This is a genomic window from Pseudonocardia sp. WMMC193, from assembly GCF_021728735.1.
GTDB lineage: Bacteria > Actinomycetota > Actinomycetes > Mycobacteriales > Pseudonocardiaceae > Pseudonocardia > Pseudonocardia oroxyli.
This window is the reverse complement of the sequence record NZ_JAKKDO010000003.1, coordinates 5,434,764-5,547,764: the sequence shown is the minus strand read 5'-3', so window position 1 is coordinate 5,547,764 and position 113,001 is coordinate 5,434,764. Positions and strand designations below refer to the sequence as shown.

The window sequence follows — 113,001 nt, the reverse complement described above, 5'->3', positions numbered from 1 at the left end:
CGTTTCGCGCGCGGCGGTGGCAGCGACGACATCACCCTGCTGCGGCGGACCGGCAACGCCGGGCTCAACGGCGTGGCCAATGCGCTGTTCGGCACCCGGCACTCGGACCTCTGCTACGGCTACAACGCCTTCTGGATCGACCTGCTGCCGCAGCTGCAGCTTCCGCCGATCGACACCCCGGCCACAGATAACGGACTGCTGCTATGGGGCGACGGCTTCGAGATCGAGACCGTGCTGGCCTGCCGGGTCGCGGCGGCGGGGCTGCGGGTCACCGAGGTGCCCTCCTACGAGCGGCAGCGCTACTTCGGCGACACCAACCTGCGGACCTTCGCCGACGGCCTGCGCGTCCTGCGCACGCTGGCCGCGGAGCGACGGCGCGCTACCCGGCAGCGATCGGCCCATGCGAGCCCCGAGACGGCGGGACCGACCAGCAGCCCGCTCGACACACGCGCGGACAGGCCGACCACGACTGGGTCGATGAGGTGAGGTTCCCCCGCCGGCTCGGAGTGCTGATTAGCTGACCGGGGCCGGGTCGGCCCCGTTGGCGGGTGATGCGGGTTGATCGTCCAGGACGCCCTCCTGGGCGTGCCAGGTGGCCTCGTACTCATCCGGTGAGAGCCATCCGAGGCGGGCCTGGATGCGTTCGGTGTTGTACCAACCGTCGATGTAGGCGAACAGCTCGTTCTCTGCCTCCTCGCGGGTCCGCCACGATTTCCGGTAGACGAGCTCGGTCTTGAGTGTGGAGAAGAAGTTCTCCATGAGCGCGTTATCGTAGGAATCGCCGACCGAACCCATCGACGCGAGAATCCCGTGGTCTTCCAGGCGCTGCCCGAATCTTAGAGACGTATAGTTCGAGCCGCGATCCGAGTGGTGGACTATCTGTCCGCTGGCGACGTTGCGGGTCCAGACCGCGTACTCGAGCGCGCCGAGGATGAGGTCGGTGTCGCAGCGGTCCGAGCAGCGCCAGCCCACGATGCGGTTGGAGAAGGCGTCGCGGACCGCGGCCAGCCAGAACACGCCCTCCCCGCACGGGATCCGGGTGGCGTCGGCGACCCACAGCCGGTCTGGCGCTGCGGCGGTGAAGTCGCGGTTGACCAGGTCGGGAGCCGGGGTGTGGTGCGGGTTCTGCCTGGTCGAGGCGACACGCCAGCGTTTGCGTAGGAACGCGCCCTGCAGCCCGTGCTCGCGCATCAGCCGCTCGACTCGCTTGCGGGAGACGTGGCGTCCGCGGCGGCGCAGGGTCGCGTGTACTCGCGGAGCGCCGTAGGTGGCGCCGGAGCGGTCGTGGATCTCGCGGATCTGTTCGAGTAGCTCGGTGTCGGCGCGGCGCCGCTGCGACGGGTCGCGTTGTTGGGCGAGCCAGCCGTAGTAGGTCGACGCGGCGACACCGAGGACTTTCAGGATCGGGGCGATCCCGAACCGGCCCTTCAGCGCCTCGACGGCTTTCACCACCTCTTCCTTGTCGGGTCCATCTCCTGGGCGAAAAAAGCGCTCGCCGCCTTGAGGATCTCATTCGCGCGGCGCAGTTCGGTGTTCTCCTTGCGCAGCCGGCGCAGTTCCTCGGACTCGGCGGTGGTCGGGCGGTCGTGGCGTTCGCCGTGGTCGGCCTCGGCCTGGCGGATCCAGTTCCGCAGCGCTTCGTGGTGCACGCCCAACTGCTCGGCCAGCCGCCGGATCACCGGCTTGGGGTCGGACTCCCGGTAGAGACGGACAGCGCGCTCACGCAGCTCGTCGGGGTACTTCTTCGGTGCTGCCACGGAGACTCCTTACACGGCCCTTCGGCCATGATCGTCGATCTCCGAGCAAGCGGGGGAACCTCAGAGGTGAACGAGGCGTGCCTTCCGGCGCCTGCGGGTTCGTCATTGCCTGCGCCCGGTGAGCCGCGGCCCAGCGGTCGATCGGCTGCACAGCTGGTCCCGGTGCTGCGGCGTCAGATCAAGCGAAGGGTGTGGCGTGGGCAGCGCCCGGGACGCCGTCCTCGCCGGCGCTTTGCAGCAGGTCGGCTCATCTGGCCGTTGTCTCCACTCGCCGCAGCGCTGTTCGCCGCGGCCGGCGGCGCCACGTGGGCCCTGGGCGCTCCGCCCCGCGGCTGGTGGCCGATGTTGCCTCTCGGCGCTGCGGCGCTGACCGCCGCCCTTCGGTCCCGCGGCTTCCGCGCTCGCCTGGCGCTGGGCGCCCTCACCGGCGCAATCTTCTACACCGCCACGCTGACTTGGCTGAGCGGCTTCACTCCGGTCGGGTACGCCGCTGTGGCACTGCTCGAGTCGATGATGTTGGCCCTGGCGGTGGCCCTGGTACCCGCTGCCGACAGCGGCCGATGGGCCGGAGGCTGGTGGACGACCCCGCTCGCCCTCGTGGTAATCGAAGCCGTTCAGGCGCGGTTCCCCTTCGGAGGCTTTCCGCTGCCGTCGCTGTCCCTGAGCCAGCCTGGTGGCCCCTTCGCTCCGGTCGCCGCGTTCGGCGGTTCGCTGCTCGTCACCGGAGTCGCCGCCGCGTCCGGGGTGGCGCTGGTCGCCGCCTGCTCGGTCCGGCGTGCCCGAAGGCACACCGTTCTATCCGCAGTCGCAGCTGTCGCCGTCGTCGCTGGTCTGCTTGGCCTCGCCCGGATAGCCCAGACCGATCCGGCCGGAACCCTCGATATCGCGGCGGTGCAAGGCGGAGGGCCTCGAGGGCTGCGTGCAGTGCTCACCGATCCCCACGACACGACCGACCGTCAGTTCGCCGTAGCCGAAGGCATCGAGCGATCTCCGGATCTGGTGCTCCTGCCGGAGAACGTGATCACCGTTGAGGGCCCGATCAGCGGCACGGCCGAAGATCAACGAACAGCTGAGCTGGCGCGTCAGCTCGCCGCGCCGGTCCTGGCGGGCGTGGTCGAGCGCTACGACGACGGCTTCCGCAACGTCGCGGTCCTGTGGGACCGAGCGGGCGGAATCAGCGGCCGGTACGAGAAGGAGCACCGCGTGCCCTTCGGCGAGTACATCCCCGCCCGCGGCATACTCGCCCAGCTCACCGAGCTGACCCAGCTGGTACCTAAGGACGCGATACCGGGATTTGGCCTGGCCCGCATCGACTCACCGGCCGCACCGCTGGGAATCGCCATCTCCTACGAGGTACTTTTCGCCGATCGAGTGCGAGAGGGCGCCGCCGGCGGCGGGCAGATCGTCCTGGTTCCCACGAACGCCGCCTCCTACGTCACGGCCGAGGTGCCCGCCATCGAGCTGGCCGCGGCCCGCATGCGGGCGGTCGAGTTCGGCCGGACCGTCGTTCAGGCCGCGCCGACCGGCTACTCGGCAGTCGTCGAGCCGGACGGTGGGGTGCGGGTCCGCAGCGAGCTCGGCGTCCCGGCGCTCCTTCGTGAACAGGTGTCGCTGCGCACCGGACAGACGATCTACGCCCGCGCCGGGGATACCCCCGTGCTCGTTCTCAGCGGGCTGCTCCTGCTGTCCGCTCCAGCCTCGCGGCTTGTGCGGACGCGGCGTACCCGAGCCCTGGCCGATGCAGCTGGACCCGGCAACTGATCTCCTCTGCTCAGACGACGACCTCCCCAGCTGTCGTCTCTCGCATGCCCGTCGTGTTCTCGGTGTCCTCGGTGGGCGTCGCGTCACGGCCGCTGTCGAGGCGGGGGCTCTGAGCCCCCCAGCTGGAGGCGACCGCGAGGGCAGCCGCCAGCAGGCCGCTGAGCACGACCACCCCGGACCACAGCTCGACCGGCCAACCCAATTCCCCGACGGCCGCCGCTGCACCAAGCTGCGCCGGCCACAACAGCACCGGAACAGCAACCGCGGACAACACCAGCCGGGTCATCGCTGAGGCTCTTAGCCGGTCAAGCCCGACGACGACCATGTCCACCAAGCCTGCCGCGACGGTCACCGCGGCTGCCGAGACAAGTCCATACGCGGTGGGCGCGACCGCTGCCGAGAGCCACGCGACCACCGCAACCACCAGTAACGTCGAGCCAGGTGGACGTCGGTCGAGGCGCTGCGCCAGCAGCAGCGGCACCACGACAAGCACGGTGGTGATCAGATAGGCGCTGAGCCCCGCACCGGCCGGAAGCTCGGCCTGCTCGTGTCCGGGCATCCCTTCGGGGATGGTGGTCAAGGCCTCGGCTGCGACAGGCCGGGAGAACACCGAGGTGTAGAGCAGGAAGAACGCCGCCAGGGCGGTAGCGAGCGCCAACGACAGGATTGGCGGGAGGTGCTCGATCAGCGCGCTGTGTCGGGCGGCGCCCACCGAACTCGGCCGCGGCCGTGCCCAGCCGGCCCGCAGCGGCGTGGTCAGGAGCAGCATGCCTCCGAGTAACAGCACCAGGTGAGTCGGGCTCACCAGCGCATCAAGGCCTGTCTCGACTCCGAACAGCTCGTGCCAGGCCATGTCGGCCAATCCGCCGATGCCGAACACAGCGACGCCCACCGCTCCCAAGCCGTAGCCGGCAGGCAGCGGCCGGAACCAGGCTCGCCCATCTCGATGGCGGCGGGCCAGCACGCCGAGCCACCCGGCGCCCGCGGCGAACCCGCTGTAGTGTCAAGTCCCGGGTTCGGTAGAGGCTCGGTTCTCACGCTTCGGCGGGCTGCCGGGCGGTGTTCGTGTCGGCGTGTAGGGCCTCGCGCTCGGCCGGTGGGATCAGGCCGAGCTCGCCGTGGAGACGGCGGTGGTTGTACCAGTCGATGTACTCCGCGACCGCCAGCTCGAGGTGGTCGATCCCGCGCCACGGGCCCCGATTCCGCACGAGTTCGGCTTTGAACAGCGAGTTGAACGCCTCCGCCATCGCATTATCGTAAGAATCGCCGACCGATCCCACGGAAGCGACCGCGTCGACCTCGGCGAGTCGTTCGCCGTAGCGCACGGCGACATATTGGGCGGATTCAACCGGTGGATGCAACACCGTGCTGTTGGAGCGAGGCTAGCTGATCATCGAGCGCCTCGGCCGGGGTCTTCCAGCCGAGGGTCTTGCGTGGTCGCCCGTTGAGCGTCGCCGCGACGGCGGCGAGGTCCTCGTCGCTCCAGCGGGCGAGGTCGGTGCCCTTGGGGAAGTACTGGCGCAGCAGGCCGTTGGTGTTCTCATTCGTGCCGCGTTGCCAGGGGCTGTGCGGGTCGGCGAAGTAGACCGCGACACCGGTGTCGACGGTGAACCGGGCGTGCTGGGCGAGTTCCTTGCCGCGGTCCCACGTCAGTGACCGACGCAGCTGTTCGGGCAGTTCGGTGACGTGAGCGGTGAGGGCGTCGCGCATGGCCTCGGCGCCGTAGCCGCCCAGGGCGGGCCCGTTCTTGACTCTCGGTTCGACGCCGTAGCCCTCGAGGCGGGGAAGGTGGATCAGCATGGTGAACCTGGTGGTGCGTTCCACGAGGGTGCCGATCGCGGAGCGGTCGGTCCCGATGATCAGGTCTCCCTCCCAGTGTCCGGGCACGGCGCGGTCGTCTACCTCGGCCGGCCGCTCGCTGATCATGACCTCGCGCGTCACGTGGCCGTTGGCGCGGCGTCGGGACCGTGCTCGAGGAACCCGCAGGGCCCGCCCAGTGCGCAGGCAGGACACGAGCTCACGTTTGAGCGCTCCTCGGCTCTGCACGAACAACGCCTGGTAGATGGCTTCGTGCGAGATGCGCATGGACTCATCATCGGGGAAGTCCACCTTCAGCCGGCTCGAGATCTGCTCCGGGCTCCAGGCAGTGGTCCACCGGCGATCCTGACGGCGCGGCTTGTTGCGGCCCTTCCACGGCGCCGCGGTCGGTCCGGCAGCCGTGGTCGCGCCCGGGCGGCGGACCTGCCCGGCGAGCCGATCCTGGACGTACTCGCGCAGCCGGTCGTTCTCGACGAGCTTGGCCGCCTTGGGGCGGCGTGCCATCAGCTCGGCCTTCCACTGCGCTACCGAGGCCCGGTACTCCAGTTTCCCGCAGCGGGTCGCGGCGTTGCGGCGCAGCTCGCGTGACACCGTCGAGGGGTGGCGGCCCAGATGTCGGGCGATCTCCCGCACCCCTGCGCCCCGGGCCTTGAGCAGCGCCATGACCTCACGTTCGTCGAACGAGAGAGTGCGGCCGGTGACCGGAGTGATCAGGAACGTCGGCATGCCGCCACGTTCGCGGAACCACCTCGACCCGACCGGGCCCGACACGCCCACAGCGGCCGCGGCGTCCTCGCTGGTCATCCCGACCGCGATCCTGCGCCAGAACGCCCGCTCCAGATCCCGGCGGATCGGTGGGCGTCCCGGAGACCGCATCGCCGGACGGCCCGTCTGCGTGACCATCCACCCTGGCTGACGCCCCACCTGACACCTCCCATTCGACGTGTTGCGACGACCGGTTGAATCCGCCTTGCACGCCACGGTCCGAATGGTGTATCAATTCGGAGAGATCCGCTCCCGCGCGCTTCCTCGTCCAGATCCCCATGTTCAGCGCATCGAGGGCGAGGTCGGTGTACAGATTCCTAGACAGTTGCCAGCCCACGATCCGCCGGGAGAACACGTCCATGACGAACGCCGCGTACACCCAGCCGGAGAACGTGCGGATGTAGGTGATGTCGGCGACCCACAACCGGTTCGGGGCGGGCGCGGTGAAGTCCCGGTCCACCAGGTCCGGCCGCAGGTCCTGGCCCTTGGCCCGCACCGTGGTGCGCGGCGCCCGCAGCCGCGAAACCCCCCGCAGGCCGTTGCGGCGCATCAGCCGCTCCACGGTGCACCGCGCCACCTGCCGACCGTTCACACCTCCTTGCCGGCGCAGCGCCGCCCACACCTTCCGGCTGCCGTAGACGCTGAAGTTGTCGCGGTGCACTCGCTCGATCTCTTCCAGATTCTCGGCATCGGTCAGCGCCCGCGCCGACGGCGGCCGCTTCTTCGACGCATGGAAAGTGCTCGGGGCAATCTTCACGCCTGCATCAGTCAATGCCGCGCAGATCGGCTCGACCCCGAACCGGTTCTTGTTGGCCTCGATGTAGTCGAGGACTACCTGCTGGGGCGGTCGAGCTCCGCCGCGAAGAAAGCCGACGCAGATTTGAGAATGGCATTCGCCCGCCGCAACTCCCGAACCTCACGCTCGAGCTCCGCCAGTCGCGTCGCATCGTCGGTCGTCGTGCCCGGCCGCGTGCCGTTGTCGATCTCGACCTGCTTCACCCAGCCACGCAACGTCTCCGGGTTGATCCCCAACTGCTCGCCGATGCGCTTGTAGACGTTCCCGCCCCCGCCGTCCGGGGCGGCCTTCGCGTCAAGCACCAGCCGGATCGCTCGATCCCGCAGCTCGTCGGGGTACTTCCTCGGGGCGGCCATCGGTCGATCATCCTCCAGACTTGATGGTCTCCATCAAACCCGGGACGGGACAGTGAAGAGCGGCCGCCGTGGCGCAGCTCGATCCCCCGCGAAGCCTGGTGGACAGCTGTGGTGATAGCCCTTGCAGCGGTCGGCATCGCAGCCCTCTGGCCGAAGGACACGCAACCTCGCGCCACACCCTCCGAGGTCGCGCAGGTCCAGATGGCGCCCGGCGAGGTCTACCGACTGGGCGATTCCGAGCTCGGCGAGCCAACGAGATTGCCGTCCGATGATCAGTTGGTCGGCCCCCGAGCCGCCGCTCGACTCAAGGACTGCCCCAAGTCGTCCGAGACCGGCACCTCGCCGGGACCCCTCGCGGGCCTCACGGTCCCCTGCCTCGGCAGCCTCGGAACAACAGACCTCGGGGCCGCTCTCGCGGGTCGCCCCGCCTTGTGTCAACGGCCAGCTCGTTCTCCCCGTTGGCGGCCAGTAGTTCTCCCCACTGGTGGCCAGTTGGTTCTCCCCGACGGCGGCCAGATATTTCCCCGCCTGGGGTCGTGCCCGGGTCAGGTCAACGGGCTCACCCCCTTGCCAGAGGTGGCCTGGGCGAGGCGGTAGCTGTCGCCCTGGGTGACGACGATGTGGGCGTGGTGGAGCAGCCGGTCGACCGTGGCGGTGGCGAGGGTCTTCGGCATGATCTCGTCGAACCCTGAGGGGTGCAGGTTGCTGGAGACGGCCAGCGAGCGCCGCTCGTAGGCGGCGTCGACGAGCCGATAGAAGCCCTCCGCGGCATCCGGTGAGACGGGCAGCAGCCCGATGTCGTCGACGATTATCAGGTCGGTGCGGATCAGCCGGGCCAGCGCGCGGGTGATCGAGTCGTCGGCGCGGTGGCGGCGGACGAACGCGCCGAGGTCTTCGATGGTGAACCAGGCGACGGTCATCCCGGCCTCGACCGCGGCCTGCCCGAGCGCTTCGCAGAAGTGGCTCTTCCCCGTCCCGGACGGGCCGCAGACGCAGAGGTTCTCCCGGCGGCCGACCCATTCCAGGCTGGTGAGCGCGTCCTGGGTCGGGCGCGGGATCGTCGAGGCCGAGGCGTCCCAGTCCTGCAGGGTCTTCCCGGCGGGGAACCCGGCGCGGGCGCGGCGGGTCCGCAGGTTCGTCGCGTCCCGGCCGGCGGCCTCCTCGGCGAGCAGCACTCGGACCAGCTCGGCGTGGTCCCAGCGCTGGGCTCGCGCGGTCGGGATGAGCTCGAGCAGGTGGCGGCGGATGTGCGGGAGCTTGAGCCGGCGGGTGAGCTCGACCGCCTCGGCCAGCGGATCACCGGCCGAGCCGGCAACGCCCGCCGAGCTCGGTGTCGTGGTAGCGCTCATGCGGGCTCTCCAGTCGGTTGCGGCCCAGCGGACCCAGTGCCGGACTCAGTGCCGGGGTCAGGATCTGGTTCGGGGCCAGGAGTTAGGCCGAAGCCGGACCAGGCGGCGGTGCCCGGCTGGAGGCTGTGGGTCTCACTCGCCTGCGTGGCGGGCTTGGCGACGGTCTCCCCGGCTTGGTGGGCGAGGATGCGCAACAGGTCGTTCTCGGCGAACCGTCCCGCGATCGCCGCGGTGCCCAGGGCCTGGTCGACCTGCCCGGGCGGGTGCAGCTTGGCCAGCGCGACGGCCTCGGTCATCTTCCGCCGGACCCCGCGGGCCCCGGCCGCGGCCGCCTCGACCAGCCAGGCCGCAGCGCCCGGCCCGAGCGCGAGGAACGCCGCCTCCGCAGCGCTGGTGGCCCGCGGTGTCCGCTCGCCGTGCGCGTTCGCCGCGGCGGTGCGCGGCGGGTAGTGCGCGTCGTCGATGACCGGGCTGCCCGGGGTCGACCGTCCGTGCCGTGCGACCTGGACCGGCCCGTCCTGCCCGACGGCAGTGACGATGAGGTCGTCGCCGTGGAAGCGGACCCAGACCCGCGTGTCGACCAGCTCGTGGGGCACCGAGTAGCGCACGCCCTCGACCGAGACGGTGGCGTCCCAGTTCACCCGACGGGTGGTGCCGAACGCGACCGTGAACGGAGTGGAAGGCAAGGGGTGCAGGCGCAGGCGTTCCTCGGCGAGCATCTCCACCGGCGGCCGCCTCGTCTCGCGGTGCGGGCGGGTGTTGACCTTCTCGCACCATCCTCGGCAGGCGGCTTCGAGCTGGCCGAACACGCGGTACTCGTCGGCGAGGTTGACCTCGGTGGGGACGAGGTCGGCCTTGGAGATCCGCACCGTCGCCTCGCTGCCGCCCTTGGTCTGCGGGTCGGCCGGCACGCAGGTGCGGATGGTCATCCCGTAGTGGCGGGCGACATGAACGATCTCCGGATTGCGCACCGGCACTCCGGCGACGTGGTCGACCGAGACGGTGCGCTCGTTGTCGGTCAGCGCGTAGGTCGGCACCCCACCCAAACGACGCAGGGTGGTGTCCAGGCAGGCCACGATCGTGGGCAGGGTGCGGTCCCAGACCGCGAGCACGACCCGGAACCTCGACCAGGCCAGCCACGCGCACCACAGGTTCGTCCGGCGCCCGCCGATCCGTGGGCCCTCCGCCCAGTCCCACTGCAACCACAGACCCGGCTCGGGCACCCACGGCCGCAGCACCCGCCGCTGCCCGGCGCGCAGCCGCGCCTTCGTCTCGGCCACCGCGCGACGGGTGGTGCGCTCCCCTCCGGTGAAGCCCATCGCGACGATGCGCTCATGCACGATGTCGGCGCGCACCCGCCCGTTGGAGCGGGCCACCAGCTCCTCGATCTTGGCCAGGTAGGCGTCGATCGGTCGGGCCCGGTGCTCGCGGGCCACCACCGGCTCCCCGGTCGCGCGCAGCGCCACGTATCGGGCCACGGTGTGGTGGTCACACCCCGCCAGCTCGGCCGCCGCACGGTAACTGCCCGTGAGGTCGTAGGCCTCGAGAATCTCCACGATCTCCTCGCTCCGCTTCACCGGCAGACCCTCGCCGCCGGTCATCTGCTGTGGATCACCGGGGAGATATCTGGCCGTCAGCGGGGAGAACGCCGGCCATCACCGGGGCGGTAAATGGCCGCCTATGGGGAGCTTGGACTGGCCGCTGTCAGCCTTGCTCAACGTCTGGGCTTCGTGGTGCCGGCCGTGTCGCGAGGAGATCCCCGTGCTGCAGGCGTACTCGACGCAACCCGGGGCGCTACCGGTCATCGGAATCAACGTCAAAGATGACCCATCCGCTGCGCTGAGCTTGATGGCCGAACTGGGCGCGAACTACCCCTCGGTCATTGACCAGGAGAACCGGCTCTGGAGCACCTTGCAGGTACCCTCCGCGATCCCGGTCAGCTACATTCTGCAGGCCGACGGGACGTTCGATCGCGTCGAGCCTCTGACCCCCTTCCGCGACGGTGATCAAATTCGCCTCACCATCCAGCGCTACCTGAAAGCATCGTGAGCCCGGTCCGGGCTCGGTGGCGTCCCGGCATAGCCGATCACGGCCGTCCCTGCCGTCGTGGAGCAGCGTTGCCGACGGCATTGCCTCCTGTGCTGCTAGTGTCCTGCGCCTGAAATCCGCTAGATATCAGTAGGCTGCCGGTCGTGCCGAGTAGAGGCCGGCCGGTGGCCGAGGTGACGTTGACCGACGAGCAGCGCGAGACGCTGACCCGGTGGTCGCGGCGGGCGAAGTCCTCCCAAGCGCTCGCGCTGCGCAGCAAGATCGTGCTGGCCGCGGCCGACGGTGAGTCGAACACCGCGATCGCCGCGAAGCTGGGCTGTCACGCGGTCACGGTCGGGAAGTGGCGGTCGCGTTTTGTGAAGGCGGGGCTGGACGGGTTGGTCGATGAGCCGCGCCCGGGCGCCCCACGCACGATCACCGACGAGCAGGTCGAGCGGGTCGTGGTGGACACCCTGGAGCGCACCCCGGCGAATGCGACGCACTGGTCGCGGGCGTCGATGGCCGCCGAGAGCGGCCTGTCGCGCTCCACGGTGGGGGGCCTGTCAAGTTCTCTGTGTAAGTCGATCTAGGAATGGTCAGGTCAGGTAAGGGCTGAGGCGTTCGGGGTAGTTGAGAGCGAGGGCTCCGAGGGCTTGTTTCCAGCCTTGGACGACGGCTCCTTCGACCAGGCGGGGAGAGGCGCGGCGGGCGTTGGCGGGTAGGCCCTTCTCCTTCGCGCGGGCGCGGGCTCTCTTGTCCTCGATGTCGCGGATGGCGAGCCAGAGCAGCTTGATCGCGGCGTCGTCGTTCGGGAAGTGCCCGCGGTTCTTGATGATCTTCCGGAGTTGGTAGTTCAGGGACTCGATCGCGTTCGTCGTGTAGATGATCCGGCGCAGCTCGGGTGGGAAGGCCAGGAACGGGATGAACCGCTCCCAGGCGTTCGTCCAGGTCATCACCGCCGCCGGGTAGCGACGCCCCAGGTCCGAGGCGGCGAACGCGTCGAGCTCGAGGCGGGCGGTCTCGTCGGTGGGGGCGGTGTAGATCGGCCGCAGGGCCGCCGCGACCTTCTTGCGGTCCTGATAGGACACGAACCGCATCGCCGCCCGCAGTAGATGGACGGTGCAGGTCTGCACGACCGCGTGCGGCCAGGTCGCCTCGATGGCCTCGGGGAACCCGGACAGCCCGTCGCAGCAGACGATCAGCACGTCCCGGACGCCGCGGTTGCGCAGCTCGGCGCACACCCCGGCCCAGAACTTCGCCCCCTCCGCGGCCTGGACCCAGATCCCCAGGACGTGCTTGACGCCGTCGAGGTCGACGCCGACGGCGATGTGCGCGGCCCGGTTGCGGACCTGGTGCCCGTCCCGAACTTTGATCATCAGGGCGTCGAGGTAGACGATCGGGTAGATCTCCTCCAGCGGCCGGGACTGCCAGAGCTTCACCTCGTCCAGCACGCTGTCGGTGATCTTCGAGATGGTGTCGTGGGACAGCTCGGTGCCCAGCGTGCGGGCCAAGTGGTGGCTGATGTCGCGCACGGTCATCCCGCCCGCGTAGAGCGAGACGATCATCTCGTCGAGCCCACCCGTGCGTCGTGAGCCCTTCGGGACCAGCCGCGGCTCGAACGTCCCGGCCCGATCCCGGGGTACGTCCAACGCCACGTCCCCGACCTCGGTGGCCAGAGTCTTCGGGGTGGTGCCGTTTCGCGAGTTCGGAGTCCCGCGCCCGGCGGGATCGCCACGCTCGTAGCCCAGATGCGCGGTCTGCTCGGCTGCCAGGCCCCGCTCGAGCACGGCTTTGATCATCTCGGGGAGGAACCCGCCCTCACCGGTCAGTGCGAGCTCACCGGAGTCCACCTTGGACATGAGCCCGTCGAGCAGACCGGCCTCGACCATGCGGTTCACGGCGTCACGGGCGGTCTCGGGCACGGCGTCGGCCTGGGGCCCAGCTCCGAGCGGGTGCGCGTCCTGATCATCGACCACGGACATCTGTGTACTCCTCAACTCAAGAGGATCTTGTTACACAGACCATCTGACAGGCTCACGGTGGGCCGGATCTGGAAGGCCTTCGGGCTCAAGCCGCACCAGGTCGACACGTTCAAGCTCTCCACCGACCCGCAGTTCGTGGACAAGGTCCGCGACATCGTCGGGCTCTACCTGGACCCGCCGGAGAAGGCGCTGGTGCTGTGCGTGGACGAGAAGTCCCAGATCCAGGCCCTGGACCGCTCCGCGCCGGTGCTGCCGCTGATGCCGGGCATGCCCGAGCGGCGCACCCACGACTACATCCGCCACGGCATCACCACCCTGTTCGCCGCCCTGGACGTGGCCACCGGCGAGGTGATCGGCTCGATCCACCGCCGCCACCGGGCCGCAGAGTTCCGCAAGTTCCTGGCCAAGCTGGACAAGCAGGTGCCGGACGAGCTGGACGTGCACCTGATCTGCGACAACTACAGCACCCACAAAGCGCCCGTGGTGGCCCGCTGGCTCGAGACCCACCCCCGGTTCCACATGCACTTCACCCCGACCTACTCTTCCTGGCTCAACCAGGTCGAACGCTGGTTCGCCCTGCTCACCGACCAACAGCTGCGCCGCGGGATGCACAAGAACCTGCAAGCCCTCGAATGTGACATCCGCGCCTGGATCGCCGCCTGGAACGACGACCCGCGCCCGTTCGCCTGGACCAAGACCGCCGACGAGATCCTCGAACGACTCGCCACATATCTTGACCGAATTCCCGGCGCAGGACACTAGCGCTTCAGCAGTCACCCTGAGCCGCATGCCGTCGGAGTGCTTCCAGTACCCATTCGTCGGGAGGGGTGCCACGCAGCCCGCCCTGGGCGGAGTAGAGGCGGCAACTCAGGCCGTACTCGCGCCGGTACTCGGCGGTGGGGTCCACGTCACGGCCGTTGACCCGGATGCTCGGCGATCCCAGAAACCGCTCGCGCTGAGCCTGGTCGGGGTCGGCGATCAGCCGCACCCTCAGCGGTTCGCTGCTTCCCGCCTCCGCTACAAGCCGCAGCAGTCGCGGTAGGTACTCCGCGGCGTGGGGGCATGCTTTGGTGTGCAGCATCTCGATGGTCATTGAGTTCTCCGATCAGCGCAATCGGCGGCTCCTGGCGTGCCGGCTCGCCTGGGGCGTGACGGCGCCGGTGGACCGCCCCACTCTGCTCCGGAGTCCCGTGGCAGGCGGCTTCACCACTTGACTCCGACGAGACAGGACGATTTCGATCCGGCCTTGAGCCGCGCTGGGGCGGACGCCAGTGTCGGGCGTCCGCCCCAGCGGCCTCCCGGGGAGGGGGCTCCCGGAGGTCGAGCGATCCGCGGGGATTGCGCGCTCTGCAGGGCGAGGAGGTGCAGGCGTCGGCAGACCCGACCTTGAGCGGGCCGAACCGGGCCCGCACTACTTCACGATCGAGGGGAGGTCACCGGCGCCAGGGGGTCGGGCGTATCCGGCTACGCACCAGGAGGCCTTCGGACGCACTGAGCAGCCGCGCCCAGAACAGCTGGAAGAAGCCAAGTTCCACGGACGGTAGAGCCATCTCACTCCTCCGGAGTCGCTCATCTTGCGGGATGAGGTTGGCGTCGAAACTCGCCACCGGCGGCGAACTCCAGCCCTGACTAGCCCGGCTGCAGCTGCCGCGGCGTTCCCACGTTCGCTCTCGAGAGGTGTGCAGGAGCACCTCTACTATCAAGGTACGTAGATAGTAGCCGCAGGTCCATGCCGGCGTGACGCCGGGGTCACTGAGAGCGCCTACACCGGCACTGCGTGTAACTTCGGGTTCGCGTCGATCGTCAGCCCGCCTGTTCGACGCCGCTCGCGGCGGCCCGGCGTCCGGAAAGGATCTCGCTCGGGTCAGTCTCCGGTCGGATGCTCAAGGGCCTTCTTGAGGCGATCCTGCTGGTCCAGCGTCAGACCTCCGGCGAACTGCAGGAGGACCGAGTCCGCGTCGCCGCCGCGCATCATCGCATCGCGCATCAGCTGCGCTGCGTACTCGGCCCGACTCATCACCGCGTGATAGCGGTGCGCCCGACCTTCGGATGTTCTCGTCAGGTAACCCTTGTCGACCAGGTTTCCCATGGTGGACAGGATCGTCGTGTAGGCCAGATCGCGCTGCGCGCGAAGTCGATCCACCATCTCTCGGACCGTGCCCGAGCCGCCGACAGACCACAGCTCGTTCATGACCACGCCCTCGAGAACCCCGAGCTGTCGCACCAGTCCCCCGGTTCACTATGGCCGACAAGTCGGCAGGTCGTGGCTTACCCCATCAGGATAGCGACAGCGCACATGCTGCCCGCGCACTCGGCTACTATCTTAGTCCGTAGATAGCAGTAGAGGTGCACCGGGTGAGGCGGACATGCCGAAGAAGAAGGTCAAAAGGAGCCGGCCCGGGGACTATCGGGGTCGAGCCGCGCCATCACCTGAGCCGACGCGCGCGGCCGGTTTCCCCGCCCGCCCGGCCGCAACGCCGAACGACGCCGCAGTGTCGTTCCGAGCCCAGTACCGGCGCTGGGTTCTTCGTCGGGCCCTGGGCTGGGTCCTCATCGTAGCCGGTGTCGCCATGGTGGTCGTGCACGTCGTTGCCCACCTCGCGAACCTGGAACTGATCAAAGGCCAGGACCTGCTCATCGGATACCCGATGGGTGCCTTCCTCGTGGTGCTTGGCATGGTCATAGCCACACGTCGATGACGTGAGGCCCGCGGGCGGTCGCGGTCCGGCAGGCTTCTCGTGCGCTGCGGCGGCGGTTTTCGCAGCTACCGAGATGTGGAGCGTTGGTCAAGCTTCCGCGGTACCTCGCACGCTCGTCCATCTCACATACCGGACTCACATGCAGGACACGACCGCGAGTACGGCAAGGCTGCCCGCCCCGGTCAGGGCCGGAGCCAATGCGCCGACCGCGACGAAGCACACCTTCTCGCCGAGACGAGCGGACCAGGCGGCTGTCCGCCCAACATGGCTGAGCCGGGCAAGCCGGAGCTCGATGGCGGAGGTCGCGGCACCCAGGGCCGCGGGCGGAAGCCCGTACCGGCCGCCGCTGGCCACCCGGACCAGGGCCTGGCGCACGACGGGGGCCCCGACATGGCGAGCGGCCTTATCGTCGGCGGCCAGTTCAATCAGCCGTCTGACCGCCGCTGGTGCCTGCCGGAACAGCGGAAGCACGGGGAACGCCGCGGCCAGCGTGTCGGCGAGCAACACCTGCAGGTGGTGACGTCCGGAGAGGTGAGCGCGCTCGTGGGCGAGCACCGCGTCGGTTTCGGCCGGACTGAGCTGCTCGCGTAGCCCGGTGCTGGCCACGATTGCCTTCGTCCGTCCTCCGATGCTGAAGGCGAGAGGTTGCTTGTGCTCGAGCCAGAGAACCCCGTGTTCCCAGTAGCCGGCCGGTTCCAGCATCCACATCGTGGTCTCGGCCTTCTCCCGGACCGCACGCCGGCTGCGCACCACACGCCTGATCACTCGGAGAAGACCAACCGCGATCATGGTGCCGATCAGCCCACCGACGACGGCATCAGCGTGCATCCTGCTCGAGGTCAGCGCAGTCCAGCAGCTGGCCAGAAGCCGGACCAACGGCGCGAGCTCCTCGCCGTGGCCGGGTACCAGCACGACACCGAGCGCGACCACCACGCTGGAGCCAACACCCGCCAGGAGCGACCACCAGACGTAGAGCAGCCCGGCGGGGCTGGCGGGAGTGCGTTCCAATCCGCTGAGCAGGCGCGGAGCCAAAAAGGCCGTCAACATCGCGCCCAGCACCAGAACAGTCGCAAGGATCATTCGGGCTGGATCCTTCCTGCTCCGGCACGCCGCTCACCACGACGACAGACCTGGCCGACGGTCACCGCCACGCTGAGCCTACCGTGCCCGATGTGCCACTCCCGCGACGCGCCCGGCCCGACTGTCAATGAGACCGACCCGCACCGGTCGTGCACGACCAGATGCGCCAGGTCGAGCCGGTTAAGACTCGCCTGCGGGGCGGGCCCGGGCCCGGTGAAGCCGAGCAGGGACGGCCGGACACCCAGGCGAGCCGCCTGGCCCGCTCCTCACAGCAGACGCGCCCTCCCCGACGCCTCCTCGGCGAGCAACTGGTAGGTCGGGTCGAACAAGGCAGCCGGCCGTCGGTCTTCCTCGAACCCGAAAGCGCCTCCCCCGAAGCCGGTGTCGCTGGCTGGGCCACCCCCGTCGGCGATCACCAACCTGGACTCGCCCTCTCGGCTGAGCGGCTCCACCGAGAAGCTCGAACGTCCCGGAGCCGAGCCGGCCGGTCGTCCCCCAGCCGATGCCCCCTGAGGCTGAGCTCGAAGCACTGGATGAGCACGGGGCGGGACTTGAGGAAGTGCTGGGCTGGGGACGGACAGGCGCTGAGCAGGCTGCGGTGCAACGGGGACATAACGAATGGGCAGAGGTTGCGTGAGGCCCTCCGGGAACCACGGGCCGCCGTAGCGAGAGGTGGTCGGTGCGTCGAGGTAGCGAGCAGCGGGCGCGAGGTGCGCGGTGCGACTGCCGAGGTCGCCGGCGTCAGAAAGCGTCTCCGGGCGGCCCATATCGTTGTTGCTGGGTTGCGCGTCGCAGGGCTCGGCCGGTACAGGCTGCGGTGTCAGTAGCCCCCGCCGTTGCAACATCGCCAACGCCGCCGCCGAGAACACCCCGATGATGATCAGGACCGCCCAGGGCGCGGCTGCCGCTCCGGCGCTCCTGGCAAGGTCGAGCGCCCAGCCCGTGCCGAGATTGCCCAGAAGGATGCCAACGCCGCAGACGGTGTTGTAAAGGCCGTAGTGCGTGGCCACCAGACGTCCGTGGGACAACGTCACGATGGTGTCCATCTCGAAGGGGAAGACCACCGCCGTTCCCAGAGCCAAGATGGCCGCCGCCAGCAGTAGGCACACCGCGGCGAGGATTGGCCCGGCGGTACTGCGGGCGAGGGACGGCAGCACCCCCAGGAGGAGTTCGCTCAGCAGGATCGGCACGAAGGCAAGCGCAAGCACGAGTAACCCCCGGCTGAGCGCCCGACCCGGCCCCAAGTGGGCCCGGCACCATGCCGTGACACCCATCTGGGCTGCGATCGTGACTCCCCCGGACACGGCGAACACGCCCGCCACCACGACCGTCGGGTCCACCGCCGCGAGTGCGATCGCCCGGGCCTGCAGGGGCAGGGCGAGATACACCTGGAACGACAGTACGTACGAGCCGATCATGGCCAAGGAGAACAGGAGGAAGCCTCGGCTCGACGCGACCTGGGCCCACTGGCGGAGCACGGCGGACGCTCCGCCCGTCGAGTCCTCACCCTGCTGCGGATCGTCGCCGCGTCGTGCCGGTAGAGCCCGCAACTGCAGCATCGTGAGCAGGGCGAACACACCCGCAGCGACCAGACAGGTGATCGAGAACGCCAATCCGGTCAGCGCCAGCCCGACGAGGGGCCCGATCAGGATCCCGGTCTGGTAGAAGACGCTGAACAACGCGAACGCCTCGACCCGGCGTTCGCCTGAGTCCTGCGCAAGATAGGCACGCACAGCCGGGTTGAACAGAGCCCCGGCGAAGCCGGTGGCCGCGGAGGCAGCGATCAGCGCGGGCACGTTGTCCACCAGACCGAGCAGCGCGAACCCTGCTGTGCGCAATGCGCACCCGGCCACGATCAGCGGCTTGTAGCCGTACCGATCGGCCAGGCTGCCACCGATGAGGAACATGCCCTGCTGGGAGAAGTTGCGCACGCCCAGGATCAGCCCGACCAGCCACGTCGCCAACCCAAGACCTTGCGAGAGATGATCGGCCAGGTACGGGATGAGCATGTAGAACCCGACGTTGATCGTCAGCTGGTTGAGCAACAGCAGCTGGACCGAGCGCGGGAACGACCGGTACTGGCTCAAGGTCCTGATCACGAGGGGGTCCTGCCTCCGGCGCGTGGGTCGATCACGGTCGAGCACCGGGTCCACCGGTCCACCACCCGCTCGTGCGGGTGGGCCAGCTCATCCGGTTCGAGGGCCGGCTCCTGGCCGAGGAGCCCATGGCTCCGGCAGTACTCGTCGTTGTAGACGGTGTCGAAGTAGCGTTGAGGACCGTCGGGAAACACCGCGGCGATCCGGGTGTCCGGGGTTGAGGAGCGAGCCAGCCACCCGGCGACCAGGCCGACGGCGCCCACGCTCCACCCCCCGCTCGCGTAGCTGGCCGAGGCCATGGCCCGGCACGACCACACGGCCTCGGCGGGAGCAACCCAGTGGACCTCGTCGAATGCCTGATAGTCGACGTTGCGCGGATGGATGCTCGAGCCCAGTCCTCGCATCAGGCGCGTCCCCGCCGGCTGCCCGAAGATCGTCGACCCGACCGTGTCGACGCCGACCACCCGCAACCTCGGACTGGACTGGCGCAGCGTCCGGGCGATCCCCGCCGAGTGCCCGCCAGTGCCGACCGAACACACCAGGGTGTCGATCTCGCCGAGCTGATGGCGCAGCTCGTGCGCCATCGGCCGGTAGGCCTCCACGTTGTCGGGATTGCTGTACTGGTCCGGGCACCAGGCGCCCGGCTCGGCGGCGAGCAGAGCTTGAACCTTGTCGCGCCGAGCTTGCTGCCAGCCGCCGACCTCGGCCGGACGATCCACGGTGACGACGTCCGCTCCGTACGCGCGCAGCAGCCGATACATCAACGGCTCCATACCCGGGTCGCTGACCAACGTGACCGGATGCCCGTGCGCGATACCGGCCAAGGCCAGACCGAGCCCGAGGGTGCCGCTGGTGGATTCGACGATGCGGCACCCGGGGCGGAGCTCTCCGCGCTCGCGAGCACATCGCACCATGTGCAGTGCCGGTCGGTCCTTGATGCCCCCCGGATTGGCGCCCTCGAGCTTGGCCCAGAATCCGCGACCGCCGCCGGTGAACGGTGCGTCGATCCACACCACCGGCGTGTTGCCGACGGCGTCGCTGAGCCGGGGTGAGCGGTGATGATGCGCAGCTGGGCGGACTGTGGACGCAGCAGCGATGTCAGTAATCATGCAGACGGAACCTCGGAAGACAGGGCGACGCGGGTGCGCCGCAGGGAGCGGTGTCGGCCGAAAGGCGACGAGACACGCCGTCGCGGACCCGGCTCTAGGTCCGCGACACCGCCACGAGCTGCAGCAGCGCCCGCCCGGCGACGGGCTGGGCCGTGCGGGAGACAGGTTTCGGTCGACCCTCGTCAAGCGTGAGGCCAGGTGGCGGCCCCATCGGTGCAGCCGGCCCCGTGTTTGTCGCCGTCCGCTCGGCGATCCGCGCCGGTGTGGCCGCTGTTAGATGCTCGGGCGAATCGTGGCAACGAGGGACGCTGCCATGATCATCACTCGTCCCTGAGGACCTCTCGCCGTCCCCGTCCCCGTCCACGTCGCGAGCCGGGCTCGAGATTGCGCCGGCCTCCGCGAACGGCGTGACTGCACCTAGCGTCAGGACAAAGGAGGCATGCGGGTGTTCCGCCGGTGGGACGGCCAACGCCATCGCGGGCGGCGAGGTGGACGAGTCAAGCCCGTCGCCGATCGAACCAACACCAGAACCGCTGCAGGCTGGAGCGGGCAGCACGAGCGCCAGCAGAGCCAGCAGCAGGATCGCCTGGGGGCGGGGGACCCAGCGACCTCCCCCCGCTGGCCCCGGTCCGGGTCGACGGATGCTCACAGTGACCGGACCGTATCAGCCAGTGAGCAGCGAGGCTGCATGGACTACTATTCAAGTCCGTAGATACGCTCTATCGTGCGACCGGAGGAGGCTCCAGCCATGCAACTCGGGAGGGATAGCGTGACCCGTGCGGCGACCGACCGCGCCGACTGCCAGCTTCGTGTGCGTGCCGACCCTGGCGGCGAGCAAGACACGGCCGGCCGATGCGTTGCCGAAGGTCGTATCGTCGGCGGCATCCCCGAAGCGCAGGGGCATCTCGTCCAGGTCTTCAGGCTCGGCCGTGCTGTGACGACCGGCCTACTCATCACGGCGGGTGCGGGCTTGCCCAGCGATGTCGTCCCGAATCCGATCTTCGCGCGAATGACGCCCGTGCGCTGGTGGGACTATGCGCTGATCACCGCCGCCGTGCTGCTCGGCGCGCTCTGGTCCGGCACCGCGAGTGATGCGCGCCGCCGACAGGCGGTCCGCTGGTCGGTTCTCATCGCCGGGGTCACCCTGCTCGCAGTGGGATGCCCGTCCTGCAACAAGGCCGCCGTGGCCCTCCTGGGGGACGCCGGCGCGATGTCGACCTGGGGCACGCTCCAGCCGGGCCTGGGCTTGGCCACGCTTGTCGTCGCTGCAGTCGTCCTCATCGGACGATCGACGCCTTTCTGGGAATCGCGAAGCACGGTGAAGACTGGTCGACTCGGACTCGGACGTTCAGCCTGACCAGGGTGTGCGGTGACCGCTGGAGCGGCTCGACGCGGCAGCTGCGCGGAAGTGAGGCCGAAGCAACCGGACTGGTAGGACGAGCCTCGGCCGAGCCTGGAGCCGTCGTTCGGATGCCGATCTCGGGCGCGAGCCGCCGCCGAGCGGCGAGGTAGTGGTGTCCAAGCTTTCCGCCCCGACAGCGAACGCTTGATTTCGTCTTCGGTCCAGTGCAGGTCAGTCAAGTGGCGTCAGCACTTCTGCTGCAGAGGCATGGCCTCATGAGCCGATACCCCCGACCCGAGCTCACCGAGCCCCGATCGCCACGGCAACGGCTCGTGGCGACCGGGGCCGACCTGGGGTCACCGGCGGCGGCCGACGGCTTCGCGAGGAAGCCGCGGCCCTGCCGCGGCGACTGAACCAGCCGTTACAGCGACGACAGGAGATTCTGCATCTCGCCGATCTCGGCCTGCTGGTCGGTGATGATCTTCTGGGCGAGGGCCTTCGCTTCCGTGTTCTGCCCACTGGTCAGTTCGGTCTGGGCCATCTGGATCGCGCCGTTATGGTGCTCGGTCATCATCTGCAGGAACATCCGATCGAAGTCGGTGCCCGAAGCCTGTCCGAGCTGCTGCATCTGCGCGTCTGTCATCCCGCCCGACATGTTGGGCATGCTCGGCATGGCCGAGCCGCCGTGATTCATGCCCGGCATCGAGCCGGACATGCCGGCGTCTCCGGTTTCGGGCTCTCCCCACGCAGCGAGGAAACCGCGCATTTGCTCGATCTCCGGCCCCTGGGCCTGTTCGATCTTCGTGGCCAGCTGCTTGACCTGCTCGTTGCTGGCCCGATCGGCCGCGAGCTTGGCCATGTCGATCGCCTGCGTGTGATGAACGATCATCCCCTGCGCGAAGGACACATCGGCATCGTTGTGCTCGGCGCTCACCGCCGCCGACGATGGCGCCGCCGACGTGGTGCTCGGCGCGGCGGTAGACGCAGGCTGAGCGCCGCCGCAGCCAGCGAGTAGTGCCGCAGCAGCGGCGGCTGTGGCGATTCCGAGGAGGGGCTTGCGGTACATCAGGAGGACTCCTTGAACAATGCGGATGAAGTCGGTGGCCAGCGCTCTTCCGCGCTGGAGGCCGATCAGTTCCGCATCACGCAAAGTCGAGACAAGCGTTCCGGTGTTCCTAGCGGAGGTCCCCGCGCACACACCACGCCGAGATGGACACCGCCCGGGCGAGCAGTACGAAGGGACGCGCGCCCGGCCGCAGCCACGAACGCCGCCGCAATCATCAAGCCGCTGATCAGGACCGCCAGACACAGGTGCAGCAGGGTGTGAAGTGCCGCGAGGGGATTGGAGTCCTGCGCCGTGGCGGGGCCATCTGCAGTTCGCCCAGGATCCGAGTCGACCGCCCCCGCGTCGGCCGCCGCCTCATCGACGGATGACCGGGCAAGGTCAGCTGTCGCCCCGACACTGTCCGACGCGCCGTCCTGGTGGTACGCCTGCGCTGTCGGGCTGGCACCGGGCATCGGCATCCCCGAATGTGCGAGCCCGCCGGCGTGGGAGGACTGCCCGTGACCGCAGGCCATGACGGAATGCATCGCGATCACGCCGAGGGCGACGAGCAGCGGCAGGAACAGCCAGCGCCACTGCGCACGTCCTCCCGCCTTCACGGCCACGACCCTAGCGACCCCTTCGTCCGGCAGCACACCGACCCTCACCTGCAACAACCGCCAACAGCGGAGCGAGCGCGAGTCGGGTAGCCGGAGGAGGGCACGTGCACGATGCGCTGCAGCTGGGCCTCCATCCGGATCACCCGACGTAGGAGACGACGGTCATCATGCCCGCCTCACCGTGATAGATGTTGTGGCAGTGCGTCAGCCACTGGCCGGGGTTGTCGGCGTCGAAGTCAACCTCGATGGTGGTCTTCGGCAGCACGTTCACGGTGTCCTTGCGCGGGCCCGGGACGGCGGCGTTACGCACCTGGAAGGTGTGGCCGTGCAGGTGCATGGGATGGAACATCGAGGTCGTGTTGACAAAGCGCAGCCGGACCCGCTGCCCCTCCGAGACCGGCAGGCCGCGAGACGCGTCGTAGGTCTGACCGTTGATCGTCCACGTGTAGCGGTTCGCCGGGCCGGCGATTTCCAGGTCATGAACGACATCCGGTGTCTTGTCGGCCAGGACGACCTGTTCGGCCGCCACCAACCCCACGGCAGCAACCGTCGGCCGGGAAGCGAGATCGGCAACGGCCGCGTCCACGGTCGTGGAGGACCTCGGGCCGACGTTCAACGTGACGTGAGCCGCGCCGCCCTTGCCTTCTGCAATCCCCACGAGCGGGAGGCTCTGGTCAGGAAGGGTGATGACTGCGTCGACGCGTTCGCCCATCCCGAGTAGGACGGTGGGAGCCGAGACGGGGCGCACCGGGAAACCGTCGGTGTGGGTGACGGTCATCGGGACCCCGGGGACTCCGACCCGGAACGCGGTATCGCCGCCAATGTTGATCATACGCAGGCGGATTCGCTGCCCCGGCTTGCCCGCGAACGTCTGGGCCGCTGCGCTCACCCTGCCGTTGGCCACGTAGTAGGGGTAGGAGACATCGCCGGCGTCCCCGCCGAGCGCCTCGGACTGGGGCATCTGCATGCCCTCCATCCCTTCCATGCCTTGCATGTCACCGCCCATGCCGCCCATGCCGCCCATGCCGTTGGCCTTGAGATCGGCGAGGACCTGGTCGGGATCACGGCCGGTTCCGTCGACCCAGTCGTCGAACACGACGACGAGCTCATCGTCGTAGTCGCCGGGCTCGGCCGGGTCCTCGACGATCAGGGCCCCATACAGGCCCCGGTCGAGCTGGGTGCCGACGTGCGGATGGAAGATGTAGGTCCCGGGGTCAGGGGTGGTGAACTCGTAGCGAAAAGTCGTGCCGGGGGCGATGGGGTCCTGGGTGAGGGCCGGAACGCCGTCCATGTCGTTGCGTAGGGCGATGCCGTGCCAGTGGATGCTCGTCGGCTGTGGCAGCGAGTTTCGTAGGTCGGCGCGGAGGAGGTCGCCGGCGCGGAGGCGGATCTGCGGCCCCGGGACGGCGTCGCCATAGCTCCAGGTGTTGACCGTGACACCGCCAAGGTCGATTGGACCGGGCCGGGCTTCCAGTGCGACCGGGACGATCTTCTGATCGGCGGACTGCCTGGCTCGCTCCAGATCGAGCACACGGGGCGATCCGGCGCGAACGAGAGCTGGCGACGGGCTGCTTGTCGTGCAGGCACTGATCAGTGCGCCTGTCCCGGCTGCGCCGGCGAGAGCCAGGAACCGGCGGCGGGAGATGTGAGAAGACATGGAAGGGCTGCTCCTTGGGCATGCGGATGAGATCGAACCGGGAGGACCGGGTCGATCAGTTGCGCAGCACGCAGAGCTGGGCGAGGCGTACCGAGGTGGGCGGCGGGCGTGGGAACAGCCCGACGACAGCTCGGCCCAAGCGCGCGGAGGCGTCCGTGCTCGAGCCGCCCGACCACACCAGCAGCGCTGCCAGCACGATGGCGACGGTCGCGAGCACCGCCAGGCAAGCGTGTCCGAGATCGGTCATCGGATCGGTGGACGTCCGATCGGCCGCCGTTGCCGAGTCGACTGGGCTGACGGACCCCTTCGGCGCCTCGAGGTGGACATGGCCCACCGAGCTTTGCGAGGCCAGCATGCCTGACGCCGGCACGCCGTCACGCTGGGCGGCGTCCGCCGAAGGGCTCGCGAGGTCGAGGGGGTCGGTCCCTTTCGCGAACGAGACAGCCGCGGACATGGCGGGATGCAGGGGCTGCCCGCTGTGGACGGGCGCGTGGGCGAACGCGACGAGCGCGTGCATCACCAGCAGACCAAAGATCAGCAGCAGCGGAGCCGCCCGCTGCGCCGATCTCGTGTGGTCTGCCATGAGCCCTACGATAGTCAACCGTGGCACGTCGGGGGGTCGGAGCCCCGAAGTGCTCCAACGTGCATCCTGGGTTGGGAGAGGTCAAACGGGCACCTGCGCTACACCCGACTAAGGACCTGTAGCGGAGACGCGCCGCGGCGGACGCGACGACGGGACGTGGTGAGCGCATGACTGGTGGGACTCCTCTGCAGAAGGCGTGACGGTGCAGCACAGCCGGGAAGGCTGCGCGGCTGTCACGTCCGCAGGACGGAGAGGATGGTTAGTCGCCGTGCGTACGAGGGCGGCGCTCGCGGCGCACCGCGTCGGCGGCCTGTCGTGGCGGGCGGGTGGGACGACAGGTCGGCGACGAAACCGAGCACGACCAGTGCGACCAGAGCGCCGACTTCGTCGGAGCCGAGCACTACTGCGACCGGCTCGAAGGTGGCGTCTGCACACGGCGGATCTGATGCCTGGGTTCGGACCGTGACCGACCGTGGCGATGCAGCCGGTGCGGCTGCCGGACAGTCGACCGAGGTCGCCTCCGACTCGGCACAGCAACCGGCCAATAGATGGGCGACCAGGACGATCACGGCGACGGCCGTCGTGAACAGTGTTCGGCCGCTGGACGACGAGGGGCACGAGGCGAGCATCATCGTCCTTCCTGCGACGCCGCCTCGTGTCGCCGAGAGCCGTCGGCCGCAGTGGGGCATCGATCACCCACGGAGTTCCGTTACCGCGCCGACGATGGGGAGGCGGCGCCCATTGGTTGCCCTTTGTGATCGACGCCGACTGTGCTTCGGAGCGAAGTCTCGGTGGTCCGGCCCAGGGCCCATGCACAGAGTCGTGGGCCCGCCCGCCGCTTCTGCGAACGAACCGAGTTTCGGAGCGAGGTCGCAGCGGTGGCTTCCAGCATGCGAGCGAGCAGCAGCTCGATCGAGCCGTATCAGTACCGGTTCATCGAGTCGCCAGGTGACGCCTGTCCAGCGTGAGCTCGAGTACCAGGTGCCGACGACCGGTCGAATCGTGAATGCCCTCGCGCGGCTCCGCCGAGACAGACGGTCACCGACGTGTGTGGCGTTTGAGGACGTCGAAGCCGCCGTCGGCGGCTGCATCGAGGTTCTGCGAGCGGCTGTCGATCATCATCACGACCCGAGCCGGAGCTCGGTCACCGGGTCGTCGAGCGGCGTCCCCTGACGACATGCCGGTACATGCAGTCTGGGTGATCGGGCCGGCGTGGCTGTGCATCACCCAATGAGCAGCGGTAGGACGAGCCCGCCCGCCACTCCGAGCAGCACCGACCCGACAGCCGAGGCCACGGCCACGGCGGCGGGTCGCCGCGCAAGGCGGCGCACCGAACCCTCCCCGGTCCGAAAGGCCGCGGCGATCCAGCGCAGATAGTAGAAGACGCTGGCCACCGTGTTGACCACGGCGAAGACCGTCAGCCACGCCATCCCCCCGTCGACGGCGGCGGTGAACAGCGCCAGCTTGCCCAGGAAGACCGCGGTCGGTGGGGTTCCCACCAGCCCCAGCAGGCAGACCACCAGGGCACCGGTCAGAACGGGGTGCGCGCGGGCGAGGCCACGGGCGTCGGCGACGGCACGCAGCCCGGGCAGGGCGGCGAGCACGGCGAAGGCGCCGACGTTCGTCACGGCGTAGCCCGCCAGGTAGAACAGCAGGCCCGGCAGCGCCTCCGGCACCCCGGCCACCGCCACGGCCATGAGCAGGTACCCGACCTGCGACACGGTGGAGTAGGCGAGCAGCCGTTGCAGGGAGTCCTGGGTGAAGGCCGCGAGGTTGCCGAGCGTCATCGACGCGGCGGCGAGCACGGCGAGTAGCACCGGCCAGGGCACGACGCCGGCGGGCAGGGCCTGAACGACGAGCCGGTACGCCGCGACGAGGGCCCCGATCTTGGGCAGGGTGGTGACCACGGCGGCGACGGGCGCCGGGGTGCCGTCGACGACGTCCGGGACCCAGAACTGCGCGGGCACCGCGCCGGCCTTGAAAGCCAGCCCGACCAGCAGCGCGACCACACCGACGCCGGCGACCGCGGCCGGGCCCGCCGCGAGCCCCTCCCGCAGGGCGGGATAGCCCGTGGCCCCGCCCGCGCCGTAGAGCAGTGCGATCCCGGTGATCATCGCGACCCCGGAGAACGCGCCGGTCAGGTAGTACTTCATCGCCGCCTCGGTGGCTCGCGCGTCCGCGGCCCAGCCGACCAGGGCGTAGAGCGGCACGCTGGCCAGGAGGAACGCGGCGAACAGCAGGAGCAGGTCGTTCGCACCCGCCAGCACGACCGCGCCCAGACCACCGAGCTGCACCAGTACCGCGAACTCGGTCTCCCGGCGGTGCCCGGCCACGGCGTCGGCGGCGAGCCAGAGCACGGCGGGTACCGCGACGAGCACGATGACCCGCACCGAGGTCGTCGCGGTGTCGACCAGGTAGGCGTCTGCGAAGACGGGCCCCGCCGCAGGCCGCGCGAGGGTGGCGAGCAGCCCGGCCGCGGCCGCCAGGGTCGCGAGCCACCGCACCGCACCCTGGCGCCTGCGCGGCAGCCACGAGCCCAGCAGCAGGCCCACGACGGCTCCGCCGAGCAGGAACAGCTCGGGCAGCAGCGCGAGCGGGTCCTCGTTCATCCCGGTGTTCATCCCGGTCACCGCGCGACCGCCTCCACGAGGCCGCGGGCGGCCGGTTCGACCACGTCGAGCAGGAAGCGGGGCAGGATCCCGATCACCAGCGCGAGCAGCAGCAGCGGGAGGACCGCGACGGCCTCGCTCACCCGCAGGTCCGCGAAGGGGCGGGGGCTGCCCGGCGCGTCCGGCAGCCGCAGCGGCCCGAGGAACAGCCGCTGCAGCGCGACGAGGAACAGGGCGGCGGTCACGAGGATCCCGGTGACCGCGACCGCCGTCGGGACCGGGGCGACCCCGAGGGCCCCGGTGAAGACCTGGAACTCCGCGATGAACCCGGAGAACCCGGGCAGCCCGAGCGAGGCGAACGCGGCCACCGCGAACAGCGCCGCGAACCGCGGTGTCCGGGCGGCGAGGCCCGAGTAGGCGCTCATGTCGTAGGTCCCTCCGCGGTCGCGCAGCACCCCGGTCAGCAGGAACAGCGCCCCGGTGATCAGGCCGTGGGACACCATCTGGGTGACCGCGCCGCTGACCGCGAGCTCGCGGGCGCGGTCGTCGCCGGCGGTGACGAGGCCCGCCGCGCCGACCCCGAGCAGCACGTAGCCCATGTGGTTCACCGAGGTGTAGGCGATCATGCGCTTCAGGTCGGTCTGGGCCAGCGCGACCAGCGCGCCGTAGACGACCGACACCACCCCGACGATCACCACGACCAGGGCGTACTGCCGCCAGCCCGCCGGCAGCAGTGGCATCGCGATCCGCACGAAGCCGTAGGTGCCCATCTTCAGCAGCACCCCGGCGAGGATCGCCGAGCCGGTGGCCGGTGCCTCGGTGTGGGCGGGCGGCAGCCAGGTGTGGAACGGCACCACCGGGGTCTTCACCCCGAGTCCCACGCCGAGCGACAGCAGCGTCAGCGCGGCGTAGGGCCCGCCCGCGGCCAGCGGGTTCGCCTCGACCAGCGTCGGGATGTCGAAGGTGTGCGGCTCGGCGGCGAGGAACAGCAGGATGAAGCCGAGCAGCAGCGCCAGCGAGCCCAGGAACGTGTAGAGGAAGAACTGCAGCGCCGCCGCCCGCGCCTTCGCGCCGTGCCCCCAGCCGGCGATGACGAAATACATCAGCACGATCGACAGGTCGAAGAACAGGAAGAACAGGATCAGGTCCAGCGCCGCGAAGAGCCCGAGGCTCACGGTGAACAGCGCGAGGAACAGCACCGCCTGGGCCTTGGCCCGGCGGGTCTCGCGCAGGGCGAAGACCCCGCAGGCGCCGAAGAGCACCGCCGTCAGCGCGAGCAGCGGGAGCGACAGCCCGTCCACCCCGACGTGGTAGGAGATGCCCGCGCTCGGGATCCAGGGCACCCGCTCGGTGAACCCGTAGCCCGTCGTGGGCAGGTACAGCCACACCCCCACGACCAGGGCCAGGTCGACGACGGCCGCCGCGATCCAGCCGCCCGCGAACACTCGAGCGGGCAGCCGGGCGGGCAGGCACAGCAACACCAGCCCGACGAGGGCGGGCCAGAACACGATCAACGACAGCACGGGGCGCTCACCTCACGACGATCACGAGCAGGGCCAGCGCGGCCAGTGCGGCGGCGCCGACCGACAGCTGGGCGAGGTACTGGTGCAGCTGCCCGGTCTGGGGCCGCCGGGCCCAGCGGGCCAGGGTCTGCGACCCGGCGGCGACGGCGGCGACCGAGCCGGCGATCAGGCGCTCGCCGCGCCGGTCGAGCAGGCCGGAGAGCAGCCGGGTCCCGTGGGCGAGCCCGCCCACCGCGCTGTCCAGGCCTCCGTCCACCCGGTCGAGAGCGCGGGCCAGGGCCAGCGTCGGCCGGACGACGAGGGCGTGCGCGAGTTGTTCGAGCCCCAGCCAGCCGAGGAGAGCGCCGGACGGGTCGGACGCGGCGTCCCTCTGCTCGAGCACCGCCCAGGTCACGGCGAGCGCGAGGACGGCGAGACCCCCGGAGACGACCAGCTCGACCACGCCGGGGCCCCGTCCGGTCGCGAGCGCCGCGATCCCGACGAGTGCCGCGGGCACCGCCAGCGCCGCCGCCGGCAGCACCATCGCGAGGCCGACCCGCCCGGTCGCCTTCCTCTCCACTCCCACCGGCGGCCCGGGCCGCCGCCACACCACCCACAACGCCCTGCCGCTGTACACCGCGGCGACGACCGCCCCGGCCAGCCCGGCGCCGTAGAGCGCAGGCGAGTGCGCCGCCGCGGCGAGCACGGCGTCCTTGCCGACCCACAGCGACAGCGGCGGCACCCCGGCCAGGGACAGTGCCCCGACGGTGAACACCACTCCCAGCGCCGGGAACCGGCGCGCCGCTCCGCGCAGCCCGGCCAGCTCCCGGGTGCCCAACGCGACCAGCCAGGCCCCGGCCGCGAGGAACAACAGGCTCTTGGTCGCGGCGTGGGCGACGAGCTGCAGCGCCCCACCGGACACCCCGCCGACCCCGGCGGCCAGCACCATGTACCCGATCTGTGCGCACGTCGAGGCCGCCAGCAGCTGCTTGAGGTCGGACTGGGCGGCGGCGACGAGCCCGAGCAGCACCGCGGTGGCGGCGCCCACCCAGGCCACCAGTGGGCCCGCCCATCCGGTCGCGGCGAGCTGCGGTGTGATCCGCAGCAGCAGGTACGCCCCGGCGGCGACCATCGTCGCCGAGTGCAGCAGCGCCGAGACCGGGCTCGGGCCGCGCATCGCGCCGGAGAGCCAGAAGCTGAACGGGAGCTGGGCCGACTTGCCCAGCGCCGCGAGGACCATCCCGGCCACCGCGACGTGCAGCCACACCCCCGCAGGTGTCCCGTCCAGGGCCAGGTCCTCGACTCCACCGGCGAGCAGCGCACCCGCCGCGACGTACAGACCGAGATCCGCGGCCCGGGTCGTCAGGAACGCCGTCCGGGCCGCGCCGACGGCAGCCGAGTCACGGTGGTGGTACCCGATCAGGGCCCAGCTCGTCGCGCCCATGATCTCCCACGCCATCAGCAGCGGGGGCAGCGTCGTCGCCGTGACCGTGACCAGCATGGCCCCGGCGAAGACCAGCAGGGTCCCCACGAACCGCCCGGTCCGCAGGTCCGGCTCCCCCGCGGCGAAGACCAGGACGGCGAGCAGCACCGCCCCCACCGTGACGACGAGGACCGCCGACAGCCCGTCGACCGCCAGGCCCACCGGCATCCCGGTGAGCAGCGGCGCGGCGGCCGTGGGGCGGGTGACCGCGGCCGCGACCCCCAGCCCCAGCACCGCCGCCGCCAGCCCGATGCCGGCCCCGACCGCGAGCCCGGGCCGCGGGCGGGCCGCGACGCCCACGACCACCAGCAGCACCCCGCCGAGCAGCGGGACCCCGGACATCCACCACAGCAGCACGGTCAGCCCCTCAGATCCGCCGCGCCGTCGGTCATGTCGACCCGGCGGGCCCGGTAGATCGCGGTGGCCACAGCGAACCCGGCCGCCATCTCGACCGCCATGGCCGTGACCACGACGACGATCAGCACCGGCCCGTCGGAGCCCGCGGGGGCAAGGAAGTACCACAGCGCCGCGGCGGCCAGGATGACCCCGTTGAGCATCAGCTCCAGGCCCATCATCAGCATCACGATCGACTGCTGGGACAGCGCCCCGTACAGGCCGATCGCGAACAGGCCCGCCGCGGCGAGCAGGAACAGCTGCAGCATCATCCGACCCCGCCGCCCGCCGGATCCGCCGCGGGGCGGTCGAGGTCGTCGCCGAAACGATCGTAGCGCCCGCGACCGGTGGCCAGGACGACGGTGGCGACGATCGTCGCGAACAGGGCCACCCCCAAGGTCATCATCGTGAGCATCTGCGGGCCCATCAAGGCCTCGCCGAGCGCTGCCGTGGAGTCGGCCGGGGGCGCCCCGCGGCGGACCGGCCAGTCGGTGACCAGGATCCCGGCGGCGAGCGCGACGAACGTGCCCACGGCGATCGTCATCGACCCGGCCTTGTTGTGGTACATGGCCATCGGCATCAGCCCGGCCGGGTTCATCATGTACATGACCATGAACACGGCCATGATCACCATCTCGACGACCATCATCAGCACGATGACCACCCCGAGATAGCCGAGCCCGAGCGCGGTCACCAGCCCGGCGACCGCGACGAAGGACAGCAGCAGCGCGAAGGTCGCCCTGGCCATCGAGCCCAGCCGGAACACCCCGAACCCGGACACCACTGCCAGCGGTCCGAGCACCCAGAACAGCACCGTCACGGCAGGACTCCGTTCAGCACGAGCAGGGCCACCACGAGCGCCTGCACGATGGTCAGCGGGACCAGGACGACCCACGCGAGCTCGACGTAGCGGTCCGCCCGCACCGTGGGCAGCACCCGGCGGACACCGAGGACCAGCGCGAGCAGCACCGCGGTCTTGAGCAGCACCCACACCGCGGGCGGCAGCCACGGCCCGCTCCCGCCGCCGAGGAACAACGGCACCGCCAGGGCGACGGCCACCACGAGCAGCATCCAGCGCCCGGCCATGAACACCAGCCGGTCCACACCGGACAGCTCCGCGGCCGCGCCTCCCGCGACGTCTCGGCCGACCGGTGCGTCGAAGGGACCCAGGAAGGCCATCGCCGCGGCCGAGAGCAGGTACACCACGAACGCGACCGGCATGACCGCCACGAACCACAGACCCTCCTGCGCGGCGACGATGTCGGTCACCCGCAGGCTCTCCGCCGCCAACGCCGCGGTGATCAAGGCGAACATGTGCGGCAGCTCGTAGGCCAGCCCCTGGGCTACGAACCGGTACCCGCCCACCAGGCCCAGCGCACTGTTCGGCCCCCACCCGACCATCCAGACCGCGGCCCAGGCCAACACCTCCACGGCGTTGAACCACACGACCCCCACCGACAGGTCCGCCACGGGCCGCTCCCCCAGCGGGAGGACGGCCGCGGCGAGGACCGCCGCGACGGGCAGCAGCGCGCCGCCCACCCGCCAGAGCACGGAGTCGGCCGCGACGGTCCGCCTGCGTTGCCCGACGAGCAGCCGCGCACCCTCGCGGATCGGGACGATCGGGTCGACGCGCGCACCGCGCCGTCGGCTCCCGACAGCCGCGTCCGCGGCGACCACCACGGCCGTGAGGAACACCAGCAGGACGGGAAGGGCGAGGACCCACCCCGGACCGAGCGTCATCGTGGCGGAGGGCGCCATGGTCGGGTCAGCCATGGTGGGCCGTCTCGGCGCCCGCAGCGGTGGAGGTGTCCGGGTCCAGCAGGGCCACGGCGAGCCGGGCGGCCGCCAGCTCCATCCCGACCAGCGCGGCACCGAGGGTCTGCGAGGCCGGGCGGGGTTCGGACCCGGTGCCGCTTTCGAGGGCGGCCAGGCGGCGCTCGAGCAGGTCGACGAAGGTGACGGACGGGGTGCCGGTCACCGTGAGACCTCGCAGGCCCCAGCGCAGCCACCGGGAACGCCGGACCGCGCGGACGAGGGTACGGACGCGGTCGTCGACGGCCTCCGGGTGAGCACCGGTGAGCAGGTCGTCCCGCAGTCGGCGGGCGTCCGCGGCCCGGTCTCCCAGACCGGCCACGCCCAGGACCCGGGCGAGCGCGTCGAGGCGCCGGGCGGTCCCCGCGCCCGGGACGTCGGGGAACCCGTCCCGCTCGGGGGCATCGAGGACCTCGGCCCGCGCCTCCTGGACGACGTCGCCCTGCAGGGCCAGGTGCAGGACCAGTCCGGCGGGCCAGTCCGGCAGAACCGGCCCGAGGGGCACGTGGAGTCGGTCGAGCGCCAGCCCGTCCCGGTCCTCCCCCAGGTCGGCCATGGCCAGGCCACCGGGCATCGCCATCCCACCGTGATCGTGGCCGCCGGCGCCGTGCTCATGACCGCCGTGCTCATGACCGCCGTGCTCATCGCCGCCGTGCGCACGGGCGTCCCGCAGGTCGTCCGAGTGCTCGCCGTGCTCCGGGGCGGGGCCGGGATGGTGGTGGCTCGGAGGGTGGTCGGCGGCCGGCGCGTCGTCCGCGGTCGTCCCGCCCGCAGCCAGGCACATGGCGGCGCGGTCGAGGAGCTCCTCGACCTCGTCGGCGCTCTCGGCGACCAAGCGGACCCGAGGCCCCGGGGTCTGCGCCCAGACCTGCTCGACGATCCCGGTCATCGCAGGTCCGGGCCGGCCCGTCACGACGACGAGGTCCGCGTCCGCCGGGGACGAGACGACCGGCCACCCCCGGCGCCGCACCGCCGCCTCGGCCGCGAGCCGGACCCCGGCAGCCCCGGGGATCGCGACGACCACCACGTGCGGCCTCCCCGCTGCCAGCCGAAGGAGGAGGCTCCTCACGTCCACCTCAGCGCCCCCTCGCGCCAGGCGTAGACGACGCCTGCCAGCAGGATCCCGAGGAAGACGAACATCTCGACGACCGCCGAGGCACCGGTCCGGGCCACGACGAGCGTCCACGGGTACATGAAGATCATCTCCATGTCGAAGGCCAGGAAGACCATGGTCAGCGGGTACCAGCGGACGTGGAAGCGGGAGAAGGCGTGCTCGACGGGAGCGAGACCGCCGGTGAACGGCGGCACGTCGACCGCGGTCGCGGCGACCCGCAGGCCCCGGGCCGCCCCGTACACGACGAGAACACCCCCGACCGCGCCGCCGAGCAGCATCAGAACCGGCCCGAACTCACCCATTCGTCGCCCCCTCCTTGCCCGTGCGGATAGCCTGCCGACCTCCGCGGGCGTCGTCCAACGCGCGCACGCCAATCCCCCTGATCGGCACCGCCGGATACCATACCCCCCTAGGGTCTTCTCGCCAGTCGGGTGAGGCGAAGGACGACGGGCCGCCGCGGGGTGGTCGACCCGGCGGCCCGGGGTGGGGAGCATCGGCGCCCCGCCCCGGGCCACCACGATTCTCAGATCGTGGGAGACAGGTTCTGCATCTCCGTGATCTCGACACGCTGGTCGTCGATGATCTTCTGCGCGAGGACCTTCGCCTCAGCGTTCTGACCCTCGGTGACCTCGGTCTGCGCCATCGCGACGGCCCCGTTGTGGTGCTCGACCATCATCTGCAGGAACATCCGGTCGAACTCGGCGCCGGCGGCCTGCTGGAGCTGCTGCATCTGCTGGTCGCTCATCATCCCGCCCATGCCGGCGGCGGAGCCGCCGGACTGACCCGTCGAGCCATGATCCATTCCGCCCATCGAGCCGGTGGAGCCGGTGGTCGCGGTCTCCGGCTCCCCCCAGGCGACGAGAAAGCCGCGGAGCTGCTCGATCTCGGGTCCCTGAGCCTGCTGGATCCTCGCGGCGAGCTGCTTGACCCGGGGGTCGGTGGCTCGTTGGGCCGCGATCTCGGCCATGGCCACGGCCTGAGAGTGGTGCGGGATCATGCCCTGGACGAAGGCGGTGTCGGCCGCGTTGTGCGCAGCCGAGGACGACGCCGCGTCGGCGGGTGCGGCCATACTCGTCGGCGCAGCGGTGGACGACGCACCAGAGGTGCTGCCGCCGTCACCGCAGGCGGCAAGGACGGTGAGACTGGCGGCGGCTGCGAGCACGCCGAGGACTGACTTGCGGTACATGGAACGAACTCCTCTGCGAAGAACTTGCGGATGCGATCGGGCCAGCGCTCTTCCGCGCTGGAGGCCGATCAGTTCCGCAGGACGCAGAGTTGGGCGAGCCGCACCGAGGTCGGCGGTGGCGATCGCAGACCACTGACCGGCCGCGCCGAAGCGGGAGCGGACGGGCGCGGCCGCCGCACGAGCAGCAGGGCAAGCAACACCGCTGCCGCCAGCACGAGAAGCCCCGTCAGCACAGCGAGACAAAGGTGCAGAAGGTCGTGCAATGCCGACATCGGCTCGTGCGGCGACGAGCGGTGCTCCACCGCAGAGACGACCTCGACGCTCAGCGCGACCGACACGGCCAGGCCGACGGACTCGATGCCGACCGGATGTGACATATCCGAGGGCATCGCTTCAACAGTCGCCGCGTACTGGGGACCGCCCGCTGGCGGAGCGGATGCCTGCGAGACGTGGGACCCGACGGTCGCGTCCCCCGCCGCGTGACAGGCCACGGTCGAATGCATCGTCACGACACCCACGATCAGCGACAGCATCAGCAGAAGCCGACACCACTCCCGTCGCCGCATCAGGTGCACCGCGCCGACGATAGTGCGACGGTCGGAGCGGCCGCACCTCGACCCGTCACAGCGCACATCCTCCCGTCGATCCACTTGAGTACGGTACCCCCCTAGGGTATCGTCGTGTCGGGAGGTAGCGATGAACGGCTATGCAGACACCAAGGACTCACACCTCAAGCGAATGCGACGCATCGAGGGGCAGGTTCGCGGGATCACGAAGATGATCGAGTCGGACAAATACTGCATCGACGTGCTCACGCAGGTCGCCGCGGTGAACAAGGCCCTGGAGGCCGTCGCCCTCGGCCTCCTCGACGAGCACCTCAAGCACTGCGTCACCGACGCGGTCGCCCAGGGCGGGCAGGTCGCAGACCAGAAGGTCGCCGAAGCGAGCGCCGCCATCGCCCGGCTGGTCAAGTCCTGATCGGCTACTCGAACTGATCTCGCCTCGCCGCGGTGCGCCCGAACGCGCATCGCCTGCTCCGTCGTGCCCCGATCCGGACCGCTGTAGCACTGGAGCACACCGGAACGGGGTCGGTTCGAAAGGAGATGAACCATGTCCACCACCACCTATTCGGTCAGCGGAATGACCTGCGCGCATTGCGTCGCGTCGGTCACCGAGGAGATCGGCGAACTTCGCGGCGTGCGTTCCGTCGTGGTCGACCTGCCCACCGGCGCGGTCACCATCGACAGCGACGACGCCCTGGACGACGCCGCCGTGGAGGCCGCCGTCGAGGAGGCCGGCTACCGACTCGTCCACACCTGATCCACCTGCCCGCACCGTCGCGGGCCCACCAGCAAGGACTTCGTCATGAACACTCTTGCGAAGCTCTCCGCCTACGGCGCGGCGCTCGCCCTGCTCACTCTCGGGGCGTACGCGACCGGATCCGCTGTCGGTCCCCTTCGATCCCCTGCTCCGGCGTCGGCCGGGCACGAGGTCACGTCCGGCGCTGAGGGCGCCGGGCACGGGGACACCCACAGCGGCGTCGTCACGGAGACCGCAGACCAGCCCGCCGGGCTGGCGTCGAGCAGGGGCGGCTACACCCTCACGCCCACCGCCTCGACGCCGACCGCGGGAACGACCACCGAGTTCGCCTTCCGGGTGACCGGCCCCGACGGGGCCCCGGTCACCGCGTTCGACGAGGAGCACACCAAGCGCCTGCACCTGATCGTCGTCCGCCGTGACACCAGCGGCTTCCAGCACCTGCATCCGACGATGGACCCGGACGGCACCTGGCGGACCGGCCTGACGCTGCCCACAGGCGGGGTCTACCGGGCCTTCGCCGACTTCACCCCCACCGGGGGTGCGGCGACGACGCTCGGGGTCGACCTCTCCGTCGCGGGGACCTACGACCCGATCGTCCACGAGTCGACCCGGGTCGCCCGGATCGACGGCTACGAGGTCCGCCTCGACGGCGAGCTCACCGCCGGGAGTTCCTCACCGGTCACGCTCACCGTGACCAAGGACGGCACACCGGTCACCGACCTGCAGCCCTACCTCGGCGCCTACGGCCATCTCGTCGCGCTCCGCTCGACCGACCTGGCCTACCTGCACGTACACCCGGACGGCGCCCCGAACGACGGGCGCACCGCCGGCCCACAGATCCGGTTCCTCGCCGAGGTCCCCTCGTCCGGGACCTACCGGCTGTTCCTGGACTTCCAGCACGCCGGCGTCGTCCGCACCGCCGAGTTCACCGTGCCCACCGGTCCCACAGGCGCGGCGCCCCAACCCGTGCCTGCTACCCCTGGGTCGGGCACTCCCACCATCGAGAACCACGGCCACCCGGCCGGCGGCGACAGCGCAGAAGGGGGGCACTGATGTCCACGACCGACACCTCCGCAGCACCTGATGCCGATGCTGATGCCCTCACCGAGGTCGAGCTCGCCATCAGCGGAATGACCTGCGCCTCGTGCGCGAACCGGATCGAACGCAAGCTCAACAAGATCGATGGGGTGAGCGCCACCGTCAACTACGCGACGGAGAAGGCGAAGGTCCACGCGCCCGACGGGGTCTCCGCGGACACGCTCCTGGCGACCGTCGAGGCCGCGGGCTACCACGCCCGCCTGCCCGAGCCGCCGACGTCCGCGGGCGCCGCCACCCGGCCGGGCACCGACGACGAGGGTGAGCCCGCCGAGCTCCGCAGCGCCGGACAGCGGCTGTGGATCTCGCTTCTGCTGTCCGTGCCGGTCGTCGTCCTGGCGATGGTCCCGGCGCTGCAGTTCACCTACTGGCAGTGGATCTCGCTGACCCTGGCCGCACCGGTGATCGTATGGGCGGCGGCGCCGTTCCACCGCGCGGCCTGGGCGAACCTGCGCCACGGCGCCGCGACCATGGACACCCTGATCTCGATCGGCACCCTCGCCGCCTTCGCGTGGTCGCTCTACGCCCTGCTGTTCGGCACCGCGGGCCTCCCGGGCATGACGCATCCCTTCGAGCTGACCATCAGCCCGTCGGACGGCGCGGGGAACATCTACCTCGAGGTCGCCGCCGGGGTGACCACGTTCATCCTGGCCGGGCGGTACTTCGAGGCCCGCTCGAAGCGGCGCGCAGGCACGGCCCTGCGCGCCCTGCTCGAGCTCGGGGCCAAGGACGTCGCGGTCCTGCGCGAGGACGCCGACGGGACCACCCGCGAGGAGCGGATCCCGGTCGCGCAGCTCGCCGTCGGTGACCGGTTCGTGGTCCGCCCCGGAGAGAAGATCGCCACCGACGGGACCGTGGTCGACGGTTCCTCGGCCGTCGACGCGTCGATGGTGACCGGCGAGTCCGTGCCGGTCGAGGTCGGCGTCGGGGACGAGGTCGTCGGGGCGACCGTCAACGCGGGCGGGCGCCTCGTCGTCTCGGTCCGGCGGATCGGCGCCGACACCCAGCTCGCTCGGATGGCGCGGCTCGTCGAGGAGGCTCAGACCGGAAAGGCACAGGTCCAGCGCCTCGCCGACCGGATCTCCGGAGTCTTCGTGCCGATCGTGATCGCCTTGGCGGCGGTCACCCTCGGGTTCTGGCTGGGCACCGGGTCCGGGGCCGCGGCGGCGTTCACCGCGGCGGTCGCGGTCCTGATCATCGCCTGCCCGTGCGCGCTGGGCCTCGCCACGCCGACCGCACTGCTGGTCGGGACCGGGCGCGGCGCCCAGCTCGGGATCCTGATCAAGGGCCCCGAGGTCCTGGAGTCGACCCGCCGGGTCGACACCGTGGTCCTCGACAAGACCGGCACCGTGACCACCGGCCGGATGACCCTCGTCGCCGTGCACACCGCCGACGGAGTCGAGGAGCAGGAGGTACTACGCCTCGCCGGAGCCCTGGAGGACGCCTCCGAACACCCGATCGCGGCGGCGATCACCCGCGCGGCCCGGGAACGAATCGGCTCGCTGCCCGCGGTCGCGGAGTTCGCCAACCACGAAGGACTCGGGGTGCAGGGCGTCGTCGACGGGCACGCCGTGCTCGTCGGGCGGCCCCGCCTGCTGCAAGAGTGGAGCCTGCCCCTGCCCGACGAGCTCGCCGGGGCGGTGCAGGACGAGGCCGCCCGTGGTCGGACGGCCATCGCCGTCGCATGGGACGGACGCGCCCGCGCCGTGCTCGTCGTCGCCGACGCGGTCAAGGACACCTCGGCCCAGGCCATCGCCCAGCTCGTGGGTCTGGGCCTCACCCCGATCCTGCTCACCGGCGACAACCGCGCCGCCGCGGAGGCGGTCGCACAGCAGGTGGGCATCGACGTGGGACCGGACACCGTGATCGCCGAAGTGCTGCCGCAGGACAAGCTCGCCGTGATCGAGAAGCTGCAGGCGGGCGGCCGGGTCGTGGCGATGGTCGGCGACGGAGTCAACGACGCCGCCGCGCTCGCCCGCGCCGATCTCGGGCTCGCCATGGGCAGTGGCACCGACGTGGCGATCGAGGCGGCCGACATCACCCTGGTCCGCGACGATCTCCGTACCGCGGCCGACGCGATCCGGCTGTCCCGCCGCACGTTGGGGACGATCAAGGGCAACCTGTTCTGGGCGTTCGCCTACAACGTCGCCGCACTGCCGCTGGCCGCTCTCGGGCTGCTCAACCCGATGCTCGCCGGTGCGGCGATGGCGTTCAGCTCGGTGTTCGTCGTCGGGAACAGCCTGCGGCTGCGGCGCTTCACCCCGATGGGCTGAGAGGACGGCGTTGAGGGGCACGGCCGGTCCGTTCATCCGTGGACGGGCCGGCCCGGCCAACGGCTCATCGGCTGGACCGACGCCGACGTCACAGTGGTAACACGCTGATATTCCAAGTGGCTCAATGTGATCTCCCCCGATGTGCGGCGTAGGTGGTCCAGCGGCCTGCGGCGGCGTCGGCCCAGTGGTGGGCGGTGCCGGGGTGGATGCCGAGTAGGTCGGCGATGACGATCGGTGGGAGTTCCGCGGCGAGGTGGAGGAGGGCGGCGTTTCGGGTCAGGCGCAGTGGTAGTCCGTGGCGGGCGAGGCGGCGCATGATGGTGCTCGGGTCTGCGGGTCGGTCGGGTCGGCGACCGGGGAACAGCCATTGGTGGTCGGCGAGGGTGGCTGCGATGCCGCCCGGTCGGCCGTCGGGTAGTCGGGTGATCAGCGCGGCCAGTGCAGGAGGGACGAGGAGCTTCTCGCGGCCCAGGTTCAGCCCGATGACCTCGTCGCCGAGGTGGGTGATGTCGGTGTGGGTCAGGCGGCAGATCGTGCTGGCGCGTTGGCCGTAGAGAAGCACGAGGAGTCCGGCGACGCGGTCGGCTGTGGGGATCGTCGGGTCGTGTAGCAGTTTCCGGCTGAGGGTTACGCGGTGGTTGTCGTCGATGAAGTCGCGGGGTGGTTGGCGGGCGGGTGTGGTCGGTGTGGAGTAGCCGGTCCGGTGGTGGCGATGGGCCCAGGTCAGGAAGTCGATCCCGGCTCGGGAGTTCGGGATCGCGGCGAGGGCGCTGTCGAGATCGGCTTGGGTTGCGTCGCTGAGGGTGTGTCCGGTGGTGCGTAGTCCGGAGATCAGTCGGGTGGCCGCGGTGATGTGGTTGCGTGCTTTGGCGAGGGCTGCGGGGGTGAGGGGTTCGTGTTCGGCGCGCTCGCGGACTCGGCGTAGGAGGTGCCAGGTGAGATAGCTGCGTAGCAGTGCCTGGTCGGCGGGGTGGGTGAGGCGGGTGATGGCGTCGTCGGCTCGCTGTCGCAGGCGGGCGAGGGCTTCGTCGCGCTCCGGGAGTGCGCCGGCGGCGACGAGGAGCCTGCGGAGGTGGTCGATGGAGGTCGCGGTGGTCGGGGAGGCCTGCTCGTGCGCGGCGTCATCGAGGGTGGTGTGGGTGAGGGGGAGCTCGCCCGCGGTGATGGCGGTGAGTAGGCGTGCGGCGGGGCTGCGGTGGAGCCAGTTCAGTGCGACTCGGGGGTTGTCGACGGTCGCGATCGCTTCGCGCAGCGCGATGAGCCCTGGATGGAGGTCGGTCCCGGTCGGGGTGAGGGTCTTGTCGAGTCGGGCGGTGAGCTGGCAGCGGAAACAGATCGGTGCCCGCCCGGGCCCGGTGGTGCGGCAGAGGTCGACGACGCCGCAGCGGTGGCAGGTCAGCATGGGTGCCTGGTGGCAGGTCGGACAGAGGTCGGGGCTGGTCGCGGTGGCGCGGACGGCGACGCGACGGGTGCGGCCGCAGCCTCCGCAGGGTCGCTGCGGATAGACCAGGCAGCGGTTGCAGAGAGTCTGTGAAGTCGGGTCGTGGTGTTTGCGACGGGTCGCCGCCGGTGCGGGTCGGCCGCACTGGTCGCAGCGGTGGACGGGGGCGTGCCGGTGGGCGTAGCAGGTGACGCAGAGCGGTAGGCCGTCGGCGGTGCGGGCGTTGACCGGGCGTGGGCGTGCGCAGCCGCTGCACTCCTTCCAGGTCGCGGGGTCGCGGTTGCGGCAGGTCGCGCATCGCGCTGCGCCGTCGACGCGGTCCTTGACCCGGCGGGTGCGGTTGCAGAAGGCGCATTCGGCGGTGCTCATGGTTCGTCTCGCACGATTCGGGCCCGGGTCGGGGCGGAGGGCCGCGACGCGGTGTCGGCGGGTCCTGCTGGGTCGGCGGGGTGGCCGGGGGTGGTGCCGGTGCGGCGGGCGCGTCGGGTTCCGGGTTGCGCGGCGGTGCTGATCAGATCCGCGGGGGTGACGTCGAGGATGTCGCAGAGCGCGGCGAGGACCTGCATGTTCAGCCGCTCCGGTGTGCCGGTGACCAGGCGGTAGACCTGGGTGTAGTGCAGCTCGACCCCCCGTTCGGCGAGCAGCGGGACGAGGTCGGTGGTGGCGAACATGCCGCGTTCGGCCATCAGCTGTCGCAGGTTCCAGGCGTAGCTCACCGTGCGCGTCACTGGTCCTCCTGGCGGCCGTCGTGGGCGTGGTCGGTCGGGGTGCCGGTCGGGGAGTCGGCGGGGAGTGCGGCGTCGAGCGCGCGGCGCAGCATCCGGTTCTTGAAGTCGCCGCTGACGCCGGTGTAGAGCGCGGTCGTCGAACCCCAGCGGTGGCCGACCTGCTGCTGGACGAAGAACGGGTCGAACCCGTCCTCGATGAGGTGGGTGACGTAGGAGTGGCGCAGACAGTGCGGGTGCAGCTCCGCCGGGAGCCCGAGCTCGTCTCGGTACTGGGCGAAGCGGGTGTCGATGTAGGCGGCGCGGATCCGCCCGCCTCGTTCGGTCGGCCAGAGTGCCGGTTGGGCGCCCGGGGTGTAGGCGGGCCGCACGTGCTCGAGGTACTCCTCGAGAACCTCGACCGACCAGCCCATGACCGTCAACACCGTGCGTCGACGCGGCGGGCTGCCGCGCATCGCCTTGCCGTAGCGGACGTTGCAGGCACCGAGGCGGCCGAACTCGGGAGCCTTCGGGTTGCGGGTGAAGTCCCCGATGTCGAGCATCGCGGCCTCTGTGCGGCGCAGTCCGTAGGCGTAGATGACCTTGAACAGGGTGGCGTCGCGGAACGCGGCGACCGAGCCCTTGCGGCCCAACCGGTCTGCTCGCCCGACCTGTTCGTCGGCGAAGTCGAAGAACTTCTGCAGCTCGACCCTGGTGAACGGGCGGACCTGCGGTCGGGCCTCGTGATCGGCGGCGTGGCGGGCGGTGTTCCACTCGTGGCAGATCTGCACCGGATGCGTGCCGAAACGCTGCAGACACTCGTCGGACCAGCCGTAGCGGCGGTCGATGAGGTAGCTCAGGAACAGTGCCACCGAGTTCTGGTAGTACCGCAACGTCGAGTGCGAGCACGGCGACGGCCCCGAGCGCAGCGCACCGGCCCAGTCCTCGACGTCGCCGGGCGACCACTGCCACGGCCACGAGCCGGTGAAGTGCGCGAACCGACGCAACACGCCCTCGCGCTGCCCGATCGTGATCATCGACAGCAGCCGGGCGGACTGCTGCCCGGCCCAGCCCGCCAACATCGCCTCGAATACCGCGTGCTCGGGATTCAGGTGCGTGACATTCCCATCCAACTCGCGATGCGCGGCACCGGGCACATCGAGCCGTTCCTGCATATCCACCTCCGCTTGCATTGGGCGCAGGAAGATAGCATCAGATGCAATCTGAGCTGCTCCACTGCAGCTCAGCGGCATGCAGGCAGCGGGGTGAGAGGGACTGTTCGATCTGCAGGTCGCTGGTCGTCGTCGCGACCCAAGCGCCTGGATCTTGCATTCAGTGAAATTATGCATGCTAACGTTCGAAGCTCACGTGGATGTGGTCGTAGTGGCCGCCTACGGCATCGGTGGGGTCGTACACACCACCGCCGCTGTAGCGGCGGCCCCACCCGCCCTCGTCGGGCACCCCGGGGGTCCAGATCCGCCCCTGCCAGATGATGTAGGAGACCTCGAGGGCGGCGGCGTTGGTACGGAACCACTCCGCGGCACGCCAGCCGTTCGCCAGCTCGACGCCCTGCGCGCCGAGGCCGGGGGTGCCGGGGAAGAAGTCACAGCCCTTGCCTAGCGGATGGTCGCTGGTGGGGTTGGACGGGCGGGACGCATGGCAGCCCGTGGAGCGCATCAGCTCACCTCGGCGTAGCCCACCGAAGGCCCGCTCGGCCTGGTCCAGGGCGTAGCGGGTCACCGGTGTGACACAGCCGTTGGTGGTGGGGTCGTCGGCGGTGCAGCCGTTGCTGTTCCCCGCGAACGGCGCGGCCGGATCGACTTCGCGGGGCTCACCCCGACACGCACCCGGTGCGGCCCCGCTGTCCGCCGCCGACGGTGAGGCGACGGGTCGAGCACGCGGAGCGGCGGCGGGACTCGACGCTACCTCGGCGAGCGCGTCGGCGGCGGTCTGTTCCCACTTGGCGTAGGCGAGCGGGAACCCGGATCGCTGCACCGTCTGCGCCGCCTGCCACAACGGCATCTCCGTCCACGCGGGCACAGCGAGGAGCCGTTCGAAGAACCGTTCGGCCGCGTAGGCGGGGTCGCGTACCTGCGCCGGGTTACCCCATCCCTGGGAGGGGCGTTGCTGGAACAGCCCGAGGGAGTCCCGGTCGCCGTAGTCGAGGTTGCGCAGGCCGGACTCCTGCAACGCGGTGGCCAAACCCACCCACAGGCCCCGTTCCGGGACCGCCATGGACCGTCCGGTCGACACGATCGCCGCGGCGTTCGACAGCTGCTCGGCGGTCAGCCCGCTCGCGCCGGAGGCCTCGATCGGCGTCCGTTCGGGATTCGGCTCGCAGGACCCGGCTCGGACGGGCGTAAACATCAGGAACGAGACCCCGACGAACGCGACAGCCCCAGCTGCACCGAGAACTGCGAGGACGAGCAGCAGCACCAGCAGACGACGCCCGAGACGGCGACCGGCGAGCACGGCGTGCTCGCGGCCGCTCAGCACACCTGCTCCTGGGCCCTCGTCTCCGACGGCCCGCAGGACAGATGCCAGACGACGGGTTCTGGGCTGAGCCGGTTCACGGTGTCAGGGGGTCACGGGTCAGGGGGTCACGGGCGCGAGGGTGGTCCAGGTGCGCCCGGCATCCTCGGAGGAGACCACCGCCTCGGTGGTGGCGGCCAGGTAGCGATCGGGGCCGACGACGGCCAGGGCCGTCGGTGCCGCTCCGAGCTCCCCGCTGACACGCCATCCATCACCGTAGCGGCCCCACACCCGGCCGCTGGTGTCGACTCCGACGAGGTCCGGTTCCCGATCACCGTGCAGGTCGGGAACCGTCTCCACGAAAACGAGCGGGCCGCTCATCACCGGGATCGGTGCCATGAGGGTGAAGGTGTGGCCGCCGTCGCGGCTCTCGGCAGGCCCCTCGGGCGTGGTCGCCCACAGGTGTCGTGGGTCGGTCGGGTCCACGGCCAGGTCCGCCAGGCTCCCGCGGGACCGGGGCTCCCACGTCCGGCCACCGTCGTGGCTGGCCTGAACCGTCGCGGTCAGCGAGTCCCAGCCGTAGACGACGGACCCGGCGACGGTGATGGCGTGCAGGTCCGCGGCGCCTGCGAGCGACACCTCGGTCCAGCTGCGGCCGCCGTCGATACTGCGGACCAAGCCCAGCGACGACGCCGGACCGGCCGGATCCTCATGGGGCTCCCCCGGGTGACCCGAGGCCAGGAACTGCCCCGGACCTGTGATGGCGAACCCCATGAGGTCGTGGCGGCTGTCGCCCACCGCCTCGGCACCGTCTGGCTCGAGACGGACCAGCCCGCGGTGCGTCGCCACGTACACGAGCCCGTCGCCGGGATCGATGCCCAGGCCATGGAGGTGGCCACTCACCGCGTTCCCAGGCGATGCCACCACCGGACCGGGGCCGGGCTGGGCCGGTCGCCCGCACGCCGCCACCACGGCCACGGCCACGGCCACGGCCACGGCCACGAGACAGAGCCTCAGCGAGGCCGTCCCAGGTCGGCGGTAGGCCGTCGTCACCGGCCCGCCTCGGCGTCGAGGTCCCAGATCGCGCAGCCGTCCTGCTCCGTCGTGCGCAACACACGGGCGGTGTCGGCCAACCACGTCGCGAGCGAGCCACCTGCGGGCACGAGTTGCGGGTTCCCGACCACCAGGAAACGGGCACCGGCGGAGCGCAGGGCCGCGACCTCGTTGGGGGTGTGCCGGTCGGCGGGCAGACTCCATCCCTTCCTGTCGGCGAGGAAGAACACCACCGGCTCTTGGAAGTTGTTGGCCACCGCGCCATCGGTGGTGAGGCTGGTCGTGCTGATCACGACCAGGTCGGTCGGCGTCGAGACGGCGTCGAGCTCGGTGGCGCAGGTTCCGAACACTCCGGACCGGTCCGGCAGCGACCCCACGAACACGTTGACCGACTGGGCTCCCAGCGCGAGCACCGCCGACACCGCCACGAGCGCCGACACCCCGCGGCTCCAGCGAGACCTCGCCCAGCCTAGAGCGGCGGCGAGACCCGCACCGGTGGCGATCGCGGCGTAGGGCAGGGAGTAGACGTGGTACTGGATGCCCATGTCGGTGCTGCTGTAGCGACCGGCGGCGAAGTAGTAGACCGTCAACGCGACCGCCCCCGCACCCAGCAGTGGCAGCGCGGAGGTCCCGGCACGGGTGGGACGGCCTGCACGGCGTCGCCACAGCAGCACGACGCCGAGCACGGCGAGAGGCAGACCGACCAGGCCGTAGATGAAGATCGTCTCCGAGCGCAGGTTGCCCAGGTAGAACTCAGGACTCAGCCACATCGCGAGGCTGCCCCACTTGCTGTCGCCACCGGAGATGACGCCGAAGGTGTTGCCGTAGGTGGCATGCAACGTGGCCGCGTGTCGCAACCACAGGGCAGGCGCCACCAGTGCCGCGAGCCCGGCCGCATAGAGCGAGACCCGGCGCAGCCGGTCCCGCGCCGCGAACACCAACCACAACCCGATCACGAGACCGATGTGCAACGACGTCGGCTTGACCAACGCCGCCGCCGACGTCGCCGCGGCCGCCCACACGAGGAACACCGGGCGGTCCTCCTGCAGCCACCGGCAGAACCCGAGCAGCGCGAGCAGGTAGAACGCCAACACGGTCGCCTCGGGCATGAACGCCGTGCCCCACCGCATGAACGCAGGCGAGACGAGGAACGCCACCAGAGCCCACCGGGCCGGCGTGACCGGCAGCAGCCGTCGGGCCAACCCCCAGAACGCCGCCGCCGCGATGAGCATGAAGCCCAGCGAGATCAGCCGCCCGAGGACGACGTGCTCACCGAAGACCAGGTACGTGACCGCGGTCAGCCACGGCAGGAGCTGGAACTCGGTCTCGACATACCCGGGACCGGACCCGCCCCAGTTGATCTGCGGGAAGAAGATGTTCATGCCGTTCGCGGCGAAGTTGCGCGCGATCGTGGCAGTATCGCTCTGCCGCCAGATGTCGCCCGGATAGGTCATCGGAGCGAACGCGCGCACCGCGGCCAACGCCACCACGACGGCGGCGACGGACCACACCCACCACGGCAGGGACCACAGCCCTGACGTTCTCGGAGACTTCTTGATCTTCTGGGTGGTCTCGGCGTCACCGGACGGCCGCCACCCAGCGTTCTGCTGGGAAAGCACAGCTCAACTCACTTCGCTGGAACGCAGATGCGCGCTACGGCGAGGCCTTCGACAGCCTCGGGGAGATCGGCGCGCTCGAGATCGAGGGCGCCGTGCGGACGGGGGACCGTCCGAGCGAAAAGCGAGTTGAGCGGCCTACGTCCGCATCACGCAGAGCAGATGGGAGGGTGAGTCGGGAAGCTCACCCGCCGACGCGGGGGCGAAAAGCGGTCCGACACGCACCGTGGACTGCACGGATGCGCCACCGACGACCGCCGCAGGCAACACGTCGCCCAGGGATCTCGAAGGAGTAGCGATGAGGACCGGGGACGATTCCGGCGCGCACTGCTCCGAGTCGGAAACGGAGCCGTCTGCGCGGGAAGGAAGGGCGAGGTGCCCCTCGTCGAGCGACTGCGGTCGATCCGACACCCCGAAGGCCGTCGACTGCTGCCGGGCACCGTCGACCAGCACAGAACCGACCGAAACGGCTCCGCCCTGTGCGGCCGTCGACTCATGGGCGTCGCGGCAACAACACAAGGCCACGAGACCGGCGACGATCAGCAGCGCGGCCACAAGGGCCATGACACGCAGAGAGCCTCCGGCCTGCCTGCGCGTGGTAGCCGATCGGCCATCGCGCACAGACGACGCCCACGAAAGCGGCGCCGCGGCTCGAGTCACAGCCGGGAGCGTAACCGCGAACGCTGTGGACACGCTGAAACAGGTGAACGCACGCACCTATCCACCGCCGAACCCCGAGCCCTATGTGAGCACGGTTCGGCCGACGCGGTCTCGGACCCCGTGGATCGCTTGCCGTCCGGCGACCTACTCGTTGGACTGCTACTCGACAGCTTGTCAAGGAGTTCCTGTCATGGCTGACCGGCGCTTCTGATCGAGGTTGCCGGGCTCGTGGGACTGAGCGGCCCATGGTGGGCTGAGCAGCAACCGCAGTCCGTTCAGGCACACCAGCACCGTGGACAGTTCGTGACCGGCCACCCCGACCGCCAACGGCAGCGTGCCGACGAGATCCCAAGTCACCAAGGCGACGATGACAGCTGCGGCGACGGCCAGGTTCGCCCGTGCGATGCGCTGGGCCCGGCGGGCGAGCCCGATCAGCGGGGCCAGTGGGCCAAGCGGGTCGCGGAGCATAACGCCGTCGGCCGCCTCCATCGACAGCGTCCCTGCACCGTCTCCTACAGCCAGCCCGACGTGCGCCGTCGCCAGCAGTGGGGCGTCATTGATGCCGTCGCCGACGGCGAGCACACGCCGCCCGCCGCGCTCGAGAGCTTCAACGACCGCGGCCTTGTCGGCGGGCAGCAGACCAGCTCGCACCTCGTCGACCCCGATGTGGGCGCCCACCAGGCGGGCAGGCGCCTCGGCGTCGCCGGTGAGCAGGACGGGCGTGGCGACGGTCGAGCGCAGAGCGGTGATCGTGTCGGCGGCACCCGCTCGGATCTCGTCGGCGAGGACCAGTACCCCGACCTGCTCGTCGTCGACCCGGACGACGACAGCGGTATGTCCCTTGCGTTCCGCCTCAGCCACCTGCCCGAGAGCCGCGGTGGGTCGGCCCACGCTCACCGTGACGCCCCCCACCTCAGCCCGTACGCCCTCGCCGGGCAGAGCGATGAAATCTCGGACCTCGGGGAGCCTCAGGCCACGACAGCGAGCCTCGGCGACGACAGCCCGGCCGAGAACATGCTCCGAGCCGTTCTCCACAGCGGCGGCGAGGGCCAGCAGCTGGTCAGCGGATCGCCCGTCGAAAGGCTCGACGGCGAGGACCTCGGGACGACCGCGGGTGACCGTGCCGGTCTTGTCCAGAGCGACAGCGTCGACCTCGGCCAGCGCCTCCACGACACCAGCGTCTTTGAGCAGCACGCCACGACGCCCAGCGACGGCGACGGCGGCGAGCAGCGGCGGCATGGTCGCGAGTACCACCGCGCACGGCGAGGCGACGATCATGAACGTCATCGCGCGCAGCAGAGTGCCCCTGAGGTCCGCGCCGAACAGCAGCGGACCGACGAGCAGTGCGAGCGTGGCGAGGACGACGACCACGGAGTAGCGCTGCTCCACCCGCTCGACGAACAGTTGCCGACGCGACTTCGTCTCCGCCGCCCGCTGCACCTGCTCGGCGATGCCGGCCATGACCGTGTCGGCGGGGTCGCGGTCGACCAGCACCCGTACCGTCCCGGTTCCGTTGGATGTCCCTGCAAGAACCGGATCGCCCTGGGCGCGGCGCACCGGCAGCGGCTCACCGGTCAAGCTGGATGCATCGACCTCGGTGACCCCTTCACTCACGATGCCATCGGCCGGGATCTTCTCCCCCGGCCTCACCACGACCTCGTCGCCGATCATCAGATCCGACGTTCGCACGACCTCCTCGGCTCCGTCGGTGAGGCGGCGAGCGGTCTGCGGCGCGAGGTCCAGCAGACCGGTGATGCTCGCGCGAGTCCGAGCCGTCATCACCGCCTCGAGCGCACCGGAGCTCGCGAAGATCACGATCAGCAGCGCTCCGTCGAGTTGCTGGCCGATGGCGGCCGCACCGACCGCGGCGACGATCATCAACAGGTCGACGTCCAATGTCCGCTGACGCAGCGCCCTCAGCCCGGAGCGCGCCGGTTCCCATCCGCCGGCGAGATAGCAGGTCGCGTAGAGCGGGCCGACCAACGGCCACGGCGCTCCGAGCAGGTCGGCGGGTACAGCCGTGGCGAAGAAGAACAGGGCCAGGACGGCACTCCGCACTTCGGGAAGGGCAAACATGCGTGTCACCATACCTGCGAACCAACGCAGATACGCACTGAGCTGATGAGTGACCCTGATATCTGCGCTCTCACTCAGGTGTTCGCTACAGTCGAGACGTGCACGAAGGCATCCCCGACTTCGCGATGCCGTCCGAGCAGGAGGTTCGCCGGGCGGCCGACTCCCTGCGCCTGCTCGCCGACCCCACCCGAATCAAGATCTTGTGGGCGCTCCTCCAAGGCGAGACGTCAGTGGCGTGCCTCGCGGAGCTGGTCGGAGCCGCGCCCACCACGGTGAGCCAACACCTGTCCAAGCTGCGGCTCGCCGGGTTGGTCGAGGGACGCCGAGAAGGCACGTTCATCTACTACACCGCCGAGAACGCGCACGTCCGCGCTCTACTCACCGAGGCCCTGCAGCAGACGCGGCAGCCGACCCACTGACCTCGAACGGGACGACCTGTCGACCTCAGGTCGGCGGAAGGCCGGCGAGCGGGGCCAGGACGCCCCGGGCCAGGCCCAGTGCCGCACTGACTCCGAGGACGCGCAGCACCGGCCACCGCAGCGCGAAGACCAGTACCGCCAGCACGGCGATCCCGACCGGCACCGGGCGGAGACTGTCGGGAACCGGCAGCAGTAGGGCGAGCGGGCCGGCGTCGAGCGTGATCGTCGCATTGAAGAAAGTGTGCACAGCGAAGTAGAGCGCCAGGTTGACGATCACTCCGACGACCGCGGCAGTGATCCCGGTCAGCGCGCCGGCCGGAGAGCGGTTGCCGTGCGGGCGCTCGATACAGGGGGCGCCGAGGAAGATGAACAGGAAGCTGGGCGCCAAGGTAACCCATGTGACCAGCAGTGCGGCCACGATGCCCGCGACCCACGGGCTGAACGGGCCGGTGTCGGCGTAGGCGCCGAGGAAGGCCACGAACTGGACCACCATGATCGGCGGTTCCGGGGTGGTCTCGGCCAGGCCGAGCCCGCGGACCATGTCGGTGGCGGTGAGCCAGCCGAAGGTCTGCACGGCGTGTTCGGCCACGAACTCGAGCACCACGTAGGCGCCGCCGAAGGAGACCAGCGCGGTGCCGGCGAAGAACACCAGACGTCCCGGACCAGCTTGAGAATCCGTATCGAGCGCTCTACCGAGAGCTCCGGTCACGGTCGCGAACGATTCGGCCTGATCACCACCGACAAGGTGGTGAGCCTCCCAGCCTCGCCCCTGATGAGCGACGACAGCGCCGACGGCCCCGTTCCGACCGACCCAGGCAGCGGTCAAGCCGATGCGGATGCGCGGCTGGTGTGGTCCTCGCCGCGAACTGCCTGCTCTACGAGGCAGACCCCGGACGTGTTGGCGGCCTTGCCACCGGCTCCTAGCGGCCGATCGTGTCGAGAGCTCCGCGGACGTCCGCGGTCGCGGCGCGGTTGAAGGGGAGCTTGGAGAGCACCGTGCCCATGGCGCAGGTGTTGCTCACCGCGGCGAAGACGAGGCCCGCACCGATGCCACCGGCGACGAAGCGCAGCTTGGGGGCCCAGATGCTGCCCAGGACGCTCGTCGCGACGATGCCGCCGGCAACGAGGCGGACCTGACGCTCCAGCACCCAGGTCGTCGAGGTCCGGGTCTCGACGGGGGCGTCGGCGGTGTGCCACGCGTTCATGCCGCCGTCGAGGACGGAGACGTTCTCGGCGCCGGCCGCCGCCAGCATGCCCGCGGCACGGGTCGCGCGGCCACCGGACTGGCAGATCATGACCAGGGAGCGGGCGGCGCGATCGGCGATCTGCCGACTGTGCTGCTCGATCTGGTCGACGGGGACGTTGAGGGCTCCGGCGATGCTGCCGGTGCGGAACTCGCCGGGGGTCCGGACGTCGAGGAGGACGGGGCCCTCGGTGGTGGAGAGCGCGGCGCGCAGGGCGGCGACGGTGGTCTGGTCGTGCAGTGTCGAGCTCGGCATCAGGCCGGGTTCCTTTCGATAACTCTGCAGGTCAGCCTTGCAGTGAGAGGTGATCGAGGGTCGGGGTGGGCCAGCCGACCGTCGAGCTGCACCACTGCAGCCAGTGTTCGACGGCTGCACGGGCGCGGTGGTGGTCGATGCGCTCGCTGGTGGCGACCAGAGCGGATACCGCGGCGCTGATGTCGCGGCAGTTCAGCTCGGTGAGGGGGAGGTCGATGCCGATCTGGTCGGCGAGGGGGCCGAGCGCTCCGGCGCGTTCGCGGCGGGTGTGCAGGTGCCGGCAGGCGGTGGAGGTCAGGTAGGCGACGACGGCGTCGCCGACGGTCACGGGCCGGAACGGTGGGGTGGTGATCATCGCGGCCTCCCGACCGGTGGGTTCAGAGCGCGACGAGGCTCTGGACGCCGACGAAGAGCCCGACGGCGACGAGCATGACGGCGAAGTACCTGGTGAGGGTGGCTCCGGAGAGTCGGTCGGCGACGCGCTTGCCGATCAAGGTGCCGAGGACCGCAGCGATGGTGAAGGGGGCGACGACGTGCAAGTCCAGGTGCATGCCACCGAACCGCGAGACCACGGAGGACATCGAGTTCAGCACGATCACCAGCAGCGAGGTGCCCACGGCCAGGCTCATCGGCATGCGCAGCACGATGACCAGGGCAGGGACGACGAGGAAGCCGCCACCGACGCCGAGGAAGCCGGTGAGGAACCCCACCGCCGCTCCGCAGGCCACGACCTTGGCCGCAGTGAACAGGAGCGCGGAACGTGCAGGACGGGTGCGCACGGCGACGACACCGGCGCCGGGTGAGCTGGTGTCGGGGTCGTCCGGTGGAGCGGGTTCGGGATCGCGTCGGGCATGGAGCAGCATCGCGACCGCCGCGACGATCGTCAGCGCGGCGAAGGCCAACAGCAGCACGGGCTGGCTGACGTGGCGGTTGAGGAGCGTGCCCAGATAGGCGGCCGGTATCCCGACGACGCCGAGGGCGATGCCGTTGCGCCAGTCGACCCCGCCACCCTTGATCCTCGCGACGGCGCCGACCGCGGCGGTGATGCCGACGATGATGACGCTGCTGGTGGTCGCGTCCTGGGCGCTCTGGCCGAGGACGTAGACCAGGGCGGGGACGGTGAGTACACCACCGCCGCCGCCCAGCCCGCCGACGACGACGCCCATGACCAGGCCGAGTGCCGCCGCGAGGGCGAGCATCAGGCGACCGCGCCGGGGGTGCCGTCGTCACGGGCGACGGTGCGGCCGGCCTCGGCCCAGGCCTTCATGCCGCCTGCGAGGTTGCGGACGTCGATCCCGGCGGCGGCGAGCAGGACCGCGGCCTTCCCGGATCGGTTTCCCGAGCGGCACACCGCGACGACGACGCGGTCGCGGGCGACGGTGCCGGCGTCGAGCGAGCCGAGGGGGATGTGGAGCGCCTCGGGGATGTGGCCTGCGGTCCACTCCCCGGGTTCGCGGACGTCGAGCAGCAGTGCACCCTCGTCGGCGAGCGCGGCGGCCTGGGCGGGATCGACCTGGGGGATCTCGGGCGTGGTCATCGGTGAGCCTCTCGGGTCGCGCTGGTGAGCTGGAATCCGTCGTGCTGGGGGAAGGAGGCGGTGACGCTGAACCGATCGCCGCGCACGATGGTCTGGCGCCACTCGACGGGCCGGCCGTGGGCGCAGCCGAGGCGGTCGATCGCCAGTACCGCGACCTCGGACGAGCGCACGAGCCCGAGGAGGTCCCGCTCGCCGCGGCCGGGGACCAGAGCGCGGATCTGTTCCTGGCCGCCGGTCAGGTGCACGCCGCAGAGTCGGGCGTACTCGTCGTAGAGGGCCGTGCGGGCGAAGTCGACGTCGAGCAGCGGCGCGGCCAGCGCACCGGGCAGCCACACCCGGTCGACGGCCAGTGGCTCGTCGTCGGCGAGGCGCAGGCGTTCGAGGTAGACCAGCGGGGTCGACTCCTCGAGTCCGAGCCGGGCGGCCACGACCCCGTCGGCGCGCAGGTCGAGGGTGTGCACGATCGAGCGCTGCACCTGCCCGGTCCGTTCGACCGCGGCGAACAGGCTGTAGAGGGTGCCCAGCGACTGCTGGAACTCCTCGGGCGGCAGCACTCTAGGGGTGCGACCACGGGCGGCGGACACCGCGCCCTCGCGGCGCAGCCGCCCCACCGCCTCACGGGCGGTGTGGCGGCTCACGTCGTACTCGCGGGCCAGCGCAAGCTCGCCGGGGAAGGACTCAGCGAACTCACCGTCGGCCATCCGCCTGCGCAGGTCGCCCAGCATCTGGACCCACAGGGAGCCGCCACCACCGTGTCGGTCGAGCGGTCGAGCACCCATGATCGTTCAACTCCCACTGTTCGGGACGCCTGTCGGTAATGTACGGTCATTCGTAGTCGACAGCAAGGGAGGCTCCCGTGGGTCTGTCCGTCGCAGTGATCGAGACCAGTGAGTTGGGTGACCGCAGCTACGTGGCCCACGACGGTGAGGTCGCGGTGGTGGTGGACCCACAGCGGGACCTGGACCGGGTCGAGGCTCTGGTCGCGGAGCTGGGCGTGCGGGTGGGGATGGTGGTGGAGACCCACATCCACAACGACTACGTGACCGGCGGCGTGGAGCTGGCCCGCCGGACCGGCGCCGCCTACCTGGTGGCCGCCGCCGACGAGGTCGAGTTCGCCCGCGACCCGGTCTCCGACGGCGACGAGCGCACCGTGGGCGCGCTGACGGTGCGGGTGCTCGCGACACCGGGGCACACCGACACGCACCTGTCCTACGTCGTCGGCGACGGCGGGTCCGCGCCGGTGGTGTTCACCGGCGGCTCGCTGCTGTTCGGCAGTGTGGGGCGCACCGACCTGGTCGACCCGGCCCGCACCGAGGAACTGACCCGCGCCCAGTTCCACTCCGCCCGCCGCCTGGCCGAGCTGCTCGACGACCACACCGCCGTCTACCCCACCCACGGGTTCGGCAGCTTCTGCTCCTCCGGAGCCGCGACCGGCGGCGACGCCAGCACGATCGGGACCGAACGCGGCCGCAACGACGCGCTCGTCGAACCGGACGAGGACACCTTCGTCGAGCGGCTGGTCGCCGGGCTGACCGCCTACCCCAGCTACTACGCCCACATGGGCGCCCGCAACCGACAGGGCCCCGGCCCGGCGGACCTGTCCGCGCCCGAGCCGGTGGACGCCGACGAGCTGCGGCACCGCATCAAGGCCGGCGAGTGGGTGGTGGACCTGCGCGACCGCACCGCCTACACCGCCGAGCACATCAGCGGAACCATCGGCATCGCGCTGGGGGCGCAGTTCTCCACCTACCTGGGCTGGCTGATCCCGTGGGGCACCCCGCTCACGCTGATCGGCGAGACCGCCTCCCAGGTCACCGACGCCCAGCGCCAGCTCGTCCGGATCGGGATCGACCGACCCGCCGGCGCCGCCCTGGGCACACCCGCCGAGCTGGCCCCACCCGACGAGCTGCGCAGCTACCCGAGCTCGACCTTCGCCGCGCTGTCCGCGGCCCGTGAGCGCGGTGACGCCCCGGTGGTGCTGGACGTGCGCCGGGACGACGAACGCGCCGGGGGCCACATCCCCGGCTCGGTCCACCTCCCGCTCAACCAGCTGCTCGACCGACTCGGGGACGTGCCCGACGGCGAGCTGTGGGTGCACTGCGCCTCCGGGTTCCGCGCGAGCATCGGGGCTAGCCTGCTCTCCCGCGCCGGACACCACGTCGTCCTGATCGACGACGAGTACGCCACGGCCGTCGCCACCGGCCTCGCCATCTCCGAGGAGAACCGATGAACGACGCGCTCCGCAGCGGCCCCCTGGTCCTCCGCCAGTACTACCTGGGCTGTCTGTCCCAGGCCTCCTACCTCATCGGGGACACCGGCACCGGGCGCGCCGTGGTGGTCGATCCCAGCGCGACATCGCCCAGTACCTGCGCGACGCGGAGTCCGAGGGCCTGCGGATCGAGCGGGTCCTCGAGACCCACGTGCACGCCGACTTCCTGTCCGGTCACCTCGAGCTGGCCGCCGCCACCGGCGCGCCGATCTCCTACGGCGCCGCCATCGACCACGGGGCCGTCGAGTTCCCGATCGAGCCGCTCGCCGACGAGCAGGTGCTCTCCCTCGGCGCGGTGACCCTGCAGATCCTGCACACCCCCGGCCACACACCGGAGTCGATCTGCATCGTCGTCCACGACACCCCGGGCGGGTCGCCGTGGGGGGTCCTGACCGGGGACACGCTGTTCATCGGCGACGTCGGGCGGCCGGACCTGCTCGGCGGGGCGGGCTGGTCGGCCGAGGAGCTGGCCCGCGCGCTCTACCGCTCCACCCGCGATCGACTGCTGACCCTGCCCGACGACACCCGGGTCTACCCCGCGCACGGCGCCGGCTCGGCCTGCGGGAAGAACCTGTCCACCGAGACCTCCAGCACCATCGGCGAGCAACGCCGGCACAACTACGCCTTGGCCCCCATGGACGAGACCACGTTCGTCGCCGCTGTCACCGAGGGCCAGACGGCCGCACCGATGTACTTCGAGTTCGCCTCGCACCGCAACCGCGAGGCCCGACCCGTCCTCGACGAGACCGCCCCCGTGCCCGCGCTCTCTCTCGACGAGGTCGACGCCGCCGTCACCGCCGGGGCGCTGCTGCGCGACACCCGCGACCCGCAGGACTTCGCCTCGGGCCACCTCGCAGGCTCGGTCAACGTCGGCCTCGGCGGCCGGTTCGCCGAGATGGTCGGACAGGTCGTCACCGCCGACACCGACATCGTGCTGGTCGGCGAGTCCGGCACCGCGGCCGAGGCCCGCAACCGCTTGGCCCGCATCGGGTTCGACCGCGTCCTCGGTCACCTCGCCAGCGGTCCTGGCGCAGCCCCACCGGAGCGACTGCGCACAGCGGGGCGGATCGCCGCCACCCGGTTGACGGAGCTCGTCGAGCAGGTCCAGGTCGTCGACGTCCGCGGGCCGGGTGAGGTCGCGACCTCCGGGATGGTCCCCGACGCGGCCGCGATTCCGCTGCCCGCACTGGTCTCACGGCTCGCCGAACTCGACCCGGACGCTCCGACCGTCGTCTACTGCGCGGGCGGGTACCGCTCCTCGATCGCCGCGTCGCTGCTGCGCGCCCGCGGGTTCGGTCGCGTCGACGACCTGCTCGGTGGCTTCGGTGCCTGGGCGGACGGGTCCCGCCCGGTCGAGCGGCCCGTGCCCGCCTGAACCGCGACGCTCAGAAGGGGACCGAGGCCGTGTGCGCGGCGCGCGCTGCCTCGCCGATCCGCCCGAACAGTCCGCGCAGACGCGATTCAGCAACCGGAGCAGCAGCCCCGACGGTCGACTGATCCCGGTCAACGACGAATCCGGAGGGGCTGTCCGGTCGAGACAGCGAGTCCGGGCGCGAGACGGGGGTGGTGCTCATGGCGGGGATCCTCACAAGGGGGCGACGACGGGCGGCGACAGCCGACCACGCCCCACAGGATCGGGGCTGGTCAGCGCGCCGGGCGACAGAGCCGGTCGTCGATGGAGAGCTGATCGGTCGCGAGCAGGCACACGCAGTACGCGCGCCGCATCGACGGTCCCTCAGCACTCACGTCGATTAGTGCACCATCCGCACCGGTCCTCGTGCAACCGAGCGTGATGCCGCCCTCCTATTGGAGGGCGAGAGTTCGGATGGCCAACCGGGCCGCCTCCCCGCCCGAGTCCACAGCGACATCGATGGCGGAGCTGACGTCGAGGTCGTCGCGCAGCGCCGCCCGCACTACCGCGCCTCCCGACCGACGTGGCGTCCGCGCATCACGATGCTCGCCACGCCGCGATGGCGACGCGCTGGGCCTGCCCGCCGGAGAGCTCTACCAGCGCGACCGCCGTCGATGATCAGGGCGAGGTCGACGCGGCCGGACGATCGGCCAGCGCACGACACCGCCACAGAGCCCGATCTCCCGGAGTCGGTGGGACGCCGCCCGCTCGCCGGCGTGGGTGTCCCGCGGCGACGGCCATGAGGTGAGCGGCGATCGCGGTCTCCGCCGGGATCGCGGTCGCGGTCGCGCTCTTCGCCTCCCTCGGGCTGTTCCTGGTCTCGGCCCGGGCCACGATGACCCAGCGGGCCATCGCGTCGGTGCCGGTCGGCTGGCAGGTTCAGGTGGCGCCCGGGACGGACCCCGTCGCCGTCCTGCACCTGCTCCAGGACGACGCCGGCAGCCGGGACCCGCGCACCGTCTCCTACGGCACCGCCGCCGGACTCGGAGCGACGACAACGGGTATCACCCAGACCACCGGCTCCGCTGGGTCCTCGGCCTGCCCACGGACTACGCCCAGGTGTTCCCGGGCGAGATCCGGCCCCTCGTCGGGGCCGCGACCGGCGTGCTGCTGACCCAGCAGACCGCCGCGAACCTGCACGCGGCCGTCGGCGACACCGTCACGGTCGACGTCACCGGTCGCGGCCCGGTCGACGTCCGGGTCGACGGCGTGGTGGACCTGCCCGCTGCCGACTCCCTGTTCCAGAAGGTCGGGGTTCCCCCGGGCGGCCAGCCGACTGCCACCCCGGACAACGTCGTGCTGCTGCCGGACGCTCTGTGGCACAGCGTTTTCGACCCGGTGTCCGGGTCGGCGCTCGTCACGACCCAGATCCACCTCGCCCCGACCGCGGCGCTGGCGGCCGACCCGGCCACCGCCTACACCCAGGCCGCCGGGGCGGCCCGCAACGTCGAGGCCGCCGCCGCGGGCGGCGCGGTCGTCGGGGACAACCTCGGCGCGGCGCTCGGCGCGGCCCGCAGCGACGCCGCCTACGCCCAGGTTCTGTTCGTGCTGCTGGGAGCACCGGGTGCGGTGGTCGGTGGGCTGCTGACCGCTGCCGTGGCCTCGGCGGGCGCCGACCGGCGCCGCGGCGAGCAGGCGATGCTGAGGCTGCGCGGCGCGACCGCCCGCCAGGTGCTGCGCCTCGCCGCCGCCGAGACCGCCTTGGTCACGGTCGTCGGCTGCGGGCTCGGGCTGGGTGTCGCGGCGATTCTGAGCGCGACGGGGATCGGCGCGGCACTCGGGGGCAGAGCCCTGGTGTGGCTGCTGCCCTGCCTGGTCGGCGCGCTCGTCGCCGCGGTGACGGTGCTCCTGCCCGCCTGGCGTGACCTGCGCGGAGCGCGCGTGCACAGTGTGCAAGTCGACGAACAGCCGGTGCGGACACCGGTGTGGTCCCGACTCGGGGTCGACCTGCTCCTGGTCGTCGGGGCGGCGGTGCTCTATCTCAAGGCGTTGCAGAGCACCTACACCCTCGTCCTCGCCCCCGAGGGCGTCCCGACGGTCGCGGTGGACTACCGCGCCCTGGCCGGCCCGGTGCTGCTCTGGATGGGGCTCGGGCTGCTGTGCCACCGGCTCAGCCGGGCCGTGATCACCCGGCGCGGCTGGACTCGACGGGTCGTCCAGCCCGTCGTAGGCCCGCTGTCCGCGACCGCGGCGTCGATGCTGTCGCGGCAGGGCGGCCGGTTCGCCCGGGCCACCGTCGTGTTCGCGCTGGCCCTGACCTTCGCGGCGTCGACGGCGACCTTCACCGCCACCTACCGGCAGCAGGCCGAGGCCGACGCCGCGCTGACCAACGGCGCCGACGTCAGGGTCACCGTCCCACCCTGGACGGTCACCCCGCCGCAGACCGAGGCCGCGCTCGCCGCGACCCCCGGCGTGCGGGGGGTCGAGCCCCTCCAGCACCGGTTCGCCTACATCGGTGCCGACCTGCAGGACCTCTACGGGGTCCGGCCGGAGTCGATCACCTCGGCGACGGCCCTGCAGGACGCCTACTTCGTGGGTGGGACCGCCGCTCAGCTGATGGGCGTCCTGGCGAAGGACCCCAGCGCGATCCTGGTCAGCGCGGAGACCGTCAAGGACTTCCAGCTCCAGCCCGGGGACACGCTGAACCTGCGGATCCAGGACGGTCCCGGCGGCACCCCCGCGGCGGTCCCGTTCCACTACGCGGGGGTCGTGAAGGAGTTCCCGACCGCACCCAAGGACAGCTTCTTCGTGGCCAACGCCGGCTACGTCGCCTCCGCCACCGGCTCGGCCGCCGCCGGGGCGTACCTGGTCGACACCGGCGGCACCGACACGACCGGCGTGGCCGACCGGCTCCGCGGTGTGGTCGGCACCTCGGCCACCGTCACCGACATCGCCACGACCCGGCGCACGGTGGGGTCGAGCCTGACCTCGGTCGACCTGTCCGGGCTCAGCCGGATCGAGCTCGGCTTCTCGGTGGTGCTCGCCGTCGCGGCGGGCGGGCTGGTCCTGGGGCTCGGGCTGGCCGAGCGCAGGCGCAGCCTCGCGATCGCCCGGCTACTCGGCGCCCGTCCCGCCCAGCGGCGCAGCCTCGTCGTCGCCGAGTCGGCATTGCTCGCGGTCGGCGGGCTTGTCCTGGGCGCCCTCGGCGGTGTCCTGATCAGCTACGACCTCGTCGCCATGCTGACCGGGGTGTTCGACCCGCCGCCGTCTCAGCTCGCGGTGCCGTGGGCGTTCCTGGGCACGACCGGGCTCCTCGCGTTGCTCGGGCTCGCGGGCGCGACCGCCGTGATCGTCCGGTTGACGTCCGACCCGGATCCCGGGCTATTGCGGTCCTGATGGTCCGCGGACCGGCTCAGTGGTGGTGGCTCCAGGCGGAAGGCGGCGGCACGAGCAGTGACTCGGCGGCGACGGTCGTGCTGCTTCTGCGACATCGCACCGAACAGGACCTCATCGCCCGTGGCGGAGGGCACCTCGTCGAGATCGCCTACGACGAGGCCGCAACCCTCTGCCACACCCTGGAGTCGGGCCGCCCGCTCACCGCGGCCGAGCGCCATCGCGTCTACCTCCAGATCCTGACGGAGGTCGCCGAGCTTGTGCAGGACGATCCCGATCTCCCGCCGCTCGGCTGCTCCTGACTTTCTTGCCGTCAGCTCACCGTCGTCTGGCCGCCACCATGCCCGACCCTCCGTAGCGTCCTGACCGGCCGCTGAGACAAGCGGACATCGCGGATGAGAGGAGTACGGGACCGATGTGGTTGGCGGACATCGAGCAGCGGATCAGTGTGGGGCTGCTCGCGCTATGGCTCGTGGTCGTGATGGTCGTCGCCCTCCGGGCGACGCGTTTCCCCGACAGCACCCCGCGGTGGAGGACGGTCGTGCCGACCACGGCGCTCCTCGTCGGTGTGGCGCTGGTCCTGTTCACCGCGCAGGCGACCGTCGTCGACGCGGTCGCCGATCCCGGGCTCCTCTCGGCCGCCGACGGCCCCGTCCTCGATTGGATGATCGCGAACCGCACCGCGGCGCTCACCGTGGTCGCCAAGGCGGTCACGGAGGGCGGCAGCACCGTGGGCATGGGCCTGGTCGCGGCGGTCGCGGCCGTGGTGCTCTGGCTGCGCCGCCGCCACCGCGACGCCCTCGTGACGGTGCTCGCGACCGGCGGCGCGGGGCTGCTGGTCCTGGTCTTCAAGATCGTCTACGCCCGGCCGCGGCCGCCGGTGGCTACGAGGCTGATGGACGAGACCAACCCGTCGCTGCCCTCCGGGCACGCACTGGTCTCGATCGTCGTGCTGGGCACGCTCTGCCTGATCCTCTGCAGCCTCGCCCGGACGACCGCCACCCGGGTCGCCCTCGTGGCCGCGACCCTCGTGCTCGTCGTCGGGATCGGGCTCAGCCGGCTATACCTCGGGGTCCACTGGGTCAGCGACATCGCCACCTCATGGCTGCTCGGCGGCGCATGGCTGGCGGTGTGCACGATCGTCCTGATCGCGATCCAGGGCCGCCGGATCGTCTTCCTCCCGGCGACGGCCCAGCCCCAGCCCCAGCCCCAGCCCCAGCCCACGAGCTGACCTGCGGACACCCATGACACTCCCTGACTGCGCATGCTCGGAGGCGACCTGACCCGCATGGGCCGTAACGACTGAACCCAGCCCCGCTCCGACAGACCACCGAGCAGCCGTCCATCTACGTATCGTGCACGTCGCATCGTTCCGACGGTGGGCGGGAGGCTGAGAAGCCGCTACTATTCATGCATAGATTCGCATGTATTGATGGGAGTTGGTCGTGGGGCACGGGCATGGTCACGGAGCGGCGTTGGACATATCGGTGGGCGCCGGCTACCGGCGTCGGCTGGCGTTCGCATTAGGACTCACGGTCACCTACATGGCGGTTCAGGTGGTCGTCGGCCTGACCAGCGGGTCACTCGCGCTACTGTCGGACGCGGCGCACATGGGGACCGACGCCCTCGGGCTCGGCATGGCATTGGCGGCAGTCACGCTGGCCAACCGGCCCGTGGCAAGTCAGCGGACCTTCGGCAACTACCGGCTCGAGGTACTCGCCGCTGTCGGGAACGCGCTGCTGCTGTTCGGCGCTGCGGCGTACGTCTTCGTAGAGGCGATCGACCGTCTCGGGAACCCCACCGAGATCGCTGCGATCCCCGTCCTCATCACCGCCGCCGTCGGGCTCCTCATCAACGTCATCAGCATGCGCCTGCTCGCAGGCGGAGCGAAGGAGAGCGTCAACGTCAAGGGCGCCTACCTCGAGGTGATGGCCGACATGCTGGGGTCGGTTGGGGTCATCGCGGCCGCAATCATCGTCTGGACGACGGGTTGGGCGTACGCCGACACCCTCATCGCCGCGGGCATCGGGCTGTTCATCCTGCCTCGGACTTACGTGCTGCTCCGCCACGCCGTGCGGATCCTCATGGAGGTCGCGCCGCCGGAGGTGGACGTGGAGGCCGTCGAGCAGCGACTGCGAGTCATCGATGGCGTCGCCGACGTTCACGATCTGCACATCTGGACCATCACCTCAGGCATGGAGGCCGCGAGCGTGCACGTCCTGGTGCAGTCCGACGACCACCTGCATTCCGTGCTCGACGAGGCGAGGGCCGTCCTGGTCGGGGTCGGAGTCACCCGGTCCACGGTCCAGGTCGAACCCGTCGCACATGGTGTCGAGTCCACCTCAGACGACCCGGCCCACCGGCACGAACCCGCCGCTGACCGCGAGTCCGCACCGTGATCGAGCTCCTCGAGCGTGTCGGAGTCCTCGTCGTGGGTGCCGGTCAAGCAGGGCTCGCCGCCGCCTGGCACCTCGACCGGGCCGGCGTCGATTACATCGTCATCGATGCGGGCGTGCGGATAGGCGACAGTTGGCGGCAGCGCTGGGACTCCCTGACGCTGTTCACCCCGGCCAGTGCGAACGCGCTGCCCGGCTTTCCGATGCGCGGGACCGGCCGCCGCCCGACGAAGGACGACGCTGCGGATCACCTGGTGTGGTACGCCCGGGACAGCGGGCTGCGCGTGGCGCTCAACAGCCCGGTGACCCGCTTGCAGGTGCACGCCGCGGGCTTCAGGGCCGCCGTCGGGGACCGAACCATCGCCGCCGACCGGGTGGTCGATGCCGGCGGGTCGCATCGGGTGGCCCGGATCCCGGACTTCGCCTCCACGCTGCCCACTGAGGTCGCTCAGCTCACCTCGGCCGAGTACCGCAACCCGGCGGCGGGGCCTGTCGGTCGGGTCCTGGTCGTCGGCGCTGGGAACTCGGGAGCGGAGATCGCGATCGACCTGGCACATGGCGGCGGCGAGGTGCTGCCGGCCGGGCGGGACGTCGGCCGCATCCCACCCGTGGGCACCGCGGCGTTCGCCCTCATGCGACACGTCCGCGCCGAGAGCATCATCGGGCGACGTTTCATCGCCCGGACCGGCGGCGGGGGCGATCCGCTCGGCCGGGTGCGGCCGCGCGACTTCGAGCGGGCCGCCATCACCCGGATCGGCCGGGTCGCCTGGCTCGACCGAACGGGACGACCGCTTACGGTCGAAGGCCCGGTGGAGGGGATCGCCACCGTGGTCTGGTGCACCGGGCTGGCACCCGATCGCTCCTGGCTGGCTCCGGGGTCGGCCACGACGCCACCGCGCTGCTCTCGTCCGGCACCCTCGGTCCCGCTCCACGTGCATGATCCACGGGTCGACGACCTGAGCCGGGCCCACGCAGGTCGACGTCGTCGCGGCCGGTCCAGGGCTGACGATAGACCGACCTCGCTCAGGCTCGACGGTCTACCTTGACCTCCTCGACCGACGCCTTCGGCGCGCAGCAGGCACATCCCTCGTCAGAGCTCTCCGCCATCTGAGGCAGCGTCGTGGGTGCCTCGACGGGCGATGGTGAGCAGCACGCGTCCTCGACGACCGAGGCGGGCGCCACGCTCACGTGGTGCCGTTCCGCCCTCACGACCGGCGCGGCGGCGAGACCGGGCAGTCGCTTCGTCCGAGCCGCGCGGACGGCGTTGAGGATGACCAGCACCTCGGCGGCCTCGTGCACCACCACGACCGTCGCCAGGCCGAGCACACCGAAAGCGGCCAGCGGGATCAACGTACCGATGATCAGCAGCGAGAACCCGACGTTCTGCACCATGATCCGCCGCGCCCGCCGGGCATCGGCGAGCGTTTGCGGCAAGTGCCGCAGATCCTCCCCCATCAACGCGACGTCCGCTGTCTCGATCGCCACGTCCGTCCCCATCGCGCCCATCGCGATCCCGACGTCCGCGGTGGCGAGCGCGGGCGCGTCGTTCACCCCGTCGCCGACCATCGCCACGCGACGCCCGCCCGCGATGCGGGGCAGCAGCGCGGCCTTGTCCTCAGGGCGCAGCTCGGCGTGCACGACCTCGATCCCGGCCCGCTCGGCCAGGGTCGCCGCCGTCCGAGCGTTGTCCCCGGTCAGCATCGCCACCTCGATGCCGAGCTCGCGGACCCGCCGCACGGCCTCGGGGGCCTCGGGTCGCAGCTCGTCCCGGACCGCGACGGCGCCGAGCAGCGACCCGTCTCGTTCCAGGAGGACGACCGTGGCGCCCCGGTCCTGCAGCCGCGCGACGTCCGCGCCCCACCCGCCGGCGTCGACCCAGCCGGGCTTGCCCAACCGCAGCTCGGCACCGTCCACCCGCCCGGTCAGACCGTGCCCGGCGACGGCCACGACATCCTCGGCCGCAACGACCCCGCGACCGGCGGCAGCGAGAATCGCCGCAGCCAGCGGATGCTCGCTGCGCGTCTCGAGCGCGGCGGCCAGCGTCAGGACCTCGTCAGCACCGAGCACCTCGACGACCTCGGGGCGGTTCCGGGTCAGGGTGCCGGTCTTGTCCAGCGCCACCGCCCGGACACGGCCGAGCTCCTCCAGCGCGGCCCCGCCCTTGATCAGCGCACCGCGGCGGCTCGCCGCACCCACCGCGGCCACGACCGTCAGCGGCACGGAGATCGCCAACGCACACGGCGACGCGGCCACCAGCACGACCAACGCCCGCTCCACCCACAGCATCGGGTCGCCGAGCAGCGCCCCCACCCCCGCGACCACGGCGGCGAGGATCATGATCGCGGGCACCAGCGGGCGGGCGACCCGGTCGGCGAGCCGCTGCCCGGCGCCCTTGCGCTCCTGTGCCTGCTCCACGAGGTGCACGATCCGCGCCAACGAGCTGTCCGCGGCCGGTGCCGTCACCTCGACCTCGATCGCGCCGCCGCCGTTGATCGTCCCGGCGAACACCGCGTCCCCCGGCCCGGCCTCGACCGGCACCGACTCCCCCGTGATCGCCGAGGTGTCCAGGCTCGTCCGCCCGGCCCGCAGGATCCCGTCGGTCGCCGCCCGCTCCCCCGGCCGCAGGACCAGCAGGTCCCCGACCACCAAGTCGTCCGGGGACACCGCGAGCTCGCGCCCGCCGCGCAGCACCGACGCGGTCGGCGGGACCAGCCCGAGCAGCGCCCGCAGGCTGCGCCGGGTGCGGGTGATCGCGTAGTGCTCCAGCCCTTCGGCGATCGAGAACAGGATCCCGAGCAGCGCCGCCTCGGTGTAGTGACCGAGCGCGACCGCGCCGATCGCGGCGATCGTCATCAGCGTGCCGACGCCGATCCGGCCGTGCCGCAGGTTGCGGAGCGCGCCGGGCACGAAGGTCGACGCCGCCAGCACCGCCGCGGCGATCTCCAGCACCGTGGACACCGGGCCGTCCCCGCCGATGAGCCAGGCGATCCCGAGCAGGACCGCGGCGCAGGCCGCGAACCGCAGCTCCCGCACCTGCCACAAACGAGCGGGACCGTGGTCGGGCTCGTGATCCTCAGTCGCGGGCGCCTCGGGCCCGCAGCAGGCGTCAGCCATGGACCTGCTCCCCCACGACCGCCTCCACCAGCAGCGCACCCCGCGAGGTCAGCCGGTACATGACCAGACGACCGTCTCGCCGGGACTCCACCAGCCCGGCCGCCTTGAGTAACCGCAGATGGTGCGAGACCAGCCCCTGCGCCTGCCCGACGACCCACCCGACGTCACACACGCACAGCTCCTCGCCAGCCCGCAGCGCCGTCGCGATCCGCAACCGCGTCGGGTCCCCCAAAGCACGCGCCGCAGCGGCCAGCGGCTCCACAGCGCGCACGTCCGGGAGCTCCGTCCGGATCCGCTCGGCGTGCGGAAGGTCCAGACACAACAGGTCGCAGGCGTCGGGTTCGCTCACATCGACATACTCATACTCGTCGATACATAGAGTCAAGCATGTTCGTGGACGGACCTACAGAGGCCGCGCGGTCGAAGAGTCGACCTCTGTGAAACCCCAGCTCTCGGCGCAGGTGAAGCGGTGCTCGATCTCGCCGGTCTGCGGCCGTCGTCGATGAACTGCTGCGAGGTGGCGCGGCTCAGCCTGCTCGTGGAGCCGCCTCGGCGCTCAGACCACGTCGCGCCAGCCACGTGCCGGGATCTGCCCTCGCACCGTCCGCGGCCCAGATCTCGAGGTGCAGGTGAGGACCCGTGGACTGTCCTCGGTTACCCATCAGCGCGATTCGGTCACCGGCTCGCACGGACTGCCCCTGCCGCACCAGGCTGCGGTCGATATGTCCGTAGACGCTGAGGGACCCGTCCGAATGTCTGATCCGAACCCACAGCCCGAATCCCGAGGCAGGCCCGGAGTCGACGACCACGCCGTCGGCAACGGCGAAGATGGGGGTGCCCACGCGGTTGGCGATGTCCATTCCGTAGTGGGTCCCTCCCCAGCGGGGCCCCGCCGCCGAGGTCAGCCTGCCGACAGTCGGGAATGCGTACGCCACCCCTGCGTCGCTGACCGCCACCTGGGGAGCGCCCTGCGCAGCAGCCGCTGTACGCAGATCGGCCAGTGCTGCGATCCGCTCGGCCAGACGCGCCGCCTTGTCCAGCGATGCCAGCGAAGTCTCGTGTGTTTCGACGGCGGCCACCGGCGTCGCGAGCCGGCCGAAGTCGGCGGCGGGATCGTGGCGCTCTGCCACACCGATCATGGCGACGGGGGCGACGGCCGCCACCGGCTCGGTGCCGGGGGCGGGAACCAGCGGGATCGCGGCCGGCACGGCCGCGGCCACGGCGCCGCCCGCGAGGGCCAGGAGGTGCTGGGCCGCCGGGTGGCTGCGCCTCTGCAGAGCCCTCGACCCGTGACGGCGAGCGTGTGAGGACCGCGAGTTCGCCATGGCGCTCGTCCTCGGTGCTCCCTGATCTCGGTCGTCTGTCAGCGGATGAAGTAGATGACGGCGAACAGCCCGATCCACACCACGTCGACGAAGTGCCAGTAGTAGGACACGACGATGGCGGCGGTGGCCTGGGCCGGGGTGAACTTGCTCAGCGTGGTGCGGATGAGCAGCAGGGTGAAGGCGATCAGCCCGCCGATGACGTGCAGGCCGTGGAACCCGGTCGTCATGTAGAAGACGGTCCCGTAGACCCCGGAGGAGATGGTCGTGCCGCTCTCGACGAGCTCGTAGTACTCGTATCCCTGACCGATCACGAAGATCAGCCCGAGGGCCAGGGTCAGGAGGTACCAGCGTCGGAGGCCGAAGACGTCTCCGCGCTCGGCGGCGAAGACGCCGAACTGGCAGGTGAAGGAGGAGGCGACCAGGATTGCGGTGATCGTGAGCGCGTAGGGCACGTTGAGGTGCGTCGGGGGCGGGGGCCATCCGGTCTCGGGGGCGTTCTGCGCGCGGGCGGTGAAGTAGATCGCGAACAGGCCCGCGAAGAACATCAGCTCGCTGGCCAGCCAGACGACCGTGCCCATGCTGACGATGTTGGGTCGGTTCAGCGAGTGGACGCGTGTGCTGATCTGAGGGGAACCGGCGGTCACAGTCTCTCCATGTCAGGTGTGGGGGCGAGCGGGGTGGGGTCGTGGCGGGCCCAGCGGGTGACGAGCACGGCGACGGCGGCGACCATCCCGGCTTCCCCGATCGCCCAGCTCAGGGCGGCGCCCAGGCGCTGGTCGGCGAGCAGGTCCGGGACGAAGGGAAGGGCGACGGCGCCGTAGAAGTCCTGGGCGAGCGGGGTCGCGCGGCTCAGGAGCCAGATGGCGAACCCGGCGTGCAGGGCCATGACGGCGAACGCGGTGGCCAGCCTGCCGATCTCCGGCAGACCACCGTGGCCGAGCAGGACCCGGAACAGCAGCAGTCCTGTCCCGAGGCCGACGGCGTCCATGGCCGGGTGGGACCAGTGGTCCAGCACGACGGCGTCGAACAGGCCGGTGGCGTAGGTGCCGAACAGCGCTACCGCGACCATGGCCCAGGCCACGGCCGGGTGGGTGAGAGCGGGTCGGTCGAGGAGCGCGTCGACGCGGCGTCCGAGGCGGGGAGCAGCTGCCCGGAGCAGGGTGAGCGGGTGCCCGAGGACCAGGAGCAGGGGCGCGATCGTGGCCGTGAGGGCGTGGGCGACGAGGTGCACGCTGAGCACTCCGGTCGCGTAGGTGCCGATGCCGGACGACGTGGCGACGAGCAGGACCGCGCAGCCCGCGAGCCAGCACACGGTGCGGTGCACCGGCCACGACCCGGTCCGGCGCACCCCGATTACGTAGATCACGGCCGCAGCGACGGCGAGCGGCGCGTAGATCAGGTCGGGGCGCCACCGGGTGACCAGGTCGAGTGCCGTGAGGTGGTCGGGGAGCTCGTAGCCGAGCAGGAACACCAGGCGGGTGACCTCCGCGCCGTCGTCGGTGGGCGGCACGAGCCTGCTCATCGCCGCCCCGGCCGCCGCGGCGACCCCGAGCAGCCCGAGCTCGACGGCGAGGGACCGGGTGCGACGCAGGAGCAGGACCAAGGCGGCGGTCGAGACCAGGACCAGCGCCCCGTAACCGGTCGTGACCAGGTGCCCGGGGCGGACCGCGAGCGCCGTCGGCACCACCGCCGAGCCGACGATCGCCACGAGCGCCGCGGTCGCCGTGCGCCGGTGGCGGCGCTGCGCGACGGGCCCCAGCCCACGCACGGCGATCGCGCTGCCCACCCAGAGCAGCGCGGCCAGCGCGTGCAGCGTGGCGGAGTCGCCGGACCAGTCGTGGTCGCGCGAGCCGTTCCCGATCGAGGTCATCGGAGCCACGGCGAGCCCGAGCAGCAGGAGGGTGAGGAGTCCGACGGCGCCGCGCCAGCTCAGCACCGCGCCCGCCAGTCCCGCGACCACTGCGGCGACCGCGCCGGTGATCACCCAGCCCGTCGCGGGTTCGACGGCGCCGAGACCGGTGAGCAGCAGGTCCGGGCGGGTCAGGTAGGTCGCAGGTGGGGTGCCGACGGTCTCCGCCGCGGTCAGCGCGCCGACCAGGAACGCCGCCACCGCGAGTACCGCGGCCGCGGGGCGCACGCTCAGCAGCCCGCGATACCCCTGCGGAGTGACGGTCCCGTGCGGCTCACCCGGCACCAGCACCGCGGCACGCCAGAGCCCGCCCACTGCCACTGCGGCGGCCCCGAGCGCGGTGACGTGGGCCAGCGGCAGGCCCGCATCGACGACCGGGCCCAGGCCCGGGTAGCCGTAGACCTCCGCGATGCTCGGCGCCCACAGCGCCAGCGCAGTGGCGGTGACCAACGCGAACGCCGCGATCCCGAGCCAGATCACCGGAGCTCCTGGAACTTGCGCAGCCGCAGGCTGTTCGACACCACGAACACCGAGGACAGGGCCATCGCGGCGCCGGCGACCAGCGGGCTGAGCAGCCCGGCGACCGCGAGCGGGAGCGCGGCGACGTTGTAGCCGAACGCCCAGACCAGGTTCGCGCGGATGGTGCGGTGGGTGCGGCGGGCCAGGGCGATGGCGTCCGCGACGACAAGCAGGTCGTCGCGGCCCAGCACCACGTCGGCCGCCTCGATCGCCGCGTCGGTCCCTCGCCCGACGGCGATCCCCAGGTCCGCGGCGGCGAGCGCCGCGGCGTCGTTGATCCCGTCCCCGACGACGGCCACCGACCGGCCGGCGGCCTGCAGCAGCCGGACCTCGGCGACCTTGTCCTCCGGCAGCGCCTCGGCCACGACCTCGTCGATCCCCACCTGGGCGGCGACAGCGTGCGCCGTGCGCGGGTTGTCGCCGGTCACCATCACCGGGGTGAGGCCGAGCCGACGTAGCGCGGCCACCGCGGCGGCGGCACTGTCCCGGACCCGGTCGGTCACCTCGATCGCCCCGCGGGCCTCGCCGTCCCAGGCCACGACGACGGTCGCGCCCACGTACTCGGACGGCACCGGGATCCCGCGGTCGGACAGTAAGGACGGTCGGCCGAGCAGCACCTCGCGCCCGTCGACAGTGCCGCGGGCGCCGAGACCCGGCAATGCCGTGAACCCGGAGACGGTGGGCAGACCCTGGGGCGCGGCGCGGACGATCGCCGCGGCGATCGGGTGCTCCGACGCCGTCTCCACCGCGGCGGCGAGGCGCAGCAGGTCGGGGTCGGTGCCTCGCACCGCGACGACCTCCATCCGCCCCTCGGTGAGGGTGCCGGTCTTGTCGAACACCACCGTGTCCACGGCGTGGGTGGACTCCAGTGCACGCGCGCCCTTGAGGAAGATCCCCAGCTGGGCGCCCCGGCCGGTGCCGACCAGGATCGCCGTCGGGGTGGCGAGGCCGAGCGCGCACGGACACGCCACGATCAGCACCGCGATCGCAGCCGTGACCGCGGCGGACACCGACGGCCCCCAGACCAGCCAGCCCACCAGCGTCAGGGCGGCGAGCGCGACGACCGCGGGCACGAAGACCGCCGAGACCCGGTCGGCGAGCCGCTGGACCGCCGCCTTGCCCTCCTGCGCCTGCTCGACGAGCCGCGCCATCCGCGCCAACTGGGTGTCGACCCCGACCCGCACCGCGCGGACCAGCAAGGATCCCGCGGCGTTGACCGTGCCACCGACGACCGTGTCCCCGACGGTCACGTCTCGCGGCACGGACTCTCCGGTGACGACCCCGGTGTCGACAGCCGAGAAGCCCTCGACGACCACCCCGTCGGTGGCGATCTTCTCGCCGGGCCGGACCCGGAACTCGTCGCCGACACCGAGCGCTCCGATCGGGACCCGCCGACCGTCCGTGAGCTCGACGTCCTTCGCGCCCCACGCCAGCAGGGTGCGCATCGCCGACCCGGCCCGGGTCTTGGCGCGGGCCTCGAAGAACCGACCGGCCAGCAGGAACGTGATCACCACGGCCGCGACGTCGAAGTAGAGCGCGTCCTCGGTGCGGGTCAGCGCCGCCCATCCCGCGCCGAGTCCCGGCTCGACCGGCCCGCCGCGGAGCATGACCCACACCGACCAGCCCGTCGAGGCGATCACGCCGAGCGAGACCAGTGTGTCCATCGAGGAGGTCCCGTGCCGCAGCCCGTTCCACGCCGCGCGGTGGAAGGGCCAGGCGCACCAGACGACCATCGGCACGGCGAGCCCCAGGCAGACCCAGGTCCAGCCCGGGAACCGGAACTCCGGGAACAGCGACAACGCCAGCGACAGGTCCGCCAGCGGCACGGCCAGGATCGCCGCGACGGCCAGCCTGCGTCGCAGGTCGACGACCTGCTGGTCCCCGCCCTCCGGTGTGTCGGCCACCCGCTGCGCGGTGTAGCCGGCCCGCTCGACCTGCGCGATCAGCACCTGCGGGTCCGTTTCCGGTGGACAGTCGACCCGCGCGCGCTCGGTGGCCAGGTTGACCGTGGCGACCACGCCGTCGAGCTTGTTGAGCTTGCGCTCGACCCGACCCGCGCACGCCGCGCAGGTCATGCCGCCGATCTGGAGGTCGTAGCTGCTCATTCGGCAGCCACCCGGTCCACGACGGGCCGCAGCTCGCTCATCCGGACGGCCCCGAGGAACACCGCGGCGACCCGGTGGCTGCGGTCGAGCACGATCGTCGACGGCACGACGTTCGGCGGGAACCCACGCAGCGCCAGCAGCGAGCGCCCCGCCGGGTCGAACAGCGACGGGTACTCCACCCGACGCGAACGCAGGAAGTCCTGGGCGGCCTGGCGGTCGTCGCGGACGTCGATCCCGAGCAGGATCACGCCGCGGTCGCGGGTCTGGGCATAGGTCTCCTGCAGGTCCGGGATCTCCTCCCGACACGGGCCGCACCACGAGCCCCAGATGTTGAGCACCACGACCTGGCCCGGGAAGTCCGCGAGACCGAGCCGCCGGTTCGGATCGGCCAGGTCCTCGGCCTCCAGCCCGGTGACCGCGCCCCGCTCCTCCGGCGGGTCGTAGGTCAGCCGGGTCTGACCGCCCGGGGCGACGAAGGTGAATTCCTTGGCCTGGCTCGGCGCCGTGCCGTCCGAAGGCCGGTAGGAGCACCCGGCGAGCACCAGGATCGCCAGGGCTGCGACGACCCACCTCACAGCGTCGACCAGAACGACCAGAACCGGATCGCGACAAGTGCGAGCAGCACGGCGAACCACACCGCGAGAGGGACCGAGTGCAGCCGCGCGAGCGGGTTGCCGGGCCAGCGCCGGTGGAGGTTGCGCAGCGTGACGTACCAGAAGATCGGCACGATCACCGCCCACACCGCCATGCAGTACGGGCACAGCGCCCCGATTCGGTACAGGCTCTGGAAGATCAGCCAATGCACGAACACCGCTCCGGCGGTGACTCCGACCTGCAGACCCGCCCAGTACCAGCCCGCGAACCGGGCGCCGGCCAGCAGCCCCGCACCCGCAGCGACGACGATCGCGAACCCGGCGATGCCCAGCAGTGGGTTGGGGAACCCGAAGACCGCGGCCTGGTCGGTGCTCATCACCGAGCCACAGCTCAGGACCGGGTTGATGCTGCAGGTGGGGATGTAGTCCGAGTCCGCCGCCAGCGCGAACCGCTCCACGGTGAGAACGAAGGCGGCGACGAACCCGACGAGACCGCCGAGCAGCAGCAGCCACGGCAGGCCGCGCGCGAAGGGCTCCCGGCCCATCGCCCTCGGCGCCGCGGCCCGGTCGACGACCGCGCTCATCGCGCGAGCGCGGCGTCGAAGGCCGAGGTCAGATCCCCGACGCTCTGCGGCTGCAGGCGCTGCCCGTCGAGGAAGAACGTGGGCGTGCCCTGCACACCCAACGCCTGCCCGTCGGCCTGGTCGGCGCGGATCCGATCGAGGGTCTCGGGGGCGTTGTAGACGCGGTCGTACTCGTCCATGACCAGACCGAGATCGCGGGCGTAGCCGCGGAACCTGTCATCCATCGGGACCTGCTGCTCACCCCACTCGAGCTGGGTCTCGTACATCCGCTTGTACATGCCCTCGAGCTGCCCCTGCTGCGCGGCGGCCTCGACAGCGCGGGCGGCGCGTTCGGCGTTGAAGTGGCTCGCGATCGGGAAGTAGCGGATCACGAAGTTCACGCGGTCGCCGTACTCCGCGCGGAGCTGCTCGATCACCGGATAGACCGCGCCGCAGGCCTCGCACTCGAAGTCGAGGAACTCCACGAAGGTCGGGCCGTCGGGCGCGGTGCTGAGCCGGTGGCTGTCCGGGCGGGCGGCGATGCCCGCCGTCCCGCTCCCCCCGGCGCTGGAGTCGGCCGGGTCCGCACCGCCCCACGGCACCAGCAGCGCCACCAGCACCCCGACGACGGCGACCAGCACGACGCCGATCGAGATCTTCGCGTTGCGGGTCACTTGACCTGCACCTCGTCCCCGACGAGGAGGTCGGCGAAGAACGCCTGGGCGTCCTCACGCACCAGCTTCACGCACCCCGCCGACGGCGTGGTCTGCCCGCCCTCGTGGAAGGCGATCCCCCCGGGGGCGAAGAACACCGAGTACGGCATCGGAGTGTTGAACTCCCGGCTCGTGTACGACTCGGCCTTCCACTCCACCCGGTAGGTGCCGGGCGGGGTCGGGGTCTCCTCGTCACCGTCGACGAACCGGACCGCGCGGGTGACCTGCCCGCCGCGGATCAGCCACGCGTTGTGAGAGTCGAGGTCCACGCAGGCGCGCGCGGAGGTCGTGCACGGCGTGCCGGGGACGATGTTCGCCGGTGTCGGGCCGGGCGGCGCGACATAGGGCCGGGTCGAGGTGGGCACACCCGCGACGGCGACGCCGGCGGCCGCGACGAGGGCGACGGCGCTGGCGCCGAGCACGGCGAGGACTCGGGATCGGGACACGTCGGTCTTCCGTTCTCGCTGAAGGACCCGCTCAGGGCGGGTGGGTCGGCCAGGACCGGCCCGTCACGGACGGGGCCGGTGGGCCGATCAGCGCCTACTGACGCAGAGCTCCAGGCACAGCGCGGAACCGCCGGGCACATCCAGCGGGCTTGCAGCGAGGGCACAGTGCGCACCCGGCGACGACCAGACCGGGCCCAGGTCCAGGACCGCTGGGGCCGGCGCGAGATCCGACGACGCGGCCGTGCGCAACACGGTCGCGCCCGCCCCGTCGTGCAGCGGGTGCGTGTCGGGGCAGACCGGCGGGGGCTCGGGGACGGGGTCGCCCGCGTAGGCGATGGCCGCGACCGGGGTGAACGAACCACTACTCGGACCGTCAGCCGCGCAGTGAGCGAGCAGCGCCACCGCCATCAGCACCAACACCAGGAGGGTGCGCACGCCGCGATCGGCCGCCGACCACCTCACCCCTGTCACGGTTCGTGAGATTACCCAGGCCCCGGATCGTCACCGCCGTGCGCCCATCGGAGTGACGACGCGGGCGGCACCCCGCCGGCGGCGGGGCCGCTCGACACCGTACGGTCGAAAGGCAACCGGCGGACGCATGAGGCGGGAGGTGCCCGATGTCCGGCACCCTCCACCGTGGCCTGGCGTTCCTGCTCGCCACCCTGCTCGCGCTCGTCGCCGGATTCTGCGCGACGACCACCGCGACGGCGGGCCCGGCGATCACCTCCACCGGGCACCACATCGTCCACGACATGCACTGCGACCCGGCACCACCCAGCGATCCGACCACTGTGCGTAGTCAGGCTCCGAGCCTCGTGGTATCCCTTCCGGCCCCGGAGACCGCACCGTCGACCGGACCCCGGGTCCGCACCGGCGCCTGCACACCCGAGCACGACCCCGGCGCGGCGTCACCGGGACGCTCCACCCTGCTCGCGATCGGCGTCGACCGGAACTGAGGCACCCGGGCCTCACCGTCGAGGTGTGGCCTCCGTGCCCTCGCCCTCGGCCCGCCCACTCGGCGGCCGATGGTCCCGCCGCCCGTGAATCGAGCACCCCATGGCCGCAGCGCCGCCACCTGCCGTCTCCCCCGTCCCGATCTTGTTGATCATCGCGGGTCTCGTCCTGCTCTGCCTGCTCATCGCCCTCGCCCAACGCACCGACCCCAGGCGGCGGCGCCGCGTCGTCGACCACGAGAACCCGAGGCCCGAGGGCCCGGAGCCCGGCACCGAACCCGAGCCCGGCGACTCCGGCTCGGATGCGGCGAGCCCCGAACCCGACGGCTCGCCGTCCCCATCCGGGTCGACCGATCAGGCGCCCTCCGCCACCGGTCGCGACGGAGCCTCGTCGTGAACGGCCCGATCCCCCCGCCACCCGACCTGCACGCCCTGTTGACCAGTTGGACCATTGAGCCCGCAGTGCTGGTCGCCCTGATCCTGGCGGGCGCCGCCTACCTCGCCGGAGTGCGCCGCGTCCGACGCCGCGGCATCACCTGGCAGCGCGGACGGACCGTGCTGTGGTTCGTCGGTCTGGGCACGATCGCCCTGTCCACGTTCTCGGCGATCGGGGTCTACGACGACGTGCTGTTCAGCATGACGGCCGTTCAGCACATGTTCCTGCAGATGATCGCGCCTGCGCCGCTGGGCATGGCGGCCCCGGTCACCCTCGCCCTGCGCGCTCTCACCGGCCGTCCCCGCAAGACGCTCCTGGCTGTGGTGCACAGCCGCTACGTCCGTGTCCTCAGCCATCCCCTGGTCGCCTACGTGCTGTTCGTCATCAGCCCGTTCGTGATCCTCTACAGCCGCCTGTTCGAGCTGGGCCTCACGAACTCCTGGGTGCACAATCTGACCCACCTGCACCTGGTCCTGGTCGGTGCCCTGCTCTACTGGCCGCTGCTGGGCATCGACCCGCTCCCCAACCCCATGCCGTACGTGATGCGGCTCCTGCTGGTCATCGGGCTCGGCCCGGCCCACATCGTCCTCGGCATTCCCATCATGCTGCGGGACAGCCTCATCGCCGCCGAGCATTTCATGATCATCGGAATGCAGTGGGGCAGCGACCCGCTGGCGGACCAGAAGGTCGGCGGTGGCCTCCTGTGGATCTTCGGCGACGTCGTGGTGCTGTTCCTGCTCGCCGGGATGTTCGTGCAGTGGAACCGCAGCGAGAAGCGCGAGCAGCGTCGCGTGGATCGGCACCTGGACCGCGTCCACGGCACCGCCGCGACGACGGTGCCGTGGTGGCTCGCCGAGGATCCACGTGCTGCCCGCTCGCTACCCGGGTTCGCAGCCGACGAGAGGCCGGCCCGATGACCACGGATCCCGACGACACCGAGCTGGTCCCCGTGCTCGTCCCGCGGCGCTTGCTCGAGGCTGTCAATGCCTACGTCGCGTCCGCCGGCGAACCCATGCCGAGGATCCCGCTCTGGCTGTGGGAGGTTGCCGACTTCCGAGCGTTGCGCCATGACCTCCGACCCAGCACCGCACGGATGATCACGATCTTCGACGCACTCGCAGCCGAGCCGGACGTCCGCATCTCCGGAACCCGGCTCAGCAATGCGACGGGCCTGCGGCGCGGTGAGATCCGGGGCGCGTTCTCGGGCTTCACCCGCGTCTGTCGCACCTTGCGAGCCGCCGGCGAGCTCGAATGGCCGGTGCTCTGGGAGCTAGGACCGTCTGCACAGGACGGTCAGCGCACCGAGGTCCACTACACGATGCCCGCCGCGCTGGCGCAGCGCTGGCACGAATCCGGAGATGACGACACAGTGGGGCCGGTCTCACAGTGAGACATGTCTTCCCCTCACTGATAGACACGTCTACCTTCCCGACATGGACACGACGACGGCCCTTCCGGGGCGGGGCCTGCGGGCTCGGCTCCTTGTCGCGGGACCGGCCTTCGTCGCCGCGATCGCCTACATCGACCCCGGCAACTTCGCGACCAACTTCGCCGCCGGGTCGCAGTACGGCTATCTGCTGCTTTGGGTCATCGTCGCCGCCAACCTGCTCGCCATGCTGGTCCAGACCCTCTCGGCCAAGCTCGGGCTCGCGACCGGGCTGAACCTCGCCGAGCTGTGCCGCGAGCGGTTCTCCACGCCGGTGCGATGGGGCATGTGGGCCCAGGCCGAGATCGTCGCGATCGCCACCGACCTCGCCGAGGTCATCGGCGGCGCCGTCGCGCTGTACCTGCTCTTCGGCATCCCGCTGTTCACCGGAGGCCTGATCACCGGCCTGGTCGCGTTCGCGCTGCTCGCCCTGCAGGTCCGCGGGCACCGGCCGTTCGAACGTGCCATCACCCTGCTGTTCGTCGTCATCCTCGTCGCCCTGCTCAGCACCGTCTGGCAGGTCGACGTCTCCGCATCCGGCGCCGTCGCCGGGCTCGTTCCGCGATTCGCGGGCACCGAGACCGTGCTGCTCGCGACCGGCATCCTCGGCGCCACCGTGATGCCCCACGTGATCTACCTGCACTCCGCGCTCACCCAACGCCGCATCGTCGGCGCCACGACCGACGAGCGTCGCTTCATCCTGCGCACCACCCGGTTCGACGTCCTCGCGGGCATGGGCACCGCAGGAATCGTCAACGCGTCCATGCTGCTCATCGCCGCCGCCGTCTTCGCAGGCTCGGCCATCCCGAACACCGACACCCTCGAAGGCGTCCACGCCGGACTCGGGATCGCCGTCGGCTCCGGGGCCGCCCTGGCCTTCGGCATCGCCCTGCTCGCCTCCGGCCTGGCCTCGTCCGGGGTCGGCACCTACGCGGGCCAGGTCGTGATGCAGGGCTTCATCCACCGCAGCATCCCGATCCTGCTCCGCCGCGCACTCACCCTCGCCCCCGCGCTCGTCGTCCTCGGCCTCGGTGTCGATCCCACCGCCGCGCTCGTGCTCTCCCAGGTGGTCCTGTCCTTCGGCATCCCCTTCGCCCTGATCCCCCTGGTCCTCTTCACCCGCGACCGGGCGATCATGGGCCCGCTGGTCAATCACCGCCTGACCACCGCGGCGGCGATCGTCGTCGCCGCGCTGATCATCGGACTCAACGCCTTCCTCATCGGCGACGTGCTGTTCGGAGCCTGAGGTCAGGGACGAGCCGCACCCGGCGCCCGGCTAGCCTGGTCGTCGGCTGGTCGGCGCTCGCCGATCCCGGTGGTCCGTTCCGACGCGAGGCGGTGGTCGCGGTGCCCGGCACCTTCGTCCGCCGCGCTGTGCTGCTGTTCGTCCTGGTCGCAGGGGTACTCCTGCACGCGGCCGTCCTGCACCCCTCGACAGCCACCGCGTCCACCGGAGTGGTCGCCGCCCAGTCCGAGGGCATCGTGACTGACGCTGACGGTGCCGAGCGGTTCGCGGACTGCCCGTCGCCGCATGCCCCCTCGCACTCCCCGTCGGCCGCCGACGCACCGCTGACGATGTCCGTGTCGCCCGGTCTGCTGCCGATGGTCGAAGCGCTTCCGGAGCACGCCCCCGGCCCTCTGCCGGTGTGTGCGATTCCCGACCTGCCGACCCCCTCGGGCTCGGCGGGTGCCGACCTCTGCAAGGAGCTGTGCGTCAGTAGGCGCTGATCGTCCGGGATTTCTCGGATCAGCCCTGCCCTCCTCGGGACGGACGCCGGCGCACATCGCCGCGTCGCGCCACGTCTCCAGTGCTCATGGAGTGTCGATGCACCCTTCACTGTTCACCTCGTTCGACGCCGTGCGCCGCGGCGATCCCACCTCACCCCGGTGGGCGCGCGGCGTGCGGTTCCTTCTCCTCGTCTCCTTCGCCGTCCATCTGGCCCTCCTCGCATCGCTGCCCGGCGCCGGGCCGGAGGCGGTCGCGGTCGTCGTCGCGGTCGCGGTCGCCTCCGCGTGTGGTGGTCTGCTCACAGCCGTCGTCACCGACGGCCGCCTGTACGGGTTCCCTCGGATCGTCGTGGTCCGCGCAGCCGTGGCGCTGGTCCTCTACCTCATCGTCTGGGCCTTCGGCGCGAGCCGAGGCGGGCCCGTCGTCGAACTCGGTGCCTGGGGTGTGGCAGCTGCGGTGATCGACGTACTCACCGGCCGATACCTGGTGCTCGGCATCCTGCGCGAATCCGCTCTCGGCCGCCGAGCAGGAGCCTGACGATGCGGTTCGACGACCTCGCCATCACCCTTCGTCGCCGCGCCCGGCTCACCGCCACGAGTGCCGCGCGCACGCCGGTGATGCTGTTTATCAGCTGCTCGGATCCCCGCATCGTGCCGACCGCTCTCACCGGCGCAGGACCCGGCGAGATCTGCGAGCTGCGCACCCTCGGCCATCGCGTCCCCGCCTACACCGGGATAGCCGGTGCCGAGGCGGCGACCATCGAGCAAGCTGTGCGTGGGCTCGGCGTCGGCCACATCGTGGTGTGCGGGCACTCGCTCTGCGACATCCTGGACCTCGCGACCGAGCCCGATGACCGAGCATTGGCCGCCCGCGGATGGATGGCCGCCCAACACGAGGAGTCGGTCCCCGAGGACGACCTCCGGGATCGCGTGGGGAGGGCTCCTCTTCCGCTGCGTCCCGACTACGGCCCGGACGGTATGCGCTTCGTCGGGCCGCGTTCGGTGCGCCGCTCCGCCACCCGCCACCAGCCCGCCTACGCACACGTTCTGCACCAGCTGGGCACCCTGCGCACGCACCCGGCCGTGGCCGAGGCGCTCGAGCAGGAACGTCTCGCCTTGCACGGCTGGTTCTACGACCTCGTCGAGGGGTCCGTGTCCGCGTACGAGCCGGGCTCCGCGACCTTCGTGCCGCTGTGAGGCGACTCGTCGGGCCCGTCTGCGCAGCATCCGGAGGACTGTTCCTCTATCTGAGCTTTCCGCCCCGGACGTCGTGGTGGCTCGCGCTGCCTGCACTCGCCCTCTTGATCGGACCGCTCTACGGCGCGCGGGTCCGCAGCGGGCTCCTCCTCGGCGGGATCTTCGGCGCCACCTTCCTGCTCCCACTGCTGGAATGGACCGGGAGCTTCGTCGGGGCAGGGCCGTGGCTCGCGCTCGTCGGCCTGCAGACCGTGTTCTTCGCTGCGGCCGGGGCCGCCCTCACCCTGGTCTCCCGGCTGCCCGGCGCCTGGTTGTGGACCGCCACGGTCTGGGTGGCCGTCGAGGCGGTCCGAGCCCGCATACCGTTCGGCGGGTTCGGCTGGGGCAGGCTCGCGTTCGGCCAGGCGGACGGGCCGTTGCTCCCCCTCGCCGCCCTCGGAGGGGCCCCGCTGATGTCCGCCTCCGTCGTCATCGGTGCAACCGCGCTCGCCGCGGCCGCCCGATGCACCATGGCCGCGGTCCGAGACCGCCGCCTCCCCGACCTCGGATTGCGCTGGCCCGCCTTCCTCGTCGTCCTGATCCCGATCGCCGCGGTGCTCGGATTCGCCCACCCTCCCGCTCCGGCCTCCGACACCGTCACCGTCGCCGTCGTCCAGGGCAACGTGCCGCGGCTCGGGCTCGACTTCGCCGCCCAGCGGCGCGCAGTACTCGACAACCACCTCGCCCAGACCCGCCTCCTCGCCGACAAGGCCGACCGAGGCGAGACACCACGACCCGACCTGATGATCTGGCCCGAGAACGCCTCCGACCTCGACCCCGTCCACGATCCCGCCGTGGCGGCGGAGATCCAGTCCGTCGTCGACGCGGTCGGCAGCCCCACCGTCGTCGGTACCGTCGTCCGCGATCCGGGCGCAAGCGGACCGCGCAACGTCGCGCTGCTGATCGAACCGGGAGTCGGCATCGTCGACGACTACGACAAACGTCGGCTGCAACCCTTCGGCGAGACCATGCCGCTGCGCGAGCTCCTGCGCGCGCTCACCCCACTCGTCGACCGCGCGCCCGCGGACTTCCTCCCGGGCACCGATCCCGCGCCGCTGGAGACCAGCGTCGGCCCCGTGGGCGTCGTGACCTGCTACGAGGTCCTGTTCGACAACGCCGTCCGCGACACCGTTCGGGCAGGCGCCGAGATCCTCGCCGTCCCCTCCAACAACGCCACCTTCGGGATCAGCGACATGACCCACCAGGCGCTGGCCATGTCCCGCATCCGTGCCGTCGAGCACGACCGCGCCACCGCCGTCGCCGCCACCAGCGGCATCAGCGCCCTCATCGATCCCGACGGCACCGTCCTCGCCCGCACCGGCTCGTTCGAGCCCGGCCTGCTCGTAGCCGAGCTACCGCTCAAGACCGGGACCACAGCCGCGACCGCCCTCGGCGGCCCCATCGAGCTCACCCTCACCGGCCTCGGCGCGACGGCAGTCCTCGGCTCGCTCGTCCTCCGTTCACGCCCCGCCCGACAGGAGAAGTCATCATGATCACCAAGACCCTGCTCAGGACCGTCTCGCTCGGCCTGCTCCTCGCCCTGGGGCTGCTCGGACTCGTCTCGCCCGCCCTCGCCCACGAAGACCTGCTCAGCTCCACCCCAGCGGAAGGCAGCGCTCTCGACGAGCCGCCCTCCATGGTGACCCTCGAGTTCAGCGCGGCCCCGAGCCCCTCGTTCGTCGCGACGACCGTCACCGCCGCCGACGGGACCAGGGTCGACGCGGGCGCGCCCCTCGTGACCGGCCCCGTCGTCACGATCCCTGTCCGCACCGACATCCCCGCAGGCACCTATGCCATCGGCTACCGCGTCACCTCCAATGACGGCCACCCCATCACCGGCCAGGTCACCTACAGCGTCGCGACCTCGGGCGTCGTCACCGCATCGAGCACGCCCGCACCCGTATCGACCCCCTCAGCACCCGCTCCAGCGCCGGCCGCCGCTGAGGAGGGCGGCAGCCCGGTGTGGCCATGGCTCATCGGCATCGTCGCGGTGATCGTCGCCGTCTCCGCGGTGGTCGTCCGGCGTCTGGGGCGATGACACCTCAGCGCCGCGCCGCGACGAGGAAGAACACCGTCAGACCCGCCCGGGCCACGACGCGGCGGCACCGTCGAAGCAGCCGTGCCGGTGGGCTCGCGAGCCTGACCCACGCCCAGGCGATATGGGCTCGACCCCGAACTCCGTTCGTCGATCCGGCGCGGTAGATCCACACGCCCGCGTCGATCAGATCGGCACGGCGGAAGCCGGCCCGGGCGATCTCCCAGCGCAACGGCAGGTCGTCGTCGTAGAGGTGCCAGGCGTTGCGCCGAGACTTGCGCCGCACGTCGAACCCCGTCACGAACAACCCACCGGACCGCAACGCGGCGTGGATCGCCTCGACAGTCCCCCGCAGCTCCTCCGGCGGCACGTGCGCCATCACATCCAACGCCGTGACCACGTCGAACGACGCCACGGGCAACGCCGCCGGAAGATGCACGTACCTCGCCGGGGTTCCGCGCTCGTCGAGCCGCCACCGGGCGAAGTCCAGCAACGGCTTGGCGACGTCGGCGAGGGTCACCTCGCAGCCGAGGGCAGCGAACAACTGCGCGGTGGCCCCGACACCGGACCCGTAATCCAGAACCCGCATGCCACTCGCGATACGCAAGCGGTCCGCCACGATGACCGACTTCAGATAGCCCGTACCGCTGACCTGCAGGTAGTTGTACCAGGACAAGTCGAAGGCCCACGAGGTCGCCGAGGCGTACAAGCCCGCGATCCCGTCCACGCTGTCCCTCGGCGCTGCCTCCCACTCCTGAAGACTCGCACTTTCCAAGTCCAGACAGCGGGCCAACGCCTCCTCCGAACTGATCGAGAAGTACCGGGCGAGATCGTCGAGGACACCCTCCCGCTCGGTCCCGCCGCCGACCGGCCGCAACGCCGAACGGAAACGCTCCGTCGTCGGACTCGCGACGGCCGCGGCGTGCGCCGCTGTCCAGCGCGCCGTCGCTGGAGGTGGAGCGCCTGGGGCGTCGGGATCGACGTGGCGGCCCCGGCCACCGACGTCCTCTCGCCACATCACCAGCGCAACCCCAGTTGAGCAGCCGCGAGACCGGAGAGAGCGCCCGCAAAACCCCTATGAGATCTCTCACGGTCGTTGACGGGTGCGATGGTAGGGGTGAGCTCGGTGGACATGTGATCTGCCACGCGTGGCAGATCAAGTGGTCCGCCTCGTCCGCCGCGCCGCACCTCAGCCGTCCGTCAAGCCTTCCGACCCGAGCTGAATCCTTGCTGGTCAACCTTCCGGCGAACGGCACGCCTGACCGGGATCTGCAGGGCCCGGCCGTTGCCCAGCTCGACAGCAGCCGGGCGGAGGGCCTCACCGACCGCCATGCGGAGCTCGTCCGGCGGAACGGGATCCGGGCGTTCCGCGAGCAGCACCGCCGCTAGTCGGTAGGCGTGGGCCTCCGCCTCTTCCTGGGAGTCCGGCGCTCTACGGTAACGTTCATAGTGGGAGTCGGAGCCCATGTCGATCCCCTTCGTCGGTCGATGTCGGCTTACGCCGGTACGACCGCGGGGGGAGCGCGGTAGGTCGAGGGCGGCCCGAGGTCGTGCCGCAGAAACCGCAGAAACCGCAGAACTATTCTGCGGTTTCTGCGGTTTCTGCGGTTTCTGCGGCGGCTGGATGGGCAGCCCACCGCGGCGACGCCCGACGGCCAGGGCCGGACGGGCGCGGAGGCTCCTCAGGACGGATGAAGCCGTGATCGTCGAGAAGCTGCAACGCCGGGTCGAGGTCGCCGATCTTGCGGAACCTGGAGCGGGACAGGCCGGTGAAGGCATCGCGGCGGCTGAAGCTCCCCGCGCCGGTACGGGCGATCCACTCCAGGACTGCGCGGGCGTCGTCCACGGTGGGGTCGGCTGCCATCTCGTCGAAGACGGCGAGGGCGTGGCCGAGGAAGTAGTGGCCCAATCTCGCCGCCGCGTCCAGGTGCCGGGTAGGGATGGGTTCGCCCCAGCCGGTGGGAAGGACGTCGGCGAGGAACAGCAGGCCCGCGAGACGGGCGATGGCGCCGTTGAGCTTCGAGGCCCAGTCGGTCATGTGGGCCAGGTCGGCGGGCGGGGCCAGGCGGGGTTCGAGGCGGCGTTCGAGGTCGAGGACCTCGCGGTCGGCCTCGCGGCTCAGCCGTAGACGCTGGGGCTCGCGGCGCTCGGCGAGGAGCATCACGAGCCTGGTCAGACGACTGGCTGTCAAGTCCCGGGTTCGGTAGAGGCTCGGTTCTCACGCTTCGGCGGGCTGCCGGGCGGTGTTCGTGTCGGCGTGTAGGGCCTCGCGCTCGGCCGGTGGGATCAGGCCGAGCTCGCCGTGGAGACGGCGGTGGTTGTACCAGTCGATGTACTCCGCGACCGCCAGCTCGAGGTGGTCGATCCCGCGCCACGGGCCCCGATTCCGCACGAGTTCGGCTTTGAACAGCGAGTTGAACGCCTCCGCCATCGCATTATCGTAAGAATCGCCGACCGATCCCACGGAAGCGACCGCGTCGACCTCGGCGAGTCGTTCGCCGTAGCGCACGGCGACATATTGCACGCCACGGTCCGAATGGTGTATCAATTCGGAGAGATCCGCTCCCGCGCGCTTCCTCGTCCAGATCCCCATGTTCAGCGCATCGAGGGCGAGGTCGGTGTACAGATTCCTAGACAGTTGCCAGCCCACGATCCGCCGGGAGAACACGTCCATGACGAACGCCGCGTACACCCAGCCGGAGAACGTGCGGATGTAGGTGATGTCGGCGACCCACAACCGGTTCGGGGCGGGCGCGGTGAAGTCCCGGTCCACCAGGTCCGGCCGCAGGTCCTGGCCCTTGGCCCGCACCGTGGTGCGCGGCGCCCGCAGCCGCGAAACCCCCCGCAGGCCGTTGCGGCGCATCAGCCGCTCCACGGTGCACCGCGCCACCTGCCGACCGTTCACACCTCCTTGCCGGCGCAGCGCCGCCCACACCTTCCGGCTGCCGTAGACGCTGAAGTTGTCGCGGTGCACTCGCTCGATCTCTTCCAGATTCTCGGCATCGGTCAGCGCCCGCGCCGACGGCGGCCGCTTCTTCGACGCATGGAAAGTGCTCGGGGCAATCTTCACGCCTGCATCAGTCAATGCCGCGCAGATCGGCTCGACCCCGAACCGGTTCTTGTTGGCCTCGATGTAGTCGAGGACTACCTGCTGGGGCGGTCGAGCTCCGCCGCGAAGAAAGCCGACGCAGATTTGAGAATGGCATTCGCCCGCCGCAACTCCCGAACCTCACGCTCGAGCTCCGCCAGTCGCGTCGCATCGTCGGTCGTCGTGCCCGGCCGCGTGCCGTTGTCGATCTCGACCTGCCTCACCCAGCCACGCAACGTCTCCGGGTTGATCCCCAACTGCTCGCCGATGCGCTTGTAGACGTTCCCGCCCCCGCCGTCCGGGGCGGCCTTCGCGTCAAGCACCAGCCGGATCGCTCGATCCCGCAGCTCGTCGGGGTACTTCCTCGGGGCGGCCATCGGTCGATCATCCTCCAGACTTGATGGTCTCCATCAAACCCGGGACGGGACAGGCGTAGGTCTTGTCGATCGAAGCGGGGACGGCCGGGGCGCCGACCTGGCGGCGGCCGACGGTGTTCTCCGGCAACGAGTACAAGATCCGGGCGAGCAGGCCGCGGCCGCGGAAGCCGGGCATTCGCGCGATGTCTTGCAAGACCTCCGGTTGCAGAGCTAGCCCAGATCTTTCGTCCCGTGGCCTTGGCTTGATCAACACCGGTGCTGGTCGGTGTGATGTGGTGGATTCTGCCCTCGGGGTGTGACAGTTCGGCCGAGGTCGCTCGGGTGGGCGCCGGTTCCACTGGTCCGGTCGGGGTTCCTGGGTTGTCGTGTCGGTGAGGGAGTGCTCAGCCGGGGACGGCGAGCGTGTGCAGCGCGGTGAGGCCGTCGCGGAGCAGTCCGGCCCAGGGTGCGTGCGCGGGCAGGTGGAGCACGGTGCGGCGGGCGTGGCGGGCTCGCTGGGCGGGGATGGAGAACAGCCGTAGGCGCAGGCGTTTCGGTTCCCAGCGCCGCGCGGGGTGGTCGGTGTAGGCGAGCATCTGCGCCCAGGCGGTGATCTCGCAGGCGAGCGCGACCACGGCTTGCCAGATGCGGTTCTGGTCCAACTCGTGCAGCGGCAGGTTGGTCAGCCCGGTGTCCTTCGCCGCGCGGATGCGGTCCTCGACGCGGGCGCGGCGACGGTGCCGTAGTTCGAGGTCGGCGAGCTGACGACCCGGGCCGCCGGGGCGGGTGTTGGTCGCGAAAGCGGTGTAGCGCAACCCGTCCGGGTCGGTGATCCGCAGCTGGGCGCCCGGGTGCGGCCGCTCCCGGCGGACGATCACCCGCATGCCGTCGGGCCAGGACGCCAGGTTCATCAGCCCGGTGGCCTCGATGACCCAGGCGCCGGGGCGGGGCTCGCGGTCGGCGTCCAGCGCGGTCTGCCAGTCCTCGGCGGGGAGCGCGGCGAGCTGGTCGACCAGGGCCTGGGTCAGTCCGAACCCGACCGAGTAGGACAACCGCTGCCCGTGCAGCCAGTCCAGCAGCTCGTGCGAGGCGCCGGCGCCGTCCACGCGGATGAGGACCTTGCGACCGGGCCGGTTGCCGGGCCTGTGATCGGGGAGCTGGCGCAGCGCGGACCGGATGACGGTGATGTGGTCGGCGGCGGTGTTCGATCCGGCGTTGCCTGGGCGCAGCAGCGCGGCCAGCGGCTCACCGGTGCCCGCGGCGCCATGATCGGCGAAGGCCCACAACGGGTGGTGACCGAAGCCCTTCTTGAACGTCGGCGCGGCGCCCTGCTTGTCGGAGTGGGCGGTCACCAGGGTGGCGTCCACGTCGATGACCAGCGGATTCGCCATGTCGGTGTCGTGATCGGGAGCCGCGTCCCCGGCCAGTGCCCAGGCCTGGGCCCGTGCCGCAGCGCGAGCGGTGTCGATCGCCGCCGACACCGCAGCAGCGTCGGCGGCGAGGCGGTCGATGGTGCGGGACACCGTCGGATCCGAGGCCACCGACCCGAACAGGGCGGGCTCGGCGCGCAGCAACGCGATGTCGGACAAGCAGTCCCCACCCACGGCCAGCGTCAGCGCGAGGTCGAGCAGGACCTTCGCCGGGTCGTGGACCGCCAACCGCGGCCGCCACGGCCCCAACGCCCCCGACAGTCCTCGGTCGAGTCCGACCTTGGCGATGGTCTCGGTGAGCAGCCTCGCCCCGGCATGAGACACCACCGTCGTCGCGGCCGTGTCGAGGTCCGGGCACGGGTAGAACCCGATAGTCTTCTTCACCTGGAGGGTGCTCCTGCTCTTGGGCCGATGGAGACTTCAGCAATCCCCATTCTCCCTGCTCAGAGGCACCCTCCAGCCTTCTGACACGCCACATCCGGCGAACCACGATGAAAGCCCCGGGCTAGGCCGAGGGTCAGGGCGGGTGCCTCCACGTGCTCGGCGGGGCGGCCCTTGCGATCCACGCGGAGCAGATCGCCCGAGTGACCCTTCAAGAACGCCTCGAGATTGGGCACTCCGCTGCTGTAGCGCCCGGCGATGGTAGAGAAGATCCCACCTTCCGCAGACAGCACCGCCAGACGACCGCGCTGCTCAGCGAGCAGGGATGCCGCGGCTTCCGTGGTGACGTCGTCAGCGATCAGACGAGGCAGCGCCGGGACGGGCTTCTCGGCTTCAAGGGTGAACTCGGCCGCGGCGTTGAGGGCTTCGGCGCGGGCGGCGGGGTCGCGGACGTTCGTGGCCTCGATCGTCCGGCGCTCGGCCTCCTTGGCCGCCATCTTCCGGGCGAGTTCCGCCTCCACGATCCGCGGGCGCGCCTGGTCGATGAGCTGGCGCTCCGCCTCGAGCAGCGGGGCGGTCATTGCGGCGAACACCGCGCTCTTGCGCGAACCCGGGGGCATCGCGACCACCGTGTAGAGGTTTAGGGGCTCACGCCAGCCGGGCCGGACCTCGATCTCCGCCCTGCCGCCCGCGGCGGTCGACAAGGCGGCGAGGGCCAGACAGCCGGGCAGGTCGAGTGGGGTCTGGGTGAACTCGGCGACCGCCATGACCATGTCCGCCACCCACGTCGGCAGGGCGTCCACCGGGAACGGCGGGGCCAGGCGGCGCAGGGTGAGCGGGGTCGGGTCGGCGTCCCAGCCCAGGACGGTGGGTTGGTCGTCGTTGTGGAGGATGGCGAGCCGGCGGTCGGCGTCGAGGCCGTTGAGGATGTCGTCGGCGGTGCGGCGTGCGCTCACGGCCGTCCGTCCGGATGTGCACGGCGCGGGGACCGCGCTCCAGCAGTGAGCCCGGAGCGGATCGTGCGGTGGGCTTCCCCTGCCGGAAGCCCGATGGTCGCCGACGCTTCCGCCAGTGCAGCAACCACGAGCCCGTCGGTGAGTAACCCTCCGCCCACAAGCTGGCCGAGCGCGAAGGCAGCCGCGTTGAGCACGTGGTTGCGGCGGCCTAGCCGGGCCGCGAGCACGTTGTCGACCTCCCCGCGTAGTGCCGCTGAGGCGTACTGAGACCGACGCCCAACGACGTTGTCCGTGGCCATGAAAAAGTCCCCGCTGGTGGCCAGGTTCAGGTCCCCGCGGGTGGCCGTGTGAGGTCCCCGCTGGTGGCCAAGTAGAAGTCCCCGGTCCCTCGTCGTGTCGTAACGCCGGGTTGAGGCCCTGGGCGGTGACGGTGGCGGTTGTCGAAGCCAGCCGCCGCACCACCCAGGGGTCTCCCATTGAAGTCTGCGAGGGAACGGATGGACATCATTTCGGCCTATCGGGATGTCGGCTCTTATCGCGGTGCGGCCGCGATCTGCGCCACGACCCCGAAGACCGTGCGTCGGGTCATCGAACGCCATGAGGCGGGAGGTGTTGTCCCGCAACGCAAACCACGGTCCCGGAACTACGAGTCGGTCGCCGAGCTCGTCTCGGGGCGGGTCGAGAAGACGAAGGGCAGGATCTCGGCGAAGCGGCTGCTGCCCGAGGCCCGCGCCGCCGGATACTCCGGTTCGGCCCGCAACTTCCGGCGTCTGGTCGCCACAACGAAGGCGGACTGGCGTCGTGATCATCACCGTGGGCGGCGTCCGGCGGTGTGGTCCCCGGGCGAGCACCTGGTGATCGACTGGGGCGTGATCGCGGGGCTGCATGTGTTCTGCGCGGTGTTGGCCTGGTCGCGGGTGCGGTTCGTGCGCTTCGCGGTCGACGAGCGCGCCGAGACCACGTTGTCGATGCTGGCCGAGTGCTTCGAGACGATCGGCGGGGTGCCGAAGGTGGTGCTCGCCGACCGGATGGGCTGCCTCAAGGCCGCCGTGGTGGCCGACCGGGTGGTCCCGACGGCGGACTACGTGCGCTTCGCCTCCCACTACCGGTTCCGGCCGGACTTCTGCCAGGGCGAGGACCCGGAGTCCAAGGGCATCGTGGAGAACCTCGTCGGCTACGCCAAGCGAGACCTGATCATCGGCTGCGACCTCGACACCGGCGAACCGGGCCGGCCGGTCGATCTGGCCGCCGCGAACGAAGCGGCGCGACGGTGGTGCGCCGAGGTCAACGCCGCGACGCATTCGGAGATCGCCGCGGCCCCGGCCCTGCGCCTGGCCGGACACGAGCTGGCCGTGTTGGGCGGGTTGCCATCGCTGCGGCCACGGATCACCGGCCCGGCGGTGATCCGCAAGGTCGACCGGCTCTCCTGTGTCCGGTTCGGCTCCGCCCGCTACTCGGTGCCGACCACCGCGATCGGCACGAGGGTCGAGGTCCGCACCCACGCCGACAGACTCACCATCCTGTCCACCGCCGGGCCCGGCGCCGGGATGGTCCTGGCGGAGCACCGCCTGGTGGGCCCGGGTGAGGCGTCGGTGATCGACGCCCATTACGGCGGACCCCGCCCTGACCGGCCGGTTCGGGCGGTCCGCCCGAAGACCGCCGACGAGAAGGCGTTCTGCGCGCTCGGCCCCGTCGCGCAGGCGTTTCTGAGCGGAGCTGCCGCTGCTGGGTCCGCCCGGCTGGGCACCGAGCTCGGTGAGCTGCTCGGTCTCGGTCAGGCCCACGGAGAACAGGCCCTGCTCGACGCGTTGGCCAGGGCGACGGCGTTCCGGCGGTGGCGGGCCGAGGACGTCCGCTCCATCCTCGCCGCCGGCGCGGCCGCGCCCCGGCCCCGACCGGCGGGGGAAGCCTTGGTCGTCGATCTGCCCTCAGTTCCGACCCGATCGCTGGCTGACTACGCACTGGCCGACTACGCCATCACCACCGACGTCGAAGGCGACGCGTCATGACTGCGGTCAAGCCTGCCGGGAAGATCCCCGCCCTCGACGCCGACATCGAGGCCGGGCTCAAACGGCTCAAGCTCGCCGCGATGCGCCGCCTCGCCCCGGAGCTGCTGCTCACCGCCCGCACCCAGCGCTGGCGCCCTGAGGAACTGCTGCGGGTGCTGGTCGAGGCCGAGGTCGCCGCGCGCGACGCCTCCAACATCGCCAACCGGCGCAAGGCCGCCGGGTTCCCCGTCGCCAAGACCCTCGACGAGTTCGACCTGTCCGCCTCCTCGATCCCCACCGCGACGTTCGACTACCTCGCCTCGCTCGAGTGGGTCCGGGGCGCGGAGAACCTCGCCCTGGTCGGCCCGGCCGGGACCGGGAAGTCCCACCTGCTCGTCGCCCTCGGGACTGCGGCGGTCGAGGCCGGGCACCGGGTCCGCTACTTCACCGCCGCCGAGCTGGTCGAAGCGCTCTACCGCGGGCTGGCCGACAACTCCGTCGGCAGGCTCATCGACCAGACCCTGCGCCACGACCTGATCATCATCGACGAGATCGGGTTCGCCCCACTCGACGACACCGCCGCCCAACTGCTGTTCCGGCTCGTCGCCGCAGCCTACGAACGCCGCAGCCTCGCGATCAGCTCGCACTGGCCCTTCGACCAATGGGGACGGTTCATGCCCGAACACACCACCGCGGTCAGCCTCCTCGACCGGCTGCTGCACCACGCCCAGGTCGTCGTCACCAGCGGTGACTCCTACCGCATGCGCGAGGCCCGAACCGCGAAGAACGGAGCCGCCATCAACACCGCCTGAACACCCCCGGACCGGGGACTTTCACCTGGCCACCAGCGGGGACCAAGAACCGGCCGTTGACAGACGTCCAGGAAGCGCCCGAGATCTGTGGATGGTCGGGGCTGTTGTTGGATTGCAGCGGTGAGCCACCGCGGCAGCCGCGCGACCTCGGCATGACCATTGCTGCGGTAGCGCCGTCCCCCGACTTTGGAACCGGCGGCGACGACGTAGCCACCGGCCCCGCGGACGTCGATGAGCCACCCGACTTTGCCGGCCGAGTTTCGGATGGCCGGACCGTCCGGGGCCGCGAAGTAGACGTGCTCGCCACCGGAGACGGTTTCGACGGAGAAGGTCTCGAACGGCGGGGGCTCACCATGTTGCTCGGCCAGAGCTGCGAAGACGTCAGCGCCCGTGTCGATTCCTGGCTTGTCCCACTCGTATGGCCGGGGAGATCCGTGGGCTGGAGTGTCGAGGTCCACCACGACGAGGTTCGACGGTCCGCAGGCGATCCCCACGTTACACCGAGCCCCCCGTTGGCTGCCCCAAGCTCGATGGATCCGCACTGCGTCTGTTGTCGCACGGGTTTCCCAGTCGCGGACGGCGGGCCGCTTGTCTCCGATCCTCAGCGGGAAGACCTTCCATCCGCGGGAGGCATGGGCGAGAGCCGCGTCGAGCTGTTCAGACATCGCGTTCACCTCGGATTGGGCTTCCACAGGCTGTGGGTGGGATCGTGGATGGATGCGCGTGAGCGAGCGCGACCTCGAACGCATCCCAGCCGGCAACATCCGTGTCCCCGTGCGGGAGTTCGGCCTGCTCTGGCAATCCGCGGAGGATCGGGCTCGTGAGCAGAGCGATCGCGGTGTGACGGACTGGGCGGCAGGTGAAGTCGCTGCGACCTGTCGCTGGCTTGCGCGAGCGTCGACGGAGTTTCCGAAGGGGACGCTGCGACCGCAGTCGTCGCCGATCAGGAGAATCTCGGCGCTCGCATACGAAGAGCTGATCGAGGCCGAATACCTGTCTGCGGAAACGGTGGCCGCGCGGACGCCACCGGCTCCTCTCGTTGCCAGCAGACCGGGGTATGTGGAGGCCGTGCGTCAGACCCTCGGGTGGGCATGGCGAGGCTGGGCAGCCTGTCCAGACCTGGGCGACCTGACGTGCCCCACGGGCTGACTCCGAAGCGCCCATCACTCGACCCCGCGGGCGTGGGCGGCAGCGCGCTGCCGGTCGTGGTCCTCGGCTGACCAGCGCCAGATCTCGGCGCTGCGTTCCTCGTCCTCGTGCTGTAAGTCGTGGGCGTCGCGCGCCTCGATCTCTGCGATAGCGCGGTGCGCGAGCTCAAGTGCTCTGGTCGTCTCGTCTGCACTCGGCACTCGCACCGCGTCTTCACCGACCTGCCGGGCCTCGCCCGCCGCGTGTTCCCGGATGTCGGCCCAGGGCCACGCGAGTGTCGGTGCCTCGCTCGACCGTTCACGGGTCGTCGGCAGAACCTCGTACTCCTCGGTGATGCGGCGGTAGGGGTCTTCCGCGGCGTCGGCGGCGTGGTGGGCCGTCAGCCACTCCTGGGCTGTCACCGGGTGTGGCCCGTCGCGATCGTCCGCATGTCGCAGATCGAGCTCCGCACGGGCCCGGTCACCGGCTGCCCGCGTGACGGCAGTGTGGACGAGCCAGCGTGACCGCGCCCTGTCGATACTCTCGAGCTCCTCTGCGCGAGCGGCCAAGGTCTCGGTGAGAGCGGCGGCATCGGCGGCCTCCGAACGGAGTCTCTGCTTCTCGGCGGGGTCGGCTGCGTTGTCCGCTTCGGCGGCGAGCAGGGCTGCCCGATGGCGGTTCGACTCGGTCGCCCGATGAGTGCCTGCGAGTTCGTTGCCGACGTACCGAGGTCCCCACGTCGCTTCGCGTTCGGCTGCCCGGACCCGAATCCGGAGCTGTCCGTCGGAGAGTTCGAGCTCCTCGCGGTCGATCTCGGGCCGTCCGAGCACCCTCCAGGCGTGGCGGTAGGCCGCGAAGGCCTCGGCCTGCCCTGGAGCCGGTGCCGGACCGAGTGCCTCCGCCTCGTCGGTGTGCTGGCGCAGCTCGCGGTAGGCGGCTACGCCGCCGACCGCGGCGACCCATTCGCCTCGAGCGACGGGTTCAGCCGGCGGGAGACCGAAAGCGTTCACCGCCCAGGCAGGCGGGTCGTTTGTGGCGGCCAGGCCGAGCTCGTCGGTACGCAAATCGGCTGCCGCGGCCAGGTGGTCCAGGTAGTTCTGCCATTCGGGATCATCGACCCGGGGCGTCCACTCTGCCCAGGTCTGGCCGACGGGATCGAAGCGGTGCCGCTGGGCGATGCGGCTATAGATGACGTTCGTGGTGTTGCGTGCACCGTCCAGAGGCCGCTCGGTGACCGCTCGGGAGAGCAGCTCGCGGGCATCGTGGCCCGCGAGCTCAGCACTGCGTAGTGCGCGCGTAAGCGACGAGGCTCCGTCCTCGGCCGCGATGCGAGACCGCTCGGCCATGGTCAGGGTGCCGTCGAGGGTGAGCGCGTCGAGCCAGGTCACGGTGCGTTGGGTCGAAGCGATCTGGGCCGCGTCGGCTAGTAGCTCCGCCGGAGTGCGGACGTTACCCATCTCCGCAGCGGACTCCGTGGCAACGGTCAGGGCAGATTGCGATGCCGTCCGCCCGTCGGGGTCGAGGACGATGGCGAGCGCCGCGACGGCGTCTCGACGTGTCGTCTGATCGGGCCGACCGTCAGCGGGGTCTTCGACAGCGGTCAGGGTGGTGACGTGCGCGAGGTTGGAGTCGCGTCCCCGTGTCATCCCGACGTAGAGCGCCGCGGCGGAGGTGCGAGAGGTGACCACGGTGTGACTCGTATCGACCGTCGCGCCCTGGGCCGAGTGCACCGTCGAGGCGTAGGCGAGGGCGACTCGCTCGGTCACGTAGTCGGCGGGAAGCACGATCCGCTCCCCCGGCACGTCGGTTCCGCCGGCGGTCACGGTGGTCACCTCGAGCCCGCCGTCGTCTCGCACCCCGGTCACGCGGTAGGTCTCACGGTTGATCGGTCCCCGGCGGTTGCCCGCGACGCCAGCGAGGTGCCATCCGTTCGCGCGTGCCTCGACGAGGTCCCCGATGCCTGCGTAGGTGCCCTGGAGGCCGAGTGGAACTCCCTGCTCGGAGACCTTGCCGAGTCGGACCATCTCGGCGCGGAGCTGCGCGGACAAGCGGGCAGCCTGGTCGTTGGTGTCGACCAACAGCAGAGATCGGCGTCCGGCGAGGGTGTCCGCCAGCCAGGCCTGCGCCGCGGACGACTCGGCCTGTTCGAGGGTTCCACCATCGAGAAGACGGCCGTGTCGGTGGTAGTCGCGCAGAACGGACTCGACGCCGGCCCGCAGTTGTAGTGACGCCCCCCGTTCCCAGGAAGCGGTGAACCGCCGCGCGTCGGCCAACTCGTAGCGCGCTCCTGCACTGGCGAGGAGGTCCATTCCGCCCCCGGCACCAACGGCAGCGAGCTGCTTGTGGTCGCCAACGAGCAGCAGCTTCGCTCCCGCCGATGCCACGTGTCGATGGATCGCGGACAGTGCTGGAGTGTCGGTCATCGCGGACTCGTCGACGACCACGAGGTCGCCTGAATTCAGACGCCATCTCGTGTCCTGGTCGAGAACTTCATCTGCGGTCCCGAGGCGATACTGGGTGGCGAGCCATCGGGCGACGTTGCGGGTGGTGAGCCCCTCACCGGTGAGGACGTCCGTAGCCACCTGCGAGGTGGCGAGCCCGAACACCCGCCTCTCGGCGTGTCTGCCGTGTACTCCGGGATCCATCCAGGCTTTTGCCAGTACGCCGACGACGAAGGACTTCCCGGTTCCTGCCGGACCGACGAGCGACTCGATTCGGGCGCCCGAGGTCAGGATGCCGCGCACTGCCGCTGCCTGATCAATCCCCAACTCGATGCCCGAGATTCGTAATCCGTCGAGGAACCGCTGCGCAGACTCCGAGGACACGACGGGTGCGCCGCCGACGGCAGCAGCCGCCACCAGAACGCGCTCAACCCGCAGATGCGCCGGAGTCGCGTAGAGCCGGGCGCCGGGCGCCTGATAGCTGGATTCGCCGCTAGCGAGACGGAGCTCGGCCGGGAGCGCATCGTCTCCAGGTCTCGACGTGTCGAGCGGCACGGCGTGGCTGAGTGCCTCCTCCGCAAGCCCGTCGAGCAGACCGGCGACGTCCTCTCCATGAGGGGTATCGAGGTAGTCCGGCAACGCCGCATTGATCGCCCGCGTCAGGTCCGCTCGTGTCCAACTCGCCCGCCGCGTGCCGAGGTCGGCCAACGCCGTTTCGATGACGGCATGCGGTTCCCACTGCGCCGCGTCGGGACGCTCGCTTCGTGCTCCGAGGGCCGCCGACGCCACGCTCGCCAAGCCTCCGGCGAGCTCCGCTGTGAGCTGCGCGTCGACCCGATCGAGCAGTTCCTCACGGGTGAGTCCGTGATGAGACTTCGCCCGACGTGTGGCGAAGGTGGCCTGCCGCGACAGACGATCGTGTTCGAGGGCGGTGGGAGAGCGGCCGAACCGCTCCTCGAAACCCGCGATCAGCTCGGCGGCCTTGCCGGTCACCGCCCGGCGGCGCGACGAGATCAGCGCCATCGCCTCCGCGGAGACACCGACGATTTCACGGGCCTTCCCGTCCGGACGAGTCGCGAAGACCAGGCCCAGGGCGTGGGTAAGACGCTCCTCGGTCGTTCGTTCCGCCACCGCGGCGGCGCCAGGGCGCCACTTGTGCATCCCGCGCGAGTCCAGAGTGCGCCAAGCCCCGTCCGGGCCTTCGACTCGATTGAGCACCGCATTGTGGATGTGCAGCTGCGGGTCGTGATCACGTGAGTCGTGTTGGAAGAACGACGCTACGACCCAGTCGTGGGCGTCGACGTAGCGTCCCGCTGCCCCGCCGTGATGCCCGATCCGGGAGTAGCCCGCCTTCTCCGACAAGTACGCGAGTGCCGCATTGTTGCCCGCCCAGATCGCGTCCTCGACCGCGGCTCGATAGCGGGCCCATCCGGCAGCAACGTCCGTGTCACCGGCCCGTTCACTGTTCACCTGTGCCGCTTCGAAGGCGGTGTGCAGCAGTGTCACGGACTTCTGAACGCTGAACGTGACATCGAGGAAGGCGACATTCCGCCGCGCTCCCTTGCCCGCCTCGACCCGAAGCTCAGCCCGCCGTTCAGGGCTCGCATGCGGCTCTCGTGCCAGCGCGGCGGCGTACAGAACCTCCTCCGACTGGTACTGCCGCCCGGTGTGTCCGAGGGTGAACACCTCGTCCCAGCGGTCCTTGTCACTAAACCCGTCCTCGCGCGGATCCAAGAACCGCTCGTAGAGACCGGTCATGTCCTGGGCGTCGACGAGTCCTCGAAGGCCGAGCTTCTCCGCCCCCGCACCCCACCACCGCCCGGGTGGCTCACCCTCGGTGACGGCACCGGTGTAGTAGTTCTCCCTGCCCGAGGCCACCTCTCGCAGGAGGTACTCGGGGCTGTAGCCGACGGCGATGCTCAGCACGGCACGATCTCCGACGGAGCCGACTCGACTCGGTTGCGGCCTTCCGAGCCACCGGGACGGCCGCAGGCCGTTCGGGCCATGTTGATCACGATGCCTTGGTGTGAGTCGGTTGATCTTGATGGTTTTGTCCGGTTCTCAGGGCTGGTCATGGCTTCTCTCGGCTTGGTGATCTTTGGTCAGTCGGGTGGGTCGTTGTGCTCGGTTGGTCGGATGAGCTGGATGACGGGAGCGGGGGTGGACTGGGTCTTGAGGCGGCGCAGCGCCTTCGCTGCGGTGCCGCGAGCGACGTCGGCGAGGTCCTGGAGCTCGGACACGGTCGGTAACCGGCCGTGCTCGGCCGCGTGCGAGCGCGCGACGGTCATCGCGTGATCGCGTTGCGGCGACTCGGCAGCACGTCCAGGTGGCTCGGTAGGCGGCACCGCGGCCGACTCGGCTGCGCTGAGGGCCGCGGGCTCAGCGGCGCCCGGTCCGACAGGGGCGCCGTCGTGATACCCGGCTGTGTGTTCAGCGCGGTGTACGCCGGCGTACCCCTCGTGCCGGTGTACGGGATATCCCTCGGCCAGCAGGTACAGCAGATGCGCTACCACCGCGGCCGCGACGGCCGGCCACGCGCCGACTCCGAAGCGGATCGCCGGGGACGCCTCGAGATTCGCCTCGGATGCGAGGTACACGGCCTGTGCCAACCCGGACAGCCCAGCCGCTGTCACGACGACAGCCCACGCATATCGTGCCGCCGACCCGGTGAGCCGAGCCGTCGCGGCGTACGCCACGAGAGCGAGGCCGTCGGTGATGAGGGGGTAGAGCCACGCGATCCCGGCCGGGACGCGGGAGGCGATGGCGACCTCGTAGAGACCGTGGGCGGTCGCGGCCGCGGCTCCGAGCGCGACAGCCAGCCCGGGCAGCCAAATCGCCCGTGATCTCATCGGGGACCACCGCCCTCGCCCGAAAGAGTGGGAGGTGCCTCCGGTGCGGCTTCTGTCCGGTCGCGGGCCCACCACGTGCTGATGGCGTCGGCGACGTCCAGGCTGGGGACCGCGACGGCAGCCGAGGGATGGGCCGTCCAGCCGGGTCGGGAGCGGTGGTTGTCCCGGGAGCACGTTCCTGCGTAGATCCGGATCCGTCGCACCACCCCGGGCCGCAGACGCTCATGCCAGTCCGCGGCCAGCGCGACCGAGGCCGCCGGTCCCTGATACGCAGCCGACCAGGACTCCATGAGGCAGACGAGCTCCTCGACGACCTCGGGGTGCCACGGCCAGCAGTCCGGGAAGCTCTGGGCGGCGTCGGAGTAGCGCAGGTAGATGACTCCGACCCAGTCGCCGACGTCGTCGAGCAGCTCGCGGACATTGCCGGGGTTCTCGGGCGCGAGAAGCCAGGTCATGCAGGGCTGCGGCTCACGTCGTGCGCGCAGGGCGTGGACGGTCCGAGTCAGGGCCGCGACCAGCTGGACCAGGTCCTCCACGCGTTGCGGCAGACCACGGATCTCGCCGACTCGTCGTTCGAGCTCGTCGACCTGACGTGCAAGGGCTGCGACCGGGTCGGGCTCAGGTTCATCGCTGTTCATCGGCATCCTCTGCTCCCGTCCGGCTCGGCGAGCCCAGCGCGTACAGCCCAAAGCAGGGCAGCGCGCTCTGCACGTGCCGCGGCGGCTGGCGCGAGGCCCGAGTCGAGCTGCTCGGCTCGCCTGGCCCAGCTGGTCGCGTAGTGAAGGGCACGCCGTCGCGCCTGTTGGAGCGTCTCGTCGCGGTAGCGGTCGATCCATTCGTGGCTAGTGGCGATCGAGGCGACGTCGGAAACGTCGAGGGACCAACGATCGGGAGCGAGCCCGATCCGCTCGGACGTCCCGAGGGTGTACTCGGCGACCAAGATCCTGGCCCCGTCGCGATCGAATCCAATCGCACACAGGAGCTCCACCGCCTGCTCCTGCGACACGGGTCGGGAGGCATCGACGAAGCGCAGCTGTACAGGTCTACGCCCGTGCAGGTTCTCCGGGTCGACGGTCATGTCCGCTCCTCGGCAGACGGGTCGGCATGACGCGGGGGCTCCGGGTCCGGGTGAGCGCTGATGGGCTCCCAGATTCGGGCAGCTCGCTGTGCGAGCCCGCGACGCCTCTCACGCCAAGCAGCCGTCCGGATGTCGATCCGGTGCCAGACCATGGGCGCTCGCCCGATGACCGGCGGGATGCCCTTGCGGATGAGCAGGACCCGGAAGGTCGGGAGGGCGCCGATCTGTCCCGGAGCGAGGACCGGCACCTTCCGGACCGTTCTGGACGTGACGGCTCCGCCCGAGTCGGTCGTCACGACGGGTTCGTCTCGATCTCCGGTCACCGTGGACCAGAACTCGAGGTCGTCGCGGTCCAGCGTGCCACCGAAGATCATCGCGGCGCCGGTGTTGTTCAGGATGGTCGCCGCGTCGTGCTCGCCCCATCGAGCGAGTAGCTGGGCCCGCGATTGGAAAGCGCCGATGATCGTGACTCCGCGGCCGCCCATGTCGGCTGTCCAAGACTGCAGCGGCACCGGGGAGATCACCGCGGCTTCGTCCAGGGCCAGGGTCAATGGCGGGTCGAGACGCCCGGCAGGCAGTCGGGCGGCGATCCGACGGGCCTCCCGCGCGAGGAACCCGGTCAGCGCGCAGACCAGCGGTGCCGCGTGTGCCTCCTCCGCTCCGAGGACGAACACCGTTCCCCGCTCCCGGAGGAGCACCTCGACGTCGAACCGAGGCTCATCGTCGGCAGCCGCCGCGGTGGCCGCGGGCGAGGTCAGCCAACTGAGCGCCGGCATGACACTGGACGTGATCGATGTCCGCGTCCGCTCGTTCGTGCCGACGAACTGACTGACGTCTTGCTCGAAGGCCGGGTCATCGCTGGCTCGCAGAAGAGCGGTGACCTCGCGGTGTGCCCTCTCGGGATCGGCGACCCATCCCTGAACGTCGCGCATCGACCTGTCGCCGAGTGCGGCGGCATGAAGGAACGCTGCGAGGACTCGGCGGGCCTGGATGTCCCAGAATTCCCGATCGCTGGATGTGCCGGCGGAACGAGTGGCTCCGAGCATGTCGGCGGCTCGCTCGGAGGCCGCGACGGGATGCCGGCATCCGGTCAGCGGGTTGAAGTGGATCGTGGAAGGCAGGCCGCCGAGGTCGACGGCGTTGAAGACGTGGACGGGCCCGAGCTGTCGGCGAAGGTCTGCGCACCTCTCGTAGAGATCGGTGCGGCTGGAGGTGACGAGCGCGGCTCCCGGCGCGTCCAGGACGCGCCCTGCGAGCCATCCGGTCTTGCCGGTCCGCGGGCCGCCGAAGACGAGGATGACGTCTTCGACGGAGGCCCAGACGCTCAGGAAGCCTGAGCGGCACAGCTGGACGGCGACGTCCCGAGTGCGTGGGCGACGTCCTGCCGCGGCGAGGGAGGGGCGGACGATCCCGGCCCGGCGACGCATCGCCCGGGCCCCGGCCACGCGCAGAATGTCCGAGCCTGATGACACGCCGGACTTCCGGCGGTTCCGGGCCGCCCACCGCGAGACGATCCCGGCCGACCGGGCCCACCTCCACCAGGCGATGCCAACCGTGAGACCTGCAGTCCCCAAACCGACGAGCCAGCTCAGCACGGTGGAGTCGACGAGTACTGCTGCACCGACTCCGGCTGCCAGGACAAGCGCCAACCCGTGCTGGCGGGCAGTGCAGAGGGCGACCCCGGCACACAGCACGACGGCAGCCAGTACGAGTTCAGTGTCGAGCTCGATCACGATGCCAATCCCCCGTTCTCCGCTCGCCACCGCGCGGCGAAGTCCGCGGACTCGACGCACCCGGTGCCTTCGGCCGCTTCGGCGAGGTACTTCTCCACCGCACGCGCAGCGATGACGAATCGGCCCTTCGAAGCTCCCGTGCTGATGTGCGCCGCCGGGAAGTCTCCGCCGTTGACGACGCGGTAGAGGTACTCCTGCGAGATGCTCAGCAATGCCGCGGCCTCGGGAATGGAGTAGGTCGGCACTCCCGCAGCACGCTTCGCCAACGCCTTCTTCAGCACGTCCGCCCGGATCGACTCACGAAGATTTCGGCGCTGCTCCGCATTCGAGTTCACGTCAGCCTCCCAGCCTTCGCTCCTGCAAGAATGCCGTCCACGGCGACAGGAGCACGATTTGCGGTGATTCCCGCAGAAACAAGAGAACCGCAGAGAGCAGCCAACGATAAGGTGACTACAGGTAACTGGGGGTAACTCGCTGCCAGTTACCAGCCACACCGAACTGCGCGGTCCCGAGCGACCGTGAGGCCGGGCCGCACGTGGCGGCCCGGCCCCAGCCTCAGAACGGCGGCTCCGGCTCGAGGTCGAGTTCTGCACCGTCGACGAACACCCCTGCGAACGGCTCAAGGCGGTACTGGTTGGCAACCCACTGTTCGTCGCTGACCTGGGTGCTCCCGTGAAAGATGGACGTCGTGTCGGGGTGGGCTGCCATCGTGTCCTCCGGTGGTCGGTGCGGCTGGAACGCGGCATCGCCTCAGCAGGGCGTGCCGGGGTCCCCGGAGGGGACGTGCGGGGGTTCCGACTCCTCCATGCCGGTGTGGCCGGTCGCCGAGCGCACGGATCCGCACCCGACTTCACCCCGGACCTCACTGGGATGGAGGGGTCGGGTTCATCGCACGCCTGCCCCGGCATGGCCTGCTGACCTCCGGGCGGTCCTTCCGCACCGACCATCGGAGGACACCGCCTGCCCACCGGGCTGAGACCCTCACGACGATGGCCGAGCACGCCGACGTCCCTGGCGCCGTCGCTGATCCCGCCGTTCCTGCTCGGCCTCGCCACCCCAGACACCCGCATCCTCGTGCGCCCTCGCCCAGTCGCGACAAGCGACCAGGACAGCGCACCCCCGGCAGATCGCCTTGGCCCGCGCGGCCTGCCACCGAGCGAGGTCTCCCTCGCCGACTGGGAAAAAGAGTTCTGGATCCTTTCCTCGACAATTCGCCCGATGGCGCCAGTCCATGCCGCCCTCACCACTCACGCCGAGAGGCGAGGTCGGCGTGGGTGGATCCACCCTGCTCGTTCCGTGTCGGCACTCGACGCCAATCGAATCGAGATCGGATGATCGTCATCACGTGCTCCTTCCTGCTCGTTCATCAGCGAGTTCTCGTCCCTACGGCGTCGACAAGCCCGAGCCGGGGCGCGGCCGTCCGGGCTCGCCGGAGGCGACCGCGCCGCGGCCGCAGCGAAGCGGAGGGCCTGGACGGGCGGGTGGGCTCGGGCACAGTCACCGACGGCGTGCGGCGTCGAACTCGCTCGCGCGGGTCAGCACCGCGTTGTGGGCTGGCGCTGCGTGGGGCGGCCCCTGATCGGGACCGCCCCATCCCCGGTCAGCCGACCGGCTCGGGCACGGACGCCGCCGGGGTGCGCCCGCCGTCGGCGGCTCCCTCGTTGGTGATCTTCCGGACCTCGGCGACCTGGCGGGTCAGGCTCACCGCCACGTCGATCGCCTCGAGGACCGTCTGGCGGATCAGGACGTCCTCGCCGCCCTCGACTCGGGACTCGCGGGTGTAGGAGTCGTCGGCCTCGGTGCCCGTGACGGTGACCGTCATCCCCTTGGCGAGGGTGTCGTAGGCGTTCTGGGCCATCTGGCCGAAGCAGACCACGTTCTTCCAGACGGTCGGGCGGTCCTCCCACTCGCCCCTGGTCTTGTTGAACCGGCGGCTGTTGATCGCGATCGAGAACCGGCAGACGGCGGTGCCGTTGTCTCGGCCGTAGGCGATCTCCGGGGCCCGGCCGAGGTTGCCGCGGAAGGTGTTCTCGTTCATGGGGTTCTCCTTCAGGATGTCGGTGTGTCGTGGTGACGCGGCTTGCCTCAGCGCGGACCTCGGGTCCGGGGCAGGGGGTTCCGGCTCGTCCATCCCGGTCGTGCCCGCCTCCGCCTCGCCGCAGGCCGGACGGCAGCCGCAGCAGCGGGCTCACCGGGATGGATGGGTCGGGTTCATCGCCTCGCGGCCCGGGGTGTGTGCTGACCTTCGGGCGTCTCCATCGGCCACACGGCCGTCCTGGCAGGAGTCCGTGTGCGAGACCCCCTGCGCGTGCCGGACCGGCAAGGACCCTCAGGTAGCTCGACGACTGAGGATGAGCTCCCGCAGCGCCCGGGGCGGGGATACCTCGGTCAGCGATCCGGGCGACCAGGGCGGCGATGGCCAGGCGCGGGTGGATCCGCTCGACCAGGTCCAGAGCGATGTTGGCCATAGCACCGTCGCCGTCGAGGAGGGCACCGACCGCGCACAGCGTCGCGGCGGTCGCCCGGGCGATACCAGGAAGCTCCTGCGCCAGTCGGGCCCAGGCAGCGGCGGCGACCCCGGGCTCGGTGACCGCGGCCGTCCACTCGATCAGCGCGTCCCGGGACGCCGGGACCAGAAGCGCGGCGCCCACTCCCACGACGACGGGCTCCACCAGGTCCTTGAGCCGCTTGTCGAGCGCCAACTCCTGGAATCGGAGGACCGCCGACTCGGTCGCGGGCCATGCGTCGTCGAGCCGATGGATCTGCTGTTCGCGACGAGCGACGGTCGCGGTGTCGAGGCGGCTCTCCAGCGCGGCGGCCAGGTCCGTCCGCGCACGATGGGTGAGGCGGCCCGTGTGAACGGCTGCCGCGACCGCTGCGATCGACGTTTCGGGGTCGTCGAGGACTCCGGCCTGCCCGCAGCCGCAGAGGCACTGCCAGGGCATGCCGGCGTGGACGGCCACCGTGTGTAGCGACTGACGAACAGCGACTCCCACCATGGTGAGCCGCTCGCCGACAGCATCGATGACATCCGTTCGCGCATGCTCCCCGATGACGACCAGCACGGCGGCGGCCTCACGCTCGTCGCGGTGACGGGCGACCGTTTCGGCGATGTGCGCTGCCAGGTCACGGCTTGCTCGACCGCCATCGGGGAGGTCGACACGTAGCGTCAGAATGACTCGGCGGCTGCTCAACACGAGGATGATCAAGGACTCGGTCGGGATGAAACCGACCAGCGTCGGAATGGCCATGATGACGCCGTCACCGCTGGTCAAGCGGATCGGAGGCTGGTCGGCCAGGTCGAAGTCAGTCACGTCAGCCGCCCTGATGAGTGTTCGAGGGCGTGCCGCCGGGACGGGGTGAGTCCGCGAGGCCAGCGAGATGGAAGAGCGGATCACGTCGCCGTACGTGCCACCCGACAAGCGCCCCGGTGTAGAGGGGACTGGGCGAACAGATGCGGTTCTCCTCGGAGATCGAGTCTCCGTCGATGGTCAGGTGCCAGCCCTGGTGGCGACCGCTGTCGTCGTACCAGGAGTTCCACCAGCTCACCGTGACGACCAGCGGCGTGAGCCAGGGCAGGGTCAACGCCAGATAGGCCACCGCGAGGGACGACGTCCGGGTCGGGCAGGGCGTGGGGTTGGGGCACAGCACGGGATGCCTGGAGCAGGCCGCCCCGCAGTCGGTGTAGCGCACTTCGTCGGGACGCGCTTCGAGGGACAGCGCGATCTCGACGAGGAGCCCACGGGCGTACTCGTGGGCCCCGTAGCCCCCGGGGTTGCTGCGGTCGCGCGGAATGTTGCTGACTACGTGCGCGGGGAGCACGTAGCTGCGCCTGTAGTCGAGGTGACCGTACGAGTTGATCTTTCCGGTCGGGTCGAGCATCGATGGTCCCTCCGATGGTTCAGAGGGCGGGCCCGGCTGGGCCCGCCCTCGGGGTCAGAAGCCGGACTCGCCGAGCGCGCCGCTGATGTCGGCGGCGATGCGGTCCTCGACCGCCTCGCGATCGTCGAAACGCCGCCACGCATCGGTGTCGCCCTCTGCGCTGCTGCCGGTGGGGGCGGTGCTCGTGGTGCGGATCATCGGGGCTCCCGGAGCTCGGTGTGGGTGGAACGCGGCTTGCCTCAGCGCAGGCGGCCGGGTCCCCGCAGGGGACGGGCAGGGGGTTCGGGCTGGCCCATCCCGCGTGTGACCGCTTCGCTCCAACTGCCGGCCGAGCTCGACACCGCAGCGCGGTCTCACCGGGATGGGTCGGTCCGGTTCATCTGCCCGCCTGCCCGGCCGTCTGTGCTGACCTCCGGGCGCTCCAGGCATGCCGAGTGCTGCAGATCCGATGGGCCGCAGCACGACCACCGCACCCGTCCCAGCCGCACCCGAGCGCCGAAGTCCAGCCCAGCGGTCACACCGTCGGCTCGGGGCCCGCTCGGGGCCCCGACCCGACGGTCAGCAGTTCTCGCAGTCGCCGCTGACCGGGAGCTCGATGCGACAGCCGGAGCAGACCTGCCCGCGGACCTTGCCTGTGTCGGGGTCCCGCCGCCGCGGCGCGGCAGTGCCCTGCGCGGGGATGCGGCTGATGCGGACCGTCGAGGTGGAGTCGGTGCGGCGGGGCAAGCTGATCATCGGGACCTCCGGTGGTTGCTCCTGGTGAGACGCGGCTCCGCCTCGGCGCAGGCGGGCCGGGTCCCCGCAGGGGACAGGAGGGGGTTCCGGCTGGCCCATCCCGGTGTGAGCGCTCGACCTGCGTCCCCGATGTCAGCCGCGCCCGGGGTCCACATTCGGCTGTCGCGGTCTCGGCGGGATGGGTCGGTCGGGTTCATCTCCTGCTCGCCCGGCCCGTCTGTGCTGACCTCTGGGCGACTTACCGGTGCGAACTCCGGAGGTCAGATGGTCAGCCCGTCGTGACTGCTTCAGCCCGGCGGTCATCATCCGTCCCTGCCAGGCACGGACGTCCGCACAGGATGTAGGCGGCGAGGTGCAGAATTCCGTCGGGCCCCGCACCTCCTCTACCCTCGGTCGCCGATCAGGTTCGCTGCGCCTGAGTCCGGGCTCCGGATCTCCTCCAGCCTCTGCTCTGCAACCGTGATCGCACCGGCCGAGTTCACGGCTCGGGTCCGCGCGGTCTCGACGCGCTGCTCCGCGATAGCGATCTGTTCGGCGGTGCCACCGGAGGCGCGCAGGGAGGCGAGGCGCTGCTCCGCGGTCTGGAGCCGGTCCGCCGCGGCAGCAGCCCGGGTCCGGGTCCGGGTCCGGGTCGAGGCGACCCGCTGCTCAGCGGCCGTGATCTGAGTGGTGGATGCGCCGCCGCGCTGCCGGAGTTCGTAGAGCCGGGCCTCCGCCGACTCCACCCGTCCAGCAGCGTTTGTGGCGGTGTCGCGGGTGCGAGTGAGACTGGCCTCGGCCTTCTCGACCTGCCCGGCTGCGCGGGCCTCAACGGCGCGCGCCGACGCCAGGCCTTTCGCGGCCTGCTCGACCTCGCGCTCCACGCCCTTGGTGAGATTGATGTTCTGCCCGGCCTTGTCCGCGCCTGCGGCGAAAGCCTTGCCGAAGCGGCGGCCTGACTTGCCCGCTTCCTTCTCAGCATCCCGCGTCTCGGCGCAAATCCGACGTACGCCTCATCGATTCGGATTGCTATGGCACAGCGCACCCCGCAGCCGGGGTCGAGGCGAACGCGCTGGTCACGGCCTGACGATCAGGCATTGGCTGCTCTGCCGTCATCTCCGCGTGTCACGAGACTCCGCGACCTCCCAGCGCAGGTGCGCCCCGCCGCACGTGTCGCACTCCACTGCTTCCGGGGGTAGCCGCTCTGTCCACCTCGGACCCCCAGTGCGCGCCGGAACACCAACTCCTGCTTCGCCGCCTCCACCGTCTCGAAACGCTCGCGGGGCATGCAGGGCGGGGTCGGCATGCGGGGAGCGTCACCCGCCCGCGCGTCGAGAAGGTCGCACTCGCGGGTCGCGGTCACCTCGGAGGAACAGACCGTGAGACCTCGTAACGGTCCGCGTCCACGACACGACTCAGGACGCACCCATATCCAGCAGAGGAAGGGCGCCGAATGAACCAGCCGACACCACCAGCGGGCGGAGACAACGCGGGGAACGTGTCCCCAGGCGCCGAGGGCGCCGGTACAGCGCAGGCCGAGACTCCAGCCAGGGGTGGCACAGGGGCGCCGCCACCCGTCGTCTACAAGTTCGAGCCGAGCACAGACAGCGGATGGGTGAAGCCCGGCTACGCGTTGATCGTCGTCTGTGTCGTCTCTCTGATCATCCTCGGGATCCTCATCGCCGCTGTGCTCCAGCTGCAAACCCCGATGATGCCCGGGCCGAACGGCGCAGCAGCAACTCCCGTCGCCGACCCCAACGCGGGCACGGTTGCAGCGCTCGCCGGGGCAGCTCTGGCCGCGCTCTCGTCGCTCACTGCCGCCTACTTCGGCATCAAGGTCGCCAGCGAACAGAGCGCACAGGTCGCGGCGCAGGCGAACGCCACAGCGAGTCACGCGTTGGCAGTACTCGGCAACTCGACCAGCAACGGAAACCCGAATCCGAGGGACTTTTAGCATCCGGGTATGGACCTCGCTGCCCGAGGTGCGCGTGCCGCATTCGTGGCGGCTGATGATCCCGGACTGGAGCTGACCGGCGTTCTGATGCAGTTCCGTGTCTCGGTGAAGAACCAACTACCAGACGCCTTGCTGGAACTCGCCAGGAAGCACGGCGAACCGGACGAGATCACCGAGGTCGAGGAGGAGGCAAACGCTGCGCAGCGCGAGCTTGACCTCTCCGGAACATTCGTCTGCCCGGTGTCCCCCTCGAGGGAGACGACGTTCTCGCTAACCCGAATTACGGGATCGTGACTGTCCGCAACGTCGAGTGGATCCTCGACCCCCACGACGACTGGCATCACGTCGTGGTATAGCTCGAAGACCTCAACGAGGACGAGTACGACTTCGGAGTCGAGACGTTCCTGGAGCACGGCTGGAAGCCCGTTCTCAACCTGTGACCGCCAGTCGTACGCAATTCTGATGAACCGCTCATTCACGTTGTAAGCGCGCGCCTACTGCGAGCGATGGGGAGAGCAGACGATCGAACGGAGCCTCCCCCAATGACGTACCCGGGCAACCAACAGCGCGGCGGACAGCCGTCCGGCGGCCACAACCCCTACGGCCAGCAGCAGCCCGGCCCGTACCGTCAGCAGGCCCAGCCGCAGCAGTACGGCCAGCAGTGGGCGCCCCAGCAGCCGAGCCAGGATTTCGGCTTCGTTCCGCAGCAGCAGCGCCCGCAGCACCCCACGAACGTGCCGGTGTCGCTGCCGCCGAAGAAGCGGAAGAAGTGGCCGTGGATCGTCGGTGCGCTCGCGCTGCTCCCGATCCTGATGATCGGCGGCTGCATGGCGATGCTCGGCGGGGCGGTGTCGGCGGTCGACTCGGCCCGCCAGGGCGGTACCGCGAACCTCGGGGAGACCCTCACCTACCAGTCCGGTCTGGCCCTGTCCGCCTCTGTCCCAGCGCCGTGGAAGTCGGACAACCAGTTCGACATCGCCGCCGGCGAGCAGGGCTACGAATCGACCGTGACGATCACGAACGGCACGAAGGCCGCCGTCGGCGCCTCCCTGATCCTGATCGACGCCACCGTCGCAGGCGCGCCTGCCACCGAGATCTACAGCCAAGCGTCGTTCGCCACCCAGCAGATCGCCCCTGGGCAGTCGCTCCAGGTCCCGTTCCGCTTCAAGGTGACCAAGGGGACGACCGGCCCGTTGCAGATCGCGGTGACTGACAGTTTCAACGAGCCCATGTTCTTCACCGGGCAGATCGGCTGAACGGGCCGACTCATGGGGCTGTTCCGCAAGATGACCTCTCTCAGCACCCTCGGGCTGGTCGACTACCGCTCCGACAAGGAACGGATCGCGAAGTACACCCGGCAGACCCGCAACGCCACCAGGGCCGCTGTCGCGCAGAACGCCCGCATGCTGAATAACCAGTCCAACCACATCGCGCAAGCCCACGTGCACCATGTCGACGCCTACGTCCAGCGCCATGAACTCGCGGCACCGCCGCCGCAGGGCCCACCGCCGGGCTGGTACCCGGACCCTCAGGGTGTTGTCCGCTGGTGGGACTCGTACCGGTGGACCGAGCACACCGCCCCAGGACAGATCAGGCCGTAACCAGGGCGGACGCAATTGCGATGACAGGATCTCGGCCCCGACGCCACCTGCTCGGCGGGGCCGGGGCCGAGTGCAGTCCCGGGCGGTCTGGGCCGGTTCTGCGGTGCCACCTCCGCGGCGGCCGCGTAGAGGTTAGCGGCGGCGAGGAGGCCTGGTGCGGCTACCCACGACCGAGGCCTCGAACTTGATCATGTGCGCGGCATCGCCGTAGACAGGGTCGGCGGCGACCGCCTTCTCGACGGCGTCCAGCATCCTGGTGGACCTGCGCGTCGAGTACGCGGGCTCCGAGCCGCCCAGATCGTCCGCGAGCGCAACCAGGTGAGCGCGGGTCGTCTCGCTCGCAGCGTCGAGCTGGTCGAGCAACGCGCGCTGGCGCAGCTCAACGGTGGTGGTCACGACGCGTCATCCCGGCGCTCGACGCGAACCCCTCGACGAGGAGCCCCTCGATCTCGACCTCCGGGATCCGCACCGCCCGCCCGAAGCGCAAGGCCCGCACCGTCCCCGAGGCGACACCCCGACGGATCGACTCCGGGCTGATCCTCAGCCGCAGCGCGACCTCGTTCACCGTCGCTGCCGCTGGCACTACCGACACCGCGCGTCCCATGCCGCTCCCGTGGTCTCCCGTGGTCTGGCGTAGTCAGACGTTGGCTGGAGTAACGGTGCAATCGCGATCAGTCGCGTGTCCGGGACAGAGCAGGTCCCTCCGCCGCGCCGAGCGACGCAGGCCGAAACCGTCGGTGCCCACGGCTACCGTCCCCGGACGTGCCAGACGACGAGAGACCGGCCCAACAACGATCCTGGAGCGCCTGACGCTGCGGCTGTCCGAGGCCCGGGCCCGTGAACACCTGCGGGGTAACTTCGTCCGACTCGACGGCGAGGTGGTCACCGACCCAGACGCACCCGCCGACTGGCGCCTCTACCTCTGCCCACCAGGTCGATGACGGCTTCGAGGAGGGCAGCGAGACCGTTACAGGGCTGGACGACTGCAACACCGTGCGAAGGCCGTCACACCTTCTCCGGTAACGAAGCTGCATGTCAGAACGTTGTGAACAGTGAGCCGATCGAGTGATTGACTTCGCGAACTGTCGGTGCGATGTGCGACATTCGCCTGGACATCGGAAGGAGTAACCCCGTGACAGACATCGCTGAGCCTGTGTTCACCCACGACGTCGACGTGTTGGACGTCGCGGACTACCTCCTTGAGCAGGACGCGCGACGGCCTGAGCCCGACGTAACCCCGCTGAAGCTGGCCAAGCTTCTCTACCTAGCCCAGGCCAACTACCTTGCCTCAACCGGCCGCCGGCTGTTCGCTGCGGATATCGAGGCCTACGACAACGGGCCTGCAGTCCACCGAGTCTGGAAGCGCCACGCCGGTAGCAAGCAGATCATCGCCGCGCGCGACGACGTCTCGATCGCTCATGTCGATCTGCCGCAAGACGTCGCGGAATTCCTGGATGATGTGTGGTCCCGCTACCAGGACCACTCGGCGTCTCAGCTCTGGCGGCTGACTCACGATCAGACCCCTTGGCGGGATCACTACGTCCCGGGAGCGTTCCGGAAGCGCATCCCCGACGAGGCGATGACTGCGTACTTCCGTGAGCTGGTGCCCGCGGTAGAGCGCGTGTTCCACAGCAATGTCGTGATCATGCCTGACGACTTCCTCGACGAGGACGACGCCGAGCGGTTCGCCGAGCGGTTCGCGGAGTACTCCGAGCGTTGATCGAGCCTCCATGGGTCGGGGTCGAGCCACTCGCTGCACACCACGACACCGGAAACTTCGTTTCGGGGCGTGAGTCTGTCGACAGTTGGTTTCGCGATAAGGCCCTTGCGAACGCTCACGAGGTGTCGACCCACGTCTGCGTTGATGCGAACGGCGCGGTCGTCGCGTTCTTCGCACTCCGCACGGTCATCGCTAACGTCTCGGCTGCCCCGAGCCGGTTGAGGCGCACGGGGAACGCTGAGGGTCTGGCCCCGGCGATTCTGCTGGCACAGATGGGGGTCGCTGAGCAGTACCAGGGGCAGGGGCACGGAGCCCGTCTGTTCTTTCGCGCGGTGGAGGAGGCGCTGGTGGCACACACGGCAGTCCGAATGCCGTTGCTTGTGCTCGACGCCGCTGACGAGGGTTTAGTGCCGTTCTACGAGAAGCTGGCCATGAAGCGGATCCCGAACACGATGCGGCTCGCAGCGCTCATCCACAAGATCCCTGCCGGCTGAGGGCTTGCACTCGGAACAGGGGTTCTGACATACGCTGGACCCCGCCGCGCTTCCCCCGCGGTCGCCCACCATGAACGACCACGACGGGGGACAGCCATGCCCGAACCACTCGACCTGCACCAAGCCGCCGCGATCCTCCGCGGCCACGGTGGGCTCAGCACCACCGCAGACCACCGGAAGCGCGCCGCAGCTCGCATCCTGTACGAGCTTGACGACGAGTTCCGCTGCCGCGTCTGGTCCCGGAAGCTCCTCGACGCGCTCGACAGCGGGCAGGCCGACGACGTCGCCCGAGCTCGCCGCGGCCTGGAGCGGGTCCTCGACCGGTAGTCGGGGAACGGCTGACTGCACGCATCGCGGCGCTCCGTGCTCTAACAACCTCGACAAGCCGAACGATCACATGCCAGTGATCGCTGTTGCGCTGCCAGTCCTACCTGACCCTCCGAACTGGGCAGACCAGCTCGCGGCGTGGGGCCAAGTCGGCGGGGCCTTGTTCACGGCCGCCGCGGTCGTCGTCGCCCTAGCCCGGGGCTTTCATCGTGGTTCGCCGGATGTGGCGTGTCAGAAGGCTGGAGGGTGCCTCTGAGCAGGGAGAATGGGGATTGCTGAAGTCTCCATCGGCCCAAGAGCAGGAGCACCCTCCAGGTGAAGAAGACTATCGGGTTCTACCCGTGCCCGGACCTCGACACGGCCGCGACGACGGTGGTGTCTCATGCCGGGACGAGGCTGCTCACCGAGACCATCGCCAAGGTCGGACTCGACCGAGGACTGTCGGGGGCGTTGGGGCCGTGGCGGCCGCGGTTGGCGGTCCACGACCCGGCGAAGGTCCTGCTCGACCTCGCGCTGACGCTGGCCGTGGGCGGGGACTGCCTGTCCGACATCGCGTTGCTGCGCGCCGAGCCCGCCCTGTTCGGGTCGGTGGCCTCGGATCCGACGGTGTCACGCACCATCGACCGCCTCGCCGCCGACGCTGCCGCGGTGTCGGCGGCGATCGACACCGCTCGCGCTGCAGCACGGGCCCAGGCCTGGGCACTGGCCGGGGACGCGGCTCCCGATCACGACACCGACATGGCGAATCCGCTGGTCATCGACGTGGACGCCACCCTGGTGACCGCCCACTCCGACAAGCAGGGCGCCGCGCCGACGTTCAAGAAGGGCTTCGGTCACCACCCGTTGTGGGCCTTCGCCGATCATGGCGCCGCGGGCACCGGTGAGCCGCTGGCCGCGCTGCTGCGCCCGGGCAACGCCGGATCGAACACCGCCGCCGACCACATCACCGTCATCCGGTCCGCGCTGCGCCAGCTCCCCGATCACAGGCCCGGCAACCGGCCCGGTCGCAAGGTCCTCATCCGCGTGGACGGCGCCGGCGCCTCGCACGAGCTGCTGGACTGGCTGCACGGGCAGCGGTTGTCCTACTCGGTCGGGTTCGGACTGACCCAGGCCCTGGTCGACCAGCTCGCCGCGCTCCCCGCCGACGACTGGCAGACCGCGCTGGACGCCGACCGCGAGCCCCGCCCCGGCGCCTGGGTCATCGAGGCCACCGGGCTGATGAACCTGGCGTCCTGGCCCGACGGCATGCGGGTGATCGTCCGCCGGGAGCGGCCGCACCCGGGCGCCCAGCTGCGGATCACCGACCAGGACGGGTTGCGCTACACCGCTTTCGCCACCAACACCCGACCCGGCGGCCCGGGTCGCCAGCTCGCCGACCTCGAACTACGGCACCGTCGCCGCGCCCGCGTCGAGGACCGCATCCGCGCGGCGAAGGACACCGGGCTGACCAACCTGCCGCTGCACGAGTTGGACCAGAACCGCATCTGGCAAGCCGTGGTCGCGCTCGCCTGCGAGATCACCGCCTGGGCGCAGATGCTCGCCTACACCGACCACCCCGCGCGGCGCTGGGAACCGAAACGCCTGCGCCTACGGCTGTTCTCCATCCCCGCCCAGCGAGCCCGCCACGCCCGCCGGACCGTGCTCCACCTGCCCGCGCACGCACCCTGGGCCGGGCTGCTCCGCGACGGCCTCACCGCGCTGCACACGCTCGCCGTCCCCGGCTGAGCACTCCCTCACCGACACTACGACCGAGAACCCGACCGGACCAGTGGAACCGGCGCCCACCCGAGCGACCTCGGCCGAACTGTCATACCCCGAGGGCAGAATCCACCACATCACACCGACCAGCACCGGTGTTGATCAAGCCAAGGCCACGGGACGAAAGATCTGGGCTAGGAATCGCTCTCGGCGACGCCCACCGAGGACGAAAAGATCGGGTCGAGGTGGCCCGAGGACAAGCCTCGCTCGTGCTCGTCGAACCCACCGGCGGCGTGCTGGAGTTCCACAACCACGCTGTCACACCGATACGGGCACTCCGGATCATCACGGTGGTCTACGACGAGCACCCGGACTGGACATGGACAACCACGCGTCCGTTCCAGCGCAACTTCCTGCTCCCCGGCGATGCCAGCCATGTCCGCGGCGAATTCGTTGACCCCAATGGTGCAAGCCACAGGCTCGGCGTCGGCGGTTTCGACATCACGTTCCGCTTCACAGACTCCGAGAACCGTGTGTGGGAACGGACCAGCTACGGACGGCCCGAACTCGTCAAAGACGCTGACCCCGATGCCGAGTAGGCAGCAGCGCCAGGCAGCTTACTTACGGCGGCGATACTCGCCGCAGCGCCATCTTGACGGAGCAGGCGCGACGTACTCGGCGTTGTCGCCTCGGGCCGGCCGTTGCGTTCGACGAAGGCGAGCATGAGCCGATCCTCTCGCACCAAAGATGCAGCTAC

Annotated in this window: 117 protein-coding genes, 3 pseudogenes and 2 other annotated features (1 of these 122 cut by a window edge); of the genes and pseudogenes, 42 read left to right on the top strand and 78 right to left on the bottom strand. The window is 70.7% G+C overall.

Annotated elements, in window-relative coordinates:
* Window positions 1-486: the 3' portion of a glycosyltransferase family 2 protein gene (locus L3X23_RS28520; protein WP_237196001.1), read on the top strand. Its footprint begins 330 nt before the window's first position; the window shows 486 of its 816 coding nt (coding positions 331-816); its start codon lies off the left edge, out of view; it ends in the stop codon at window positions 484-486.
* A 27-nt stretch (window positions 487-513) separates the two neighbouring features.
* Here L3X23_RS28520 and L3X23_RS28515 read toward each other — a convergent pair whose 3' ends face one another.
* Window positions 514-1,449, bottom strand: coding sequence for an IS3 family transposase (locus L3X23_RS28515; protein ID WP_237190012.1), 936 nt, complete (start codon window positions 1,447-1,449; stop codon window positions 514-516).
* Complete coding sequence (locus L3X23_RS28510) at window positions 1,446-1,757, bottom strand: transposase (protein WP_237190013.1); 312 nt, start codon at window positions 1,755-1,757, stop codon at window positions 1,446-1,448. The genes L3X23_RS28515 and L3X23_RS28510 overlap by 4 nt, the downstream gene beginning before the upstream one ends.
* A 27-nt stretch (window positions 1,758-1,784) precedes the next feature.
* Between L3X23_RS28510 and lnt (L3X23_RS28505) the strand changes: the two genes are divergently transcribed.
* Entirely contained in the window at window positions 1,785-3,518 is a 1,734-nt protein-coding gene (gene lnt, locus L3X23_RS28505) for an apolipoprotein N-acyltransferase (protein WP_255734020.1), read from the top strand.
* 10 nt (window positions 3,519-3,528) lie between these two features.
* Here the strand turns inward: lnt (L3X23_RS28505) and L3X23_RS28500 are convergent, their stop codons facing one another.
* The 7 genes from L3X23_RS28500 to istA (L3X23_RS28470) form a co-directional block, all read right to left on the bottom strand.
* On the bottom strand, window positions 3,529-4,482 hold the full coding sequence (locus L3X23_RS28500) for a hypothetical protein (protein WP_237195997.1): 954 nt from the start codon (window positions 4,480-4,482) through the stop codon (window positions 3,529-3,531).
* Between the two features lie 70 nt (window positions 4,483-4,552).
* Entirely contained in the window at window positions 4,553-4,843 is a 291-nt protein-coding gene (locus L3X23_RS28495; RefSeq protein WP_374204937.1) for an integrase core domain-containing protein, read from the bottom strand.
* Between the two features lie 19 nt (window positions 4,844-4,862).
* Window positions 4,863-6,062 carry an IS30 family transposase gene (locus L3X23_RS28490; RefSeq protein WP_237195995.1) on the bottom strand — a complete coding sequence of 400 codons (1,200 nt, stop codon included), beginning with the start codon at window positions 6,060-6,062 and terminating at the stop codon, window positions 4,863-4,865.
* The gene (locus L3X23_RS36370) at window positions 6,004-6,921 is read right to left on the bottom strand and encodes an IS3 family transposase (RefSeq protein WP_237198143.1); all 918 of its coding nucleotides are present in this window, start codon (window positions 6,919-6,921) and stop codon (window positions 6,004-6,006) included. Before L3X23_RS36370 ends, L3X23_RS28490 begins: the two co-directional genes overlap by 59 nt.
* Window positions 6,844-6,972, bottom strand: a sequence feature (AL1L pseudoknot). (Overlaps the previous gene by 78 nt.)
* Window positions 6,933-7,253: a transposase gene (locus tag L3X23_RS28480; protein WP_237195993.1), complete on the bottom strand. Its 321-nt coding sequence runs from the start codon at window positions 7,251-7,253 to the stop codon at window positions 6,933-6,935. It overlaps the preceding feature by 40 nt.
* Window positions 7,254-7,798: 545 nt before the next feature.
* Complete coding sequence (gene istB, locus L3X23_RS28475; protein WP_237190164.1) at window positions 7,799-8,602, bottom strand: IS21-like element helper ATPase IstB; 804 nt, start codon at window positions 8,600-8,602, stop codon at window positions 7,799-7,801.
* Entirely contained in the window at window positions 8,599-10,179 is a 1,581-nt protein-coding gene (gene istA, locus L3X23_RS28470) for an IS21 family transposase (RefSeq protein ID WP_237197903.1), read from the bottom strand. Before istA (L3X23_RS28470) ends, istB (L3X23_RS28475) begins: the two co-directional genes overlap by 4 nt.
* Before the next feature lie 103 nt (window positions 10,180-10,282).
* Here istA (L3X23_RS28470) and L3X23_RS28465 point away from each other — a divergent pair, with 103 nt between their 5' ends.
* Entirely contained in the window at window positions 10,283-10,651 is a 369-nt protein-coding gene (locus L3X23_RS28465; RefSeq protein ID WP_255734019.1) for a TlpA disulfide reductase family protein, read from the top strand.
* Window positions 10,652-10,794: 143 nt separating this feature from the next.
* The gene (locus L3X23_RS28460; RefSeq protein ID WP_237195989.1) at window positions 10,795-11,220 is read left to right on the top strand and encodes a helix-turn-helix domain-containing protein; all 426 of its coding nucleotides are present in this window, start codon (window positions 10,795-10,797) and stop codon (window positions 11,218-11,220) included.
* 6 nt (window positions 11,221-11,226) lie between these two features.
* Here L3X23_RS28460 and L3X23_RS28455 read toward each other — a convergent pair whose 3' ends face one another.
* Window positions 11,227-12,489 carry an IS256 family transposase gene (locus L3X23_RS28455; RefSeq protein WP_374205011.1) on the bottom strand — a complete coding sequence of 421 codons (1,263 nt, stop codon included), beginning with the start codon at window positions 12,487-12,489 and terminating at the stop codon, window positions 11,227-11,229.
* 177 nt (window positions 12,490-12,666) lie between these two features.
* Between L3X23_RS28455 and L3X23_RS28450 the strand changes: the two are divergent.
* A pseudogene (locus L3X23_RS28450) lies at window positions 12,667-13,374 on the top strand (IS630 family transposase); the annotation flags it as partial.
* Window positions 13,375-13,378: 4 nt separating this feature from the next.
* Here L3X23_RS28450 and L3X23_RS28445 read toward each other — a convergent pair.
* Both L3X23_RS28445 and L3X23_RS28440 read right to left on the bottom strand, forming a co-directional pair.
* On the bottom strand, window positions 13,379-13,705 hold the full coding sequence (locus tag L3X23_RS28445) for a hypothetical protein (RefSeq protein WP_237195988.1): 327 nt from the start codon (window positions 13,703-13,705) through the stop codon (window positions 13,379-13,381).
* A gap of 771 nt (window positions 13,706-14,476) precedes the next feature.
* Window positions 14,477-14,836 carry a BlaI/MecI/CopY family transcriptional regulator gene (locus tag L3X23_RS28440; protein WP_308116952.1) on the bottom strand — a complete coding sequence of 120 codons (360 nt, stop codon included), beginning with the start codon at window positions 14,834-14,836 and terminating at the stop codon, window positions 14,477-14,479.
* Window positions 14,837-14,978: 142 nt separating this feature from the next.
* Between L3X23_RS28440 and L3X23_RS28435 the strand changes: the two genes are divergently transcribed.
* On the top strand, window positions 14,979-15,311 hold the full coding sequence (locus tag L3X23_RS28435) for a hypothetical protein (protein ID WP_237195986.1): 333 nt from the start codon (window positions 14,979-14,981) through the stop codon (window positions 15,309-15,311).
* Window positions 15,312-15,446: 135 nt separating this feature from the next.
* Here the strand turns inward: L3X23_RS28435 and L3X23_RS28430 are convergent, their stop codons facing one another.
* From L3X23_RS28430 to L3X23_RS28420, 3 genes and pseudogenes are all read right to left on the bottom strand, one after another.
* Window positions 15,447-16,391, bottom strand: coding sequence for a M56 family metallopeptidase (locus L3X23_RS28430; RefSeq protein WP_237195984.1), 945 nt, complete (start codon window positions 16,389-16,391; stop codon window positions 15,447-15,449).
* 809 nt (window positions 16,392-17,200) lie between these two features.
* Window positions 17,201-18,490 (bottom strand): annotated as a pseudogene (locus L3X23_RS28425) (MFS transporter); the annotation flags it as partial.
* Entirely contained in the window at window positions 18,487-19,596 is a 1,110-nt protein-coding gene (locus tag L3X23_RS28420) for a PLP-dependent cysteine synthase family protein (RefSeq protein ID WP_237195978.1), read from the bottom strand. The pseudogene L3X23_RS28425 and the gene L3X23_RS28420, both read right to left, overlap by 4 nt.
* Window positions 19,597-20,365: 769 nt before the next feature.
* Between L3X23_RS28420 and L3X23_RS28415 the strand changes: the two genes are divergently transcribed.
* A complete protein-coding gene (locus tag L3X23_RS28415) occupies window positions 20,366-20,953 on the top strand; it encodes a hypothetical protein (protein ID WP_237195976.1) in 588 nt (195 codons plus the stop codon).
* Between the two features lie 406 nt (window positions 20,954-21,359).
* Here the strand turns inward: L3X23_RS28415 and L3X23_RS28410 are convergent, their stop codons facing one another.
* The 14 genes from L3X23_RS28410 to L3X23_RS28345 all read right to left on the bottom strand — a co-directional run bounded on the left by L3X23_RS28410 (window position 21,360) and on the right by L3X23_RS28345 (window position 35,505).
* A complete protein-coding gene (locus L3X23_RS28410; RefSeq protein WP_237195974.1) occupies window positions 21,360-22,004 on the bottom strand; it encodes a DUF305 domain-containing protein in 645 nt (214 codons plus the stop codon).
* Between the two features lie 65 nt (window positions 22,005-22,069).
* The gene (locus L3X23_RS28405; RefSeq protein WP_237195972.1) at window positions 22,070-22,600 is read right to left on the bottom strand and encodes a hypothetical protein; all 531 of its coding nucleotides are present in this window, start codon (window positions 22,598-22,600) and stop codon (window positions 22,070-22,072) included.
* A 139-nt stretch (window positions 22,601-22,739) separates the two neighbouring features.
* Window positions 22,740-24,131, bottom strand: coding sequence for a multicopper oxidase family protein (locus tag L3X23_RS28400; RefSeq protein ID WP_237195970.1), 1,392 nt, complete (start codon window positions 24,129-24,131; stop codon window positions 22,740-22,742).
* Between the two features lie 181 nt (window positions 24,132-24,312).
* Entirely contained in the window at window positions 24,313-24,840 is a 528-nt protein-coding gene (locus L3X23_RS28395; protein WP_237195968.1) for a hypothetical protein, read from the bottom strand.
* 1,223 nt (window positions 24,841-26,063) lie between these two features.
* Entirely contained in the window at window positions 26,064-27,461 is a 1,398-nt protein-coding gene (locus L3X23_RS28390; RefSeq protein ID WP_237195966.1) for an NADH-quinone oxidoreductase subunit N, read from the bottom strand.
* Between the two features lie 5 nt (window positions 27,462-27,466).
* On the bottom strand, window positions 27,467-28,972 hold the full coding sequence (locus L3X23_RS28385; protein WP_237195964.1) for a NuoM family protein: 1,506 nt from the start codon (window positions 28,970-28,972) through the stop codon (window positions 27,467-27,469).
* A gap of 7 nt (window positions 28,973-28,979) precedes the next feature.
* Window positions 28,980-30,791: a proton-conducting transporter membrane subunit gene (locus L3X23_RS28380; RefSeq protein ID WP_237195962.1), complete on the bottom strand. Its 1,812-nt coding sequence runs from the start codon at window positions 30,789-30,791 to the stop codon at window positions 28,980-28,982.
* 2 nt (window positions 30,792-30,793) lie between these two features.
* Window positions 30,794-31,099: an NADH-quinone oxidoreductase subunit K gene (locus L3X23_RS28375; protein ID WP_237195960.1), complete on the bottom strand. Its 306-nt coding sequence runs from the start codon at window positions 31,097-31,099 to the stop codon at window positions 30,794-30,796.
* Window positions 31,096-31,647 carry an NADH-quinone oxidoreductase subunit J gene (locus L3X23_RS28370; RefSeq protein WP_237195958.1) on the bottom strand — a complete coding sequence of 184 codons (552 nt, stop codon included), beginning with the start codon at window positions 31,645-31,647 and terminating at the stop codon, window positions 31,096-31,098. Before L3X23_RS28370 ends, L3X23_RS28375 begins: the two co-directional genes overlap by 4 nt.
* A complete protein-coding gene (locus L3X23_RS28365) occupies window positions 31,644-32,600 on the bottom strand; it encodes a complex I subunit 1 family protein (protein WP_237195956.1) in 957 nt (318 codons plus the stop codon). The genes L3X23_RS28370 and L3X23_RS28365 overlap by 4 nt, the downstream gene beginning before the upstream one ends.
* Entirely contained in the window at window positions 32,593-33,666 is a 1,074-nt protein-coding gene (locus L3X23_RS28360; protein WP_237195954.1) for a hypothetical protein, read from the bottom strand. Before L3X23_RS28360 ends, L3X23_RS28365 begins: the two co-directional genes overlap by 8 nt.
* Before the next feature lie 38 nt (window positions 33,667-33,704).
* Entirely contained in the window at window positions 33,705-34,055 is a 351-nt protein-coding gene (locus tag L3X23_RS28355) for an NADH-quinone oxidoreductase subunit A (RefSeq protein ID WP_237195952.1), read from the bottom strand.
* 221 nt (window positions 34,056-34,276) lie between these two features.
* On the bottom strand, window positions 34,277-34,939 hold the full coding sequence (locus tag L3X23_RS28350; RefSeq protein ID WP_237195951.1) for a DUF305 domain-containing protein: 663 nt from the start codon (window positions 34,937-34,939) through the stop codon (window positions 34,277-34,279).
* 68 nt (window positions 34,940-35,007) lie between these two features.
* Window positions 35,008-35,505 (bottom strand): hypothetical protein, encoded by a 498-nt coding sequence (locus L3X23_RS28345; RefSeq protein WP_237198141.1) that lies wholly within the window; start codon window positions 35,503-35,505, stop codon window positions 35,008-35,010.
* Window positions 35,506-35,635: 130 nt separating this feature from the next.
* On the opposite strand from L3X23_RS28345, the gene L3X23_RS28340 reads away from it, so the two are divergent.
* The 4 genes from L3X23_RS28340 to L3X23_RS28325 all read left to right on the top strand — a co-directional run bounded on the left by L3X23_RS28340 (window position 35,636) and on the right by L3X23_RS28325 (window position 39,627).
* Window positions 35,636-35,917, top strand: a complete 282-nt coding sequence (locus tag L3X23_RS28340; RefSeq protein ID WP_181779204.1) for a metal-sensitive transcriptional regulator — start codon at window positions 35,636-35,638, stop codon at window positions 35,915-35,917.
* Between the two features lie 132 nt (window positions 35,918-36,049).
* A complete protein-coding gene (locus L3X23_RS28335) occupies window positions 36,050-36,259 on the top strand; it encodes a heavy-metal-associated domain-containing protein (RefSeq protein ID WP_237195949.1) in 210 nt (69 codons plus the stop codon).
* Between the two features lie 45 nt (window positions 36,260-36,304).
* Window positions 36,305-37,312, top strand: coding sequence for a DUF748 domain-containing protein (locus L3X23_RS28330; protein WP_237195948.1), 1,008 nt, complete (start codon window positions 36,305-36,307; stop codon window positions 37,310-37,312).
* The gene (locus L3X23_RS28325; protein WP_237195946.1) at window positions 37,312-39,627 is read left to right on the top strand and encodes a cation-translocating P-type ATPase; all 2,316 of its coding nucleotides are present in this window, start codon (window positions 37,312-37,314) and stop codon (window positions 39,625-39,627) included. The genes L3X23_RS28330 and L3X23_RS28325 overlap by 1 nt, the downstream gene beginning before the upstream one ends.
* Window positions 39,628-39,748: 121 nt before the next feature.
* On the opposite strand, the gene L3X23_RS28320 is transcribed toward L3X23_RS28325, so the two are convergent.
* The 8 genes from L3X23_RS28320 to L3X23_RS28285 all read right to left on the bottom strand — a co-directional run bounded on the left by L3X23_RS28320 (window position 39,749) and on the right by L3X23_RS28285 (window position 49,649).
* Window positions 39,749-41,437, bottom strand: a complete 1,689-nt coding sequence (locus tag L3X23_RS28320; RefSeq protein WP_237195944.1) for a hypothetical protein — start codon at window positions 41,435-41,437, stop codon at window positions 39,749-39,751.
* The gene (locus L3X23_RS28315; RefSeq protein ID WP_237195942.1) at window positions 41,434-41,796 is read right to left on the bottom strand and encodes a helix-turn-helix transcriptional regulator; all 363 of its coding nucleotides are present in this window, start codon (window positions 41,794-41,796) and stop codon (window positions 41,434-41,436) included. The genes L3X23_RS28320 and L3X23_RS28315 overlap by 4 nt, the downstream gene beginning before the upstream one ends.
* Window positions 41,793-42,947: a tyrosine-type recombinase/integrase gene (locus L3X23_RS28310; protein WP_237195940.1), complete on the bottom strand. Its 1,155-nt coding sequence runs from the start codon at window positions 42,945-42,947 to the stop codon at window positions 41,793-41,795. Before L3X23_RS28310 ends, L3X23_RS28315 begins: the two co-directional genes overlap by 4 nt.
* A 175-nt stretch (window positions 42,948-43,122) precedes the next feature.
* Entirely contained in the window at window positions 43,123-44,268 is a 1,146-nt protein-coding gene (locus L3X23_RS28305) for a hypothetical protein (protein WP_237195939.1), read from the bottom strand.
* Window positions 44,269-44,364: 96 nt separating this feature from the next.
* On the bottom strand, window positions 44,365-45,246 hold the full coding sequence (locus L3X23_RS28300; protein WP_237195937.1) for a F510_1955 family glycosylhydrolase: 882 nt from the start codon (window positions 45,244-45,246) through the stop codon (window positions 44,365-44,367).
* 47 nt (window positions 45,247-45,293) lie between these two features.
* A complete protein-coding gene (locus L3X23_RS28295; protein WP_237195935.1) occupies window positions 45,294-46,916 on the bottom strand; it encodes a glycosyltransferase family 39 protein in 1,623 nt (540 codons plus the stop codon).
* Window positions 46,917-47,051: 135 nt separating this feature from the next.
* Window positions 47,052-47,468, bottom strand: a complete 417-nt coding sequence (locus tag L3X23_RS28290; RefSeq protein WP_237195933.1) for a hypothetical protein — start codon at window positions 47,466-47,468, stop codon at window positions 47,052-47,054.
* A gap of 279 nt (window positions 47,469-47,747) precedes the next feature.
* Window positions 47,748-49,649 (bottom strand): heavy metal translocating P-type ATPase, encoded by a 1,902-nt coding sequence (locus tag L3X23_RS28285; RefSeq protein ID WP_237195931.1) that lies wholly within the window; start codon window positions 49,647-49,649, stop codon window positions 47,748-47,750.
* Between the two features lie 98 nt (window positions 49,650-49,747).
* On the opposite strand from L3X23_RS28285, the gene L3X23_RS28280 reads away from it, so the two are divergent.
* Window positions 49,748-50,068 (top strand): metalloregulator ArsR/SmtB family transcription factor, encoded by a 321-nt coding sequence (locus L3X23_RS28280; protein ID WP_237195929.1) that lies wholly within the window; start codon window positions 49,748-49,750, stop codon window positions 50,066-50,068.
* Between the two features lie 25 nt (window positions 50,069-50,093).
* On the opposite strand, the gene L3X23_RS28275 is transcribed toward L3X23_RS28280, so the two are convergent.
* The 6 genes from L3X23_RS28275 to L3X23_RS28250 form a co-directional block, all read right to left on the bottom strand.
* Window positions 50,094-50,894, bottom strand: a complete 801-nt coding sequence (locus L3X23_RS28275; protein ID WP_237195926.1) for a chromate transporter — start codon at window positions 50,892-50,894, stop codon at window positions 50,094-50,096.
* A 94-nt stretch (window positions 50,895-50,988) separates the two neighbouring features.
* Window positions 50,989-51,567 carry a rhodanese-like domain-containing protein gene (locus tag L3X23_RS28270; protein WP_237195924.1) on the bottom strand — a complete coding sequence of 193 codons (579 nt, stop codon included), beginning with the start codon at window positions 51,565-51,567 and terminating at the stop codon, window positions 50,989-50,991.
* Window positions 51,568-51,598: 31 nt separating this feature from the next.
* Window positions 51,599-51,922 carry a hypothetical protein gene (locus L3X23_RS28265; RefSeq protein WP_237195922.1) on the bottom strand — a complete coding sequence of 108 codons (324 nt, stop codon included), beginning with the start codon at window positions 51,920-51,922 and terminating at the stop codon, window positions 51,599-51,601.
* A 22-nt stretch (window positions 51,923-51,944) separates the two neighbouring features.
* Complete coding sequence (locus L3X23_RS28260; protein WP_237195919.1) at window positions 51,945-52,766, bottom strand: sulfite exporter TauE/SafE family protein; 822 nt, start codon at window positions 52,764-52,766, stop codon at window positions 51,945-51,947.
* Window positions 52,766-53,104: a rhodanese-like domain-containing protein gene (locus L3X23_RS28255; protein WP_237195917.1), complete on the bottom strand. Its 339-nt coding sequence runs from the start codon at window positions 53,102-53,104 to the stop codon at window positions 52,766-52,768. The genes L3X23_RS28260 and L3X23_RS28255 overlap by 1 nt, the downstream gene beginning before the upstream one ends.
* Window positions 53,101-53,883, bottom strand: a complete 783-nt coding sequence (locus tag L3X23_RS28250; RefSeq protein WP_237195916.1) for a GntR family transcriptional regulator — start codon at window positions 53,881-53,883, stop codon at window positions 53,101-53,103. Before L3X23_RS28250 ends, L3X23_RS28255 begins: the two co-directional genes overlap by 4 nt.
* A gap of 83 nt (window positions 53,884-53,966) precedes the next feature.
* On the opposite strand from L3X23_RS28250, the gene L3X23_RS28245 reads away from it, so the two are divergent.
* Both L3X23_RS28245 and L3X23_RS28240 read left to right on the top strand, forming a co-directional pair.
* Window positions 53,967-55,334 carry an MBL fold metallo-hydrolase gene (locus L3X23_RS28245; protein WP_237198140.1) on the top strand — a complete coding sequence of 456 codons (1,368 nt, stop codon included), beginning with the start codon at window positions 53,967-53,969 and terminating at the stop codon, window positions 55,332-55,334.
* Window positions 55,335-55,383: 49 nt separating this feature from the next.
* The gene (locus tag L3X23_RS28240; RefSeq protein WP_308116988.1) at window positions 55,384-56,748 is read left to right on the top strand and encodes an MBL fold metallo-hydrolase; all 1,365 of its coding nucleotides are present in this window, start codon (window positions 55,384-55,386) and stop codon (window positions 56,746-56,748) included.
* A 10-nt stretch (window positions 56,749-56,758) separates the two neighbouring features.
* Here the strand turns inward: L3X23_RS28240 and L3X23_RS28235 are convergent, their stop codons facing one another.
* Window positions 56,759-56,947: a hypothetical protein gene (locus L3X23_RS28235; protein WP_237195914.1), complete on the bottom strand. Its 189-nt coding sequence runs from the start codon at window positions 56,945-56,947 to the stop codon at window positions 56,759-56,761.
* Window positions 56,948-57,843: 896 nt separating this feature from the next.
* Here L3X23_RS28235 and L3X23_RS36365 point away from each other — a divergent pair.
* From L3X23_RS36365 to L3X23_RS28210, 5 genes are all read left to right on the top strand, one after another.
* Window positions 57,844-60,120, top strand: a complete 2,277-nt coding sequence (locus L3X23_RS36365; RefSeq protein ID WP_308116950.1) for an FtsX-like permease family protein — start codon at window positions 57,844-57,846, stop codon at window positions 60,118-60,120.
* Window positions 60,120-60,419 carry a hypothetical protein gene (locus tag L3X23_RS28225; protein WP_237195911.1) on the top strand — a complete coding sequence of 100 codons (300 nt, stop codon included), beginning with the start codon at window positions 60,120-60,122 and terminating at the stop codon, window positions 60,417-60,419. The genes L3X23_RS36365 and L3X23_RS28225 overlap by 1 nt, the downstream gene beginning before the upstream one ends.
* A 113-nt stretch (window positions 60,420-60,532) precedes the next feature.
* A complete protein-coding gene (locus L3X23_RS28220) occupies window positions 60,533-61,348 on the top strand; it encodes a phosphatase PAP2 family protein (RefSeq protein WP_237195909.1) in 816 nt (271 codons plus the stop codon).
* Between the two features lie 214 nt (window positions 61,349-61,562).
* Entirely contained in the window at window positions 61,563-62,516 is a 954-nt protein-coding gene (locus L3X23_RS28215) for a cation diffusion facilitator family transporter (RefSeq protein WP_374204936.1), read from the top strand.
* The gene (locus L3X23_RS28210) at window positions 62,513-63,559 is read left to right on the top strand and encodes an NAD(P)-binding domain-containing protein (protein WP_237195905.1); all 1,047 of its coding nucleotides are present in this window, start codon (window positions 62,513-62,515) and stop codon (window positions 63,557-63,559) included. Before L3X23_RS28215 ends, L3X23_RS28210 begins: the two co-directional genes overlap by 4 nt.
* Here L3X23_RS28210 and L3X23_RS28205 read toward each other — a convergent pair.
* From L3X23_RS28205 to L3X23_RS28155, 11 genes are all read right to left on the bottom strand, one after another.
* Complete coding sequence (locus L3X23_RS28205) at window positions 63,537-65,627, bottom strand: cation-translocating P-type ATPase (RefSeq protein ID WP_237195903.1); 2,091 nt, start codon at window positions 65,625-65,627, stop codon at window positions 63,537-63,539. The genes L3X23_RS28210 and L3X23_RS28205 overlap by 23 nt on opposite strands.
* The gene (locus tag L3X23_RS28200) at window positions 65,620-65,976 is read right to left on the bottom strand and encodes a helix-turn-helix transcriptional regulator (protein ID WP_237195902.1); all 357 of its coding nucleotides are present in this window, start codon (window positions 65,974-65,976) and stop codon (window positions 65,620-65,622) included. Before L3X23_RS28200 ends, L3X23_RS28205 begins: the two co-directional genes overlap by 8 nt.
* A 178-nt stretch (window positions 65,977-66,154) precedes the next feature.
* The gene (locus L3X23_RS28195) at window positions 66,155-66,847 is read right to left on the bottom strand and encodes a M23 family metallopeptidase (protein WP_237195899.1); all 693 of its coding nucleotides are present in this window, start codon (window positions 66,845-66,847) and stop codon (window positions 66,155-66,157) included.
* A gap of 143 nt (window positions 66,848-66,990) precedes the next feature.
* On the bottom strand, window positions 66,991-67,530 hold the full coding sequence (locus tag L3X23_RS28190; protein ID WP_237195897.1) for a heme-copper oxidase subunit III: 540 nt from the start codon (window positions 67,528-67,530) through the stop codon (window positions 66,991-66,993).
* Between the two features lie 62 nt (window positions 67,531-67,592).
* Entirely contained in the window at window positions 67,593-69,341 is a 1,749-nt protein-coding gene (locus L3X23_RS36360) for a cytochrome c oxidase assembly protein (RefSeq protein WP_237195895.1), read from the bottom strand.
* Window positions 69,338-71,485, bottom strand: coding sequence for a cation-translocating P-type ATPase (locus tag L3X23_RS28180; protein WP_237195893.1), 2,148 nt, complete (start codon window positions 71,483-71,485; stop codon window positions 69,338-69,340). The genes L3X23_RS36360 and L3X23_RS28180 overlap by 4 nt, the downstream gene beginning before the upstream one ends.
* Entirely contained in the window at window positions 71,482-72,060 is a 579-nt protein-coding gene (locus L3X23_RS28175; RefSeq protein ID WP_237195891.1) for a TlpA disulfide reductase family protein, read from the bottom strand. The genes L3X23_RS28180 and L3X23_RS28175 overlap by 4 nt, the downstream gene beginning before the upstream one ends.
* Entirely contained in the window at window positions 72,057-72,662 is a 606-nt protein-coding gene (locus tag L3X23_RS28170; protein ID WP_237195889.1) for a vitamin K epoxide reductase family protein, read from the bottom strand. Before L3X23_RS28170 ends, L3X23_RS28175 begins: the two co-directional genes overlap by 4 nt.
* Complete coding sequence (locus L3X23_RS28165; RefSeq protein WP_237195887.1) at window positions 72,659-73,315, bottom strand: DsbA family protein; 657 nt, start codon at window positions 73,313-73,315, stop codon at window positions 72,659-72,661. The genes L3X23_RS28170 and L3X23_RS28165 overlap by 4 nt, the downstream gene beginning before the upstream one ends.
* Window positions 73,312-73,800 (bottom strand): L,D-transpeptidase, encoded by a 489-nt coding sequence (locus L3X23_RS36355; protein WP_237195885.1) that lies wholly within the window; start codon window positions 73,798-73,800, stop codon window positions 73,312-73,314. The genes L3X23_RS28165 and L3X23_RS36355 overlap by 4 nt, the downstream gene beginning before the upstream one ends.
* 87 nt (window positions 73,801-73,887) lie before the next feature.
* Complete coding sequence (locus L3X23_RS28155; protein ID WP_237195884.1) at window positions 73,888-74,271, bottom strand: hypothetical protein; 384 nt, start codon at window positions 74,269-74,271, stop codon at window positions 73,888-73,890.
* A gap of 146 nt (window positions 74,272-74,417) precedes the next feature.
* Between L3X23_RS28155 and L3X23_RS28150 the strand changes: the two genes are divergently transcribed.
* The 10 genes from L3X23_RS28150 to L3X23_RS28105 all read left to right on the top strand — a co-directional run bounded on the left by L3X23_RS28150 (window position 74,418) and on the right by L3X23_RS28105 (window position 81,617).
* Window positions 74,418-74,756 (top strand): hypothetical protein, encoded by a 339-nt coding sequence (locus L3X23_RS28150; RefSeq protein WP_237195882.1) that lies wholly within the window; start codon window positions 74,418-74,420, stop codon window positions 74,754-74,756.
* Window positions 74,757-74,856: 100 nt separating this feature from the next.
* Window positions 74,857-75,150 (top strand): hypothetical protein, encoded by a 294-nt coding sequence (locus L3X23_RS28145; protein WP_237195880.1) that lies wholly within the window; start codon window positions 74,857-74,859, stop codon window positions 75,148-75,150.
* Complete coding sequence (locus L3X23_RS28140; RefSeq protein ID WP_237195878.1) at window positions 75,147-76,106, top strand: cytochrome c oxidase assembly protein; 960 nt, start codon at window positions 75,147-75,149, stop codon at window positions 76,104-76,106. The genes L3X23_RS28145 and L3X23_RS28140 overlap by 4 nt, the downstream gene beginning before the upstream one ends.
* Complete coding sequence (locus tag L3X23_RS28135) at window positions 76,103-76,579, top strand: hypothetical protein (protein ID WP_237195877.1); 477 nt, start codon at window positions 76,103-76,105, stop codon at window positions 76,577-76,579. The genes L3X23_RS28140 and L3X23_RS28135 overlap by 4 nt, the downstream gene beginning before the upstream one ends.
* A 43-nt stretch (window positions 76,580-76,622) precedes the next feature.
* Window positions 76,623-77,861 (top strand): Nramp family divalent metal transporter, encoded by a 1,239-nt coding sequence (locus L3X23_RS28130; protein ID WP_237195875.1) that lies wholly within the window; start codon window positions 76,623-76,625, stop codon window positions 77,859-77,861.
* Window positions 77,862-77,962: 101 nt separating this feature from the next.
* Window positions 77,963-78,343, top strand: coding sequence for a hypothetical protein (locus L3X23_RS28125; RefSeq protein WP_237195874.1), 381 nt, complete (start codon window positions 77,963-77,965; stop codon window positions 78,341-78,343).
* 97 nt (window positions 78,344-78,440) lie between these two features.
* Window positions 78,441-78,881, top strand: coding sequence for a hypothetical protein (locus L3X23_RS28120; protein WP_237195871.1), 441 nt, complete (start codon window positions 78,441-78,443; stop codon window positions 78,879-78,881).
* Window positions 78,882-78,883: 2 nt separating this feature from the next.
* Entirely contained in the window at window positions 78,884-79,540 is a 657-nt protein-coding gene (locus L3X23_RS28115) for a carbonic anhydrase (RefSeq protein WP_237195869.1), read from the top strand.
* Window positions 79,537-81,072: an apolipoprotein N-acyltransferase gene (gene lnt / locus L3X23_RS28110; RefSeq protein WP_237195867.1), complete on the top strand. Its 1,536-nt coding sequence runs from the start codon at window positions 79,537-79,539 to the stop codon at window positions 81,070-81,072. The genes L3X23_RS28115 and lnt (L3X23_RS28110) overlap by 4 nt, the downstream gene beginning before the upstream one ends.
* Complete coding sequence (locus L3X23_RS28105; protein WP_237195864.1) at window positions 81,069-81,617, top strand: copper resistance protein CopC; 549 nt, start codon at window positions 81,069-81,071, stop codon at window positions 81,615-81,617. Before lnt (L3X23_RS28110) ends, L3X23_RS28105 begins: the two co-directional genes overlap by 4 nt.
* A gap of 4 nt (window positions 81,618-81,621) precedes the next feature.
* Here the strand turns inward: L3X23_RS28105 and L3X23_RS28100 are convergent, their stop codons facing one another.
* Entirely contained in the window at window positions 81,622-82,491 is an 870-nt protein-coding gene (locus L3X23_RS28100) for a bifunctional 2-polyprenyl-6-hydroxyphenol methylase/3-demethylubiquinol 3-O-methyltransferase UbiG (protein WP_237195862.1), read from the bottom strand.
* A gap of 350 nt (window positions 82,492-82,841) precedes the next feature.
* Here L3X23_RS28100 and L3X23_RS28095 point away from each other — a divergent pair, with 350 nt between their 5' ends.
* Window positions 82,842-83,003, top strand: a complete 162-nt coding sequence (locus tag L3X23_RS28095; protein WP_237195860.1) for a hypothetical protein — start codon at window positions 82,842-82,844, stop codon at window positions 83,001-83,003.
* Window positions 83,004-83,193: 190 nt separating this feature from the next.
* Here L3X23_RS28095 and L3X23_RS28090 read toward each other — a convergent pair whose 3' ends face one another.
* The 5 genes from L3X23_RS28090 to L3X23_RS28070 form a co-directional block, all read right to left on the bottom strand.
* The gene (locus L3X23_RS28090; RefSeq protein ID WP_255734016.1) at window positions 83,194-83,805 is read right to left on the bottom strand and encodes a DUF3987 domain-containing protein; all 612 of its coding nucleotides are present in this window, start codon (window positions 83,803-83,805) and stop codon (window positions 83,194-83,196) included.
* A 27-nt stretch (window positions 83,806-83,832) separates the two neighbouring features.
* Window positions 83,833-85,079, bottom strand: a protein-coding gene (locus L3X23_RS28085) for an IS3 family transposase (RefSeq protein ID WP_237195856.1) whose coding sequence is annotated in 2 segments (ribosomal slippage) — window positions 83,833-84,797 and window positions 84,797-85,079 — 1,248 coding nt in all. Because the reading frame shifts where the segments join, the coding sequence is not laid out codon by codon here.
* Window positions 84,670-84,798: a sequence feature (AL1L pseudoknot), on the bottom strand. Its footprint overlaps the gene before it by 129 nt.
* Window positions 85,080-85,086: 7 nt before the next feature.
* A complete protein-coding gene (locus L3X23_RS28080; protein ID WP_308116949.1) occupies window positions 85,087-85,332 on the bottom strand; it encodes a DUF3987 domain-containing protein in 246 nt (81 codons plus the stop codon).
* Between the two features lie 130 nt (window positions 85,333-85,462).
* On the bottom strand, window positions 85,463-86,872 hold the full coding sequence (locus tag L3X23_RS28075) for an IS1380 family transposase (RefSeq protein ID WP_237195852.1): 1,410 nt from the start codon (window positions 86,870-86,872) through the stop codon (window positions 85,463-85,465).
* 59 nt (window positions 86,873-86,931) lie between these two features.
* On the bottom strand, window positions 86,932-87,825 hold the full coding sequence (locus tag L3X23_RS28070) for a DUF3987 domain-containing protein (RefSeq protein ID WP_237195850.1): 894 nt from the start codon (window positions 87,823-87,825) through the stop codon (window positions 86,932-86,934).
* A 476-nt stretch (window positions 87,826-88,301) separates the two neighbouring features.
* On the opposite strand from L3X23_RS28070, the gene istA (L3X23_RS28065) reads away from it, so the two are divergent.
* Both istA (L3X23_RS28065) and istB (L3X23_RS28060) read left to right on the top strand, forming a co-directional pair.
* On the top strand, window positions 88,302-89,834 hold the full coding sequence (gene istA / locus L3X23_RS28065; RefSeq protein WP_237195849.1) for an IS21 family transposase: 1,533 nt from the start codon (window positions 88,302-88,304) through the stop codon (window positions 89,832-89,834).
* Window positions 89,831-90,625 carry an IS21-like element helper ATPase IstB gene (gene istB, locus L3X23_RS28060; protein WP_237195847.1) on the top strand — a complete coding sequence of 265 codons (795 nt, stop codon included), beginning with the start codon at window positions 89,831-89,833 and terminating at the stop codon, window positions 90,623-90,625. Before istA (L3X23_RS28065) ends, istB (L3X23_RS28060) begins: the two co-directional genes overlap by 4 nt.
* Here istB (L3X23_RS28060) and L3X23_RS36720 read toward each other — a convergent pair.
* Entirely contained in the window at window positions 90,568-91,290 is a 723-nt protein-coding gene (locus L3X23_RS36720; protein WP_374204934.1) for a bifunctional DNA primase/polymerase, read from the bottom strand. The two genes, istB (L3X23_RS28060) and L3X23_RS36720, sit on opposite strands and share 58 nt — an antisense overlap.
* A 58-nt stretch (window positions 91,291-91,348) precedes the next feature.
* Here L3X23_RS36720 and L3X23_RS28055 point away from each other — a divergent pair, with 58 nt between their 5' ends.
* A complete protein-coding gene (locus L3X23_RS28055; RefSeq protein WP_237195845.1) occupies window positions 91,349-91,774 on the top strand; it encodes a hypothetical protein in 426 nt (141 codons plus the stop codon).
* Window positions 91,775-91,788: 14 nt separating this feature from the next.
* On the opposite strand, the gene mobF is transcribed toward L3X23_RS28055, so the two are convergent.
* From mobF to L3X23_RS27985, 14 genes and pseudogenes are all read right to left on the bottom strand, one after another.
* Window positions 91,789-96,120, bottom strand: a complete 4,332-nt coding sequence (gene mobF / locus L3X23_RS28050; protein ID WP_237195843.1) for a MobF family relaxase — start codon at window positions 96,118-96,120, stop codon at window positions 91,789-91,791.
* Window positions 96,121-96,296: 176 nt separating this feature from the next.
* Complete coding sequence (locus L3X23_RS28045; RefSeq protein WP_237195841.1) at window positions 96,297-97,043, bottom strand: hypothetical protein; 747 nt, start codon at window positions 97,041-97,043, stop codon at window positions 96,297-96,299.
* Window positions 97,040-97,681 (bottom strand): hypothetical protein, encoded by a 642-nt coding sequence (locus L3X23_RS28040; RefSeq protein WP_237195838.1) that lies wholly within the window; start codon window positions 97,679-97,681, stop codon window positions 97,040-97,042. The genes L3X23_RS28045 and L3X23_RS28040 overlap by 4 nt, the downstream gene beginning before the upstream one ends.
* The gene (locus L3X23_RS28035; RefSeq protein WP_237195836.1) at window positions 97,678-98,121 is read right to left on the bottom strand and encodes a hypothetical protein; all 444 of its coding nucleotides are present in this window, start codon (window positions 98,119-98,121) and stop codon (window positions 97,678-97,680) included. Before L3X23_RS28035 ends, L3X23_RS28040 begins: the two co-directional genes overlap by 4 nt.
* On the bottom strand, window positions 98,118-99,854 hold the full coding sequence (locus L3X23_RS28030; RefSeq protein ID WP_237195834.1) for a type IV secretory system conjugative DNA transfer family protein: 1,737 nt from the start codon (window positions 99,852-99,854) through the stop codon (window positions 98,118-98,120). The genes L3X23_RS28035 and L3X23_RS28030 overlap by 4 nt, the downstream gene beginning before the upstream one ends.
* On the bottom strand, window positions 99,851-100,189 hold the full coding sequence (locus tag L3X23_RS28025) for a helix-turn-helix domain-containing protein (protein ID WP_237195832.1): 339 nt from the start codon (window positions 100,187-100,189) through the stop codon (window positions 99,851-99,853). The genes L3X23_RS28030 and L3X23_RS28025 overlap by 4 nt, the downstream gene beginning before the upstream one ends.
* A 220-nt stretch (window positions 100,190-100,409) precedes the next feature.
* Window positions 100,410-100,562: a hypothetical protein gene (locus L3X23_RS28020; RefSeq protein WP_237195829.1), complete on the bottom strand. Its 153-nt coding sequence runs from the start codon at window positions 100,560-100,562 to the stop codon at window positions 100,410-100,412.
* Between the two features lie 273 nt (window positions 100,563-100,835).
* Complete coding sequence (locus L3X23_RS28015) at window positions 100,836-101,087, bottom strand: WhiB family transcriptional regulator (protein ID WP_237195828.1); 252 nt, start codon at window positions 101,085-101,087, stop codon at window positions 100,836-100,838.
* A gap of 367 nt (window positions 101,088-101,454) precedes the next feature.
* Window positions 101,455-101,892, bottom strand: a complete 438-nt coding sequence (locus L3X23_RS28010) for a single-stranded DNA-binding protein (protein WP_237195826.1) — start codon at window positions 101,890-101,892, stop codon at window positions 101,455-101,457.
* Window positions 101,893-102,289: 397 nt separating this feature from the next.
* Window positions 102,290-103,105, bottom strand: a pseudogene (locus tag L3X23_RS36715) (DUF4192 domain-containing protein); the annotation flags it as partial.
* Window positions 103,106-103,169: 64 nt separating this feature from the next.
* The gene (locus tag L3X23_RS28000; protein ID WP_237195822.1) at window positions 103,170-103,736 is read right to left on the bottom strand and encodes a hypothetical protein; all 567 of its coding nucleotides are present in this window, start codon (window positions 103,734-103,736) and stop codon (window positions 103,170-103,172) included.
* Window positions 103,737-103,790: 54 nt separating this feature from the next.
* On the bottom strand, window positions 103,791-103,934 hold the full coding sequence (locus L3X23_RS27995; RefSeq protein ID WP_237195820.1) for a hypothetical protein: 144 nt from the start codon (window positions 103,932-103,934) through the stop codon (window positions 103,791-103,793).
* A 360-nt stretch (window positions 103,935-104,294) separates the two neighbouring features.
* Window positions 104,295-104,471 carry a hypothetical protein gene (locus tag L3X23_RS27990; RefSeq protein WP_237195818.1) on the bottom strand — a complete coding sequence of 59 codons (177 nt, stop codon included), beginning with the start codon at window positions 104,469-104,471 and terminating at the stop codon, window positions 104,295-104,297.
* Between the two features lie 383 nt (window positions 104,472-104,854).
* Window positions 104,855-105,334, bottom strand: coding sequence for a hypothetical protein (locus tag L3X23_RS27985; protein ID WP_237195815.1), 480 nt, complete (start codon window positions 105,332-105,334; stop codon window positions 104,855-104,857).
* A 731-nt stretch (window positions 105,335-106,065) separates the two neighbouring features.
* Between L3X23_RS27985 and L3X23_RS27980 the strand changes: the two genes are divergently transcribed.
* The 4 genes from L3X23_RS27980 (at window position 106,066) to L3X23_RS27965 (ending at window position 108,005) form a co-directional block, all read left to right on the top strand.
* Complete coding sequence (locus L3X23_RS27980) at window positions 106,066-106,404, top strand: hypothetical protein (protein ID WP_237195813.1); 339 nt, start codon at window positions 106,066-106,068, stop codon at window positions 106,402-106,404.
* A gap of 9 nt (window positions 106,405-106,413) precedes the next feature.
* Complete coding sequence (locus tag L3X23_RS27975; RefSeq protein ID WP_237195811.1) at window positions 106,414-106,698, top strand: hypothetical protein; 285 nt, start codon at window positions 106,414-106,416, stop codon at window positions 106,696-106,698.
* Between the two features lie 248 nt (window positions 106,699-106,946).
* Complete coding sequence (locus L3X23_RS27970; protein WP_237195810.1) at window positions 106,947-107,660, top strand: hypothetical protein; 714 nt, start codon at window positions 106,947-106,949, stop codon at window positions 107,658-107,660.
* Between the two features lie 30 nt (window positions 107,661-107,690).
* Complete coding sequence (locus L3X23_RS27965) at window positions 107,691-108,005, top strand: DUF2510 domain-containing protein (protein WP_237195809.1); 315 nt, start codon at window positions 107,691-107,693, stop codon at window positions 108,003-108,005.
* 132 nt (window positions 108,006-108,137) lie between these two features.
* Here L3X23_RS27965 and L3X23_RS27960 read toward each other — a convergent pair whose 3' ends face one another.
* Together L3X23_RS27960 and L3X23_RS27955 are read right to left on the bottom strand one after the other, a co-directional pair.
* The gene (locus L3X23_RS27960; protein WP_237195807.1) at window positions 108,138-108,401 is read right to left on the bottom strand and encodes a hypothetical protein; all 264 of its coding nucleotides are present in this window, start codon (window positions 108,399-108,401) and stop codon (window positions 108,138-108,140) included.
* Complete coding sequence (locus tag L3X23_RS27955) at window positions 108,385-108,588, bottom strand: helix-turn-helix domain-containing protein (RefSeq protein WP_237195805.1); 204 nt, start codon at window positions 108,586-108,588, stop codon at window positions 108,385-108,387. The genes L3X23_RS27960 and L3X23_RS27955 overlap by 17 nt, the downstream gene beginning before the upstream one ends.
* A gap of 549 nt (window positions 108,589-109,137) precedes the next feature.
* Between L3X23_RS27955 and L3X23_RS27950 the strand changes: the two genes are divergently transcribed.
* The 5 genes from L3X23_RS27950 (at window position 109,138) to L3X23_RS27930 (ending at window position 112,843) form a co-directional block, all read left to right on the top strand.
* Window positions 109,138-109,725, top strand: coding sequence for a Panacea domain-containing protein (locus L3X23_RS27950; RefSeq protein WP_237195803.1), 588 nt, complete (start codon window positions 109,138-109,140; stop codon window positions 109,723-109,725).
* A 122-nt stretch (window positions 109,726-109,847) separates the two neighbouring features.
* Entirely contained in the window at window positions 109,848-110,219 is a 372-nt protein-coding gene (locus L3X23_RS27945) for a GNAT family N-acetyltransferase (RefSeq protein WP_237195801.1), read from the top strand.
* Window positions 110,220-110,315: 96 nt separating this feature from the next.
* Entirely contained in the window at window positions 110,316-110,546 is a 231-nt protein-coding gene (locus L3X23_RS27940; RefSeq protein ID WP_237195799.1) for a hypothetical protein, read from the top strand.
* 315 nt (window positions 110,547-110,861) lie between these two features.
* Entirely contained in the window at window positions 110,862-112,271 is a 1,410-nt protein-coding gene (locus L3X23_RS27935) for an IS1380 family transposase (RefSeq protein WP_237195269.1), read from the top strand.
* A gap of 242 nt (window positions 112,272-112,513) precedes the next feature.
* On the top strand, window positions 112,514-112,843 hold the full coding sequence (locus tag L3X23_RS27930) for a hypothetical protein (protein ID WP_237195798.1): 330 nt from the start codon (window positions 112,514-112,516) through the stop codon (window positions 112,841-112,843).
* Window positions 112,844-113,001 lie beyond the last annotated feature (158 nt).

What these genes read in the sequence shown, in the direction of transcription:
- L3X23_RS28445 (WP_237195988.1), bottom strand. Translation starts at nt 13,705, where the DNA reads ATGACCATCGAGATGCTGCACACCAAAGCATGCCCCCACGCCGCGGAG.
- istB (WP_237190164.1), bottom strand. Translation starts at nt 8,602, where the DNA reads ATGAGCGCTACCACGACACCGAGCTCGGCGGGCGTTGCCGGCTCGGCC.
- L3X23_RS28325 (WP_237195946.1), top strand. Translation starts at nt 37,312, where the DNA reads ATGTCCACGACCGACACCTCCGCAGCACCTGATGCCGATGCTGATGCC.
- L3X23_RS28480 (WP_237195993.1), bottom strand. Translation starts at nt 7,253, where the DNA reads ATGGCCGCCCCGAGGAAGTACCCCGACGAGCTGCGGGATCGAGCGATC.
- L3X23_RS28045 (WP_237195841.1), bottom strand. Translation starts at nt 97,043, where the DNA reads ATGAGATCACGGGCGATTTGGCTGCCCGGGCTGGCTGTCGCGCTCGGA.
- L3X23_RS28490 (WP_237195995.1), bottom strand. Translation starts at nt 6,062, where the DNA reads ATGCCGACGTTCCTGATCACTCCGGTCACCGGCCGCACTCTCTCGTTC.
- L3X23_RS28365 (WP_237195956.1), bottom strand. Translation starts at nt 32,600, where the DNA reads ATGGCTGACCCGACCATGGCGCCCTCCGCCACGATGACGCTCGGTCCG.
- L3X23_RS28150 (WP_237195882.1), top strand. Translation starts at nt 74,418, where the DNA reads ATGTCCGGCACCCTCCACCGTGGCCTGGCGTTCCTGCTCGCCACCCTG.
- L3X23_RS28340 (WP_181779204.1), top strand. Translation starts at nt 35,636, where the DNA reads ATGAACGGCTATGCAGACACCAAGGACTCACACCTCAAGCGAATGCGA.
- L3X23_RS28170 (WP_237195889.1), bottom strand. Translation starts at nt 72,662, where the DNA reads ATGAGCGCGGTCGTCGACCGGGCCGCGGCGCCGAGGGCGATGGGCCGG.
- L3X23_RS28020 (WP_237195829.1), bottom strand. Translation starts at nt 100,562, where the DNA reads ATGGCAGCCCACCCCGACACGACGTCCATCTTTCACGGGAGCACCCAG.
- L3X23_RS28320 (WP_237195944.1), bottom strand. Translation starts at nt 41,437, where the DNA reads ATGAGCACCGCCGAATGCGCCTTCTGCAACCGCACCCGCCGGGTCAAG.
- L3X23_RS28130 (WP_237195875.1), top strand. Translation starts at nt 76,623, where the DNA reads ATGGACACGACGACGGCCCTTCCGGGGCGGGGCCTGCGGGCTCGGCTC.
- L3X23_RS28410 (WP_237195974.1), bottom strand. Translation starts at nt 22,004, where the DNA reads ATGTACCGCAAGCCCCTCCTCGGAATCGCCACAGCCGCCGCTGCTGCG.
- L3X23_RS28180 (WP_237195893.1), bottom strand. Translation starts at nt 71,485, where the DNA reads ATGAGCAGCTACGACCTCCAGATCGGCGGCATGACCTGCGCGGCGTGC.
- L3X23_RS28435 (WP_237195986.1), top strand. Translation starts at nt 14,979, where the DNA reads ATGCCGAAGAAGAAGGTCAAAAGGAGCCGGCCCGGGGACTATCGGGGT.
- L3X23_RS28350 (WP_237195951.1), bottom strand. Translation starts at nt 34,939, where the DNA reads ATGTACCGCAAGTCAGTCCTCGGCGTGCTCGCAGCCGCCGCCAGTCTC.
- L3X23_RS28330 (WP_237195948.1), top strand. Translation starts at nt 36,305, where the DNA reads ATGAACACTCTTGCGAAGCTCTCCGCCTACGGCGCGGCGCTCGCCCTG.
- L3X23_RS28135 (WP_237195877.1), top strand. Translation starts at nt 76,103, where the DNA reads ATGACCACGGATCCCGACGACACCGAGCTGGTCCCCGTGCTCGTCCCG.
- L3X23_RS28395 (WP_237195968.1), bottom strand. Translation starts at nt 24,840, where the DNA reads ATGGCAGACCACACGAGATCGGCGCAGCGGGCGGCTCCGCTGCTGCTG.
- L3X23_RS28035 (WP_237195836.1), bottom strand. Translation starts at nt 98,121, where the DNA reads ATGACCGTCGACCCGGAGAACCTGCACGGGCGTAGACCTGTACAGCTG.
- L3X23_RS28105 (WP_237195864.1), top strand. Translation starts at nt 81,069, where the DNA reads ATGATCACCAAGACCCTGCTCAGGACCGTCTCGCTCGGCCTGCTCCTC.
- L3X23_RS28345 (WP_237198141.1), bottom strand. Translation starts at nt 35,505, where the DNA reads ATGCGGCGACGGGAGTGGTGTCGGCTTCTGCTGATGCTGTCGCTGATC.
- L3X23_RS28040 (WP_237195838.1), bottom strand. Translation starts at nt 97,681, where the DNA reads ATGAACAGCGATGAACCTGAGCCCGACCCGGTCGCAGCCCTTGCACGT.
- L3X23_RS28010 (WP_237195826.1), bottom strand. Translation starts at nt 101,892, where the DNA reads ATGAACGAGAACACCTTCCGCGGCAACCTCGGCCGGGCCCCGGAGATC.
- L3X23_RS28375 (WP_237195960.1), bottom strand. Translation starts at nt 31,099, where the DNA reads ATGATGCTGCAGCTGTTCCTGCTCGCCGCGGCGGGCCTGTTCGCGATC.
- L3X23_RS28115 (WP_237195869.1), top strand. Translation starts at nt 78,884, where the DNA reads ATGCGGTTCGACGACCTCGCCATCACCCTTCGTCGCCGCGCCCGGCTC.
- L3X23_RS28285 (WP_237195931.1), bottom strand. Translation starts at nt 49,649, where the DNA reads ATGTTTGCCCTTCCCGAAGTGCGGAGTGCCGTCCTGGCCCTGTTCTTC.
- L3X23_RS27975 (WP_237195811.1), top strand. Translation starts at nt 106,414, where the DNA reads ATGGACCTCGCTGCCCGAGGTGCGCGTGCCGCATTCGTGGCGGCTGAT.
- L3X23_RS28205 (WP_237195903.1), bottom strand. Translation starts at nt 65,627, where the DNA reads ATGGCTGACGCCTGCTGCGGGCCCGAGGCGCCCGCGACTGAGGATCAC.
- L3X23_RS28335 (WP_237195949.1), top strand. Translation starts at nt 36,050, where the DNA reads ATGTCCACCACCACCTATTCGGTCAGCGGAATGACCTGCGCGCATTGC.
- L3X23_RS28420 (WP_237195978.1), bottom strand. Translation starts at nt 19,596, where the DNA reads ATGATTACTGACATCGCTGCTGCGTCCACAGTCCGCCCAGCTGCGCAT.
- L3X23_RS28190 (WP_237195897.1), bottom strand. Translation starts at nt 67,530, where the DNA reads ATGGGCACGGTCGTCTGGCTGGCCAGCGAGCTGATGTTCTTCGCGGGC.
- lnt (WP_255734020.1), top strand. Translation starts at nt 1,785, where the DNA reads ATGATCGTCGATCTCCGAGCAAGCGGGGGAACCTCAGAGGTGAACGAG.
- L3X23_RS27990 (WP_237195818.1), bottom strand. Translation starts at nt 104,471, where the DNA reads ATGATCAGCTTGCCCCGCCGCACCGACTCCACCTCGACGGTCCGCATC.
- istB (WP_237195847.1), top strand. Translation starts at nt 89,831, where the DNA reads ATGACTGCGGTCAAGCCTGCCGGGAAGATCCCCGCCCTCGACGCCGAC.
- L3X23_RS28270 (WP_237195924.1), bottom strand. Translation starts at nt 51,567, where the DNA reads ATGCCGAGCTCGACACTGCACGACCAGACCACCGTCGCCGCCCTGCGC.
- L3X23_RS28120 (WP_237195871.1), top strand. Translation starts at nt 78,441, where the DNA reads ATGCACCCTTCACTGTTCACCTCGTTCGACGCCGTGCGCCGCGGCGAT.
- L3X23_RS28310 (WP_237195940.1), bottom strand. Translation starts at nt 42,947, where the DNA reads ATGCAGGAACGGCTCGATGTGCCCGGTGCCGCGCATCGCGAGTTGGAT.
- L3X23_RS28255 (WP_237195917.1), bottom strand. Translation starts at nt 53,104, where the DNA reads ATGACCACGCCCGAGATCCCCCAGGTCGATCCCGCCCAGGCCGCCGCG.
- L3X23_RS28145 (WP_237195880.1), top strand. Translation starts at nt 74,857, where the DNA reads ATGGCCGCAGCGCCGCCACCTGCCGTCTCCCCCGTCCCGATCTTGTTG.
- L3X23_RS27995 (WP_237195820.1), bottom strand. Translation starts at nt 103,934, where the DNA reads ATGATCCGCACCACGAGCACCGCCCCCACCGGCAGCAGCGCAGAGGGC.
- L3X23_RS28220 (WP_237195909.1), top strand. Translation starts at nt 60,533, where the DNA reads ATGTGGTTGGCGGACATCGAGCAGCGGATCAGTGTGGGGCTGCTCGCG.
- L3X23_RS28260 (WP_237195919.1), bottom strand. Translation starts at nt 52,766, where the DNA reads ATGCTCGCCCTCGCGGCGGCACTCGGCCTGGTCATGGGCGTCGTCGTC.
- L3X23_RS27965 (WP_237195809.1), top strand. Translation starts at nt 107,691, where the DNA reads ATGACCTCTCTCAGCACCCTCGGGCTGGTCGACTACCGCTCCGACAAG.
- L3X23_RS27970 (WP_237195810.1), top strand. Translation starts at nt 106,947, where the DNA reads ATGACGTACCCGGGCAACCAACAGCGCGGCGGACAGCCGTCCGGCGGC.
- L3X23_RS28390 (WP_237195966.1), bottom strand. Translation starts at nt 27,461, where the DNA reads ATGAACACCGGGATGAACGAGGACCCGCTCGCGCTGCTGCCCGAGCTG.
- L3X23_RS28265 (WP_237195922.1), bottom strand. Translation starts at nt 51,922, where the DNA reads ATGATCACCACCCCACCGTTCCGGCCCGTGACCGTCGGCGACGCCGTC.
- L3X23_RS28455 (WP_374205011.1), bottom strand. Translation starts at nt 12,489, where the DNA reads ATGTCCAAGGTGGACTCCGGTGAGCTCGCACTGACCGGTGAGGGCGGG.
- L3X23_RS28235 (WP_237195914.1), bottom strand. Translation starts at nt 56,947, where the DNA reads ATGAGCACCACCCCCGTCTCGCGCCCGGACTCGCTGTCTCGACCGGAC.
- L3X23_RS28225 (WP_237195911.1), top strand. Translation starts at nt 60,120, where the DNA reads ATGGTCCGCGGACCGGCTCAGTGGTGGTGGCTCCAGGCGGAAGGCGGC.
- L3X23_RS28015 (WP_237195828.1), bottom strand. Translation starts at nt 101,087, where the DNA reads ATGGACTGGCGCCATCGGGCGAATTGTCGAGGAAAGGATCCAGAACTC.
- L3X23_RS28465 (WP_255734019.1), top strand. Translation starts at nt 10,283, where the DNA reads ATGGGGAGCTTGGACTGGCCGCTGTCAGCCTTGCTCAACGTCTGGGCT.
- L3X23_RS27940 (WP_237195799.1), top strand. Translation starts at nt 110,316, where the DNA reads ATGCCCGAACCACTCGACCTGCACCAAGCCGCCGCGATCCTCCGCGGC.
- L3X23_RS28000 (WP_237195822.1), bottom strand. Translation starts at nt 103,736, where the DNA reads ATGCTCGACCCGACCGGAAAGATCAACTCGTACGGTCACCTCGACTAC.
- L3X23_RS28430 (WP_237195984.1), bottom strand. Translation starts at nt 16,391, where the DNA reads ATGATCCTTGCGACTGTTCTGGTGCTGGGCGCGATGTTGACGGCCTTT.
- L3X23_RS28250 (WP_237195916.1), bottom strand. Translation starts at nt 53,883, where the DNA reads ATGGGTGCTCGACCGCTCGACCGACACGGTGGTGGCGGCTCCCTGTGG.
- L3X23_RS36720 (WP_374204934.1), bottom strand. Translation starts at nt 91,290, where the DNA reads ATGTCTGAACAGCTCGACGCGGCTCTCGCCCATGCCTCCCGCGGATGG.
- L3X23_RS28355 (WP_237195952.1), bottom strand. Translation starts at nt 34,055, where the DNA reads ATGGGTGAGTTCGGGCCGGTTCTGATGCTGCTCGGCGGCGCGGTCGGG.